71 protein-coding genes and 1 riboswitch (1 of these 72 running past the window's edge) are annotated in these 115,343 nt (G+C 49.1%); of the genes, 21 read left to right on the top strand and 50 right to left on the bottom strand.

The genetic code is table 11. The features are described 5' to 3' along the window. Positions 1-103 precede the first annotated feature (103 nt). Both AC3WRW_RS11710 and AC3WRW_RS11715 read right to left on the bottom strand, forming a co-directional pair. Positions 104-3,085, bottom strand: coding sequence for an S-layer homology domain-containing protein (locus tag AC3WRW_RS11710; RefSeq protein ID WP_492546500.1), 2,982 nt, complete (start codon positions 3,083-3,085; stop codon positions 104-106). 79 nt (positions 3,086-3,164) lie between these two features. Next, a complete protein-coding gene (locus AC3WRW_RS11715; RefSeq protein ID WP_492546501.1) occupies positions 3,165-9,497 on the bottom strand; it encodes a dockerin type I domain-containing protein in 6,333 nt (2,110 codons plus the stop codon). A 546-nt stretch (positions 9,498-10,043) separates the two neighbouring features. Between AC3WRW_RS11715 and deoB the strand changes: the two genes are divergently transcribed. The 4 genes from deoB to AC3WRW_RS11735 are packed head-to-tail and all read left to right on the top strand — an operon-like array spanning position 10,044 to position 14,207. Then, on the top strand, positions 10,044-11,225 hold the full coding sequence (gene deoB, locus AC3WRW_RS11720; protein ID WP_492546571.1) for a phosphopentomutase: 1,182 nt from the start codon (positions 10,044-10,046) through the stop codon (positions 11,223-11,225). Between the two features lie 10 nt (positions 11,226-11,235). Then, positions 11,236-12,054: a purine-nucleoside phosphorylase gene (locus tag AC3WRW_RS11725; protein WP_492546502.1), complete on the top strand. Its 819-nt coding sequence runs from the start codon at positions 11,236-11,238 to the stop codon at positions 12,052-12,054. Positions 12,055-12,079: 25 nt separating this feature from the next. Further along, the gene (locus AC3WRW_RS11730) at positions 12,080-12,904 is read left to right on the top strand and encodes a purine-nucleoside phosphorylase (protein ID WP_492546503.1); all 825 of its coding nucleotides are present in this window, start codon (positions 12,080-12,082) and stop codon (positions 12,902-12,904) included. Between the two features lies 1 nt (position 12,905). Then, positions 12,906-14,207, top strand: a complete 1,302-nt coding sequence (locus AC3WRW_RS11735) for a pyrimidine-nucleoside phosphorylase (protein ID WP_492546504.1) — start codon at positions 12,906-12,908, stop codon at positions 14,205-14,207. A gap of 56 nt (positions 14,208-14,263) precedes the next feature. On the opposite strand, the gene AC3WRW_RS11740 is transcribed toward AC3WRW_RS11735, so the two are convergent. The 16 genes from AC3WRW_RS11740 to AC3WRW_RS11815 form a co-directional block, all read right to left on the bottom strand. Continuing rightward, positions 14,264-16,471 (bottom strand): bifunctional 2',3'-cyclic-nucleotide 2'-phosphodiesterase/3'-nucleotidase, encoded by a 2,208-nt coding sequence (locus AC3WRW_RS11740; protein WP_492546572.1) that lies wholly within the window; start codon positions 16,469-16,471, stop codon positions 14,264-14,266. A gap of 786 nt (positions 16,472-17,257) precedes the next feature. Next, on the bottom strand, positions 17,258-17,932 hold the full coding sequence (locus AC3WRW_RS11745; RefSeq protein ID WP_492546505.1) for a S1 family peptidase: 675 nt from the start codon (positions 17,930-17,932) through the stop codon (positions 17,258-17,260). Positions 17,933-17,963: 31 nt separating this feature from the next. After that, positions 17,964-27,053: a chitobiase/beta-hexosaminidase C-terminal domain-containing protein gene (locus tag AC3WRW_RS11750; RefSeq protein ID WP_492546506.1), complete on the bottom strand. Its 9,090-nt coding sequence runs from the start codon at positions 27,051-27,053 to the stop codon at positions 17,964-17,966. A gap of 100 nt (positions 27,054-27,153) precedes the next feature. Continuing rightward, positions 27,154-34,737, bottom strand: coding sequence for an S-layer homology domain-containing protein (locus AC3WRW_RS11755; protein WP_492546507.1), 7,584 nt, complete (start codon positions 34,735-34,737; stop codon positions 27,154-27,156). A gap of 25 nt (positions 34,738-34,762) precedes the next feature. After that, positions 34,763-40,393, bottom strand: a complete 5,631-nt coding sequence (locus tag AC3WRW_RS11760; RefSeq protein WP_492546508.1) for a hypothetical protein — start codon at positions 40,391-40,393, stop codon at positions 34,763-34,765. A gap of 215 nt (positions 40,394-40,608) precedes the next feature. Next, positions 40,609-43,662, bottom strand: coding sequence for a hybrid sensor histidine kinase/response regulator (locus tag AC3WRW_RS11765; RefSeq protein WP_492546509.1), 3,054 nt, complete (start codon positions 43,660-43,662; stop codon positions 40,609-40,611). 10 nt (positions 43,663-43,672) lie between these two features. Next, positions 43,673-44,794, bottom strand: a complete 1,122-nt coding sequence (locus AC3WRW_RS11770; protein WP_492546510.1) for a response regulator — start codon at positions 44,792-44,794, stop codon at positions 43,673-43,675. A 144-nt stretch (positions 44,795-44,938) separates the two neighbouring features. Continuing rightward, the gene (locus AC3WRW_RS11775) at positions 44,939-46,588 is read right to left on the bottom strand and encodes an S-layer homology domain-containing protein (protein WP_492546511.1); all 1,650 of its coding nucleotides are present in this window, start codon (positions 46,586-46,588) and stop codon (positions 44,939-44,941) included. Between the two features lie 72 nt (positions 46,589-46,660). Next, positions 46,661-59,536, bottom strand: coding sequence for a beta strand repeat-containing protein (locus tag AC3WRW_RS11780; RefSeq protein ID WP_492546512.1), 12,876 nt, complete (start codon positions 59,534-59,536; stop codon positions 46,661-46,663). 105 nt (positions 59,537-59,641) lie between these two features. Beyond that, positions 59,642-61,984, bottom strand: coding sequence for a preprotein translocase subunit SecA (locus tag AC3WRW_RS11785; RefSeq protein ID WP_492546513.1), 2,343 nt, complete (start codon positions 61,982-61,984; stop codon positions 59,642-59,644). Positions 61,985-62,495: 511 nt separating this feature from the next. Then, positions 62,496-63,635: a glycerate kinase gene (locus AC3WRW_RS11790; RefSeq protein WP_492546514.1), complete on the bottom strand. Its 1,140-nt coding sequence runs from the start codon at positions 63,633-63,635 to the stop codon at positions 62,496-62,498. Next, complete coding sequence (locus AC3WRW_RS11795) at positions 63,632-65,590, bottom strand: glycoside hydrolase family 125 protein (RefSeq protein ID WP_492546515.1); 1,959 nt, start codon at positions 65,588-65,590, stop codon at positions 63,632-63,634. Before AC3WRW_RS11795 ends, AC3WRW_RS11790 begins: the two co-directional genes overlap by 4 nt. Positions 65,591-65,617: 27 nt before the next feature. Continuing rightward, entirely contained in the window at positions 65,618-66,460 is an 843-nt protein-coding gene (locus AC3WRW_RS11800) for a carbohydrate ABC transporter permease (RefSeq protein WP_492546516.1), read from the bottom strand. Between the two features lie 11 nt (positions 66,461-66,471). Further along, a complete protein-coding gene (locus AC3WRW_RS11805; RefSeq protein ID WP_492546517.1) occupies positions 66,472-67,353 on the bottom strand; it encodes a carbohydrate ABC transporter permease in 882 nt (293 codons plus the stop codon). 72 nt (positions 67,354-67,425) lie between these two features. Beyond that, positions 67,426-68,760: an extracellular solute-binding protein gene (locus tag AC3WRW_RS11810; RefSeq protein ID WP_492546518.1), complete on the bottom strand. Its 1,335-nt coding sequence runs from the start codon at positions 68,758-68,760 to the stop codon at positions 67,426-67,428. Positions 68,761-68,874: 114 nt separating this feature from the next. Continuing rightward, entirely contained in the window at positions 68,875-69,894 is a 1,020-nt protein-coding gene (locus AC3WRW_RS11815; RefSeq protein WP_492546519.1) for a LacI family DNA-binding transcriptional regulator, read from the bottom strand. Positions 69,895-70,077: 183 nt separating this feature from the next. Here AC3WRW_RS11815 and AC3WRW_RS11820 point away from each other — a divergent pair, with 183 nt between their 5' ends. Next, positions 70,078-70,926, top strand: coding sequence for an Rpn family recombination-promoting nuclease/putative transposase (locus tag AC3WRW_RS11820; RefSeq protein WP_492546520.1), 849 nt, complete (start codon positions 70,078-70,080; stop codon positions 70,924-70,926). A gap of 519 nt (positions 70,927-71,445) precedes the next feature. Beyond that, positions 71,446-72,420: a cation diffusion facilitator family transporter gene (locus tag AC3WRW_RS11825; protein ID WP_492546521.1), complete on the top strand. Its 975-nt coding sequence runs from the start codon at positions 71,446-71,448 to the stop codon at positions 72,418-72,420. Between the two features lie 47 nt (positions 72,421-72,467). Here the strand turns inward: AC3WRW_RS11825 and AC3WRW_RS11830 are convergent, their stop codons facing one another. From AC3WRW_RS11830 to AC3WRW_RS11860, 7 genes are all read right to left on the bottom strand, one after another. Then, positions 72,468-73,526, bottom strand: coding sequence for a LacI family DNA-binding transcriptional regulator (locus AC3WRW_RS11830; protein WP_492546522.1), 1,059 nt, complete (start codon positions 73,524-73,526; stop codon positions 72,468-72,470). Positions 73,527-73,670: 144 nt separating this feature from the next. Then, positions 73,671-74,489, bottom strand: coding sequence for an ABC transporter ATP-binding protein (locus AC3WRW_RS11835; RefSeq protein WP_492546523.1), 819 nt, complete (start codon positions 74,487-74,489; stop codon positions 73,671-73,673). Further along, positions 74,490-75,311, bottom strand: a complete 822-nt coding sequence (locus AC3WRW_RS11840) for an ABC transporter permease (protein WP_492546524.1) — start codon at positions 75,309-75,311, stop codon at positions 74,490-74,492. It abuts the gene before it with no gap. A gap of 19 nt (positions 75,312-75,330) precedes the next feature. Beyond that, positions 75,331-76,353, bottom strand: coding sequence for an ABC transporter substrate-binding protein (locus tag AC3WRW_RS11845; protein ID WP_492546525.1), 1,023 nt, complete (start codon positions 76,351-76,353; stop codon positions 75,331-75,333). Positions 76,354-76,418: 65 nt separating this feature from the next. Further along, positions 76,419-76,523: riboswitch (guanidine-I (ykkC/yxkD leader) on the bottom strand. A 221-nt stretch (positions 76,524-76,744) separates the two neighbouring features. After that, positions 76,745-77,509, bottom strand: coding sequence for a succinate dehydrogenase iron-sulfur subunit (gene sdhB, locus AC3WRW_RS11850; RefSeq protein ID WP_492546526.1), 765 nt, complete (start codon positions 77,507-77,509; stop codon positions 76,745-76,747). 2 nt (positions 77,510-77,511) lie between these two features. Next, positions 77,512-79,275 (bottom strand): succinate dehydrogenase flavoprotein subunit, encoded by a 1,764-nt coding sequence (gene sdhA / locus AC3WRW_RS11855; protein WP_492546527.1) that lies wholly within the window; start codon positions 79,273-79,275, stop codon positions 77,512-77,514. Positions 79,276-79,291: 16 nt separating this feature from the next. Further along, positions 79,292-79,945 carry a succinate dehydrogenase cytochrome b558 subunit gene (locus AC3WRW_RS11860; RefSeq protein WP_492546528.1) on the bottom strand — a complete coding sequence of 218 codons (654 nt, stop codon included), beginning with the start codon at positions 79,943-79,945 and terminating at the stop codon, positions 79,292-79,294. A gap of 286 nt (positions 79,946-80,231) precedes the next feature. Here AC3WRW_RS11860 and AC3WRW_RS11865 point away from each other — a divergent pair, with 286 nt between their 5' ends. Beyond that, complete coding sequence (locus AC3WRW_RS11865) at positions 80,232-81,128, top strand: LysR family transcriptional regulator (protein WP_492546529.1); 897 nt, start codon at positions 80,232-80,234, stop codon at positions 81,126-81,128. Positions 81,129-81,141: 13 nt separating this feature from the next. On the opposite strand, the gene AC3WRW_RS11870 is transcribed toward AC3WRW_RS11865, so the two are convergent. From AC3WRW_RS11870 to AC3WRW_RS11885, 4 genes are read right to left on the bottom strand one after another with little or no spacing between them, the layout of a single operon-like run. Continuing rightward, complete coding sequence (locus tag AC3WRW_RS11870) at positions 81,142-81,879, bottom strand: response regulator transcription factor (RefSeq protein WP_492546530.1); 738 nt, start codon at positions 81,877-81,879, stop codon at positions 81,142-81,144. 38 nt (positions 81,880-81,917) lie between these two features. Continuing rightward, complete coding sequence (locus AC3WRW_RS11875) at positions 81,918-83,177, bottom strand: cation:proton antiporter (protein ID WP_492546531.1); 1,260 nt, start codon at positions 83,175-83,177, stop codon at positions 81,918-81,920. Continuing rightward, on the bottom strand, positions 83,177-83,839 hold the full coding sequence (locus AC3WRW_RS11880) for a potassium channel family protein (protein WP_492546532.1): 663 nt from the start codon (positions 83,837-83,839) through the stop codon (positions 83,177-83,179). The genes AC3WRW_RS11875 and AC3WRW_RS11880 overlap by 1 nt, the downstream gene beginning before the upstream one ends. 14 nt (positions 83,840-83,853) lie before the next feature. After that, positions 83,854-85,206 (bottom strand): TrkH family potassium uptake protein, encoded by a 1,353-nt coding sequence (locus AC3WRW_RS11885; RefSeq protein WP_492546533.1) that lies wholly within the window; start codon positions 85,204-85,206, stop codon positions 83,854-83,856. Between the two features lie 222 nt (positions 85,207-85,428). Here AC3WRW_RS11885 and AC3WRW_RS11890 point away from each other — a divergent pair, with 222 nt between their 5' ends. Continuing rightward, positions 85,429-87,066, top strand: a complete 1,638-nt coding sequence (locus AC3WRW_RS11890) for a CPBP family intramembrane glutamic endopeptidase (RefSeq protein WP_492546534.1) — start codon at positions 85,429-85,431, stop codon at positions 87,064-87,066. Here the strand turns inward: AC3WRW_RS11890 and uvrC are convergent. The 3 genes from uvrC to AC3WRW_RS11905 all read right to left on the bottom strand — a co-directional run bounded on the left by uvrC (position 87,026) and on the right by AC3WRW_RS11905 (position 89,825). After that, the gene (gene uvrC / locus AC3WRW_RS11895; protein ID WP_492546535.1) at positions 87,026-88,891 is read right to left on the bottom strand and encodes an excinuclease ABC subunit UvrC; all 1,866 of its coding nucleotides are present in this window, start codon (positions 88,889-88,891) and stop codon (positions 87,026-87,028) included. The two genes, AC3WRW_RS11890 and uvrC, sit on opposite strands and share 41 nt — an antisense overlap. Positions 88,892-88,989: 98 nt before the next feature. Further along, the gene (trxA, locus tag AC3WRW_RS11900) at positions 88,990-89,304 is read right to left on the bottom strand and encodes a thioredoxin (RefSeq protein WP_310189167.1); all 315 of its coding nucleotides are present in this window, start codon (positions 89,302-89,304) and stop codon (positions 88,990-88,992) included. Between the two features lie 137 nt (positions 89,305-89,441). Then, positions 89,442-89,825: a MerR family transcriptional regulator gene (locus AC3WRW_RS11905; protein ID WP_167062807.1), complete on the bottom strand. Its 384-nt coding sequence runs from the start codon at positions 89,823-89,825 to the stop codon at positions 89,442-89,444. Positions 89,826-90,034: 209 nt separating this feature from the next. Between AC3WRW_RS11905 and AC3WRW_RS11910 the strand changes: the two genes are divergently transcribed. Both AC3WRW_RS11910 and AC3WRW_RS11915 read left to right on the top strand, forming a co-directional pair. Continuing rightward, entirely contained in the window at positions 90,035-90,178 is a 144-nt protein-coding gene (locus AC3WRW_RS11910) for a YqzM family protein (protein WP_171682628.1), read from the top strand. 106 nt (positions 90,179-90,284) lie between these two features. Further along, the gene (locus tag AC3WRW_RS11915; protein ID WP_492546536.1) at positions 90,285-91,289 is read left to right on the top strand and encodes a protoglobin domain-containing protein; all 1,005 of its coding nucleotides are present in this window, start codon (positions 90,285-90,287) and stop codon (positions 91,287-91,289) included. Between the two features lie 87 nt (positions 91,290-91,376). Here the strand turns inward: AC3WRW_RS11915 and dnaI are convergent, their stop codons facing one another. From dnaI to AC3WRW_RS11930, 3 genes are all read right to left on the bottom strand, one after another. After that, positions 91,377-92,330: a primosomal protein DnaI gene (gene dnaI / locus AC3WRW_RS11920; RefSeq protein WP_492546537.1), complete on the bottom strand. Its 954-nt coding sequence runs from the start codon at positions 92,328-92,330 to the stop codon at positions 91,377-91,379. Between the two features lie 57 nt (positions 92,331-92,387). Then, on the bottom strand, positions 92,388-93,893 hold the full coding sequence (locus AC3WRW_RS11925; protein WP_492546538.1) for a replication initiation and membrane attachment family protein: 1,506 nt from the start codon (positions 93,891-93,893) through the stop codon (positions 92,388-92,390). A gap of 173 nt (positions 93,894-94,066) precedes the next feature. Next, positions 94,067-94,429, bottom strand: coding sequence for a winged helix-turn-helix transcriptional regulator (locus AC3WRW_RS11930; protein WP_492546539.1), 363 nt, complete (start codon positions 94,427-94,429; stop codon positions 94,067-94,069). 140 nt (positions 94,430-94,569) lie between these two features. On the opposite strand from AC3WRW_RS11930, the gene AC3WRW_RS11935 reads away from it, so the two are divergent. Continuing rightward, positions 94,570-95,595: a zinc-binding alcohol dehydrogenase family protein gene (locus AC3WRW_RS11935; RefSeq protein ID WP_492546573.1), complete on the top strand. Its 1,026-nt coding sequence runs from the start codon at positions 94,570-94,572 to the stop codon at positions 95,593-95,595. 284 nt (positions 95,596-95,879) lie between these two features. On the opposite strand, the gene AC3WRW_RS11940 is transcribed toward AC3WRW_RS11935, so the two are convergent. Continuing rightward, positions 95,880-96,737: an alpha/beta fold hydrolase gene (locus AC3WRW_RS11940; RefSeq protein ID WP_492546540.1), complete on the bottom strand. Its 858-nt coding sequence runs from the start codon at positions 96,735-96,737 to the stop codon at positions 95,880-95,882. Between the two features lie 100 nt (positions 96,738-96,837). Continuing rightward, positions 96,838-97,122 (bottom strand): YuiB family protein, encoded by a 285-nt coding sequence (locus AC3WRW_RS11945; protein ID WP_171682623.1) that lies wholly within the window; start codon positions 97,120-97,122, stop codon positions 96,838-96,840. 174 nt (positions 97,123-97,296) lie between these two features. Here AC3WRW_RS11945 and hemQ point away from each other — a divergent pair, with 174 nt between their 5' ends. Continuing rightward, entirely contained in the window at positions 97,297-98,043 is a 747-nt protein-coding gene (hemQ, locus tag AC3WRW_RS11950; protein WP_492546541.1) for a hydrogen peroxide-dependent heme synthase, read from the top strand. Between the two features lie 54 nt (positions 98,044-98,097). Here the strand turns inward: hemQ and AC3WRW_RS11955 are convergent, their stop codons facing one another. Both AC3WRW_RS11955 and AC3WRW_RS11960 read right to left on the bottom strand, forming a co-directional pair. Next, positions 98,098-98,379: a hypothetical protein gene (locus AC3WRW_RS11955; protein WP_171682621.1), complete on the bottom strand. Its 282-nt coding sequence runs from the start codon at positions 98,377-98,379 to the stop codon at positions 98,098-98,100. A gap of 27 nt (positions 98,380-98,406) precedes the next feature. Continuing rightward, positions 98,407-99,597 (bottom strand): NAD(P)/FAD-dependent oxidoreductase, encoded by a 1,191-nt coding sequence (locus AC3WRW_RS11960; RefSeq protein ID WP_492546542.1) that lies wholly within the window; start codon positions 99,595-99,597, stop codon positions 98,407-98,409. Positions 99,598-100,007: 410 nt separating this feature from the next. Here AC3WRW_RS11960 and AC3WRW_RS11965 point away from each other — a divergent pair, with 410 nt between their 5' ends. After that, entirely contained in the window at positions 100,008-101,009 is a 1,002-nt protein-coding gene (locus AC3WRW_RS11965; RefSeq protein WP_492546543.1) for an NAD(P)/FAD-dependent oxidoreductase, read from the top strand. A gap of 350 nt (positions 101,010-101,359) precedes the next feature. On the opposite strand, the gene AC3WRW_RS11970 is transcribed toward AC3WRW_RS11965, so the two are convergent. Continuing rightward, positions 101,360-101,524: a sporulation histidine kinase inhibitor Sda gene (locus AC3WRW_RS11970; protein ID WP_492546544.1), complete on the bottom strand. Its 165-nt coding sequence runs from the start codon at positions 101,522-101,524 to the stop codon at positions 101,360-101,362. 329 nt (positions 101,525-101,853) lie between these two features. Between AC3WRW_RS11970 and AC3WRW_RS11975 the strand changes: the two genes are divergently transcribed. Beyond that, positions 101,854-102,015 (top strand): mechanosensitive ion channel protein MscL, encoded by a 162-nt coding sequence (locus AC3WRW_RS11975; protein WP_167062212.1) that lies wholly within the window; start codon positions 101,854-101,856, stop codon positions 102,013-102,015. A gap of 47 nt (positions 102,016-102,062) precedes the next feature. On the opposite strand, the gene AC3WRW_RS11980 is transcribed toward AC3WRW_RS11975, so the two are convergent. Continuing rightward, on the bottom strand, positions 102,063-102,743 hold the full coding sequence (locus AC3WRW_RS11980; protein WP_492546545.1) for a glycoside hydrolase family 73 protein: 681 nt from the start codon (positions 102,741-102,743) through the stop codon (positions 102,063-102,065). Between the two features lie 158 nt (positions 102,744-102,901). Here AC3WRW_RS11980 and AC3WRW_RS11985 point away from each other — a divergent pair, with 158 nt between their 5' ends. Both AC3WRW_RS11985 and AC3WRW_RS11990 read left to right on the top strand, forming a co-directional pair. Further along, positions 102,902-103,948, top strand: coding sequence for a methyltransferase domain-containing protein (locus AC3WRW_RS11985; protein ID WP_492546546.1), 1,047 nt, complete (start codon positions 102,902-102,904; stop codon positions 103,946-103,948). Positions 103,949-104,034: 86 nt separating this feature from the next. Continuing rightward, positions 104,035-104,718, top strand: coding sequence for a class I SAM-dependent methyltransferase (locus tag AC3WRW_RS11990; protein ID WP_492546547.1), 684 nt, complete (start codon positions 104,035-104,037; stop codon positions 104,716-104,718). Between the two features lie 682 nt (positions 104,719-105,400). On the opposite strand, the gene erpA is transcribed toward AC3WRW_RS11990, so the two are convergent. Both erpA and AC3WRW_RS12000 read right to left on the bottom strand, forming a co-directional pair. Further along, positions 105,401-105,772 carry an iron-sulfur cluster insertion protein ErpA gene (gene erpA / locus AC3WRW_RS11995; protein ID WP_492546548.1) on the bottom strand — a complete coding sequence of 124 codons (372 nt, stop codon included), beginning with the start codon at positions 105,770-105,772 and terminating at the stop codon, positions 105,401-105,403. 144 nt (positions 105,773-105,916) lie between these two features. Beyond that, positions 105,917-106,096 carry an aspartyl-phosphate phosphatase Spo0E family protein gene (locus tag AC3WRW_RS12000; protein WP_492546549.1) on the bottom strand — a complete coding sequence of 60 codons (180 nt, stop codon included), beginning with the start codon at positions 106,094-106,096 and terminating at the stop codon, positions 105,917-105,919. A gap of 372 nt (positions 106,097-106,468) precedes the next feature. On the opposite strand from AC3WRW_RS12000, the gene mqnE reads away from it, so the two are divergent. Continuing rightward, entirely contained in the window at positions 106,469-107,572 is a 1,104-nt protein-coding gene (gene mqnE, locus AC3WRW_RS12005; RefSeq protein ID WP_376768367.1) for an aminofutalosine synthase MqnE, read from the top strand. 44 nt (positions 107,573-107,616) lie between these two features. Next, positions 107,617-108,681, top strand: a complete 1,065-nt coding sequence (locus AC3WRW_RS12010; RefSeq protein WP_492546550.1) for an NAD(P)/FAD-dependent oxidoreductase — start codon at positions 107,617-107,619, stop codon at positions 108,679-108,681. Position 108,682: 1 nt separating this feature from the next. On the opposite strand, the gene AC3WRW_RS12015 is transcribed toward AC3WRW_RS12010, so the two are convergent. Further along, positions 108,683-108,937 carry a YuzB family protein gene (locus AC3WRW_RS12015; RefSeq protein WP_492546551.1) on the bottom strand — a complete coding sequence of 85 codons (255 nt, stop codon included), beginning with the start codon at positions 108,935-108,937 and terminating at the stop codon, positions 108,683-108,685. 96 nt (positions 108,938-109,033) lie between these two features. On the opposite strand from AC3WRW_RS12015, the gene AC3WRW_RS12020 reads away from it, so the two are divergent. After that, on the top strand, positions 109,034-109,279 hold the full coding sequence (locus tag AC3WRW_RS12020) for a NifU family protein (protein ID WP_157319629.1): 246 nt from the start codon (positions 109,034-109,036) through the stop codon (positions 109,277-109,279). A gap of 54 nt (positions 109,280-109,333) precedes the next feature. On the opposite strand, the gene AC3WRW_RS12025 is transcribed toward AC3WRW_RS12020, so the two are convergent. From AC3WRW_RS12025 to AC3WRW_RS12040, 4 genes are all read right to left on the bottom strand, one after another. Beyond that, the gene (locus AC3WRW_RS12025) at positions 109,334-110,122 is read right to left on the bottom strand and encodes an SDR family oxidoreductase (RefSeq protein WP_492546552.1); all 789 of its coding nucleotides are present in this window, start codon (positions 110,120-110,122) and stop codon (positions 109,334-109,336) included. 7 nt (positions 110,123-110,129) lie between these two features. Continuing rightward, complete coding sequence (locus AC3WRW_RS12030) at positions 110,130-110,840, bottom strand: Cthe_2314 family HEPN domain-containing protein (RefSeq protein WP_492546553.1); 711 nt, start codon at positions 110,838-110,840, stop codon at positions 110,130-110,132. A 136-nt stretch (positions 110,841-110,976) separates the two neighbouring features. Further along, positions 110,977-111,876: a COX15/CtaA family protein gene (locus AC3WRW_RS12035; RefSeq protein WP_492546554.1), complete on the bottom strand. Its 900-nt coding sequence runs from the start codon at positions 111,874-111,876 to the stop codon at positions 110,977-110,979. Positions 111,877-112,092: 216 nt separating this feature from the next. After that, positions 112,093-112,437 (bottom strand): thioredoxin family protein, encoded by a 345-nt coding sequence (locus AC3WRW_RS12040; protein WP_492546555.1) that lies wholly within the window; start codon positions 112,435-112,437, stop codon positions 112,093-112,095. Between the two features lie 183 nt (positions 112,438-112,620). Between AC3WRW_RS12040 and AC3WRW_RS12045 the strand changes: the two genes are divergently transcribed. After that, positions 112,621-113,460 (top strand): SPFH domain-containing protein, encoded by an 840-nt coding sequence (locus AC3WRW_RS12045; RefSeq protein ID WP_492546556.1) that lies wholly within the window; start codon positions 112,621-112,623, stop codon positions 113,458-113,460. 11 nt (positions 113,461-113,471) lie between these two features. Then, positions 113,472-113,663 carry a type II toxin-antitoxin system antitoxin gene (locus tag AC3WRW_RS12050; RefSeq protein ID WP_492546557.1) on the top strand — a complete coding sequence of 64 codons (192 nt, stop codon included), beginning with the start codon at positions 113,472-113,474 and terminating at the stop codon, positions 113,661-113,663. A 70-nt stretch (positions 113,664-113,733) separates the two neighbouring features. Here the strand turns inward: AC3WRW_RS12050 and AC3WRW_RS12055 are convergent, their stop codons facing one another. Continuing rightward, positions 113,734-114,954 (bottom strand): hypothetical protein, encoded by a 1,221-nt coding sequence (locus tag AC3WRW_RS12055; RefSeq protein ID WP_492546558.1) that lies wholly within the window; start codon positions 114,952-114,954, stop codon positions 113,734-113,736. A 16-nt stretch (positions 114,955-114,970) separates the two neighbouring features. Further along, on the bottom strand, positions 114,971-115,343 hold the final stretch of the coding sequence (locus AC3WRW_RS12060) for a hypothetical protein (protein ID WP_492546559.1). It continues 458 nt past the right edge of the window; 373 of the gene's 831 nt are visible here — the last part of the coding sequence; the start codon falls outside the window, past its right edge — the gene reads right to left on this strand; the stop codon is at positions 114,971-114,973.

Genomic DNA, 115,343 nt, shown 5'->3' on the forward strand with positions numbered 1-115,343 from the left:
CATTTGTTCATCCCTATTTTTTACCAAATCACACAATAGCCAAGGTGCCAATCCTTCGATTGGCACCTTAACTTTCAGCATGAATTTTATGGCAAAAAACATTTTATTTATTCAATAAATTGTAGATAACTTGAGCTGCTTCTGCGCGAGAAGTAATACCCTGCGGTTCGAATATGCCATCTTGACGGCCTTGCACCAGATGAAGCGCAGCAGCTTGATTCACAAATGCTGCCGCCCAGGAAGAAATCTGAGCTTCGTCTGTAAATAACGTGTCTGCAGGAGCCGCAGGCATGCTGCCATGAACAACCACATAGGCCCGCATCATCATCGTAACCATTTCCTCACGGGTAATTTGCGCATTCGGGTCGAAAACATCTTCGCTTTTCCCATTCACAATTTCCGCTTTTACGGCAATGGCTACCGATTCTGCATACCAATCGCTGGACTTAACATCGGTAAATGAAAGCTGTCCTGTTGCGGTAAGCTTCAATGCTCTGACCAGCAGCGAAGTGAATTCTGCGCGAGTTACACTGCGCTCCGGCTCAAACGTCGTTGCGCTTGTTCCATTCACAATTTGTTTGGCTGCTAATTCTTTGATGACATTCACTGCCCAATGATCCTTAGGCACATCGCTGAAGTTCTTCGTGACTTCCAGTACGGCATACTTACTGAAGTGGCTGATTTGTGCAACCATTTCACCGTCGCTGTATTTTCCGCCAATGTATTCAAGTTTACCGTCATCAGCAATATAATAGATTCCCGCTAATTTCGGATTCAGCGAAGCGTCCACTTTAATGCGAATCGTAATCGGTTTATCAAATTTCGTCAGCACCGCGGCTGTTGATCCATCCGCTTTCGTGACAGACAATTTGAATTCGTAAACTTCGCCGTTAAGCTTAATATCCGCTTGAGATTCCAATTGCCCTTTGGCTACTACATCCTTCGCCGCAGACACCGAAAGCGGCTCAAATAGCAGCGAGATCGTACTATCTTTCAATGTTTCTGCAGATAATCCGCTCGTTAGCTGTTTAATCAAATCAACGGGGATGTCTAAAGTTAATTTATCCGTCTTAATCTCAAGCTGATTTTGACCAAGCAGTTCGGTCGCATTAGAAGGAAGCGTAATTTGCTTCACGTCTCCCGACAATGGGATAACCAATTTACCGTTTTCCGGAGATTTGCTTAATTCACCACGTGTTACTATATGAGTACCTGGTGGACTTATAGGAGTTTCATCTCCACCGCCTCCGCCAGAACTACCTTGCGCAGTTTGCGCCGGCACTTTCACCGGAATACTAGCAGTACTCGCTTTCGAACCATCCGAAGTTCTTGTTACTTCTAACACGATATTCACTGTTGTTTCTGCAACAGGAGGATAAACTGTTCCGTCTAATGCAATAACCGCGGTGTTACTTGAACTCTTAATCGCCCTAGTAAACCCTTCCGGTACGTTCGGCAGCACTAGCGTTCTTCCGTCTTTTGCAGGCGTGGATATTGACGTTATTGACTTGGCAACATCCTCTGCCGTTTTCGCCGGTACGATCACAGGAATACTCACCGTACTCGCTTGGGTACCATCCAAAGTTCTCGTTACTTTCAAAACGAGATTCACCGTTGTATCTGCAGCAGGACGTTTAATTGTTCCGTCTAGTGCAATAACCGCTTCGTTACTGGAACTCTCGATAGCCACTACAAATCCTGACGGTACATCCGGCAACACTAACTTTTGAGCGTCTTGCGCAGGCGTGGAAATTGACGTTATTCCATTAGCAACATCCTTAGCCGTCTTGCTTTTCGCAGGTACTACCACCGGAATACTCACCGTATTCGCTTTCGTGCCATCCGATAATCTCGTTACTTCCAATACGAGATTCACCGTTGTTTCTGCAATTGGCGGAACGATCGTCCCGTTTGTTGCAATAACCGCTTCGTTACTGGAGCTCTGGACGGCCACTTTATATCCTGTCGGTACATCTGGCAGCACTAACTTATAAGCGTCTTTCACAGGCGTCGGAATAGACGTTATTGTCTCGGCAATCTCTGCAGCCGTCTTGCTTTTCGCCGGTACTAGCACCGGAATACTCACAGTAGACGCTTTCGTACCATCCGAAGTTCTGGTTACTTCCAACACGAGATTCACTGTTGTTTCTGCAATTGGCGGAACGATTGTCCCGTTTGTTGCAATTACCGCTTCGTTACTAGAACTCTTGATGGCTAATGTAAATCCATCGGGCATTCCCGGCAATACCAATTGTTTAGCGTCTTGCGCAGGTGCTGGGATTGACGTTATCGCCGTTGCAATCTCCGCAGCCGTCGTCCCTGGAGCTGCGCTTTTCGCCGGTACTTTCACAGGAATAATCCCCGTGCTTGCTTTCGTACCATCCAATGTTCTCGTTACTTCCAATACGAGATCCACCGTCGATTCTATGGTTTGCGGAACAATTGTCCCGTCTAATGCAATAACCGCAGTGTTGCTTGAGCTCTTAATCGCCACAGTAAATTCTGACGGAACATCTGGCAACACTAACTTCGTGGCCTCTTTCGCAGGCGCTGGAATCGTCGTTATACCAGCAGCAACATTCGCTGAGCTTTTGAGAATTTCAAGAGTCTTATTTACTTTTGCATCGTTTTCTTTAGCTTCCAAGTTGCTGTCCACAAGTTTTACATTTCTAATTTTTATTGAAGCCGCTCCTAATCCCTTCGCGATAAACGATACATTGAGCAAGCCTAAATTACCGTTGTCACCTGGCACAGCCCCAATTCTGGAATGGGCAAATTGAAGATGGCCTCCTGTTGCATCAACGATTGCAGGAACTCGGAACCCAGGAATTAGGGTCTTATCGCTCCCAGGTTTAAACTCCAAAAGATTGGGATCGAAATCAAGATTGAGTTCATAGGCATAAACATCAACAAGGTCAATCCCCGTCACGGCAACTTGAACCTCATCGCCAATGGATATTGGCTTATCGTTTAAAATCATTATCGAGTAGGCAGGTTCCACCGCTGAAGCAAACTGCGGAGGCAGCGAAAATAAAAACATGAAGGCTATGAGGAGGAATGTAATTAATTTATGAATTCGTTTCATTGCAGGATTTCTCCTCTCTTTCAAAAGAGTAGGAGGAGGGCATTGCTGCCTTCCTCCTATTTGTTAAAATGATAAGTTATTAGTTAGGATCAAGAATCTTTTTGGCTACGAACGCAATATCTTCAATGTCAATTTTTCCATCATTGTTGACATCTGCAATTTTGTAAATATTCCAGTTCGCATCTGTGGATTTTTTACCATAATACCTAGCCACAATTCCTAAGTCTGCGATTGAAATTTTACCGTCACCATTGACATCTCCCTGAATCGCTTTGACCACAGAATCCTTAAAGGATTGCAGTGCCGTATTCAGTGCGGTTACAGCAAGATCGACATCTTGTTGCTTAGCAGTTCCACTGCTGGAAACGGTTTGCGCACTTGTAATAGCAGCAAGCAGGGTGGCTTTTGATCCAACAGGATAGTTGCCGGCCAAAGTGCCTTCAACTGCTGCATTATGCACACCTTGAGCACTCGCAATCAAAGTGTTCAATGCCGACTTATCTACTGCAGCTTCAATCTGAACATTGAGGGAAGCACCAAGTAATTGCGATTCAGTGCCATCTGCATTAGAGACTAACACATTTGAGATAGCTATCGTCGTCTGTGGTGTGACGATATTTTTGGCTTTCCAATGGAGTACCAATAAATCGCCACTTGAGCTAACCGCATTGCCCTCTCCTAAACTTGCAGCAATGAGTCGAACTTCGCCCGCTTTTTCCGACTTGTCTACAAGCTCGAATCCATTTCTAACTGATTCAGCTGAGACAAACTCTACTTTGGCAGGATCATAGGTAAATGTAATATCCTGCGCATACAATTCGCTTGTTACATTCGTTAATCCAAATTTCGTATCGAATGAACCGCCGACCGTCACTTTATCCGTTCCACTCAGCGTCGAAGAAACGGTATTGCCTTTTGCAGTCACAATCAACTCTTTGGTGTCACGAACACGAATCCGAGTTCCAGCAGAGTATTTGCCTGCAAGACCTACTGCTTGGAGCGTGTCACCGACTTTAACGTTTGGAGCCGGACCTGACTGGGTAGCAATATAACCATCTGTGAAGACAAGCACCGGTCCGCTGCCGTCGTCAATGTTGAAGGATAGGCCGCCATCCTCAATGGATTGAACTTTCCCTTCTACTTTTACCAAAAGCCCTTGGTTCGTTTCATTCGTAGAATCTTTCGTACTCGCTACTTTTGGAGCAATTGGTGTTCCTGGTGTTTTATTCAACTTAATGAAGCTATCCAAGTATTCACCAAACTCTAGTTCTTTGTTGTTCTCAAATGTTTTGGTGTGACCGTAGACACGGACTTTATCGCCCAATTTAAGCGATCCGTCTGGGATCTGATTAAATGCCATAATTCCGCCAGTTTCATCTTGAACGTACACAGCGTCATAGAAAACGCCTGCGGCCGATGTAACCGTACCTTCAATCACTGCATCTTTCTCGTCAGGCAAGTTTCGAACATCTCCAATTTTGGACACAACCGTATCCCGGCCTGCCAACCAATTGTAAACGTTCAATGTGAATCTTGGGTTTCCTTTGTAGTTAAAGGTTGTATCTTGCTGCTTGTCGTTGAAAATGTTCATCCCCGAAACAACAATGCGTCCCTTACCGATTTGCTCGGATGCAATCAGCGGTATTCCTGCCCCGTTGTTGCTATTGGTGTCTGTATTATAAACTACAGCTCCACCTTTCAGGTTGCTTTGATACGTTGTTTTGTTCCCTTTAACCAAGAGTGTAACGTTACTGCTGTCCGTCAACTTCGTTCCGTCAGCTTTATACAAGCTTGAACCGCTATAATATTCTATTGTTCTCACAATATCTGTCATATAGTTGGCAACAGGTTCAGGATAAGCTTTTACAGCATACGGACTGACTTTAGGATCGCCCCAGAAGTTGCCGTCTTTACTATCGTCGAATACGCCGTCGTTATTGACTCGAATATCCGATCCAATAGCTTGGAGAATAGGGTTATTAATTGTAGGATCCGCACTGTTGTTGCTCTTCTCCGTTAACAGCAATGAACCGCCGCCTTTTACAAAGTCTGCAACAGCCGTTTGCTCCGAAGCCGTCAACGCCGTTTTCGGATGCGAGATCATAAGCACCTTAACACCTGATAGAACAGCTGGCGTAATCGGCACTTTATTTTCTACAAATGTATAACCTTCTGTTTGTAGAATTTTAATCATCGTTTTGAAATTGTCTTTATAAGTTCCTGAATCGCCAGATGAGTTCTCGTTTCCGTGCGCACCATCTAGCATAACAGTAATGCCTAACGGAGGCTTGATCTTAAATGGCCTTTGGAAGGTATTATCCTTCGTATCATCTCCAGCTGGCGGGTCCACGACGGCGATAAATGTAATATCGCCACTGACTGGATTATTCCAGTTAAAGGTTGCATATCCCATCGTTTTAGCCGCTAGGTCTGCAATTGTATAATCACCAATTTTATGAGCAGCGTCTGCTTGATCATAATACAGGTGAACATTCAAATTGCTTGCAACTGTTTTACCAAGATTACTTACAAGAGCTTTAATCGTTGCCGGGCTTCCGCCTGTGATCGCATCGCCAACAACTTCAATGCCGCTCAAACGTACGTCAGGATTCACTTCTTTGGTCCAGATCGGAGCAGAGTAAGCTTGGTCGCCGTCTTTTTGAGTTACTTTTACAACGAACCATTGCTGTGCACCCACAACATTAACCTTAGGGTTCCATTCAAAGGAAGTTGAATCTGTGGAAGGGATATAAGTATCAATTACCCTGCCACCGTTCGTGATAAGCTCTACTTTTGCAATATTGTCGTTCGACTTGTAGCCTTTTGGCAAAAATTTATAATCCGGGCTATTCGGGGACTCCGCGACATTATCGCTTCCTGTAATATGGAAATCAAGATTTTGTCTGTCTAGAATCGAGCCCATGTAATAACCGTTTGCCGAGAAGTCCAACGTCATGTTCGGATCTTCTGTGAAATAAACGTGCATGTTTTTCATGGAGCTAAGCAAAGATTCTTGAGAAAGATCTTTCGCGACGATAACAGTACGCTTCATCGTTTGACCCCATGTTGCGTCATGGTTATCTTCACCATACGTAGGAGCAACGTGCCAGCCAAGATCCAATGCATTAAAGAACTTATCCTGTGCATTCGCATATCCGTAGTGGCCTGAACCATTACCTACTTCTAGCATCGTGAACAGTTTGTCTACGTTTTTGTCGTATGGAATGAAGTTATCAAACGCATTCGCAGACATCGCAGGGTGGTTGAACTGTGCGACGATATCGTCGTAAGTCATTACCCATGCATAGTAATTGTTCAGGTTCTGATAAGCTCCGCCATTCACAACGCGATCGATGAAATTCGTCGTACCGAATACGTTGGAGTGACCCCATGTTGTGGAAGTCATTTCAAAAGCAGGGAATACAACGAACTTATCATTTTGCGTATAATCCTTAGCTAGCTTTTGAGTAAGCTGCCAGTCGCTGCCGCCAGTTCTTTCGGTCATGCCGCCTTTATTGATGACGTTATCCGAAGAAGCAAGGCTGGAGTCGATATCATGAGAGTGGTCGGAGAATGCAAACCAATCGTAGTGATATTTTTCAGCTTCTTTCAAAGCCGTTTCCGGATCGCCCGCGGCGTCATGGGAAATATTCGTGTGATTGTGCGTCGTTCCGCGATAATGATTGCCGCCTGTGAACGGTGGAATAACTTCAAAACTCCATGAAACCGTGCTTGGGTTACCCAGCATATCTTTCGAACTTACAAAAATGGTATGTGTCCCAACGGACAGATCCGTCTGAAGCGCTACGGAAACATCAGTGCCAACCGTTGTAACATACTGAGAAGGGATCGTTGTCCCATCCATTTTTACAACAATGGAGCTTTTGTCAACACCGCTCGGATCGGACAGCGTCAAGGAAATATCCGGCAGTTTGCTTTCCGTTTTTTGTCCTTGCGTAGGAAGCATTTTGGAATAAGTTGGGCCATCTGTATCCACGATGACCGACACTTTGTTCGGGTTCCCAGAATCTCCGGACGATTGAACCTGTGCACCTGCTTTAGCTTCAATGTAATACTCGAAGCCGGCCGCTGGAACAGAGTCTTTCAAGATATTAGCTGTGTAGTTTGTATTGTCTGTCGTAATCATGGCGACTTTGGTATAGCTTGTATCGCCTTTCGCTCTGTAATAGAAGTCAACGGACTGAGCGTTTTGTGCTTGTGCAGTAAAAGATAGATCTACATCTTTGTACACTTGTGTGATAGGTTCGTGAGCGAAGCTTAACACACCAACAACGTCAGATTTGCTTCTCGGGAAAATTTGATAACCGGAAGTGAAAGGAGTTGCTGATTTGTTTTGTCCTACAATACCTGTCACGGTGTACGTGCTTCCTACAACTAAATCTGTAGCAACATTGATTCCCGCGCCAAGCGTTGGAGCTGCTGCGGTGATGACGCGTACAATGACTGACTTGTTATTAGCATCAACGAGTGTCACGTTAAAGTTGGCTCCGGATGCAACCGAGCTTGCAACTTTACCTGTAACTGTAACTAAGATTCCTTCTAACGGCTCACCTGTCGCATAAGTGGTTAAATCCACGATATCCGTTAACCGCGGAGCAGGTACAGGAGCAGTACCTAAATTAACGCTTGCCGTAGGTGTAAATTCCAATAAACCTTGATAAAATTGCAAATAACCTGTCAGACGAACTTTTGTACCTGCATCGATTTGGAAGCCTGGTGCGGTACCCGAGTAAATATTGACGCCGCTTGTATCATCTTGAATATAATAATTGTTATTCGTTGAACCGATGACATTGTTTTTAATTGTAGCAACGCCTTCAATCGTGTACAGCGCATTTGTATTAACAGGGCTCGCTAATGTATTCACACCATTAGCATCGTTAACTCTAAGGTCTTTGATTTTAGTAATTGTGAATAAATCTACAGCTACTTTATCGCTCTCGCTGTTGCTGCCATCTTTTGCCGTGAGATAAATCTTTTTGACTGAATCTGTGTTTGTAAATGTGATGCTGAACGAACCGTTTGCAGCAGCCGTTGTAGTCGTTACCGGAGTTGGCGAAGTGGAATCCAGGTAAAGAGAAACGGTCGAGTTCGCTGTTACTGCGCCTGCCGAACCGGAAACTGTTGTTAACGTACCAAATGTAATATTAGCGATAACCGGATTCGCTGTTTTCACCGGAATCGGTTTAATATCAGTATCTTGTACGGCTACGTCAGCCCAGTCGGTAATTTTGTTTTGAGCATCAAGCTTCACAACGAAAATATGTTGACCGCTTGTTACCGCGATATCCGTAAGTGCCGTTAAATTAAGCGTATAAGCAGTTGCCGGATCCCCTACATACGGACGAGATTGCGATCCTGCAGCGCCCACGACATATTTCAGAGTTCCAGAAGGAACAACCGTAGCTTGTGTAGTACCATTGGCAGTACCTTTACCCCAAGTAAAGCCTGTAAGTACAGGTGCTTGCGGTGCCGTAGCCGGTTTGATATTAGCATCAAGCACCGGTACATCTACCCAATCCGTAACTTTGTTCTGGTCATCGATTCTAGTGATGAAGATGTGTTGACCGCTTGTTACTGCGATATCAACATTCACTGCCGGGCCATATGTGCTAGCCGTTACAGTATCGCCAACATTAGGTTGCGTTTGAGATCCAGCCGCGCCTACTGTATATTTCAGCGTTCCGCTTGGAACAGCTGTAGCTACTGTCGTACCGCTTGTACTACCTTGGTTCCATGTAAAGCCCCCAAGAGTAGGTGCTGGTGTTGGTAACCCCTCCGTAGCGGTGATGATGATATCATCTATTCTATTTGTTCCCGAACTTCCAACAGTTCCGTTACCGATAGAAACAGAGGATGTGTTCAACCATCTAACGTATACGTTTGGTTTATTTGCAGTCTCTGAAGGCAAAGGAAGATTATTGATTACTCCGGCAACCCAATCGGATGCTACGTTGTAAGAACCATTGGAGATATCTTTCCAAGAAGTGCCGTCTAGACTATATTGCACCTTAAATTCTTTCGGTCCCGTGCTGGAGCCATATTGTTTTGAGGATAACACAATATTAGAGTATCCTGTTGTAACAAATGACGCTGACCAATATCCGCCGCCTTTATCCCAGCCATTTGCGTTGATTGCTTTATCAGCTCCACCGGTGACTCCAGCAGCATAGGCTTGCAGTACCGGTCCGTTACCAGCTGTTACACTACTGGCGCTGCCTGATAGTACTCCACCTGTCGGGGTTGCCGCAGAAGCATTGAAGTCCCACTTAGCCAAAGTGACCAGGTCTCCCTGAGCAGCCGTAGCAGCTAGCGGTATCATCGAGAAAAGCATAACAATAGTCATAGCAAGGCTATACCATTTTCTGTACTTCCCTATCTTTCTAAACATTTAGGCACTACCTCCTTATAAAATCGCACAACAAAAAAACCGTCACAAGAAACGCCGCCAATTCAGCTACCAATTGCGCCTCGCCAAAAGCCCATTGATACCCGTACAAACCTCGCTATATTAGTTTACAACCTACCTCCTCGACTGCTACACCACCACCTCCTAAAAAAATGATAGCGCTTTCCCCTTTTTTCGGAAAATATTCTCACAATTGTAAAAATATCGAACATTTGCGAAGATAGCGTTTTACAATTGATAATACCAATATAAATCATTGCCGTTTGTAAGTAAACAATTTTCCTAGGTCTATAGTTACACTTTAAACTTTATTTGTTTTGTATATATTAGCTTATTGTTAAGGTACTGTTAAGAGTTTTATTCGTCCTTTCAGAACTTTTGGAAATTCGCCTTATCCAGCCTGAGAATCTATGCAAGATACCAATAAATTTGTCATGTATAAAAAACTTATGAAATTTATACCAATATAATATTTACATTTGTTCACCCAATCAGATATGATGAGAATATGTTACGAAGGAGGTTTTCATATTGCCAAATTTTGAAAGGATTTTCCTCATCGTCTTAGATAGCGTAGGAATTGGAGAACTTCCGGATGCCGGCCAATATAACGATACTGGCGCACATACCTTGGGTCATATCGCTGAAACGTTAAATGGTTTGCACCTGCCAAATATGGCCGCTCTCGGACTTGGAAATATCGAAGAATTGCAAGGAGTTCCGGCAGCAACTTCTCCCAAAGGGCTCTATGGCAAAATGAACGAAATATCCATAGGCAAAGATACAACGACCGGACACTGGGAGCTCATGGGCTTGAAAGTTGAAGTTCCGTTTCAAACCTATCCCCAAGGTTTCCCCGCTCCGCTCATTCAAGCTTTCGAGCAGCGCATCGGACGCAAGGTTATTGGCAATATTCCCGCATCAGGCACAGAAATACTGGATGAATACGGCAAGCTCCACGTGGAGACAGGGGATGTCATTGTGTATACATCTGCCGACAGCGTGCTGCAAATTGCCGCGCATGAGGATATTGTTCCGCTGGAAGAGCTTTATCGCATTTGCGAAACAGCTAGAGAGCTGACACTCGTGGATGAATACTTCGTCGGACGTGTAATTGCCAGACCGTTCACGGGACAGCCCGGCGCTTGGGTACGCACTTCCAACCGTAGGGACTATTCCGTCAAACCACTTGGGCCAACTGTTCTGAATGCGCTAAATGAAAGCGATTTCGATGTGATAGGCATCGGCAAAATATCAGATATCTACGCAGAAGAAGGCATTACCCAATCGATTAAAAGCAAATCCAACATGGATGGCGTTGACAAGCTGCTTCAAACGTTGGATACCGAGTTTAACGGCCTTTGCTTCACGAACCTTGTAGATTTCGACGCTCTATACGGGCATCGCCGGGATCCCAAAGGTTATGGACAGGCACTCGAGCAATTTGACGCCAGACTTCCGGAAATTTATCAGAAGCTGCGCCAAACCGATCTCTTGATCCTGACAGCCGATCACGGCAACGATCCTACGCACCACGGAACGGATCATACCCGGGAGTATGTGCCACTGCTTGTTTATCACCACGGTTTAAACGAAAGCCGTTCACTCGGCATTCGGAATTCCTTTGCGGATGTAGGAGCTACGATTGCTGATAATTTCAAGGTGACAATGCCCTTGTACGGCACTAGCTTCTTATCCATTATGAAATGAGGTTTAAAGCATGAACAACACTAAGATCCTTGAAGCAGCTGTACATATCCTCCCCTTAATTACGAACATCAGGCCCTCTGTCGGTTTGATTCTCGGTTCAGGCCTCGGCGCGCTTGCCGATGAAATTGTGAATGGGGTTTCGATTCCATATGAAGATATCCCCCATTTCCCTGTCTCAACGGTAGAAGGTCATGCCGGTCGTTTGGTCATTGGCGAGCTAATGGGCAAACAAGTCGTCGCGATGCAGGGGCGTTTTCATTACTATGAAGGCTATTCCCAAGAAAAAATCACATATCCGGTGCGCGTCATGAAGGCGCTCGGAGTTAGGCAAATGATTGTCACCAACGCAGCCGGAGCTTTGCATACCGGATTGCACCAGGGGCAGCTGATGATTATTAACGATCATCTGAATTTTGCTTTCGACAATCCGTTGATCGGTCCCAACGACCCTCATCTTGGCGTGAGGTTCCCCGATATGTCCAGACCCTATGCGCCTAAGCTCATTGAGCTGGCCAAAAAAGTTGCGCTCAAGCAAGAGCTTGCTGTCGCAGAAGGCGTCTATGCTATGATGTCGGGTCCGACTTATGAGACACCGGCTGAAATCAGAATGCTGCGCAAACTTGGCGGCGATGCCGTAGGCATGTCAACCGTGCCGGAGGTCATTGCGGCCAGACATTCCGGAATCGATGTGCTGGGCATTTCCTGTATTACGAATATGGCTGCCGGCATACTCCCTCAACCTTTATCCCATGATGAAGTAATGGAAACCGCTGCCCAAGTGAAAAGCTCATTCTTAAGATACATGAAGGCAATCATTGCTAACCTATAACAACAACGCTCAGGAGGCATTACAGATGGATAATTTGTTAAAAAAATTAGCTGAAGCAGCTTCTTTTATTCGTGAATCTATACCTGTACAACCGGAAATCGGAATGATTCTAGGCTCAGGATTAGGCGTACTTGCAGATGAGGTCCTGAACCCTACTGTCATTCCTTACGAGAAAATCCCCCATTTCCCGACTTCTACCGTGGAAGGTCATTCCGGGGAACTCGTCGTCGGTCAGCTTCAAGACAAAATCGTGCTTGTGATGAAAGGCCGCTTCCACTTCTATGAAGGCTACCCTATGCAGGAAGTTGTTTTCCCGGTTTACGTCATGAAACTGCTGGGCATTGAGACGCTGATTGTCACGAATGCTGCCGGCGGGATGAATCCTTCCTTCGCAGCAGGCGATCTTATGCTAATCACGGATCATATCAACTTCACAGGTGCCAATCCGCTGATTGGGCCTAATATCGCCGAGCTGGGCCCACGTTTCCCGGATATGTCGGAGGCTTACAACCGCAAGCTTAGAGCAATGGCAGAAGCCAAAGCCGCTGAATTGAACATTCCTTTGCAGCAAGGCGTTTATGTCAGCGTCTCAGGTCCTACTTACTGCACACCGGCTGAATTGAAGATGCTCGCAGGGATTGGCGGAGATGCGATCGGCATGTCCACCGTCCCTGAAGTGATTGCTGCCAATCATTGCGGCATGCAAGTCGTGGGAATTACCTGTATTACCGATATGGCGATCGGAGAGCATCTGGAGCCTTTAACGCATGAGCAAGTCGTTAAGGTTGCCGCTGAGGCGAGACCCAAGTTCATTGCACTTATTAAAGAAATCACAGGCGGGGTGAATTAACATGCGGATGGTCGACCTAATCGCCAAGAAAAGAGATGGCGGCGTTTTAAGCAAAACGGAGATTGATTTCATTATCGAGGGATATACGAAAGGGGACATACCGGACTACCAGTTGTCCGCATGGGCTATGGCTGTCTATTTTAAAGGAATGACATCAGAGGAAGTTGCCAACCTAACCATGGCGATGACTCTGTCAGGCGATACCGTGGACCTTTCTCCAATCGAAGGCGTTAAAGTAGATAAGCACAGCACCGGCGGCGTTGGCGATACAACAACCATCATTCTTGCTCCGCTGGTAGCGGCAGCCGGCATTCCGGTAGCCAAAATGTCCGGCAGAGGGCTGGGACACACAGGCGGAACCATCGATAAGCTGGAAGCCATTCCCGGTTTCCATGTCGAATTGTCTGCCGAGGAATTCATCCATAACGTCAACGAGTTCAAAATAGCGGTAATCGGTCAAAGCGGCAATCTAACTCCTGCTGACAAAAAATTATACGGTCTTCGCGACGTGACAGCCACCGTAGACTCGATCCCCTTGATCGCCAGCTCGATCATGAGCAAAAAAATTGCCGCAGGCGCAGATGCCATTGTTCTGGACGTCAAAACAGGCGCAGGCGCCTTCATGAAGTCGCTCGATGAGGCCAGAGCGCTTGCCTCTGCCATGGTCGACATCGGCCGCGAGCTCGGCCGGCATACCGTCGCGATCATTAGCGACATGAGCCAGCCACTTGGCTACGCCGTGGGCAACTCCTTAGAGATCAAGGAAGCTATCGATACGCTGCGCGGCAAAGGTCCTGAGGACTTAACTCGCCTAGTGCTTACATTAGGCGCGCACATGGTCGTTCTCGGCGGTAAAGCCGAAAGCTTCGAGGAAGGCTACCAGCTGCTCGAGGAATTGATCCGCAGCGGCAAGGCGCTCGAGGTGCTCAAGCAGTTCGTTGTCGCGCAAGGCGGGACAGCCGAGGTTATCGACGATCCGGCGAAGCTGCCTCAAGCGCCGTATCAAATACATGTAACCGCTCCTGCGGACGGTTATATCCATGCCATTCAAGCCGAAGAAATCGGCGTGGCGGCGATGCAGTTGGGCGCTGGTAGACCGACGAAGGAGTCGTCTATTGATCTGGCCGTTGGCGTCGTGCTCACGAAGAAAGTCGGGCATGCCGTTCGTCAAGGCGAGACCATTGCCATTCTTCATGCGAACCAAGAAGATGTCGCGGCGATCGCGCAGAAAATCGAGCAAGCTTTCGACATCCAAAGCGATGCCTGCGAAGAGTCTGCTTTGATCTATGACATCATTCAATAACTTCTATGCAAAAAAGTCGTGGGGACACCGATTCGGTGCACCACGACTTTTCTTCTTTATTTCTTTGCAGGAATTCGGATTTGTTGGCCAATAAAAATCAGATGCGGGTTTTTCAGGTTGTTATAGGCTGCCAGTTCCTTCCAGTCCATGCCGTAGCTTTTGGCAATTCTCGAAAGAACATCGCCTGACTTCACGATATAAATTTCATCCGAAGCCGCTGCGTCAGTTGCAGGAGCAGGTGCTGGTGCTGGTGCTGGTGCCGGCTGAGCCGGTGCAGCTGGAGCATCTGTTGATTGGACTGGCTCCGGTTTTACAGAGTCCTTAGCCGGTTCAGCGGCCTTTTCCGTCTTCATGGCGAATTTGGCAAATCCGCTCTCTTTATCCGTGCTGAGGTAGGTCAGATTGCCAAGCTGCTCAGCAAAAGGAATGGCTTTCGGCGAAGATTCGAATGTCACGGTAGCGTTACCCTTGATTGGCGCTAAAGACCAATTGTTATCCGCAGACGGATTTACCGTTCCATGCTCACGAATATAATCAATAACAATTTGACGGTTCTCGTCCGGAGAACTGATGACAATCGTTTTACCGTTTGCACCATCGAAATTCCCGCCTCCGCTTGCGCGGTAGTTATTCGTAGCAACGATAAACTTCTGTTTAGGATCCACCGGTTTACCGTTATAGCTCAAATTTTGAATACGGCTTGCATCGGCATTTTTAATTTTCCCGCCTGTATCGTATTTTGCCGGCTGTGTGACATCAATTTGATAAGTTACACCGTCAATGACATCAAAATTATATGTAGGAAAGTTAAGATTGACTAAAGGTTGTTCACCCTCTTTGCCCGGGTCAATTTGGTTGAATTGGCCTGCGGACATTTCCAACCAGTTTTTCAACTGTTCTCCCGTGACCAGAACTGCGTTGAGCGTATTCGGATACACATAGAGATCAGCCATGTTCTTCACAGCAAGGTTGCCGGCCGGGATATCCGTGTAGTAGCTTACGCCACCGCGACCGCCTGCTTTGAATGGAGCACCTGCGGAAAGCACGGGAATGCCGTCTAATTCCGTTCCTTGGATGTGTTCTTCTACGTACCATTTTTGCGCGTTGGTTACCAATTGGATCGAAGGATCATCTTGAATCAATGCAAAATAACTGTTGATCGGCGCAGTCGAAGTACCTACCGGGCCTCGCACATAATCCAAAGTCGCCTCATGTTCGCTTTTGACGCTGTCCAGCACCGTTTGATCCGCTTCCACTAGCGGCTTTTTATTCGCTTTATCGTAAATCGGTATTACTCTGGATTGTGAATCCGCAACCTTCCACTTGCCATCCACCTTTTGCAAACTGAGATCGATAACCCCTAAGTTATCTCCCCAGAAGCCCGGCTCGACTGCAGCAACTCCGTTGATTGTCCCTTTCTTCATATCGACACCCGCTTTGGCCAAATCCACGCCTGTCGGTCCGGCAAATTTATCAGCAGGGAAAACGACGTGCGCATGCCCGAATAGAATTGAATCAATACCAGGAACTTTGCTTAACAGATACGCCGCGTTCTCTTCACCGCCTGTCGCTTCGACCGTTCCGAAGCCGGTATGAGCGATCGCTACAATGATATCCGCTCCTTCCTCTTTCATTTTAGGAACGAATTTATTGGCAGATTCAATGATATCCTTAGCTATGACTTTACCTTCAAGATTAGCTTTATCCCACTGCGTCACCTGTGGAGGCACGAAGCCGATCACGCCGACTTTCAGCTTTTGCTCCTGCCCTTTTTCATCTACAAAGGTGCGATCCAATAGAAGATAAGGTGTAAAATAATTTTTGCCGCTTTGGTCATCTATGTACACGTTGGAATTGACATATGGAAATTTAGCGCCTTTCAAACTGCGCTGCAAGAAATCAAGCCCATAGTTAAATTCATGGTTACCGATATTCCCTGCGTCATAGTTTAGCAGGTTCATAGCTTTATATACTGGATGCGTCTCGCCATCTTTCAGCGGTTTGATTTTTGCCATGAGATCGCCAAGCGGGTTCCCTTGCAGTAGATCGCCATTATCGAATAACAGGCTGTTTTTGGCCTCTTGGCGATACTTATTGATTAAAGTTGCCGTTTTCACTAAGCCAAACTCGTCTGTCGAACTGTCTTTGTAATAATCGTAATTCACAATGTTCGCATGAATGTCCGTCGTTTCCATGATGCGTAATTTTAGCTCGGTGCCCTTCGCTTCATCCGCTGAAGCCAAGGTCATTGGCGCAACCAGCATGGCGCATGTTAGGGATGCCGTTAAACCGTTTCGTAAATAAAGCGCTTTCTTTTTCAATTGCAATTCCTCCTTGAAATTAATCAACCTTTGTTCATTTAACACCAGACGAAACCTTATTTCTTACACACTCTCCGTTTTCCTACACAACCTCCCAATCATAAAGTACTACACTCCAATCAACTTCTCCCCACAACTGGATCATTTGTAAAATATGGTTTTTACATTTGATAGACTTAATATAATTCAAGTTTGCTGTTATTGTAAACACTTTCAGCCAAAATAATCCATAAAATATCCTTAATTCTCCAACCTATCGGAATCGCTTCGAAAGTTCGCTTCGTGTCAATGAAATTCGATGAAATCGATTGTTTACAATTGTTTATTCGTAGAGATTCGTCGGATCTTTGTTGATTTGAAAATGCATCCCCTATTGTGGGAACTCCATTCCCTTATTTCGGAAAAAAGCGGAATTTCAGGCGCTCGAGGAGAACTACAGGGCCTTATTTCGGCTCAAAGATCGAACTAGCTGCTCGAATGGCGAAATAGCGGAACGCAGTTCCTTTTCCCATGCCGAAAGGGATGTTTCTAGCAAAATAACGCACTGTAGTTCCCCTTCCCTTGCTTCCCTTCCTTTTCCTTCCCTTCCAGTGAGTCATTGAGACTCATCGCTCCGACATGTGATAAGAGGCAACCTTCGCTTCCCCAAACAACCGGATCATGTCTCTTTTTCCATACCAAAAAAGCCGACTCACCCTAAGGCGAGCCGGCTTCTTCTCACATATTCCGTTACTTGGCCGATGCCGGCAGCAGCAATTGCAGCTGCTCCATTGGAATGACCAGATGAATATTGTTCATCGTTCGCATGGACCCGGACACGATCCCGGCCAAACGCCCGTACCGGTCGATCACCGGGCCTCCGGACATTCCGCTGGCGATTTGCGCCGAGGTCAGAATGCGGTCCCGCCCGTTAATCTCCGCCTTCGGGGAGTTGATAATCCCCTCAGTAATGATCGGCGTATCTTTCATCGGGTATCCGATGGCGAACACTTTCTCGCCATGCTTTACCGCCGTTCCCCTGACTCGAAGAGCGTTATACGACTCCTTCCCCTCCGCTGCAGGCAGCTTCAAGACCGCCGCATCCGTCTGGTCATCGACGCCGAGCACTTCGATCGAAGAAACCTTGCGTCCGTCGCCGAAAACAGCTTCCAGGTGATCGGCATCTGCGATCACATGGTATGCCGTTGCCGCGATGCCGTCCGTGGATATCATCACCCCGGTACCGGAGGCTTTCAACGTATTGTCACCGTTCAAAGCCCGGAGGTAGAACACCGCGCCTTCCGCGCGCTCGTAAATCTCCTCTGCGTTATAAGTCGCCGCCTCATCCGCATTCGCCCGTACGAAAAAGCTCAGGCAGGAGAGCATTAACAGGAGCAAACCTATCGCAGCTATTTTTCTTTTCATGGTCTATACCGCCTTTCCGGGTTGACCGCGCCTATTTGGACGCGGCCATAATGTCGGAGTAAGCCCAATGCGTTGGAAGCAGGTCGCTGAACTTCGCTGGGCCGTCCTGTTTCTCCATACCCGTAATTCGGTTGATCAGCACAACAGCCTGTGCCCTCGTAATTTCGTTGTCAGGCTGGAAGGTTCCGTCCGGGAAGCCATCCACATACCCTGCTTTGATGAAGGCATTGACGTATTTTTCCGACCAGTGGCCCTTCACATCGTCCAACGTTGACGCTCCGCTCTCGGAAACATTCAGCTTCAGCACTCTCGCCATCATAACGACGAACTCCGCTCTCGTCAGTTTTTTAGCGCCGCCAAAGGTGTTGTCCGGGAACCCTTCAATGATGCCCGCCGACGTAAAGAACGCCACGGCATCTTGTCTGCTGCTCGTTACGTCACTCAGCACGCCCGCTACAGTCACATCCTCTTTATTCAGCAGAGGATCGAGCATGTACGTAATTTCATAGCGGCTAAGCGCGTTGTCCGGCCTGAATTCATTGTTTTCATAACCGGAAATGTATTTAATTTGGCTCGCATCGCTTTTCAGATCATACTTGGCGTTTTCCACCTGATAGTTCATAGTGACAACCTGATCGTTTTTGTCCGTGATCATTTTAATCGTCATATTCCCCATGATCACAATCTCTCCGGTATAGCGAGCGCTGTTTTTCGTCGGTGTGCTGCCGTCAGTCGTATAGTAAATGATCTGACCCTCCGGCGCCGTCAACGTCAATTTGCTGTTCTTGGCGACGGACACCGAAGTTTTGTTATCGGTCTGAACCGTCTTGGAGCCGATGTTGGCGGCAATGCCCGGATCGGCAACGATTGGCGGAGCCCATCCGCCGCCGCCCATTAACGGAGGCTTCTTCGTCCAAGTCGCCGTCATGACCTCGCTGTTTTCCTTATCTTCCGCTATCGTCATCGCCTTGATCGTTGTCGTATCTTTCAACACGATAGGCGCTGTATAAACCTTGGACCATGCGTCCGGCTGACTGCCGTCCAACGTATATACGATCTTGCTGCCCGGTTCGTCTGCAGCCAGCACAACGGAAACTTGATCCGCAAACGGCGTTTCGCCGGAAACGACGCCAGGTTTCTTCGCTCTATCGACGAATGATAAGGCTGGCGCATTCAACGTCCACGTTCTGGCTTCGCCGTTCACCGCTGCTGTCAGTACGGCGCTGCCGCCCGTTTTCATTGAACCTTTTGTTGCATCCGAAGCCTTGACGATAGTAATTCCACTCGGATCAGCAGACCAAGTTACCTCACTGTCGCGAGTCAAACCAAAATCGGATCTGATGCTATGGATGGAATCCTTCTCGTTTAAAATAACGGCCGCTGTACTCAGTTTGGATACCGCTGTTCCGTTAAATGCTGCAAGCTGCGGATAAAATCCTTGAGCAGCCTGCCACAATCCGGCATTCAGGCCGATCGGCAGCGCTCCTGAGACGAAGTCCTTGGCCGATAAGCCGATCGCTTCGCCGATTGTGCCTGCCGTTCTTTTGCCATCGGCATTATAGTAGGCGGTGTCCGCTTTCAGCATTTGCTTGTTGAACACGGTATTCGCGATAACCGCCGCGCCTTCCTTCATGCCGGCGATGCCGCCGAAGTAGGATGCGCCCGGATCGATTTTGCCGCCAATTGAAGCGACAACTTCGCCGACATTCAAAGAATCGCTAATCTTCCCTTCTGCCGCGTACCCGGCTATGCCGCCGGCCCACGTTTTGGTTGTCCCTTCTGCGCTCACACGTCCCGTGAAGTACGTATTGGCGATTTTACCCCGATTCAGCCCGGCAATGCCTCCCACTGTCGCTTGATCAGCGGAAATAGTCAGGCTCGCAAAGGAGAACGATTCGCTAATTTCGCCGGCAGATCTGTTCTCCCCAGCAATTCCTCCCGCTGCTGCCAAAAGACTGGCATTCGTACTCGCAAGGGTGCCTCTGGAGTACGATTTGCTGATCTTGCCTTCATTCGCACCGGCAATGCCGCCTGCAACGCCGCCCGCTGTATTGATCGTGCCATTCACAGCTATGTGGTCTGCGGTTCCGCTATTGATGCCGATCGCTCCGCCGGTGTAATCCGCGCCTTTCACGGTGCCGCCATTGATCGTGATGCCGCTGATCTTCGCTCCGTCATGGTTGATCCCGGCGACAATGCCTGTGTTTGTGCCTGCGTCGATGTTGGCCCCGACAAAGGTAATGTTGGCGATGCTTCCGTAGTTCTCGGCAACAAATCCGTAAGCGGACGCACCTGGCGCCGTGCCTTTAAGCCCTGTAATCGATTTGCCTTTGCCGTCGAACTCTCCGTAGAAAGCGGCGAACGGTACCCATGGACGTCCATCCATAGCAATATCCGCCCCGAGAGAGAATTTGTTCATCTCAGGCTTCGCAGCAGCCGTCCGGTTAAATAATCCGTAAAACTCAGTTCCTGGATCGTTATAGAACGTCGTGATGCCGATCAGCTGTTTCTCGCTCTGGATGACAATATCCGAAGCTCCACTCTGACTCAGGAAGGAGGCATCGATGTCAAAATTCCAGCTGCCGAATGGGTACGACCCTGTAAGGTCGCCTTCCGCTTTCATCGCCTCTCCCGTGCCTAAGTTGCGGCCCGTCGAAGCGAGCGTTCCCAGGTAGGAAGACGACGTAACTTTCCCGTCTCTGAAATTGTAGCCAATAAACGATCCGATAAACGCATTTGCGCCGGTGACGTTCATCGTGACCGCAGAGGTGCCTGCAAAGGCGTTCTGGATCACGCCGTCGTTATACCCTGCGAACCCGCCGGTATACGACCTTGTCGCGTGATTGATCCCCGTCGTCGTTACTTTTTCCTGCATCGCGTAAGCATTTTTCACGCTTGCCATGCGCTCGATAACTCCGGCAAAGCCGCCGGTGCGAGTGTCAAAGCCTTGATTCGCGACTTTTCCCGTCGTATAAGCTTCATTAATCGCATAACGGTCTGCAGAGCCGACGAAACCGCCTGCGTAAGCGCCCGTTATTCCTTGAACTTCCACGGTTCCTTTGGCGTAAGCCCGTTTGATGGCGCCCGATCCTGACGGGTCGGTATCCCCCAGCAAACCTGCAAATCCGCCGGCATAGATCGTATTGTCCTGATTGTCGCATATCACCTGCACAGGGATATCGGCAAAAGAATTCGTAAATAGCGTGTTATCAGCTATTCCTACAAAGCCGCCGACGTGTGCTGCCGGAATGACGCCCGGTTTCGTCACTGCGCTGCCTACCGAGATTTTCTCCCCGGCTGCTGCCGTCGCGCTCGTGTAATGAATTTCGCCACCAGCCGCTTGACCGACAGCCCCGCCGACATGATAAACGCGGCTGGAATCTGCCGTGATGCTGTTATGAGCAGCCGTGCTGACGATGTTCCCGCTGTTGTATCCCGCGATACCGCCGACCGCGGACGTTTTCCCGCCGCTGACCGCAAGGGCCGGAGCGGTTACCGAATGATAGATCGACGCTGCCGCATTCTTGCCTGCGATACCGCCGACATAAAGGACAGCTCCGTTATCCGCGCCTGCTGCTTTTATCGTTTTGGCGGAGACGGTTGCTTGGTATATCCCTCTATAGAACGGAGCCAGCTTGCCGAAATCAAATGCCCGATTGACATCGCTGGACGAAATAATCCCTGCCACGCCCCCGATGGAGGACTCGCCCGATTGGGCCGCGGCGTCGATGTCCGAAGTCACATTCACCATATACAGAATGGCATTGTCTGCCTGTCCGGCGATACCGCCTGCAATGACTTGGTCTCCGGCCGCTTTGATCGCGCCGCTTACCGAAGCCTGCTCAACCGCTGCATTCGCGATCTTTCCGGCGATGCCGCCGATAACGGCTTGCCCGCCGCTGCCTGTGGCAGCCAGCTTCACGTTATCCACTTTCACTTGGTCCATGTCGAACGCATTGGTGCCACGGCCTTCCTTAGCTCCCACAATCCCGCCGACAATGCCGCTGCCGGTCATATGCTGGCCTTCCTGCTTAACCGCCAGCGTAACGTCACTGATCGTATTGCCCGGACCCGATTGGCCGATCACACCGCCTAAAGTCGATCCCGCACCTGACGTTTGCAGGGTACCGTCCGTAAAGGTAAGCGCGATATGCTCCGCTTGCCCGGATACGTACTGCCCGATCAGACCGCCCACAGTGTTGTTTGCGCCTGTCGCCGAAATGCGGTAGTTCGCCGCAATATCCACGCTGAAGCCGCGCACATCGCCGGTCTGTCTGCCGACCAGCCCACCGACCGTGGCATTGTCAGCCGAGCTGCCGATGCTAGCATCCACCGGATTGAAGGCAAACAGTCCCGGGGTAAGCGTCATCGCATTGTCGCCGATCAGCCCGCCGGCTACCGAATTCGTGCCTGTTGCTTCGACTCGGCTGCCTCCTTCAAGACTAATCGAGATGCCTGATATCGTACCCGTATTTTTGCCAAGCACGCTGCCGACAGTGCCGCCGCTGATTTTCACGCCGCCCAGCAGCTTGATGCTGATATTGGAGACAGCGCCTTGATTCACGCCGGCAAGCACGCCGGTAAACTGTTGTCCAGCCACGGACAAAGGTTCGATATTGACATTCTCGACCTTCCCTTTTGGTCCGATCACGCCGAACAGTCCGGAGTACGAGGCGACCGGAGTCACCGTCAGACCGTCAATGAGCTGGCTGTTGCCGTTAAAATATCCTTGGAACGGGCTGTCTTCGCTGCTGCCGATCGCCGACCATTGTTTCGATTGAATATGAATCGGATTCATCACTTTGATCGTCCGGCCTTCAAAAGAGAACTTGGTCACGCCAGGCATTGAGCCGTTGACGATGGCCGCAAGGCCTGCTAGCTCCGCCTCGCTCTTCACTTCAAAGGAATAAGCGCCTTGATCGCGCATGTACCAATTGATGTTGGCATTCACATCGTCGCTGCCCGTCTCTCCTCCGCTGTTAGCCACGCGGATCAATTCGGGATATTTATATACGGCATTCAACGAGCCGTATCTCCAGACCGTTGCGAAATCCCAGCCCGACAGCGTCGGGAAATAATCTCTGTTCTTGAGCGTGTCCGCCAAAATGGTGCTAAGCCGTGCCTGCACATTCAGCCAACGCATATTGCCTTCTGCAAAGTCGGGCAAATCCGCGTTGATATCGTTGCCTGCATCTTTCACATAATACGCTTTATAAAGCAGTTCCTTGCTTGTATTGTCATAACGTCCCGCAAAGCCGCCGGCATACGAGCCTTCAACGGCCGATACTTTACCGGCTGAATAGGCAGTCGTCACATTGCCGTTCGTAATCCGGCCGAGCAATCCGCCGGCATAAGAATGATCGGCACCTGCAACTACTTCTTTAGCCGCATAAGAATTTGTGATGCTGCCTGCCGCATGCTCGCCGACCAAACCGCCGACGATCGTGTAGCTGCCTTTTGCCGTCACTTTGGAAACCGAATACGATTTGTCAATCGTTCCGCTGTTGCGGCCGATGACTCCGCCCAAATAAACGGAATTGCCTTCTGTTCCATAAGCGCTGCCTGTAATATCAATGTCTACATAAGAAGCAGTCACCTGACCGCGGTTTTCGCCAACCAGTCCGCCAGCCAGCGTATTTTCGCCTTCGACCGTCAAGTTCGCATTGGAATACGTATAATACAACGTTCCGTTGTTTGTATTGATGCCTGCCAAGCCGCCGACAATACCGGAATTCCCTTTGGAGACCACCGATATTTTATCGGAAATGCTGTTATTGGCGATCAAGCTGCGATTCTCCCCGACCATTCCGCCGGTTAAGGCTGCATTCGCATTCACCTGAATCGTTCCGACGATCCGGCTGTTCTGGATCGTGCTGACCGTTTTGCCCGGATCCGTAGATGGATCTGTTCCACGGCGGTCATTAATTCCGACAATACCTCCGACTGTAGATGGAGAAGCGGTCGGATTCACCTTGATGCTGAGAGCATCCGTATGATTGTTGATAATAACGCCGGCTGTATCGCTGCTCAGATTGTAGCCGGCCATTCCGCCGATCACCGCATTCGGACTTCCTGCGACGAGATTGACAGAACCCGAGGATACTTTTTCCACCCGCGTCTTGTCGTTGTATCCGGTAATCCCGCCGATATAAGGGGACGTCGCAGATGCGCTGCCGGTAATAAACACGTTGTCCGCATTGAGCTTCACCGCGTCGCCGACGATTTTGCCGTTCTCGGTGCTTCCGGCGATCCCGCCGACCTTGGCATTCGCTCCCGTAAAGGATATCATCGCGTAATCGGGAAGCTCGGCATCGATCACCGGATCTTTGATCTCGGTATTCCGCGCATAGCCGGCGATCCCGCCGATGACGGCGTTCGCTCCCGTCGCTGTCAGCAGCGGCTGCTCTCCGGCCCGCACCCATGCTCCGCCGATGCCAGCCAGCACTGTGCTGTTGTTCGGCGCTTCGGAGTGTCCGGCGATCCCGCCGATCTCCGCACTAACACCGTTTGCCTCAAGGTGATGATTTTGAGTGTGTACCGCGTTGATGAAGCCTGTATTATGCCCGGCAATCCCGCCGATTTGGTTGGCGCTGCCTTGCGATGTGATCGTCACATCTTTTGCCGTGATGGCAAACCCTGAACTTGGGGCGTTCATAACGGCTTCCTGAATACCAATCGCTCCGCCGACCTTGATTCCTGCAGCCGGTACTTGGATAACGATATTCTCTATCTGAAGCAGAGTAATTTGCGCTGAGCGGTTGATGCCGACAGCCCCGCCCGCATTACTGTTAGTCGACTTGACGGCGATCTCTAACTGCTTGACTTCAACCGGTGCCCCGGGAGCTCCGATTTGGGCATCGGGGGCGAGTATTCCGGCCATCCCGCCTAAGTTGAAGCCGCTTCTTCCCGCCTCATTAAGCAATCCGATGCGAGTAACCAGACTCGCCGTAACCTTAAGCGGCCCTTCGCTTCGTCCGACAATACCGCCTGCCGTCAAGCGGTCGATGCCTGCAGCAGCCGCTAATTTCACGCTGTCGCTGCCTGCCGAGGCCGCGTCGCCTACGGTTGTTCCGGTAATTGTGCCTTGTGCCGTACCGGCAACGCCTCCGGCGAAGCCGTCAGCAGTCTGGAGCGCTGCAGTCACATATTTGACACTCGACGATTGAATAGTCCCATTCAAATATCCCGCGACGCCGCCGATGAAGCCGTCGGCTGTCAGCGCTGCTTGGCTGTCCGCCGTATTCCCTACGGCTGCGCCGGAAATCAAGCCGCCGTCTACATAGCCGGCAATACCGCCCGTATAGGTGTGTACGCCGCCGCCTGTCGATGTCAGCGTCCCCTTCCGGTATGTTGGAACGCCCTGGACCATGCCCGCAGGTGTCCGTTTAAATGATGTCCCGGTAATGCTTCCGCTTCCGCTGGCATTCATATAGTAGCCGACGATTCCGCCGGTACTTACGGTGCTGTCCGGGCTGGAAGCCGTTGCCGTAACCGTGATGTCGCCTGCGAACGATGCGCCTGCGATCGTTTTATCAAGACCTTCTTCCGGGACGATGCCAATGAAGCCGCCCGTATACTGCTTCGTCTTGCCTGTAACTTTGATATCTCCGATGCTGGAGACGTTATCGCTTGGTTCGCCGCTTGTTCTCGCATAAGCCCGGTTGGATACGATCCCGCCCGTATACAGTCCGGTACCGCCGGTTACCGTAATGGCCCCGCTGTTTTCAAAAGCGAGCGCAGTCGTATTATCGAAAAGCACCCGGTTCGCGGAATAGCCAACCAATCCGCCGGTAAACACTTCATCCGGCTTACCTGGCTGCGTTCCTCCGGAAACCTGAAGTGCAGCCGTATTTTTCGCCGCACCTTTAAAACTAAACGATCCTGACGCATAACCGACCAGCCCGCCGGTATACAGGTGATCTTTACCTGTTGCCGTAATGCTTACGCTGTTGGTGTAGCTCTTCACATACGTAAATTCACCCTCGACATAGCCGGCAATACCGCCCGTATATACGTTGGATCCGCCGTTATTCGTGACGACCCCCGTATTGACGAATGCAACATCCGCCAGACCGGTACCGAGAAAGCCCGCCAGACCGCCGGCATACGATCCGCCTGCCGAAGGAGCTGCGATGGTTATCGTTCCGCTGTTTACGGTGTTCGGTGAAAAAATCGCCTGCCCGCTGGCTTTACCCAAAATACCACCGGCATATTGGTTCGATCCGCCGGAGACAGTTACCGTTCCTGCATTCGAAATATTGGTATTATAGTCGCTCATCTTAATGAATTGAGGCGAATAGCCTGCGATACCGCCGGCATACACATCGTTACCCGTCCTGCTCACGACGTTCAGCGTCGCGTTATTCCACAATTTCACAGCCTCTAGCCCGCTGCCGTATACGCTTCCGATGACCCCTCCGGCGTAAACTGTTCCACCGGATACCGTAACCGCACCGTTATTGACGAGATTAGAGATATGGCCTTCACTTTGACCGACGATCCCTCCTACGTGGGTATCACGGGATGCTGTATCGATCGTGACGGTCATATCATTCGTTATATCGTACAAATAACTGTTATTGATCATTTTGCCGACGGCTGCCCCAGCGTAGACGCCCTGAGTAACCGAAGGCATGTTGATGCTGCCGGTGCTGGTGAATTTAAATCCGCCCACCGTTGCCCCGTCCATGTATCCGACCAAGCCACTGTAAAGGCGATCGTCGGCTACCTTCATACCGCGAATTTCCTTCGTTTGGCCGTCCGTTGTTATCAACGTCCCTTTGAAGGGCTTTGTATCCGTACCTATCGGTACCCATTGGTAAGCGGATAAATCCAGATCCTGGCTGACCTCCAGCCTTTTTCCGCTTAAACCATTGACCTCCACGCCGTTTCGGCTGGTTCCGTCATTGACCAGCTTCGCGACGCCTGCCAGCTTAGCCGGCGTGTTAATCGTAAAGGTTCCGAAGGATGGATCGACGTCAAACCAACTCGTATCCGGATTGCTGCCGTCCGTCCATCGACCTGTGTTTGCACTTGCATAGTAAGCTGCAAAGGTTGCCAGCAATACGATACATAAACCAGCAAATACAATCGCATAGATTGATTTTTGCTTCAATGCCATTTGTACACCGCCTCAATTTGGTAAAAAATCCGGTTGTCAACCTCTTATATGAGAGATACCGGCACAGGTCATAAAGACTTGTGTCGGTATCTTTTCGTTATTAACGGCTTGCAAGCCACGCATCGAGTCTGATTGCGATCGCTGCTGCCTGAGCTCTTGTTAGTTCGCTTAACGGATTCACGTTGTTGTTGTCCCCTTCGATGATTCCGTTTTGGATGCAGATCGCAGCTGGTATTTTAGCCCAGCTAGGAACGGATGCGCCGTCCGCGAAGGCACTAAGCACTTTATCCGCTTCCTCTTCCGACATCTCTTGGCTGCGTCCGAGCGCTTCAAGCAGTCTTCCCGCCATCGTCATCGCCTCAATTCTCGACACGGTCGACTGAGGAGCGAAGCTTCCGTCGGCTAAACCGTTGACGATGCCCATTCGCGCTGCAACGCCCACGCTTTGGTTGAACCAATCATCTGAAGCGATATCCGTAAATTCGGCTTCAGCTTTCTTGTTCATCATACCTGCAACCCGCAGCAGAATCGTCGGATATTCGGCCCGCGTAATGTAACTTTCCGGTTCGAAGCGATCTTCCGCCTTGCCGAGCACAAACAATTTGGCCGCCGCTTGGTAAGTGGCCTCTTTCCCCCAGAAGTCATTCTGTACGTCCCCGAACGTTTTCACGTTCCGGATAAAGATGAGATTGCCTTCTCCGGTCAATTGAACTTCGACCGAGGCCGCGTCTCCTGCCAGCTTCCACGGTACCGGTGTCCAAGCGCCGTCTGGACTTCTCAGCACAACCGCCGTAATATCGGCAGGCCCAAGTGAATCCGGCAGCGGGATACGGGTGGCCGCATAGCCATTCCAGTCGGCAGCAGGGATGTTGGTCTTGATCGATACGCCCTGGCCGCCGGCGAGCAAGGTGGAGTCCAGACTGCCAGCCAGCTTGCTCAGGCCGTCAAGCTCTTCGCTTAAGTTTCTAAAAATACGAACTTCCAGATTGTCTTTCATGTTAGCCAACATCTTCGGCGTCAGAACGAGCTCAGCCATAGGCACTTTAATGACGATATTCCGTTGTTTGCTGATCGCCTGCCGGGCGATTTCCTTATCCAGACGGAACGTAAAGCCCTTAGCCGTGCGATCCTCGGAAGCGATCACGATATCCTTGGCGCCAGAGGCATCCACATACTTCGCATCGATATCCGCTACGACCACGTCGTCCTTTTTCTCGGCGCTAATGCGCTGCTGGCCGATGACGATATCGGAACTGCCCGTGACCGGCATAGGCCCGGCGCCTCCAAATGGCGGCTGCCAAACGTTGGCAGACAGTGCTGCTGCCCCTACCGCCAACTTGTCCAATGAGGTTCGCTTCGCCACTACGACGCTATCGCCCGATTGTGCGGAAACGATCCCGTTTTGAGGCAGGAAGCTCCAAGAGCCAATATCTTGATTAAGCTGCGGAAGTGCGCCCGCACCTTTGGCAAATACTTTATAAACGAGCTGGAATCCGAGCATTTCCCCTGCATCGCTCACAGCCACCTTCGTATGGGAGCCGTCATTAGCGATTGTCGAAGTACTGGCTTGAATACTGCCAAGTGCCTTCGGTGCGGGAATCTCTACGGTTGCCGCCGCCATCGCTTGCAGCGTAACGCCTTCTGCAACCTGATATTCCGCCTGAACGAGGCTTGCACCTCTGGCAAGCGCTTTGATCGACTTGCCGTCGTCGCTCAGCTGTGCCGCATCCCCTGACAAGACCGTGTAGCTGACTTTGTCCGCCGAGACCGGGATCTCCTTGAACTTCGGCTTACCCTGGGCATCTTTGCCGTCGGATACACGCAGTTTCGCTTCCAGCTTCTCGCTGTCTCCCGGATTCATAACCGGCAGCTGCTTGATGACGAGCCCTGCAGGTACTTGGAACTGATCGTTCGTAATCGACACGATGGCCGAATTTTCATTGCCCGCGCCGTCGCGCGCCTTAACGGTAAGCTGGACGGTTGGATCCGTCGATTCCACCGCAATATCTCCTGAGAAACTTCCGTTATCCGTTACATGAAGCTTGGTTTCTTTCTTTTTCCCGATGACCGTAAGTTCAGCGTCGTTCGAGGTTCTGCCGGAAAAACGAATTTTCCCGCCGCTCGTTCTTGCCCCTGTCGAAGGCTCGTCCAAGTACAGCACGGGAGCGATCGTATCTACGGTTAGATAAAGCATTTTGACCTTGTAATCTTTCGTTTTCGCATTGGTCGCAAGCAGCTCGATCGCATAAGTCCCGTCCGTCGTAAACGGAGTCAACTGCAGGGTGCCTTGGCTGCCGGTCCCGGTATTTTGCAGTGCAGTCTTACCAATCAATTGATTGTCATAGTAAGCTTCCACGGTAACATCCTGCTGATCGGAGAACAGCTGGATATTTTGCTGCGTGACTTGATTGGTCAACAAGTCGATTTTCGGCCCAGGCGCGCCAAGCTTTTCCCTGCTGGTTTCAAGCACCGGTTTGGCCGGTACCGGCAGCAGCTTCCTCGCGCTGTCCGTTCTGGCAGCATAATGATAATTCTCGTTTTTGTCGGCTTCCTTGGAAGGCTTAACGACAGACGAAACGCCTACGATATACTCTTGCCCCACCTGTAGACCTGTATATTTAATATCTTTTGGATCCGCAGGGGCGCTGTTCAAGCTTTTGAGATCGACGCTTTCGCTCGTTGTCGTCGCCGTCCAACCGCCTATCTTAATGCCTTCGTATTTGCCGGTTGCGGCATTCCAATGACTTGCCAGCTCCGCTTCGGTAAACATAAGCTCGCCGAAATTCGGATAAGAGGCCAGCTTGCCGTCCTGCTCCTGCATGGCGTTAATAACATAGCTGTGCTCGTAATTTTTCAGAGCGGGTTTTATCGGAGCCGGTTTGAAGCTAAGCTCGAAAAATCCGTTGCCCGCAGGCACAATGGTAACGTCGCTGACCTCCTGAGGAGCCAGTGGATCGACAATGTCGAATTTCTCCGCCGACGTCTTGGTGCCGAACGCGCTGTCAGACTTGAGCTCGGCCCGCAAGTAATAGCTGCCTTGCTGCAGCAGTCCGCGAATGTCCTCGTCGGCGCCCATCATATTAACCTTCGTTACGTCGATAACCTTGCTGCCGTTTGTCGTCGCCCCTGACACTCCGCCGCCTTCGGCAACGGGGATGTCTTTGGCAAGCAGCATGCCCGGTTCGCCCGGCTCAAGCACTTCTTGACCGTTTTCAAGCTTCGCCTTGTCTCCGGTTACAGCATCCTTGGTCAAGTAGAGATTAACGGTATCTCCCGCCTTGGCGTTGTTCACCGACCAGCTTGCCGTGAATTTATTCGCTTCTCCGCTATTCTTCGTCAAACTGACGTTGTTCAGCTGCGGCAGCGTCGGAACGTTGAGCAGTCTGGTTTGAACGGCCGATGTGGACGTGAGCGTCCATGTGCCGCTGTTCTTGATTTTATCTTGCGGAATGACGATAAACGCCTTCCGGTGATCCACTTGATCGCTCGCTTGAGCGGCCGGGATGTGCTGCGTAAATGCGGTAGCCGCCGGATTCGTGTTCGTATTGTCGATCACGATCGGATACGGCTTGCCGGCTGAATCCTTAAGCGTTAAGCCAGGTATGTCCTTATCGGTGTACTCCACTTCGATAATGGCATTGCCGGATATGCCGCTTGTCGGAATTTCGTGCAGGCGCCCGCTGTTTTTCACTGTGATGCCGCCGATTCCGATGTTCATTGCGCCGTTGTCCATGACTTGTACGCCTGGAGCAACGTCACGGTATACGATCTCGTGCGTTTCTTTCTCTGCTTCCACCCACGATGTGGCCACTGTCTTTACACCTTGCCCGACGACGAGCAAGCGCGGACCGTGTTCCGGATCGTTGATGAGCACGTGGGTAAATCCTTCGGGAAGCTGCTCGCCAGAGGTGCCGAATTCGATCCCGCCGCCCCAATAGTAAGTAACGCCCAGGGAAATAAACAGAATGCCTACGCTGCCCCAAATTTTATCGTTATTTAATCCGAAAAAGACGCTGGACAGCGGCATCCCGCCGACAACAGGGACCGCGCTCGGGATCTGGATCTTCGCGCCGATGTAGCCCTCAAAATCGGTTCGGTGCTTCTCCAGGTTTTGTCCGACAAAAATTCCGACGCGTCCGACAATGACATCCCAGCCTCCGATATCCACTTCAGCCTGCAAGCGCACGAACCACGGAGTCACCCACTGGGCTTCAATAAGCGCCTGGGTCAACATCGGAATTAAATCGTCTTTGCTCGCATTGCTTTTGGTCGAAAAGCCGAGCTTCCCATCCAGCTTAATACCTGTCCGTTTTAACGTCAGATCAATGTCGCCATAATGGTAAGCAGGCGCGATACCAAACCGTAAGCTAACTCCCGCTTCGATAACTAACGGGAACGGATCGTCCTTCGTTCCGCCGGCAATCGTATCGGCCAGTTCGCGCAGCGCTCCCCGCACACCAGTTAAATAAGTGGCGCCGGTAATGAGGATGCCGGGGTTGCTGAGGGAAGCTTTGAAGGCAAGCACATCCGGCAAAATCCTGCCGTCATCCACCTTCTTGAACGCAATTTCCGCCCCGATCTCCGTCATGCTTTTGAGCTGGGCATCGAATTTCAAACCATATGTGTTGGAAACGCCATCGACCGGCTGCACATAATGCGTGATGTCGATTTCACCGCTCGGCTTTTTCGGTCCTTCCGGTTCTTTCTTGGCATCCCCGCCCTCTTTTTTCGGTCCGATCAAGCCTAATTCCTCATTTAGATCGAACTTGAGAGCGGCATCGATACCGACGAATCCTTTGTCGTTGAACACGACGTTCTTCACTTCGGCGTTTAATATTTTCAAAGAAATCGTACCGCCGAAAGAAACGCCGCCTGGTCTTAGAATAAAATCGTTAAAGGAAACGCCGAAGCCTGAAAATGTAAAGTTCGGTACAGAGAATAAACTGTGCTTATTAAAATATACAAGCTGAACCATCAGCTGCTTGAACGGATTCAGCCTGTCTCCAAGCGCACCCGAAGCCCATTTCAAACTGCCGTTCAGGCTGTCGTCTTCCTCGTTGCCTTTCTTCTCCGGGTACTCCGCCTGCGGTATGGTATATCCTTCGCCCAGCGTTTTCTCAAAACCGTTGAAGAAATCGAGCGTCCATTCCCCTTTGTGGAACACAAAACCGCTGCTTGCTACGCTGAGCGTCCCGTCCCCCTTCACAAACAACGTGTCGAAGAATGGCATGCTGTCGTAGCCGTTCACTTTCTGTTTAACTCCGAAAATGTCCAGCTTGCCTCGGGTAAACACCATATCCTTGCCTTTATATGCGACGGCTCCGTTAATGATGGCAGGTTCCGTTTTCGTATCGACGATGACCTGCTGATCGGCTCCGCTGCCCGCCTGCTTGATCATCCCGCGAATGTCGACAAGCTTCTCCCGATCTTCTTCACTAAAGAACTCCTCCATCGCTTCTTCCGATTCGAACAAGCGATAATGATAAACAGGCACTTCTTTTAATGACTCCAGATCGTTAAAGGCGGCGTTATCGAATTCCGGGTCCAAAGCCTTGGTAGCGGCACCCATAAATAACTTGGCAGCCTTATAAATTCCTACAGCATCGGCCAAATTCATTCCTTGTTTAAAAGGAGCTCCCGGAAACGCGCTGTTCAGCTCCTCGAGCAAGCTTCCGCTCAGCGAAATCGGCGCATGGCTCAAATCGAATTTTTGCTTGTAGACCGCCATAATTTTCGCTTCCCGGATCCGGTTGCTGTCGTCATCCGATACGGTGAATGTTTGACTGGTCGTTATGCTGTACATCGAAGCGATTTCCGCGTCGCCGCCAGTGTCGCCTTTATAAATAATTTCAACCTGATATTGGCCGAGCGGAAGCTCTGGCCCGAGACCGGCCTGAATGACGGTACCCTTGCTGTCAACCAAGTCCCCGCCTCTATAGGTAATGCGCATATCTCCCGAGTACCCGTCATCGGTCGGCTGCAAAATGACCGAGTTTTTAACCGGTACCTTATAACGCTTGCCTGTTGCTTTCTCCTTGAGGAACAAGTCGAAGTTGGGCTCAGTTGTTTCGTTGCCCGGATTGTAAGCCTCGATATTCGATAAATTGACGGCCAAATATTTGACGTCGGTGCTGTACGTCTCTTTCGGCGACATGCCGAACACATACGTCGGCACCGCATTCCCGATGGCCGGCAATAAAATAAAATTCGATTTATTCGACTCGAACTGGGCTTTAATGCCTTCATCCGTTTGTCCTTGCAGCTTGGCTTCCGTTTCCGGACTTCTTACCGTCATCATATACTGCTTCGTCGTTGGCCAAGGCTTGCCCTTCGCCTGCACTTTGAACGTAGTGGTGACCGTATCGCCGGGTTTGAATTTCGGGATAATGCCCAGCTCCGCTTCCGCCGGTGTAGCCGGTTTACGGATTACCATTTTCTTGCTGCGGTATGATTCCGTAAGCGCCTTGCCTTTCGCATCGCGCACGATCTGTCCCTGGTCGTCTAGCTTGACGAAATTAAGGCCGTTGTCCAGCGTCAGCTCTGCCTCGATGTAGGATTGCTCCATATTAAAGGAAGCAAGATTCTCCAGCTCGGCGTTCATATCAAATATGCCTTCGCTTGCATAATCGCTGTTGTCGCTCAAAGTCGCCAACTGCTGCGGCGTATTCATAAACCGGATCGAAAACACTTTATCCGGCGCGATGATTTCGCCAAGTCCATAGACGGTTTCGAATGTTTGCGTCTTCTGGCTCGCAAGCGGCTTCGGCTGCCAATAAAAGGCTACCGCCGAATCCGCCGTGCCGTAGTCGTTCGTATCTCTCGTAAAGTCGAGATTCGGATTCGGGGTATAATCCCATTTCGTGTTCGCCAGACCGTTCCAATGGCCAACGATCATTTCGTCCACAATATTGATATTTTGCTCCGCGAAGTTGTTGAACCCGTAAGCAATCACGTTCGTTGCCAGCGGATTCGACAAATCAAGCTTATCGCGCATGACCCAATAAGGCGGAAGCTTGTAATATGCCTTATCCTCTTCCGATATGCTCGAATCCGGCTCATGAACCAGCTTTCTCTCGACAGACAGAGGAACCTTATAGCCGGTTCCGATTTGGAACTCGGGCCCGTCGTTGCCTCCGACCATCGTATCGAGCAGAATACGGGAGCCCAGTTGTACCTGGGCGCCGCTTCTGTTAGTAACTTCATAGCGAATGTTTACGTTGCCGACATTTTTCTTGTCGGCCGTGTCGCTATAGAGCATAAGGATTTGCTTGATTTCAACGCCTTTGATCGTCCATACTGTTTCGATCTGCTTGGACCCGTTTGTATTTATGACAATACGGGGCTTCGTCGTCTCTGAGAAAAAATTGGCGGCAAACTTGTAAGGATTGCCGAAGATATAGTCGGTTCCGTCAATCCGAAAGGTCGTGAAAGACGTTTCCGGATCATCGCCACGGAACAGCATATCGACGTTCTGATCCTTCTTTCGAACCGGCTGCCCTTCCACCGTTCTTATGCCGTACCGCCCTGTGGCGTTATCGACGGTAATTTTAATAAAATCGTTTTGCAGCACCGTGACCTTGGGCCCGCCAAGCTCCGCCGCAAGGACGGAAGCTACTTGGAAATTCGAGCTTGCGATAATGATGAGCGCCAACAATAGTACAAGTGTCTTTCTGACCAGCTTCAAATGAACTGCCTCCTATCCTCACACGCTATTCCTTTTTGCCGATAAAGAAAGTCGCATACTCGCGTTCCCGTTCCTGATTTCTTACGATAATCGTATACCAGCCTGTATCCGGGAGGGTGACTTTGAACTTGCCCTTCACCAAGTCGCTGTATGATATTTTCGTAGCGATATATTTCATTTGCCCTTCGCGATACAGCCCCTGCTGAACCAACAGGTCGTAAGTACCCCATTCGTTAATCCGATTTTGTCCGCCAACTTCTATGACGTTGTAATTCGAGATTTGGAAAGTGAGCGTATTGCGGTTGAACAAGGCCGATTCGTTGCTGGAACCGGAAATCAACACATCGTCTGCGAAAATAAGCATGCCGTCGCTTGCGACAACCGTAACATCCTGGTAGGCAACAGTCGTATTGCCCACTTGATCCGTTGCGGTATAGGTTACCTTCTGTCTGCCGAGCTTGCTCAGATCGAGCCCGCTGATTGAAACCGCAATCTGGTCGGCTGCAGATACGTTATCGCTTACCGTGTATCCTCCCAGATCCTTCCGGAAGTTAAAGTCCGGCTTGTTTTGGGCAATACCTACCGATGACAAGCTTAGCTTGATATCCGGCGGCGTGTTGTCCAGCCCTTTAATAGATACAGGCACTTTCTTGGTATTGCCGAGTATGTCCGACAGAGCAACCAAGGTGTTGCCGTCTGCAGAGAAAGTGCGTGTGTACGTGAAGGCGCCATTCGCATCGCTGATTTGGTTGGTGTAATGGCTGCCATCCAGAATCGGAGCGACTCCCGCAAAGACCATGTTTGGCGCCTGCGTCCGGCCGCCGAGCGTTACTTTCATTTTGCCCCGCGCGTATTTCTGACCGTTAACCGTGACAACCTTGTCATCGGAAATCGGGTTCCCAGCATCGTCTACATAGCTGTACGTGACCGATTCCGCCTCCGGCGGCGCTGAGATGATGTTGTCTACCGCTTCCTTCACAATAGCCGTATTGCCGAACAGATCGGAAACCATAAAGGAGGCTGTGCCGTTCTCCAACAGCATAACGCTCGTTTTGCCGTCTGCTATGATGAAGTCCTTGGCATTTGCGTCCGCTTTTTCCACTGTCAACGTGACACCGGCGGAGAAGCGAACTGTGCCGCCGGCATCTTTAATCGTGCCGAACGTTTGGCTGTTGTTCTCGCCGTAGGCATAGGAGCGAACTATCTTGACCTGCGGCGCCTCTTTGTCAATGTTATACACGTTCGCCGTTACTGAATTCGTGTTGCCCGCTTCGTCCCTAAGTTCGAAAGTAAACGAGCCGTTCTGGGTAAACTTGTAAACCGATCGCCCTTCATTATTCGTAATCGTAACCGGCTTGGAAAGGTCGGTCAGCTGGACCGTCACGTTTCCGTTCGTTTTACCTGTCGTCAAATACTCGACGGTTCCGGTTGGTTTCGTATCGTCCACATTTTTGACTACGGCATAAAGCGTTGCTTTTCTGCCGGCATCGGCAACATCCGTCAAATCGAAGGAATACAATCCGTTCTGTTTAACATTAAACTTGTTGCCGGATCGAATAGGCGTGGACGGATTCACGGCCGACGGCGTTACTTTGAAACCGAGCGGCACCGTAATATCGATATCAGCGCCAATCTCCGATTTGATCGGTCTATCGTTGCTAATAGCAGCCAGCGCGTAAACCGGCTGGTCTTTGGATATGTTTGCTGCACTCAGCGCTTTAGCCGTACCGACTACACCGCTTGGCGTACGATATTTCACCATTACCTGCAATTCGGAAGGCTTGTTCGTCGCTACTTTTAATGCCACAAAATTCGTATACGGCCGCCATTTCATCCAGCTAACCCCGTTATCCGGAGACAAGGAGAAATCGTACCCGCCTTTATCCACGGAATCTTGCGCAAGTCCCAGCTGCACGATAGCTGTATAGCCATCCTCGTCGTCGCCGTACAAGTAAATCAAATCCGATGTAACGTCGGAAGGCGGCTTGCCGGCATCTTCAGAGCGCGAGATGGCGAATAATCCCGTCGTTTTGGTCAGTTCGCTATTCCCTGCGCCGTCCTTGGCCCACACATACAGACGGAAATTCTTTTGCTCTCCCAGTTGGAGCACTTTCTCGCCGTCGATAACGGCCTTCCCGTCCTCCGGCAAATCGATCCATCCATCGGCCGCTTCGTTCGGTTCGGGTTGTCCCTCTACGATCCATTGATATTTCTTTTGAAGTCCCTCTTTGCTGTAAGGCTCGTCAACCGTTACGGTAACCGATTGCGAAGCTTGCGGATAAGCCGCGTTGTTTTTGCTGAACGTTACTACCGGAGGCTCGTTATCAAAATAATAAGCCTTGGAGAAGTAATATTGCTTTTCGAATCCATTTTCAGTTACTTTTGCCATAATATGCACGTACTGCGTGCCGTTTTTGGTCGTATCGGCCGGAACCATGTACATGCGGCCTCCGTCCGCCAGCGTATATGCCGGAAAGGCTTTAAAGGCCGACTCCGCCGGACGAAGCGAGCTTCCGCTTAAGGCATAGCCGACATAAACCGAGCTTGGACCCATTGTAAGCATCGTCCCGAGATAAGTGTCTTGCGTAACTGTCGACGAATAGGTCGAAGACGTCACGGTTGAGAGCATTTGGGGAGACAGATTGTCGACCCCCATGAGCTTGAATTCGACGTTGCTGCTTTTTACGAACACAGGTCTGCCCTGGCTATCGACAGCAGCAGGCGTTGTGAAGGTTCCATTAATCAGTGAAGAGGAATTGACGGTAACCGTGTCGCTCTGGAAGATGCGCTCGTTGCCCGCTTTGTCCGTTGCTTTGATAAACAAGACATAATCTCCGTCTTCAACAACTTCATTTTGGGTAGTTAGCGTAGCGCTATTGCCCGTAAGCGGAACCGGCTGCCAACTGATATCCTGCGGCTGGCTGCCAACCTTCACCCATTGATACAGGCTGCTTTGGACACCGCTGTGCTCGTCCGTTATGGTCACCGGGAACTGCACGACGGAGGTGTTATTTCCCATAACCCCTGTCGGAGTCACCGTTGGCGCTTTGTTGTCCACCTTGATCGTTCCGACGCTATGAACCCAGTTGGAATCGTCATGCTTAAAATCGTCCATCGGCCATAATGTGTATTTTCCTACTTTTTCCAGAACTTTATTGTCGGCATAAAATATTTTATCGGCTTCGGATACGCCCGGAGCCTCCGCTTTCCAAGCCTCGTATTGAGCTTGGTTTGCCGGGTCTTGCAAGAATGATTTTTTCTTCTCGTACTGCATCAGTTCCCGTGCCGTATCCCAGGTCATATCTGCCGTCCATGTATGCAGATACCATAGTCCGCTATTTTCTTCAGCGAACGCTTCCGTCGGCAGTACAATCAGATTCGTTTTGTTATTGGCAACACTGAAGCTCATATTCGCCAATTCTCCGGGGTAAAGATCTTCTCCCGGCTGTTTGCCTGTTAGCGAGTATCTTTTAACGGCAGCGAAATGATCGCCATCTTTGCTTTCAAAAGGATCGGCCTGACTTTGGCTCCACCAGTAATAGACTAATCCGACTGCCGGTGAAGAAGATCCCGTCATATTCGATGGACGGTAGATGCCTCTGCTCGGTCTTGCCTCCCCGGGCCCTACCGGATCGAGCGAAGGCACGATAATCGTAGCGTCGTTGGCATCGATCGTCATTTTTCCGTTCTTTTGGTACGTAGCATCGGTTGCTCCTCCGGGTTCGTACCGGTAGCTGACCGTCGGTTTCGTATTATCAATCGCAAGCTGGGCCCAATCGATTTTGGAGTTGACGTTGGAAGACTCAAGGCCGTCCTCCGGATCAACGAAAATACCGTTATAGTTGGCTGGCTGAATCAGCAGATTACCCGCATAATCCTGCAGCACGTTCGTATCTTTCGGCATGCCTGTGGCCGGATTGATGACATTGGCATCGTTGGTCAAGGCAATTGCTTTAAGAAGCGGCGTCTCTACGTTTATGCCGCCGGGAATCGACAGATGGAAAACCCACTTGTCCGTCCCCTCGCCAGTTACGTAATAAGCTTTCATGCCGTTATTCATCAGCAGGAACGTTTTCCTTACGTCCCAGCCTGTTTTCACGATAGCCTCTTCCGTCAGCTGCACCGTAAAATCAAACGAGTCGTTTTTGTTCAAGGTGCTGCCCGTCAATATTTCCGGCTGAATGCCGTTGCCGGTCTTCGAATATTTAGGACGCACCGCATCTACGATCACCCGGTAGCCCCCGTTTTCATAATCGAATGGATTGACCGTTTTATTGCGCAAATAGCTTTTGCTCGAATCGCTTGCTTTGTTAAGCGCTCCGAAATCCTGCACCAAATTCCCTGCTGCATCGGCAAGTTCAGCCCCACGCAGCTTTTGCTCTAAAGACGAATCGATCGTAAACGAAGTCGATGAGCCCGCTTTCTCCGCACTGGTTCTTTCAATGAACGGTTGAAGCGGAATATTGCCATTCTGGTGATACTTAACAGCCGTATACTTGTACTCCAGACTATCTGTATAAGGCAGACTGTTCAGTTGCCTGAAATTTGCCGTTTTGTAATCCTCGTTTAGCAAATATTGCTGTTGACCGGCAGCAGGCAAAAGCGTGCCCGCCAGATTGACAAACAACGGATGCTTAAGAAATGAAACGCTGTCCCCCATCAAACTTACCGCTGTTGGTCTTACAGGTTCAGTGAAGTTGTACGCAAGGCTGAAATATTCGTCTTTCTTAGCGTAAAGCTCTTTTTCACTGTTCTTATTGTCTCTCGTCACTCCATTGGCTTTAAACGTATAGCCGGTCAATTTCGGACGATGCTTGTTTTGCTGGAACTTGATAAATACGCCTTCCGCTCCGGCTCCTTGCCCCTCGATATTTACCGTGAATTTAATGACCATCTCCGTCGTAAGCGGCACTGTCTTCGATTGATTCACACCGCTGCTGTCCCGGCAATCGCCACTCAACGATACATATGCAGGACTCGCTGCGAGCATCGATGTCATGCTGCTGGCGAAACCTGCCGGTGCTGGATCTACCGGAGCAGGACTGCTGCCACTGCCGCCACTGCCCCCGCTGTCGCCGCCACCATCGCCACTTCCGTCATCCACAGGCGGTACATAGTCGGGATCCGGTTCCCCACCTCCGGGCTCGTCATCTCCGTCACCGTCATCGGGATCAGGAGGAAGGCCGACGGTCCCATTGGAATAAATCTTGAAATCGGCAGAAGTTACCCTTGTTTTACACCAACCGAGGAAACAGCCGAATTTATTGAAACGCAGCTTGCTCCAACCGACTGAGACCTCTGCATTCCCGCTTTCGGCGAGAGCAAGCAAAGCTGGGTTATCCTTGACGTTCACTTCAAAACGAAGTGTAAACCCCTTATCTCCCTTCGGGTTAATCGATCCATCTCCAAATACGCTTCCTCTATCTGAAAATGTGGTTTGCGCAAAGCCGGGCTCCGGCGTGCCTGTAAAGTTGACAAAGGAATTCGTGGCAGGGTAACTTAAGTTACCGAGCTGCACACCTTTGCCAAAAAATACTTGCAAGTCCTGGCCCGCTGCTTCTGCCTTCTGAACATCCCAAGGCAGGAACAGCGATATACACATAAACAAAATCAAAAAGTTTGCTATCCATCTTCTTGCCTTCTTGCTGTAAAGCATGAAAACCTGACCTCCTCCATAACCTTAAAAATGCAATCCATAAGACCCATATCTCCAGACATAATACGACAAATAACCTTAAAAAAACCTTAAAAAGATTAGGTCTTCAGCCTCATGATCATACTCATTCCAACAGAATGTGATAGAATGATGTCTTTTCAAACAAAAAACGACAGTCTATTCCGGCATACCGCCTTGAATAGACTGTCGTTCTATCAGTTGAATCCCATTTTCTCTGCGGGGATCAAAACCGTAATTTTGGTTCCGTTCCCAGGAGAGCTTTCCATTATTAATTCCGAATTGTACTCGTACTTAAGACGCTTCATAATATTTTTCAAACCGACCCCCTGCAAAGCCGAAGACTCCTGATCAAGAAGCTGCTTGACCAAGGCGGTCTCCATGCCGACTCCGCTGTCTTCGATTTGGAAGCAATAATGCTTCTCCGTTTCGTTTGCCGTTATTTTTACCGTTCCCCCGTCGGTCAGGCCGCCTATACCGTGGCGAATGGCATTTTCTACGAGCGGCTGAATGAGCAGCGGAGGAATGCTGACACCGTACATCGCCTCCGAAATATCGTATTCAACCTGCAGACGATCTTTAAATCTTGCCCGTTCGATCTCGATATAAGACCGGATCAGGTTCAGCTCCTGCCCGAAGGAGGTACGCTTCTGAACGTTGCTGAACCGGAAGCTGCCGCGCAAATAGTCGGCCAGATCGATCGTGAGCTTTCTTGATTTCTCCTCATCCGTATAGCTTAAAGCAACAATTGTGTTCAGTACGTTATACAAAAAATGAGGCTTGATTTGCGACTGCAGAAACGCCACTTCCATATCGATCGCTTTGGCGAGCGAATCCTTCATCAGCAGCAAACCCTTGATCCTTGCCTTTAACTCCAACGTATCAAACGGCTTCGGCAAAAAATCGTTCGCCCCCGCCCCGAAGGCAGCGAGCTTATCCTGAGGCTGCGCCGCCGTCGTTACCATCAATACCGGCATCTCAAGCAGCGTGTACTTTTTGCGGATCGTCTGACATACCTCAAAGCCCGACATGCCGGGCATCATGAGATCCAAAATGACAAGATCGACCGTATTCGGCTTATCGATTTGCGCGACGGCTTCAAAACCGTTCTTGACGGCAATGACGTCGTAGCCCATCGGCTTAAACGCGTCGATCAATATTTTCAAATTGGCATAATGATCGTCCACGATAAGCACCGTATGCTTGCCTGTACCTTTCGAATAATAAGGAGTAGGAAACGAATAGTAAGGTTCAGGTTCCTTCTCCGGTTCGTAGACAACATGTGAGTCTGCCGTTCTTGCTCCTTCGCTTCTTTCGGCTAGAGGGAGACGGAAAGTAAACACGGTACCCTCGCCTTTCACCGAAGAAACGGAAATGGTGCCGTTCTGCAGCTCGACCAGCTGTTTGACAATGGGCAAACCTAGCCCGAAGCCCTGGCTCTCCGGGGATTCGAACGATTTAAACGGCTCAAATATGAGCTCTATCGTATGCCGGTCCATCCCAGCTCCCGTATCTTGGACAGAGATCTCTATCATTCCGTCCCGCTCCGAGGCCGACACCTCAATGCTTCCGGCTTCCGTATGCTTGACCGCATTGTCGAGCAAATTATTCAAAATTTGCCTGAATCGGTTTTCGTCCGCCAGCATATGAGGCAAATTTTCCGGAACGCTGTTAATTAAACGAATTCGCTTCCCCCCCGTCATAAACGAAACGATACGCAGCACAATGTCGACCGTCGAACGCACATCGATCGGAACAGGCCGTACGGCCAAATCCCCCTGCTTCAGCTTGGATAAATCCAGAATATCCAATACGAGCTGCGACAGCTTCCTGCTGATGCTGAGCACGAGCTCCAGCTTCTCCTGCTGTTCCGCCGGCAATGGTTGGCGGCGATCGTCGATCATCGATTGGGAAATCGTAATGATGCTCTGGAGAGGCATTTTAAATTCATGCGATGTTTTCGAGAGAAAATCGTCTTTCAGCCTATCCGCATTGAGCAATTGCACGGAGAGCTGCTCGATCTTTTTGAAGGCATTCGAGAAGCGCAGCGACATCAACAGGGCGAGCATCAGCAGAACTAGAAATATCTCGTAAGGGACCATCGTATATACCGGCACATTCGAATAAATGCTCAAATTTTGGATCATCACATGCTGATTCAAGGCGATGGCGGCGATCACCAAATACCTGCTTCCTTCCGCACGCTGAAAGGCGGCCAGCACGTACACATATGTGGCATACAGAAACGGAAATGTGACGTATACGGTCGTAAGCAGCAGAAGAATTTTGCCGTAGCTAATACCGGTCAGACCGAATACCGTCGCGCCTGCGCCGACGACAACCCCTGCGTACACCAACTTTTTGGAGCAAAATGAACGGAACGCCGTGTAAACATAGATGAAATTCATGATCCCTGTGGCATATACCGATACGTTCTGCAAACGAATTAAAAGCCAAAACGGGATATAATCGAATAGGAGGATCAGCAATCTTTCTCCATGCGTTGCCAAATACAACGTTATGAATATGCATAAAAGCCCGAAGGCAATAAGCGAATAATCGCTTTTGCGCTGGGTATACAAGCCTGTAAAATACAAACCCATGATCAAGAAACTGCAGATGGCCATCAAGTCGTGTGAAAGCGCTTTGTCGCGCAGCTTGGAAATCTGCGAAGAATCTCCTAGAATGATCGAATTAGCAATACCGCTGCTGGCCTCATATTCGTAATTGGCTACTTGAACGATAAGTTCGTTCCAGCCCGGTTTCAATGTAAAATAGCTTACGTACGGTTTATTGTTAGCCAAATATGAAGCCTTCTCCGCCACTACGCCCGCAGAGCCGACTACGGCGCCGTTAATCATAATGCGATTCGCCAATTGAATGGACATCGTCTTCAGTCCGTAAACTCGATTGGTGTCATCCACACGAATTTGCAGTCTATAGGTGGCCATTCCGAACGTACTCGTCAGGCCGCTCCACGAACCGGGTACGGTAATCAGCTTAGGCGAAGCAAAGATATCTAAAGCCGATTGCGCATCCGTATTTCCAAGCAGCTTGCCTGGATAAAACTCCCACTCCCCGTCAAGCGGAACAACCCCATCCTCGTCGAAACGCCAGCCGGACAAATCCAAACGACCACTCGATGCGGCCGGTGTTTGTTTCTCATAAACCCTGTTAATTTGAAATAAGATACCATACGTAACTACGAGCAATATTATCGTTACAGCCGCTGCAACGAGCTTTTTTCTCATGCCATTCTCCTCAACCGGATAAAGTTAAACTTTGATACAGGCGTACCGTCTCTTCTTCCAGCTCTACCCCCAGATTCTCGCGAACCTCATGACTCAGCTGCCGGTATACTTTCAAAGCCTCGTTTCGTTTATCCGTATGTATGTATAGCCGGATCAAATCCCGGCCGTCCTTCTCCGAATCGGGCGATAGCGCCAGAACGCGCTGCAAGCTGTCGGCCGCAAGCGGAACGTTGCCTGTTCTCATAAAATACCTGTACGCGATTCGCAGCGTCTGGATATATTTGGTTTTGAGTTCCTCCCGCTTCCACATCGCCCAATTGAAATCGCAGCCCTGCAAATATTCGCCTTTGTGCAAGGCGTTCATTTTTTCATACAGCTTCTCTTCCAGGGCTTCGTCAGAAGCCGTCTTTTCCACAATGGCTAGAAACTCCTCTACATCGCTTTTCATGCCTGTGACGTTGACGACGTATCCTCTGCCGACTTTGTCCACTTTAGCTTGAATGCCATTCGCCTGAAAACTTTTCCGCAAATACGACATGCACGTGTACAAATACGTTTTCGCTTTATTCAATTCGGATTCAGGCCAAATCGACTCAATGATCGTTGCGGCATCGACTTGATTTCCTGCATGATGAATCAAAAATGCGCACAGCTCCTTTTCCTTGTTCGTTTTCCACGGGAGCAATCCGCTTGCTTTATGTATACTGAATCCGCCAAAGCTTTGTATGTAGACGCCCGCTTCGTCCGTAAGCTCGCTGGAACTTTTGTCGGAAGGGATCTTCGCGAAACGCGAGACGGTGTTTTGCAGCCTTTCTTTGGTAAACGGCTTTAATAAATAATCAAGGGACTGAATTTCAAACGCTTCCACGGCATATTCCGAGTATGCGGTAATAAACACAAACTGGGTATGCGGCATCTTCTTTCTCATCCGCCTTGCCACTTCGATCCCCATGATGCTAGGCATTTGGATATCCAAAAATACGACGTCCACCTGCAGCGCATCGAAAGCCTCCAACGCATGGAACGGGTTCGTAAAACGCCCAACCACCGTGACATGACCGATCTCGCGCAGAAAAATTTCCAGCACATCCAGCGCATTCTCTTCATCGTCGATAAGCATGACGCGTATCATTTGGTTCACTCCCTTGTTTGACTTGTACCGGTTTGCACTCAAAACCATTATATATCAAGGCGCCTTCGGCGGGAACATCCCGATGTTAAAACAGTTTCTGAAAAAAAGAACCCAGCCAACGAGGCCAGGTTCTGAGAATTTCAACTAGTTGATAAATTTCAAGTACTCCAGCATACGCTTGAGCATGGCTGCGCCTTGCGCGCGAGTCGCATTATCCTGAGGAGCGAACGAGCTATCGGTTACCCCTTGAACGATCCCTGTAGTTACAGCCTGAGCGACTGCATCTTTCGACCAATTCGAGACGGAATTGCGGTCTGCAAATTTGTTGAGCGACGACGTATCAACAGCTGCTTCCTTCTCAGCAACCTTCAATGCACGAATTACCATGGTTGCCATTTGCTCGCGCGAAATCAAGGCGTCCGGTTTAAATGTCCCGTCTTCGTAACCGTTGATCAGCCCGGCTTTTTGCGAAGCTCCAACAGAGCCCGAGAACCAATCTGCCGCAGCAACATCTTTAAAGCCTGTGGCTTTCACCTCGTCGAGTCCCAGCGAACGAACTAACATAGCTGCAAACTCGGCTCTTGTAATCCGGTTGTTAGGGGCAAATTTATCCTCCTCTACGCCATTGAGGATAAGCTTGCTCGCGAGTGTCTCCACATCGTACTTGGCCCAATGGCCTGTCAGATCACCAAACGTTTTCGGATGGTCGATGACCGTGTAAATACTGTTTCCTTTGCGCAAGAAGGTCGCTTTTAATCCTTCAAATAGCGTAGGAACGGGACTGTAAGTGCCTGTCTCCGGATTAAACCGCACACCTGTCGCCGTTTTTGGATTCACACTTTTCGTAAGTGTAATCGAACGCGCTATGTAGGTATTGAACGCCGCGATTTCTTCGCTCTTGCCATTGCCCGCGACAACTGTGACGGAGAATTCGAGCGGTTCGACTACTACGTCCGCTCCCAGTTTAGAGGCGGTCGATTTCAACGCATCGGCATTGTCGCCTTGAACCTTTTGGATCGTGATATTCACTTTTAGGTCTTTGGGATCGACGCCAAGTTGCCCAGCCAAGGCTGCAAGATCGATCTGTTTGATCGGAAGATCGTAAGAGCCCGCCCCTGTTTGAAGCTGCACGACTGCCGCTGCATTTTTGGATGTCAGCAATTGCAGATCATCGTAGGCGAATTCCGCCTTTACCGTATTTGCTGCAGATTTTACTTCCAGTACAAATACTTTCGCATCTGCCGTCGATTTGGATAAAAGCTCGGATAACTTGGCGGTCTCAAGCGATACGGTAATGCCGTCAGCCTGCACGGTTTCCTTCATTGCAGACGTTAAACTTACAGAACTATTGTTTGTATTGTCTGTCTTCGTGTCAGGGGGATTGGGCAGAAATCCACCACCGCCACCAATAGGACCAGCCGGGGAACCGATCTTGATAGTGCGAATGGCGAACTCACCTTGTCCGCTGCCATAGCCGGCGATTATCGTCATTTCGGCTGCGCTGGTTGCGGGTATCGAGAAAGCAAACGCGAAGGTTCCCTTATTGTCTTTACCGTAGCTCGCGTCCACATGAACCATGAATTTGTTACTATCGATTACTTTCAGCGTAATATCTTTTCCTGTTGGAGAAAATCCGTTAATTTGCACCTGTTCGCCAACGTTGTATGTGTCTTTGTCCGTTGTGATCTTCACTGCCGTTTCTGCCGCATAGGCGGAAATAGCCGGCAAACCGGGAGCCAGACCGACAGTGAGCATACACAGCAGCAATCCGAAAAACAGTAATTTTTTCCTCACTTTGATACCATCCCTTCTGATGTGAAAAGGTTGAGGTATACTGCCGGAAGCACCGACAATATACCTCTATGATTAATTCAACTTCATTTCGATTTTTTGCGAGAGCAGTTGAGAACCGGTCGTGCTGTTATAATTATCAAAAATGTAAGCTCGGACCGTATAAGCACTCAGGTCGCCTGCCAAATTACTGAATGTTTGTTTAATATCAACAATCCCGGTAATATCCTTGACTGATGCGATCAATTGGACAGGTGTCGAACCTTTGCTGATCTCAAGAATGACAACTTCGCTGCCGTCGTGACCTTTCAAAGGCTCTATCCGTAAATTCGCGACCAAAGTTCCGGCGCTGCCAGGAGTGAGCGAGTAGGAAGTAATCGCAAATTCTCTTCCGTCAAACATTCCTGCCAAAGCTTTGGAATCGTTAGTTGCAGGAGAGTTGCCCATCGCATTTTTAATGCCTTGAACATGAATGCTATCGCCAATCTGAATGGTCGATCCCGTTACATCGGTAACTGTGATCACCAGCACCCTTCCGTTATCTCTCCATGTGCCTTGATATCCCGCTCCCAAAATCTTTGGAGTACCGCTTGTTCCAAATTGGACAAACTGGTTGATTTTATCCCGATCCCATGTACCGCTCTGGTTAGTTGGCATATCGAACGTAATGGTAATCATGTCGCCTCTCGCGATTGCCGGTGTCGCTTTGTTCTTGTCATCGCTGGAAGCGACAATGCTGATTACGCTCGGCGAGTTCACTTGACCGAAGGTGCCGCCGATTTCATAGCTTCCTTTGGCGCTCAATGACTTGCCTGTTACGTCTTTAATGTTAAGGGAATCGATCGTAATCAAGCCGTTATCCGCTAATGTCGGATTAGCGCCAAGATTGCCTACGGTAATTACCAATGTTCTTGGATCCAGCCATTTGGCAGATGCGTCGTTTCCAATTAATCCGGCAAGACTGGATACATCAACCGAAGCACCGGCGATGCCATTCGTATCCGAGGCAAATGTAATGGTGATCGTATCACCCACGCCTGCTCCCGGATTCATTCCGGTGTTGGAGGCCATTACACTGATCACGGAAGGCGTTAACGCGCTGCCGAACGAGCCTGTTAATGATTTTACCGCATAATTCGCAGGAACATATGCGATGCCGCCGCTATCCTTTAACTGTAATTTCGACACATCGATCATATCGCCAACTTCTACAGTAGCGTCTAACATCACAGTGATCGACAGCACATTTGCGGAGCTCCAAGCAATCGTTGCTCCCGTACCGAAGGTGTGGTTGTTGGTTACTGAGATTTTGCTCAGGTCAAGCTGGCTTGGGTCATGGTACATGGCTGTGTTAAAAATTAAATCGATCGTTCCCAGTATACGGGCGGAATTGTTGCGGTTATTGGTTGACGCTACGGCATACGTAAACTCCGGCAGCAAGCCGGGCACGAAGCTGCCGCCAAGGACAACACTTCCAGCTTCCGCATCGGCAGTCCCTGTAGCATCCTTGATTCCCAGTCTGCTTAAATCCAGGATGTCTCCAACTTGTAAATCCGCATAAACAGCGCCAGTAACTGAGCTATATTGGCTGTATGTCGCCAAGCTTACGGTCAGTGTCCGGTTGTTGTTGCTCCAGCTGAAAGCAGCAAAGTCTCCGATTGTATGGCCGTTGCTTACTTGTATCAAATCGTGAGTTTGATACACATTGGATATGACCGACCCATTCGTTGGAGAATCAAACGTGATGTCAATTCTATCTCCATATATCGAATACAATCCGTTCTGATCAATAGCGACCGCAGTAATGACTTTCGGCGCTACGGCCGTACCGAAGTTATCTCGGATGGATGGCAATGAACCGCCATTGGCCAATGCCTTAGTACCCGTTGCCGCATCGAAAATCCCGCCGTTTATGGAAATTACGCTTGAATTGGTTACTGCAATGCCTGTACCGCCAAACGTGATAGTCAGAATCGTACCGCTGGCATCGAGATTGAACGTCGCAGCGCTGCCGAATACGCCCGTTTGTCCATCTGCCAAAACATTATCAAGCGTAAAGCCGACTAGCTTCACAGGTGAATCGAATGTGATTCTTAATTTGTCGCCTGCCGCTACACGCGCTGTACCGTCCCCATCAATCGCGTTGATAGCCGTTACATTAGGCGCAATCGCTACGCCGAAGCTGCCGCCAATGGCATGGCTGCTTACATTGTTGACAGCCGCCTGCTTCGTTATATCTTTAATGCCGCTGAGCGCTCCATCGATGCTGATGGTGCTGCTTTGCGTCACACCTGCTGTATCTTTCAGCGTGATGACCAGCTTCTTGCTGTCGCTTGTGTCAAACATCGCATTCGCGCCAAACGCATGCCCGTCGATCGTGATTGCCGACTTGTTAAAGCCGCTATAATCCACATCCGTATCGAACACGATCACGATTTGGTCATTCGCGTCAACCGCAGCCGTTCCACCCGTATTCAGGGCGTATACGTCCGTTACATTAGGTGCTATCGCTACACCGAAACTGCCGCCAATGGCAATGTTCGATTGCGTAGCCAATGCCGCTTGGTTCGTAGCGTCCGAAACACCGAACAAAGCCAAGATATCGATTGTATCGCTTGTCGTAATCGTTGGATTCGTACCCAACTTGATAGTCAGATGCGTATTGTTAGCACTCCAAGCATAGGATGGCCCAGTTCCCAGCGTATGACCGCCGCTGACTGCAATTTTGGTCAAATCGACGCTGCCGCCGTTCGTTGGCGTATCGAAAATGACCAACAGCTTGTCGCCTGCGCCCACAGTCGGCTTGCCATCTCCATTGATTGCATTGATCGCTGAAATGACAGGCGCTACCGCCACACCAAAGCTGCCGCCTATGGCAATATTCGATTGCGGAGCCAGTTCTATTGTGCCAGTCATGTCTGCTATTGCGCTTCCGGAAGCGATATTAACCGTATCTGTCGTCGCAATATTCGTGCCGGCTCCAAGCGTTATGGTCAGACGCAGCATATCGCTGCTCCAGCTAGCGCTTGCCCCGGTTCCGAGCGTATGCCCATTGCTGAAGCTGAACTTCGTCAAATCAACTTCCACACCATTGGAAGGGGAGTCCAGCACGACGATCAGCTTGTCACCGGATCCTACGGTAGGCTTGCCGTCGCCATTCGTTGCCGTAATGCTGCTCACAACCGGCGCTACCGCCACACCGAAGCTGCCGCCGATAGTCAGGTCTGCTGTTCCAGCTAACGAAGCTTGTCCGGTCGCATCCAAGATACCGCTGCCGCTGTTGATCGTCAGCGTATCCGAAGTTGTAATGTCGGCTCCTACTCCCAAAGTAACAATAAGTCTTGTATTGCCAGAGCTCCATGCGGCACTCGGATTTGTTCCAAATGTGTGCCCATTGCTCAATACAAAGCTGGAAAGGTCAACCGTTCCGCCATTGGTAGGCGTATCAAACACGATAACGAGCGTATCCCCTGCGCCTGCGATCGGCAAGCCGTCGCCGTTCGTTGCATAGACATTTGTCGCTTGAGGCGCCACTGCCGTACCGAAGCTGCCGGTTATTGCGATATTGCTTTGCGGAGCAATATCGGAAGTTCCTGATGCATCCTTTATCCCAATACCTGCAAGCACATCTATCGTATCCGTTGCCACAATGGTCGGATTAGCGCCAAGTTTAATCGTTAAAATACTGCCATCCGCGCTCCAAGCCGTTGTTGGAGATGCACCCAAATGATGCCCATTGCTAACTACCAGTTTCGTTAAATCCACTGGACCGGCATTTGTCGGCACATTGAAACTGATTTCAAGCGTATCGTTCTGTTCTACAGCCGCTGTGCCGCCGCCATTGGTCGCTAATATGCTGGAGATGACAGGAACGATTAAATCTCCGAAGGTGCCCGTAATCGCCGCAGAGCCCGTAATCGCCGATAGCTCTCCGCTAATTTCAGTAATGCCTGCTCCCGCCAATATCGTTACGTTATCGCCAACGGCAACTGTTGCTCCGGCACCTAAAGTGATCGTCAATCCCGAACCGCTGCTGTTCCAAGAAGCATGAGCGCCTGCCCCCCATGAGTGACCGTTATCCAGAACAATATCGGCTAGATCGATTGCTGGGGTGTTGGTAACCGCAGTAAATGAAATCGTAACTTTATCACCGTTTTCAGGACCAGGCCCCCCCATATCGTTGGTTGCCTGTATAGCTGAAATGCTTGGAACCGTTCCAATTCCGAAGGTTCCGCCGATAGTTAAGCTTGCAGTGCTCGCGACACTTTCCATACCAATGTCCTGAATGCCCGCTGTAGGAGCAATACTTAAAAGCGCGCCTTTTCTTACTGTTGCGTCTGATCCCAGTCTTATGACTAACGTTGTATTGTCAACCCAATTCGCTGAGGCGCCATTCGCCAAAGTACCAAAAGTACCTGAACTTAGTGTTAAATCCGCTAAAGTAACTGCAGGCTGGCTAGTCGGTGTGTCAAACACGACCGTGACGATGTCACCGCTGTTTGGACCCGGCTGAGATCCCGCATCCGCAGCAGTTATGCTAGCAATACCGGGAACATGACTACCGAAGGTGCCGCCGATAGTGCTGCTTGCCGTGCTTACCGCACTTTCCAGCGCAATGTCTTTGATTCCTGCCGATACGGCAATCGTAAGCGTCGCGCCCTTCTTCACCGTTGCGTCAGAGCCGAGTGTGACGAGCAAGGTTGTTGCGTTCGTCCACGCTGCCGATGCCCCGTTGACCGCAGTGCCAAAGCTGCCTGCGCTCAGCACCAAATCCGAGAGTCCAACGGCAGGCTCATTCGTCGGTGTATCGAAGACGATTGTGACGGTGTCGCCTAAGCCCGCTCCTACTTGGCCACCCGCATCTATAGCGGTAATGCTCGTAATACCGGGAACTTGGCTGCCGAAAGTGCCGCCGATTGAACTGCTTGCCGTGCTTGCCGCACTTTCCAAACCAATATCCTGAATATTAGCCGATGCAGCAATCGTAAGCGTTGCGCCCTTCTTCACGGTTGCGTCAGAGCCAAGTGTAATGACCAAAGTTGTGGCATTCGACCACGCTACCGCTGCCCCGTTGCCCGCAGTACCGAAGCTGCCTGCGCTTAGCGTCAAATCCGAGAGTCCAACGGCAGGCCTGCTTGTCGGCGTATCGAATACGATTGTGACGGTATCACCTAAGCCTGCTCCTACTTGGTTGCCCGCATCCGCTGCGGTAATGCTCGCAATATTAGGAACTTGGCTGCCGAAGGTGCCGCCAATGGCTCCGCTCGCCGTGCTTGCCGCGCTTTCCATGCCAATATCTTGAATATTGGCCGAAGATGCGATGCTCAGTGTTGCACCGCTCTTGACCGTTGCGTCAGAACCGAGTGTCACGACCAACGTTGTTGCGTTCGTCCATGCCGCCGACGCCCCGTTGCCCGCTGTGCCGAAGCTGCCTGCGCTCAGCACCAAATCGGCTAACGCAACTGTAGGCCTGCTTGTCGCTGTATCGAATACAATCGTAACGGTATCCCCTGCGCCTGCTCCTACTTGATTGCCCGCATCCGCTGCGGTAATGCTCACAATGTCAGGAACTTGGCTGCCGAAGGTGCCGCCGATTGTGCTGCTCGCCGTACTTGCCGCGCTTTCTGCGCCAATATCCTGGATATTAGCGGAAGATGCGATGCTCAGTGTTGCGCCCTTCTTCACCGTTGCATCAGAACCGAGTGTCACGACCAAAGTTGTGGCATCCGTCCACGCTGTCGATGCTCCGTTGCCTGCTGTGCCAAAGCTGCCTGCGCTCAGCACCAGACCTGTCAGTGCAACAGTAGGCCTATTCGTCGGCGTATCAAATACGATCGTAACCGTATCGCCTGAGCCTGCTCCCACTTGGTTGCCTGCATCCGCAGCGGTAATGCTCACGATGTCAGGTACTTGGCTGCCGAAGGTGCCGCCAATCGTGCTGCTCGCTGTGCTAACCGCACTTTCCAAACCAATGTCTTTGATTCCTGCCGTTACAGCAAATGTAAGCGTCGCGCCCTTCTTGACCGTTGCGTCAGAGCCCAGTGTAACGACCAAAGTTGTTGCGTTCGTCCACGCTGCCGATGCCCCGTTGCCCGCTGTGCCAAAGCTTCCTGCGCTCAGCACCAGATCCGTCAGTGCAATTGTAGGCTCATTAGTCGCCGTATCGAACACGATTGTAACTGTGTCGCCTGAGCCTGCTCCTACTTGGCCACCCGAATCCGCAGCGGTAATGCTCGCAATATCAGGTACTTGGCTGCCGAAGGTGCCGCCGATAGCGCCACTTGCCGTGCTTGCCGTACTTTCCAAGCCAATATCCTGAATATTCGCCGATGCAGCAATTGTAATCATTGCGCCCTTCTTCACGGTTGCGTCAGAACCGAGCGTCACGACCAAGGTTGTTGCATTCGTCCACGCTGCCGATGCCCCGTTGCCCGCAGTTCCAAAGCTGCCTGCGCTCAATACCAGATCCGTCAGTGCAACTGCAGGCTCATTAGTAGCCGTATCGAATACGATCGTGACGGTGTCACCTAATCCTGCTCCTACTTGGCCACCTGCATCCACAGCGGTAATGCTCGCAATATTAGGAACTTGGCTGCCGAAGGTGCCGGCGATTGCGCTGCTTGCCGTACTTGCTGCGCTTTCTACGCCGATATCCTGAATGTTAGCCGATGACGCGATGCTCAGCGTTGCGCCCTTCTTCACGGTTGCGTCAGAGCCGAGTGTCACGACTAAAGTCGTTGCGTTCGTCCACGCTACCGATGCCCCGTTGCCCGCAGAACCGAAGCTGCCGGCACTCAGCACTAAATCCGTCAATGCAACTGCAGGCTTGCTAGTCGGCGTATCGAAAACGATCGTAACCGTGTCACCTGAGCCTGCTCCTACTTGACCACCTGCATCCACAGCGGTAATGCTCGCAATGTCCGGTACGGCCCCCATACCAAACGTGCCGCCGATGGCGCCACTTGCCGTGCTTGCCGCACTTTCCATGCCAACATCCTGAATATTAGCCGATGACGCAATGCTCAGCGTTGCGCCCTTGCGGACCGTTGCGTCAGAGCCAAGTGTCACTTCCAAGGTTGTTGCGCTCGTCCATGACAACGATGCCCCGTTGCCCGCAGTTCCAAAGCTGCCTGCGCTTAGCACCAGATCCGTCAATGCAATTGCAGGCTCACTTGTCGCTGTATCGAATACGATTGTGACTGTATCACCTAATCCTGCTCCCACTTGGTTACCCGCATCCGCAGCGGTAATGCTCGCAATACCCGGAACTTGGCTGCCGAAGCTGCCGCCGATCGCGCCGCTTGCCGTGCTTGCCGCACTTTCCAAGCCAATATCTTGAATATTAGCCGCTGCAGCAATCGTAAGCGTTGCGCCCTTCTTCACGGTTGCGTCAGAACCGAGTGTGACGACCAAGGTTGTTGCATTCGTCCACGCTGCCGACGCCCCGTTGCCCGCAGTTCCAAAGCTGCCTGCGCTCAGAATCAAATCCGTCAATGCAACTGTAGGTTCACTTGTCGGCGTATCAAATACGATCGTGATGGTGTCACCTAGGCCTGCCCCCACTTGGTTGCCATTATCCGCAGCGGTAATGCTTGCAATACCGGGAACTTGGCTGCCGAAGCTGCCTCCGATGACGCCACTCGCCGTACTTGCCGTGCTTTCTGCGCCAATATCCTGAATATTAGCCGACGCAGCAATCGTAAGCGTTGCGCCCATCTTCACGGTTGCGTCAGAGCCGAGCGTTACGACCAAGGTTGTTGCATTCGCCCACGCTGCCGACGCTCCGTTGCCCGCAGTGCCAAGGCTGCCCGCGCTCAGCACCAGATCCGTCAGTACAACTGTAGGCTCATTAGTAGCCGTATCGAATACGATTGTAATCTTATCCCCTAGGCCTGCTCCCACTTGGTTGCCATCATCTGTAGCGTCAATGCTCGTAATATTCGGAACTTGGCTGCCGAAGCTGCCTCCGATGGCGCCACTTGCCGTGCTTGCCGCACTTTCCAAACCAATATCCTGAATATTAGCCGACGCAGCAATGGTAATCGTTGCGCCCTTCTTCACGGTTGCATCAGTGCCGAGCGTTACGACCAAGGTTGTTGCATTCGTCCACGCTGCCGATGCCCCGTTGCCCGCAGTGCCAAAGCTGCCTGCGCTCAGCACCAGATCCGTCAGTGCAACTGTAGGCTTATTAGTAGCCGTATCGAATATGATCGTGACGGTGTCACCTGAGCCTGCTCCTACTTGGCCACCCGCATCTGCAGCGGTAATGCTCGTAATACTAGGAACTTGGCTGCCGAAGCTGCCGCCAATCTGCCCGCTTGCCGTACTTGCCGCACTTTCCAAACCAATATCCTGAATGTTAGCCGAGGCAGCGATTGTAATCGTTGCGCCCTTCTTTACGGTTGCATCAGAGCCGAGTGTGACGACCAAGGTTGTTGCGTTCGTCCACGCTGCCGTCGCCCCGTTGCCCGCAGTACCAAAACTGCCTGCGCTCAGCACCAGATCCGTCAATGCAACTGTAGGCTCACTTGTCGCTGTATCAAATACGATGGTGACCGTATCGCCTGAGCCTGCTCCTACTTGGTTGCCTGCATCCGCAGCAGTAATGCTCGCAATTGCCGGAACTTGGCTGCCGAAGGTGCCGCCGATAGCGCCACTTGCCGTGCTTGCCGTACTTTCCAAGCCAATATCCTGAATATTAGCCGATGCAGCAATTGTAATCATTGCGCCCTTCTTCACGGTTGCGTCAGAACCGAGCGTCACGACCAAGGTTGTTGCGTTCGTCCACGCTGCCGACGCCCCGTTGCCCGCTGTGCCAAAACTGCCCGCGCTCAGCACCAGATCCGTCAAGGCAATTGCAGGCTCGCTTGTCGCTGTATCGAATACGATTGTGACCGTATCGCCTGAGCCTGCTCCTACTTGGCCGCCCTCATCCGCAGCGGTAATGCTCGCAATTGCCGGAACTTGGCTGCCGAAGCTGCCGCCGATGTTGCTGCTCGCCGTACTTGCCGCGCTTTCTGCGCCTATATCCTGAATATTGGCCGATGCAGCAATCGTAACCGTTGCGCCCTTCTTCACCGTTGCGTCAGAGCCGAGTGTCACAACCAAAGTTGTTGCGTTCGTCCACGCCGCCGATGCCCCGCTGCCCGCCGTGCCAAAGCTGCCTGCGCTCAGCACCAGATCAGCCAGTGCAACTGCAGGCGTATTAGTCGGCGTATCAAATACGATGGTGACGGTATCGCCTGAGCCCGCTCCCACTTGGTTGCCCGCATCCGCTGCGGTAATGCTCGTGATTCCCGGAACTTGGCTGCCGAAGCTGCCGCCGATCGCTGCGCTTGCCGTGCTTGCCGCACTTTCCATCCCAATATCTTGAATATTGGCCGAAGATGCGATGCTCAGCGTTGCACCGCTCTTGACCGTTGCGTCAGAGCCGAGCGTAACCACCAAGGTTGTTGCGTCGATCCAAGCAACTGTTGCCCCGTTGCCCGCTGTGCCAAAGCTGCCTGCGCTCAGAACCAAATCCGAGAGTCCGACTGTAGGCTCATTCGTCGGTGTATTGAAGACGATTGTGACAGTGTCGCCTAAGCCTGCTCCCACTTGGCTGCCCGCATCCGCAGCGGTAATGCTCGTAATTCCCGGAACTTGGCTGCCGAAGGTGCCGCCGATTGCGCTGCTAGCTGTGCTTACCACACTTTCCAGCCCAATGTCTTTGATTCCTGCCGATACAGCAAGCGTAAGCGTCGCGCCCTTCTTGACCGTTGCATCAGAACCGAGTGTCACGACCAAGGTTGTTGCGTTCGTCCACGCTGCCGATGCCCCGTTGCCCGCTGTGCCAAAGCTGCCTGCGCTCAGCACCAAATCCGAGAGCCCAACTGCTGGCTCATTCGTCGGTGTATCGAAGACGATTGTGACGGTGTCGTCTAAGCCTGCTCCTACTTGGTTCCCCGCATCCACAGCAGTAATGCTCGCAATATTAGGAACCCGGCTGCCGAAGGTGCCGCCGATAGCGCCGCTTGCCGTGCTTGCCGTACTTTCCAAGCCAATATCCTGAATATTAGCTGATGCTGCAATCGTAAGCGTTGCGCCCTTCTTCACGGTTGCATCAGAACCGAGTGTGACGACCAAGGTTGTTGCGTTCGTCCACGCTGCCGAAGCCCCGTTGCCCGCTGTGCCAAAACTTCCTGCGCTCAGCACCAGATCCGTCAATGCAATTGCAGGCTCACTTGTCGCTGTATCGAATACGATTGTGACGGTGTCGCCTGAGCCTGCTCCTACTTGGCCACCTGCATCTGCAGCGGTAATGCTCGTAATACTAGGAACTTGGCTGCCGAAGCTGCCGCCGATAGCGCCGCTTGCCGCGCTTGCCGTACTTTCCAAGCCAATATCCTGAATATTAGCCGATGCAGCAATCGTAAGCGTTGCGCCCTTCTTCACGGTTGCATCTGAACCAAGTGTGACGACCAAGGTTGTTGCGTTCGTCCACGCCGCCGACGCCCCGTTGCCCGCAGTGCCAAAGCCGCCTGCGCTCAGAACCAGATCGGCCAATGCAACTACAGGCTTGCTGGTTGGCGTATCGAATACGATCGTAACGGTATCACCCGATCCTGCTCCTACTTGGTTGCCCGCATCCGCAGCGGTAATGCTCGTAATACCCGGAACCTGGCTGCCGAAAGTACCGTAAATTGACATTGCTCCTACACTAGCCGCACTATTTCCAAGAGCATCTTTAATTCCTGCGCTTGCGCTGAGGCTAACGAGCGCGCCTTTTTTGACGGTAGCATCTGATCCGACGGTTATCACCAAATTCTGCGCATCCGACCAGGCAGCAGAAAGGCCATTGGCAGGAGTGCCCCAGCTTCCGGCATCTAAAGAGAAGTATGCAGCAATGTCGCTTGGCGCAATGACGGATTGATTCGTATTTATGTCGAAAGTAATTTTAACGGTATCATTCCCGCCTGCTCCAACCTGTCCGCCTGTATCAAATGCTTGAATAGAAGCTACAGCAGGCACTTGCAGGTGCTTAAACGTAGATACGACATTCCCCTTCGTATTATTCGCACGATGCTCGTCCGTATAAGTAACAATGAGATTGTTGTTGTAGGCGACAGAAAGCTCTTGAGGCGAAAGGGTATCATTCGTAGCAGTCAATACAGGTTTAAATTGACCCTTAAATACACCAGTGCCTACACCCGTTTCCGTTAATGTCAAAAAGAAACCTGTAGGATCATCAGTCGATGTAACTGTCACGGATGCCGTATCAACAGCATTCGGATCGATATCAAGATCCGTATCGTTAAGCGTTACTTCGATAGTTTCTCCGGTAGGACTGGACAAACGATTGTAGGAAAGTACGCCAGTCATTCGGTCCTTGCGGTTCAAAGTTGTCACAACGGGCTGATCGATCGAATTATTTGCAGTGATCGCATCCAAATAAGTGACGCTGATGGACTCGCCGTTAGCTGCACTAATTTGACTGCCAGCCACGCTGGCACCATTCGTAATCGTGAAGGTTCCCTTGAAAACACCTGTGTCAGCCGTCTCCGTTAACGGAACCGATATCCCCGTCGAATCGGTGGCCGATTTGACCTGGACATTAATGATTTGGCCAGGGACCGAATTTATATAGTCGGCATCGTTGACCGTAACGGTTACGGTTTCCCCGACTACCGCATTCGTTTTGTCCACCGAAATTGTTCCGCTGACATGATCCTTGCGGGCAATCGTGCTGGACAACGAGCTTGTGGAACCTGTTGCATCGCGAAGATCCGTATAATTGACCGTTACTGAATTGCCATTAAGCACCTTGATCTGATTCGATGCCGAATTGCTGGCATTCTGCATCGTGAACGTGCCGGTGAACACGCCTGTATCGGGCCCTGTTTCCGTCAGCGTGAGGCTAATTCCTGCGGAATCCTCAGCTGAAGTGATTCTGACCGTAGCCGTTTCTTTAACAAGAGGGTCAATATTCAGGTCATTGTCCGTCAAAGTAACCGTAATCGGTTCGTCGTAGGCAGCTTTAGTCGGAAGAGCGGATAAGGTGGCGGCGGTGAGGTCTTTGCGCACCAACTTTTTGGTAATCAAGCCCGGTGAATTGTCGCTTTGATTATCGTCTTGGTATTCGATGTAGAGCGGGCTGTTATTGGCCGGCATCACATCGGTTCCGACTGTAAACTCGCCCGTAAACAGATTGGAATTAGCCGAGCTTTCCTCCAAAGTCAAGGAATATTGCTGAGCTCCTGCGACAGTCGTCACGTTAATTGTTTTCGTTTGTCGCGTTGTCGGATCTGTGTTCAGATCATCATCCCTTACTTCCACTCTTACGCGCTGACCATCATTCACTAGACTAGAGATCGGGGCAAGCGTACCCGCATCAAAAGTCTGAATGGTCCCGGTAACATGGTCACGGCGTTCCACATTCAAGACAATCGGATTCAATTGATTTTCAGTATTCCAGTTCGGATCCAAAATGGTTACCGTTCCGCCGTTCGCGACTCTAATTTCATCTGCGCCGGGGGAGACAGTCGAAGGATCGACTAGTTTCAAGTTACCTTTAAAAATACCGCTATTCGGACCCGTTTCCGTTAAAACCAGCATCAGAGGATTACGGCCGACACTCGTATCTGCAGGCGAAGAGACAGCTACCACGGTTGTATCAACGGCATTGGTATTCGTATTGTAGTTGTTCCCTGCATCAACAATTGTAATTTCAACCGTCTCATTTGCCGCTGCGTAATGCTTGTCTACGGTCATTGTGCCGGTTTCTGTGGCTGCTTGCACCGTTTGCGCCGGAAGGAACGGCATGACGGCTCCGGCCATCATGACAGACCCCGTAAGAGCGCTGACCAGCTTTCGCTTGTTATCAGGCTGATCTTTTCTTCTGCGCTTAATATTTTTTAAACCTGTTTGTTCCTTGGAGTCTTGCTCGCCAACAAAATGGATGTCATCTGACATGGATGAATGCCTCCTTAAAATTTTTAAATTGCTAAGACACTTGCCGCTTTCTTTTACCAGAAATCAGAACAGTAGAAATCACTCCTCTAAAAGAGTCTCCGTGGTCTAGCTAAGCCCATCCCAAATCTTTCGCAAAGCCTCCTGCTCAATCGCGATCAGCAGCTCATCAAACATTCGGACCGTTTCCCGTTCATACTCGGTGAATGGATTGGCGCTCGTGAATCCGCGAAGGCTCATGCCTTGCTTCACCTCTTCCAAAGCCTCCATATACAGGATCCAGTGCTTGTCAATAGAATGGATCAGCGATTTGCGTTCCAACTCCAGCGTGTCACCTTCGTAGGTTTCTTTTTTATCCTGATAGTAGCCGGTAAGCTGTTCCAGAATCATATCGAGGATGTCAGCCGAGGTCGCTTCCTGCAATCCGGACAACTGCAGCGGACGTTTATAAGGAAAAATGCGTCCTATTGCCACTACCAGTCCTAACAGGTCCCACCCTTCTTGAAATTCTCCTGGGCAAAATTCCGCAACCTGGCGCATCGCTGATTTTCGGATCATGGTCTGGACTTCATCGGAACGATCCATTCCTTCCAGAATGTCGTTCCTCCTTGCGTAAATGATGCTGCGCTGTATATTGAGGACCTGATCGTATACAAGAAGCTTCTCCCTAAGGTGGAACATTTCGCCTTCTACAGCCATTTGCGCATTCCGGATTCCGCGAATATAGCGAGGTTCTTCCAGAATCGCATCGTCGGCCAAATCAAGCTCCAGCAGTTCATCCAACAGATGGTCGGGATAGTAATTGATCAACATTTCATCTTCCAGAGAAACGATAAACTGCGAACTTCCAGCATCCCCTTGTCTGCCGCTTCGCCCTCTCAACTGATTGTCGATGCGGAGCGAATCATGCCGGGTTGTCCCGATGACATGCAGTCCGCCCAGCTCCTCAACCCCCGGGCCAAGACGAATATCGACGCCGCGTCCGGCCATATTGGTAGATATGGTTACCGCCCCTTTCTGGCCGGCCATCCGGATCACTTCCGCCTCCTCACGGTAATTTTTGGCGTTCAGCACCTTGTGAGCAATGCCTTCGGCTGCAAGCATCCCGCTCAAAAGCTCAGATTTCTTGATATTGGCAGAACCGACCAGAACAGGTTGTCCCTTCATGCTTCTATCTCTGATTTCGCGTACAATTCGTTTAAACTTCTCTTCTTCCGTAACATAGAGCAAATCGCCTTGATCGAGACGTTTTATCCGCTTATGAGTAGGGATTGCAATAACGTCGGTACCGTAAATTTTCGCAAATTCATCGCGAACCTCCGTACCCGTTCCAGTCAAACCGCTGATTTTGCCGTACATTCGAAAGTAGTTTTGCAGTGTGACAGAGGCTAAAGTAGGTGGCTGGCCCTGCACGCCAATGCCTTCCTTGGCCTCGATAGCTTGATGCAAGCCTTCCACAAACCGGCGCCCGAACATCAATCTGCCTGTATGTTGATCAACAATAACGACTTCCAACTGCTCTCGTTCGTTAGGCAAAATCACATAGTCGACATCTTTGTGCATAATATGATGCGCCCGCAAAGACTGCAGAAGCCTGTGATACAAGTAGGCATTATCCAGATGCATGAGGTTGTCGACGTTCAGCATTTGCTCGCAGCGGTCAATCCCCTGCTCGGTAAGCATGATCTGTTTCGTCTGTTCCACGATTTCGTAATGCTCTTCCGCCAGGCTTTTGACCATGTTGTCTATATAGTAAAGATAGTCCGTGCCTTTGCCCGGTTCGGCGGAAATAAGCAGGGGCGTACGGGCTTCGTCTATCAAAATGCTGTCGGCTTCGTCAATGATGACATAGCTCAGCTTTCGGTGAACGCGGTTACCCACATCAAAAATCATATTATCGCGCAAATAATCGAACCCTAACTCATAATGAGTGGAGTAAGTCACATCGCAACTGTACTGGGCCTGCCTTTGCGGAACCGACATAGAGCTTTGTATGCAGCCGACAGTCATGCCGAGCAGTTCGAAAACCTTGCCCATTTCCTCGCTGTCGCGCTCTGCCAAATACTGGTTAACGGTCACGACATGCACGCCATCGCCGGCCAGAGCATTCAAATACGCAGCGAAAACAGCGACAGATGTCTTGCCTTCGCCAGTCCTCATTTCCGCAATATGGCCCTCGTGCAGCGCGATCGCTCCCATCAATTGCACATCGTGAATTTCGTAGCCGAAAATTCGAAGAAATGCGGCTTTGACTAAAGCAAAAGCTTCCGGAAGCTGCTTATCCAGCGGAAAGCCATGCCGGACCCGCTCCCGGAACATTTGAGTTTTCTCGGATAAGTCGTTATCCGAACCATATTTTAAATAGCCTTGGTATTGATGGTTAATCTTCTGAACGATAGATTTGTACTTGTCAATTTTACGTTCCCCGTAAGCTTCAAATACTTTCTTCAATACGCCGATCATTGCAACAACTCACTTTATAAACGCAATTTTATCTAAACTCCAACGAATAGACCTATAGCCTAACATAGACATAGTACTATATTACTATATTACTTTTTGTGAATTTCGACACACTTTTCTGAACTTTATATAAAATTAATGTAAATTCGTGCCGATTTTTGTTTGAAAAAACATAAAAATCATCGCTTTCCTGAATTATTCGCCATATTTTCCGGCATAAAATCAGGACTTTCGCAATGTTTTCTGTCATTTTCATATTACTTTTCGACTATTAAAATACAATTTCCAGCATTTTCAAACATAATTCGACTTCATTATAGTAAAGTTTTACTATTAACACAACGGGATTCGCTAGGCATTCGAATAGAAATCGTATTTTTCGCGTCAAATGAGTCCCCATGCCTAATCACTGGAACTATCCTGAAGCCTGCCCGTGCTGCGTAAAATTTCACAAAAAAAAGAACCCGGCCAATGAGGCGCAGGTTCCAAGATTTTTCGTTTATCCAGACTTAGCAGCAGCAAACAGCCGAACAGCCGCTTCGGTCGTACTTTCCAACATGGCAGCCGCATTTTCAAGAGCTTCATCCAACGACATCGGCTTATTCAACAAGCTCAGCACTGAGCAGACACCCTGTGTGTACAAATTTTCAATATCGTTACCCACTGTGCCTGCAATTATGATGGTTGGGACACCGTGCTTTTTCGCGAGAAGGGCTACGCCGCTCGGTGTTTTGCCGTGCGCGGTTTGGCTATCTACCTTGCCTTCGCCTGTAAGCACCAAATCAGCGCCTTGCACGTGCCTTTCTAGTTCAGAAATCTCCGCAATAAATGAAGAGCCCTCTCGAATCCGTCCATGCAAAAGCGCCAGAATACTTGCCGCCGTGCCTCCGCCCGCTCCTGCTCCGGCTGCACTGCGCATTGGAATAGCGCTCATCCCTTCCAGATGATCCGCCCATTTCTTCATGAGCGCTTCCAATAGCTCAACAGCGGCTGCGTCAGCCCCTTTTTGCGGCCCAAATACATAGGATGCGCCTTGAGGTCCTACCAAAGGATTCGTTACATCACAGGCAATCTGAATGTCACAAGCATAAATTCGCGGATCCATACTCGCCGTATCAATGGCATGCAAGTCCGATAAACCGATAGCGCCTCTCTGAATCAAATGACCGTTTGCATCTAGCAGCTTTGCCCCTAGGGCTTCCAGCATGCCCGCTCCTCCGTCATTCGTTCCGCTCCCGCCCAAGCAGAGGACAAAACGACGGTACCCCCGCTCAAGCCCAGCCATTATCAATTGGCCAAACCCATAGGTAGATGTAAACAACGGATTTCGCTCCGACTTTTCAATGACATACAAGCCGCAAGCCGCTGCCAATTCAATTACACAGGTTGCGCCATCCCCCAGCATGCCATAAGTCGCTTCGACAGGTTTGCCAGCGGAGTTTTCGACCATCGTCGTGAACAGCTGTCCTCCGGTTGCATCTACTAAACAGCGGACACTTCCTTCTCCCCCGTCTGCCATCGGAATGACCGCGATCTCATGGTGAAGCGAAGCCTTCCGGATGCCTTGGCGCATCGCCTCCCCCGCCTCGCTGGCCGTTAAACTTCCTTTGAACGAATCTGGCGCCACAACAATTTTCATCCGACTAGCTCCTGTACGCCAGACTGTTTATTCAGAAGCAGCGCTTGCGAAATAAAAGCGCCGGGCCACGAAAACCAATGACGAGAAGCCACTTCGCCGTTCTGCTCATAAACAGCCTCCGAGAACAGTCCATCCCACTGGCATAATTGCTGCAGCTTCTTGATTACAAGGGCATATTGATCTTGATCGTTAACGATGCCGCTATAGATAAGCTGCTGAGCATCTCCCAATGGCCATGGATGCGGGGTATGAATCGATCCCAATCCGCCATATACACCGTCATAATAGCCTCCGATGTTGCTTGTCGAGAAGGCAAACTCCATGGTATTCATCCAGCGAGCATCATCCGCCTTACAGAATCCCCAGATCGGCGCCAAAATCGTCGGAAGATCGTTCGCATCGTGATACGTTGTGTGGTTGCCTTGCAGGTCCACCAAGTAAGCAAACTTACGTTCTCCACCATACTCAATCGTAAAATGATGAAGGCAATCCGTGTGAACCTGCCGCACCCATTCATTGAGCTTCAGCGTCGTAAATGGAATCTCCTTATTCAGATCATCCAGCTTTTGCAGCGTTCTCCACATCAGAATTTGACTGGAGAAATGATAAGGATAATCCACCTTATCGTCCGCCGGGGTTTCTCCTGTTCGAAACAGCCAATACGTCTCATGCCGGCTCTTCATCATTTCTTGGATCGTCTCTTCCAGGTAGGGCAGCAAGCGGAGGACAGTCTCTTTGTCTTTCGTCCATTCGTAATACTCACACAGCTCAAGCAGCGGATAACACTGCTGATCCAGTTGGTATACATCGTCCTTGCAATAGCCGTTCGTCAAGTAAGCCCTTCCCCAGTAACCGGAAGGCCGCTCGGCCGTCATGAACATCCATAGCAAATGTCCCTTAAGGGTCGCCCTTACTCGACTTTTCTCCGTTTGCGTTAGTATATCCTCGTGCGCATCGGCATCGATTAACAGCTTCATCATATAATACGAATCCCGGTTCCACGATAAAGGCAGCAGTTGGTGATCCGTAATGACACACACCTGATCGTCCCCCACAGGAACCGAACAACAATTTAATATATAGTCTAAATTACGGCGAATCACATAATGACTCCAGGAAGTATCGATAAAATAAAGCGGCTCATCTACAACAGATACGCCTTTCCGCTCGGAAATCAGATCGTTATCCCATTCCCCAACATCCTCTCCCGCTGTGTTCATCGTATAGATGATACGCAGTTGCTTGACTTCCGAAGGAGCGAACTGCCATTGGTGTTCCGAAAAATGCTGGATTGGCTCGTTCGCCTGCTGCTTATTTGCTCCCATTTCCAGAGGACGGCCGTTTTCCCGAAACGTCATAACGACTTGCGCAGGTAAAGAAGGGTTCGACAAAGATATCCGATGCCCCTGAAGCTCCAAATCATTAATTTGCTCCGGCATTGGAATAGGACCGCCTTCGGTCAATTGACCGTAGCTGCACCGATTCAAATTATAGGTGCCTCCTAGTTGGAAATGGAACGTTTTGTCCATCAAACCGCCGTTCTTCACTTCAATGTTTTGTATTAAGCTGAATCTGCCACCATTGTCGACGGCCTCGAACGTCATCGCTACTTTCAGTTGATCCAGCTTGTAAGTGATGACGAGCATGCCTTGGGGTGTATAGCCGCCTTGCCAATTTTCAATTTCCTGGTTATGAAAGAAGCCAAAACCATGCGTTCCATTTCCCTCTCCCACTCCAGCAATTCGCTTTCGATAGGACCTGACATATTCAGAATCGTACCAAAGATCGTTTGGAAATGCGTCAAGGGAAGACAGGGTCAAATATCCCTTCAGCGGATGAAATGCATTCATCGTGCTGATTGTGCCGTTTTCTTTGATGCTTGCCGTTAAGCTGCCACACCCGATATCCAACGGCTTTTTGTTTTCATTGCTCTTTAGTACCGAGTATAGTTTCATAGGTATCACTTCTCCGACTTCATCTTTTTAACCTTTAACCGCACCATTCGTTAGAGCTCCTACAATAAAGCGCTGCAGGACAATGAAAGCGATCATGACAGGTAGAATACCGATCGAGCTTGCAGCCGCCAAATAGTGGGTCGTAATCGCGTCTGAGCTGTTTTTTAATGAAACAAGACCTAATGACATAGGAAACATATCCTTATCGTCCAATAAAATAAACGGAATAATAAACTGCGACCAGCTGGCAACCGCAATCAAAATTGTAACGGAAGCCACCCCCGGAATCGCTACCGGCAGCAGAACTCTCCACAACGTGGACCAGCGGGAACACCCATCCACAATAGCCGCCTCATCCAGCTCGATAGGGAGCGTATCCAAATATCCTTTCAGGAACCATGTCGTAAGCGGGATCTCAACGGCTACATAAACAGCAATTAATCCAGCCGAATGGTTGATGAGTCCAATTTGCGAGAATAACCGGTAGAGCGGAATCGCAATAATGACCGGCGATATCATTTGAAAGACGAGAATCATCAGCATCACGGGGCGTTTCATTTTAAACTGGAACCGGGAAAGCGCATAGGCCGCGGGAAACGACAGCAGCAGGGTTAATCCTATGGTAACCACTACAATTTTCACTGAATTCCACATGTAATGGAAAATGTCCATATTTTTAATAACGAATGAATAGTTTTGGAATTGCGGTGCTTTGGAAAACCAGATCGGTGGCGTCAAAAATAGTTCAGGAACTGATTTTAACGATAACGAAATCACCCAGAAGACTGGAAAGGCGAAAAAACAAAAGACGATGAAATAGCCTGCATAGATGGCCGTATTTTCCAATCTGTATTTTGCATATTTACTCATGTCTGCTCCACCTACTTCCTTTCAACAAACCGAAAATACAAACCTGTCATCGCCAAATTGATGAGCAGTAGAATAACCGCCGTAGCCGCTCCTTGACCTAAATCAAAAAGCTGGAAAATTTGCGAATGGACATTTAAAGCGATGACCTCTGTGCTTTTGCCAGGTCCTCCTGCCGTTAAAGCCATGACCATATCAAAAGTGTTGAAAGTAGCTACCACACTCGTAATCATGTTGATGAACAAGATTGGCGCCAGAATCGGAATAATGATTTTGACCAGCGTTTGGAACGAGCCCGCACCGTCGATTTTTGCCGCTTCCCGCACATCCCCAGGCACCGTCTGAAAGCCGGCATAAATCATAATCATGCAAAAAGCCGTTCCCCGCCAAATGTTCGCTAACGTAATGGAAGCCAGTGCGGTATGGGGGTCAGACAGAAAAGGGATCTTCGAAAAGCCCATGGAAGTGACGATATAATTTAAAATACCTGCATCTGATTCGTTATACAGCATGCTCCAAATAATGCCTATGATGACGCCGGGAATCGCCCATGCGGAAAGGACAGTTGTCCGAACCAGAACGGTTCCGATGAGCTTTCGTTTATTTCCCAAATCGACCAATAGCGCTATCATAAAGCCGAGCAGCATTTGAAAAAACACACTGCCCGCCACAAAGATGAGCGTAATGCTTATCATATGAAGCAGATCAGGGCTATTCAGCAATTTCCTATAAGACAGCAAGGTGTAGGTATAATCAGGATCCATTAAATTGGCATTTGTAAAACTGGATCGAATGACTTCGATGACCGGGTATACAAAGACAAGGAGCAGAACGATGGCTGTCGGCAGAAGCCAAGGAACCGGGGAATTGCTCCCCAGCCCCTTCGGCCATGACATTTTAGACGGTGTTTGAAGCTGCTTTATAGGATTTGAAGATTCGTGAGTACTTATCATACTTTCTCACAACCCTTACTTTTGAGTTAGGACTTTCCATGCATTATTCAGCGCGTCTTCAGGCGTTAGGCTGCCAGACACCACGCTCGATGCGGCAATTTGCAGCTGCTCTGAAATGACAGCGTAATCATCTGAAGCCGGACGCGCCTTGCCTGTTTTCTCCATAATTTCACGGAACGTTTTGGTAAACTCGTTGCCTTTGAAATCAGCATGGTCATAAATCGACTTGCGAGGAGGCAAATAACCGCCGATTGTCGTCCAATTCGCCATTCCTTTGTCGCCCATGTACGTTTGCATGAGGAAATCGAAGGCTGCCTTTTGCTTATCCGGATCTTTCGTGAAAATCCCCCATGCCCAGCCGCCTGACATCGCTACGGCATTATCGCCGCTCATCGTCGGAACGGATGCTACGGCAAACTTCGCGAAGCGCTCTGCGCCCAGCGTATCCTTCAATTGTTGAACCTGCCAGTTGCCCCCGATAAACATAGCTACTTTGTCCGTGGCAATATCCCCGTTCTGATCCGCTTCATTCTTGATATTCGCAGACCGTTTCGGAGTAACTCCCGTATCGGATACCTTCTTCAGGAAGTTAAACACGTTCAGCATCTTCTCCCGGTTGGCACCCTCGCCGAATGCAGCCTTACCGTCTTTATTCACCAATTCTCCGCCTTGCGACAGGAACATCGGCAGCACGACGGAAACGGAAGCCGCTTCGGCACGTCCAGCCGGCATTAATAAGGCATCGTAACCAGCAGCTTTCAGCTTGGTGCCGACTTGAATCACTTCATCCCAAGTTTTTGGCGGAGTGGGAACGAGATCCTTGCGGTAGTACAAGACCCTGGTATCCGTTGTGAACTGAATGCCGTAAATTTTACCATCCGGCCCTTTCATAATATTTTGTGCAAACGGGAAGAAATCATCGATTTTCAAGCCTGCTTTTTCAAAGTAGCTGTCCAGCGGTTGTAAATATTTATAAAATTTCGGAAGCATATAAGCATCGATCATCGCAGCATCCGGAGCCCGATCTCCCGAAGCCAAAATCATCAGATTGGAAACTTTGCCGTCATAATCACGAGAATCGATTTCCACATTCGGATGTTCTTTTTTATAGCTTTCTAAAGAGGCATTAATGTATTCCACACGTTTAGGATCGGAAGATTTGGCCGAATACGCTGTATGCGCCATCCATTGGAACGAAACCTTCTTATTCGTTGATTCCGTTGCAGCGGGAGTCGTTGCTTGCGCTTGCTCTGTAGTCTTTGGCGCCGAACTGCTTCCACAACCGCTAAGAACCGCTGAAAGGCCTACCGACGTTATCAAGGTACCCATAACTAATTTGCTTTTTTTCATGAAAAATGCCTCCCTATTTATAATAAAATCATTGTTGCCGTATGGATTGAAGGCGAGTGCGCAGAATCCTTCAGAAACATTTCCGAAAACGTTTTCGGAAATGATGAAAAAAATTTACTGCTTTGGTATAGTAGTACTGCTGCGAACAATATACTGGGTAGGAATTTTAACATGCCGGGTCGTTCCATCGTTCTCTTGCATGATGTCAATTAGAATTTTGGAGGCCGTCTCCCCCATTTGCAGCCGCTTCTGATGAACCGTAGTTAGAGGCGGATTAAAATATTGTGCGGAGTCGATATCATCAAAACCCACAACAGAAACATCCTCCGGTACCCTTTTACCGAGTTCCTTCAAAGCATCGATCACCCCGAAAGCCATAAGATCGCTGGAGGCAAATACGGCAGTAAACTCCGTTTCCTGTGAAAAGATTTCCTTCGTCAGCCGGGCAGCTTCCTCCCGCGAATATTTGCCATATTGAATCCAACTATCCTGGGCGGATAGTCCATAATGCTGGCATGCCTTCTTAAACCCTTCAATGCGGTCATAAGAACCCTTGGCAATCGTATCTCCGGCGATCTTCAAAATATGGCGGTGCCCCAGCTTAATCAAATGCTCAGTAGCATCCCAGGCTCCAGCTTCGTTATCCGATTCCACAAAATTCACTTTCATGCTGGCCTGCGGCAAACTGTCGATATACACCGTCGGGAACGCCTCATGCAGCTCGTGAATCTTCTCATCCGTCCTTTTGTTCCCAGTCAGAATGAGAATGACGCCATCCACTCCTTTTTCATGGCACATCGCTTTGTAGCTCGACGTATCCCGCTTCTGGTTAGAGAAAATCAGCAGATCATAACCCGCTTCGCCAAGTACATTCTTAATGGAACTAAAATAATCGACCAAAAAGGGACTATCGAATCCGGAATTGGTTTGATCGCCAAAAAAGACCCCCACAGTTTTCGTTGATTTGGTAATTAGCCCCCGTGCCATAAAGTTCGGGACGTAATCCATCTCTTTCGCTATTTCCAAAACTTTCTTCTTAGTTTCTTCTTTAATATCCTCGTAGCCGTTTAGCGCTTTTGATACAGTTGAAACAGAGACGCCAGCCAGTTTAGCTATTTTCTTTATATTGGTCATTGACTAGCCTTCCCCCTAATCCGAAAACGTTTTCGAAAGTTAGTATAGCATATTGTTGTATGCGTTTGCAATGGTTTTTTCGAAAACGTTTTCGGAAATATTGATCTAGGGAACTTAATATTCATGGCCGATTATTTGTTCCAATGTTTGTGATATAATAATAAGGAATGGAGTTGATCATAGATGCATCGTTTGCTTGATCCTCGAAATGATTTTGTATTTAAGCGAATTTTCGGCAGCGAAGAGAACAAAGACGTACTACTGGCATTTCTGAATAATACTCTGATCGATTCCAACGAATCTCCACTCACCGAGATTATACTATTGAACCCGTATTTAGACAAAGATGCTTTGCACGACAAGCAATCCATCTTAGACATACATGCTAAAACGATCGATGGTAAACTCATAAATATTGAGATACAGTTGTTTAACCGATATGATATTGACAAAAGAACACTGTTCTATTGGAGCAAACTCTATTCCGGTCAATTAACGGAAGGTCAATCCTACAGAGAATTAAAAAAGTCGATTACAATCAACCTATTAAATTTCAACTATATAGCCAATGAACGTTATCACAATATATTCCATCTTCGTGAAGATCACACGAATATAATTTTAACAGAAGATATTGAAATTCATTTTTTAGAATTAGCCAAACTGAACGAACAAAGCATCTATATTAATGGTGGCTTGGTGAACTGGCTGTTGTTCTTGAAAGGAACCGAAAAAGAAAAGTGGGAGGTACTTGCCATGAATGAACCCGCGCTGCAAAAGGCAATGAATACGTTGGAATTTTTGAGCCAGAATGAAGAAACTCGAAGGCTTTATGAAATGCGGCAAAAAGCACTCCATGATGAAGCATCGTTAATTGAAGGAGCTAAAGCCGAGGGAATAGAAATTGGAGAACGACATGCTAAAATCACTCTAGCAAAAAAACTTCTTGCAAAAAAGATGGATATTTCTTTTATCGTTGAAGTAACGGGCCTGCCTGAAGAGGATATTCAAAATTTGTCTTTGATTCAGTAATCTCCTTCGGTATGCTCAGAAGATTTCTCAATGTACACTGTAAATGTCGGAGAACCTTATGTTAAGTAGGGTTCTCCGACATTGTTTGTTTAACTGATCAATGGAGACTCTATGCATATTTATTGCTCAAAATCCTTTAAACTCCCTTTCAAACTACAACTACGCACTTTAACCCCTTACCAAATAAGGGTTATTTGCCATGACATAAAAAAAAGGAACCCAGCCAACGGGGCCAGGTTCAAAAAGTTTTATATTAAAAAGGGGGTCTTGCTTATTATAATACCTCCCAAACATTATGAAACCATAACAGGAATATTTCATTTATGTTACAAATTAGAAAACGCTTTATCCTTTTCCTCCAAGAGCTCTTTTATACGCCGCTCCCCCTCCCTTTTATTGTATACTGCTCAGAAAATGTAATAAATCCGTAAACCCCGCTCAAAAGTGTTGCACCTTCCCCTCCACTAGCATATAATAATTATATCTTAATTAGAATTATTATAAATAAGGAGAGTTCCTATGAACACTGAATACGACTACCACCATCTCCATCACGTCAAAGAACAAACGAAATCCCGAAAAACATTATGGGTGACCCTTGTGCTAACCGCCTTTTTCACTATCGTAGAAATTATCGGCGGGGTGCTCTCGAATTCACTCGCACTGCTTTCCGATTCGGCTCATATGATCTCGGACGTCATCGCGCTAGGTTTAAGCATGATCGCTCTGCACCTCGCAACCAGGCAGCCGAATGCACGCTTCACGTTCGGGTTCCTGCGTTTTGAAATCATCGCTTCCTTCCTGAACGGCCTCGCCCTCTGTGTAATCGCACTGGGAATATTCATCGAGGGCATTCAGCGTATTATCCATCCCCAGCCTATTCAGCTAGGGCTCATGCTTGTCATCGCATCGATCGGTTTCATCGTCAATCTGGTGCTTACGCTCGTTCTCCATAACAGCGTGAAGGAAGAAGACAATCTGAATGTCAAAAGCGCGCTATGGCACTTTTTTGGCGATTTGCTCAGCTCGGTTGGCGTCATCGTTTCTTCTATCATTATTTATTATTCTGGCTTGCTTTGGTTCGATCCGCTCATTTCCATGGTGATCGGCGGCATTATTTTTATCGGCGGCAGCAAAATCATTCGTGAATCGTACCTGATTCTCATGGAATCGGTGCCTGAGCGCTTCAATCTCGATGAGATTCGCAAGCAGATTGCGCAGGTAGAAGGCGTGGAAGATGTACATGAAATGCATCTATGGGCCGTTTCGACGGATCATTACTCCTTAACCGCCCATGTGTTCATCTCCCCCAACATTCAACCGTTCTGCGTGATTCTGGCCATTAATGAAACGCTCAAAAGCAAATACGGCATCGAGCATGCCACGATACAAATTGAGCATGCCGAAATAAACCCGCACGGGGAGTATGGCAAACAATTTTTAATGCATCAAAGACGCACTAGCACAACTTCCAGCTCCTTACCCATCCATTAAAAAACAAAGACCATCGATCCCTCAGCCAAGGCGATCAATGGTCTTTGCTAGTTTCCCGTAGATTTCCGTTCAATCATTTCTAAATCGATAAACAACTCATGTCCTGCAACACGCGGCAAATACATCTCAAGCAGCTGCGTATTCTCCTCGTCCAATTCTTCCCCGATTTCCCGCATGAGGAATGCCGCAACCAAGCTGGTCTGCAAATCAACGGGCATCTCGAAGCTGGTAATGGATGGAAAGCTCGCCCTGGCGAAAAATTCATTGTCCATACCGATGAGCTGAACGTCTTCAGGCACCCGGATACCCCGCTCATGGCATACAGCCAGAAGCTCCAGCGATAACGCATCATTGAAGGTATAAATACCGATAGGCCGCAGATCGCCGCTTAAGCGAAGCGCTTCGTCCAAGGTGCCGACGACTCCCAGCTCCCCCGCATCCAAAAGCGCATGCACGACGGATTCTCCATGTTCGGCAAGCCCCGCCTCAAAGCCTTGGATACGCTGCTCGTTAGCTCCCATCCCCATGCGTCTGCCCGCATAGACAACAGACCGACAGCCATTTGCCAGAAAATGCTGCACAGCTTGCGATGAGGCCTTCGCAAAATCCAAATTAACCGCCAGTTTGACAATTTCGCTAGGCCATCCCCAACCATTGAAGATAACGAGTGGCGTTCCTTCTCCGACCAGTTGCTGTGTAGATTGCATGCTCATCGCCAAGCCATGGCTCACTAAGCCGTCTACTCTGCGCTGCAATAAATGCTCCAAATGGCGCTGCTCAATCTCCGGGTCCATCCCTGCTGCTGAAAACACGGATAAATGATAGCCGAAATGATGCACTCTCTGTTCCAGCTTCTCTGCAAAACGCCCATAGTAGCCGCCAAAATGGGGAATAATCAGCCCCAGCTCATAGGACCTGCGGCGGCTCAAATTGGTTGCCATGACATTCCGGCGGTAACCGAGCGTTACAACCGCTTCTTCCACTTTGCGGATCGTTTCGGGCGCCATCGGCACTTTTCTGCGGTTGATGACATTCGAAACCGTAGCAATGGAAACTCCGGCTGCCGCGGCCACATCGATAATGGTAGGCTGTTTGCTCTTACTCATAGGACTTCCCTCATTCTTCATATGTATAATTCATTTTATCGATAAAGCCAATCATTCGTCAATTGGAACAGTAAAAGTAAATTTTCCAGAGAATGTCCAGCAGCATCAAAAAAAGCTTAGCCGTCAACACGGCCAAGCTCCGGTTTATTCCTCCTGATGTCCAATCAGGGAGATGATCTGCTTTTTCAACTTATGGAAAGCTGCCGAATCCTTCACATCTTCCACTTCCCGCAGTCCACGAGGAATCACGATTTCTTTGCGGATCGTGCCCGGATGGGCCTGCATCACATACACCCGCTCAGACAGGAAGATCGCTTCTTCGATATCGTGCGTAATGAAGACAACCGTCGTCTTCTCCTTCTCCCAAATGCGCAGCAGCAGCTCCTGCATCGCATTCTTCGTCTGCGGATCAAGCGCCCCGAACGGTTCATCCATCAGCAGCACTTCCGGGTTGTTCGCCAGCGCCCTCGCAATGGCGACACGCTGCTTCATCCCGCCGGAGAGCTCCTTCGGAAGCGATTTGGCGAACTTGCGCAAGCCGACAAGCTCCATGAAATGATCGGCGATGGCCCTTTTCTCGAACAAGGGCACTCCTTTCAGCGTAAGGCCGAACTCAATGTTCTCCCTCACGGATAGCCATGGAAACAACGTGTAGGACTGGAACACCATTCCGCGATCCGCGCCGGGACCGTCGATCTCATGCCCTGAGAGGGTGAGGGAGCCGCTCGTCATCGTTTCTAATCCTGCAATAATTCGCAAGAGCGATGACTTGCCGCAGCCCGACGGACCGACGAAGCTAACGAATTCATGAGCATCGACATGGAAGGACACGCGGTCGAGCGCAACAAACTGCGACTTCTTGCTGCTGTACACTTTCGATACATTCTCAGCCTTAATTTTGCTTACGGTCGTGTCGTTCTCATTCACCGGCTCGCTGGACAGGGCGTGTTGTGCATGCATCATTTAGCGTCTTCCTCCTTCCAGCCATGGGAAAAATCTGCGGTGACAGTAAGCAAACGTACGGTCCGTCATCAGACCGAGCAAGCCGATTGCGATGATGCCCACGAAAATCTGATCGGTATTCAGAAACCGCTGCGCCTTCATGATGGAGAACCCCAGCCCGCTGCTCGCCGCAACCAGCTCGGCTACGACAAGATACGTCCATGCCCAACCGATAATGAGTCGCAGAGTGTTCATCAAATCCGGCAGCAGCGCGGGGATCAGCACTTTTTCAATCGCTTGCCAGCGATTCGCGCCCAGTGTGTACGAGGTTTGCAGCAAATCGCCCGATACCGATCGCGTATTGTCCGCCACCATCAGCATGAGCTGAAAGAAGCAGCCGATGAAGATGACGATCACCTTCGCCCATTCCCCAATACCTGCCCATACCATAATAAGCGGAATGAACGCAGTTGCCGGCATATAGCGGATAAATTCGGTCGGAGGAACGAGCAGCGCTTCCGCAAACCGGAATGTCCCCGCCAGAATTCCCAGCGGAATGCCAAGCAAACACGCCAGCAGGAAGCCCGCCCCTACCCGAAAAATGCTCATCCCGACATGATGCCAGAAGACAGAGTTCTGCAGCTGAATGGCAAATTGACGAAGCACGACATCCGGTGTCGGCAAAAACGTTCGATTAACAAAATTGCCATAACTCAGCACACTCCAGACGGCAACCGCCAACACAATAATGAGTACAGTCCCCGATATATACGTTCTGCGGTTGATGTCGCCCCGAATGGCAAACAACGCGGATCTGCGCCTTTTTTTCAAAGTTGTCTCCATAGAGCACCTCATTCATCTGTTATTTCTTACGCTCCTTCATCACTTCTTCGACAAAATGCCCGTCCAGGAAGCTTTCCGCTTTCGGAATCGTGGTCAGCATCTCCAAGCCTTTCAAGAACTCGGCCGTTTTCTGTGAAGTGAAATGCAGCGAACTGTAGGTGTCGCCTTTTTGGAAAGCTTTCACATTGTCTTCCAGTTGGAAAATTTTCACGCTGTCGACCCCGGCTTTATACTCATCTACAGGTGTCTCTGCCGCTTTCGCCATGATTTGCAAGGACTCCTCCGGATTGGCCTTCCAATAATCCAACGCGTCGAACCAGGCATGGAGAATTTTTTTCACATCTTCGGGGCGGTTTTTCGTAATTTCTTCTTTAAAAACGAGCAGATCGGGAATGAGTCCCGGCGTATCCTTGGAGGAAAACAGCAGCTTGCCTTTGCCTTCCTGAATCGCTTTGCTTAGGAATGGCTCCCATAACACCGCTCCGTCCAGACTGCCTGAAATGAAGGCCGGTCCTGCATCGTTAACCGTCATATTCGTGTAAGAAACATCTTTCTCAGCAAGCCCTGCCTTCTCCAGTGCAGTAAGCATGAGCAGATGATCGACCGTCCCCAGCTCCGTCGCCACCTTCTTGCCTTTCAATTCCTGCAAGGAATTAATGTTAGGTTTTACGACGACACCGTCTCCGCCGTTGGAGTTATCGTTCACCAGCACGGCCTTGAGTGGAATCCCTTTGCTCGCAGGCGCGAGCGTATCGCTTAAGGTTTGGCTGTTCGCGTCGACTTTGCCTGAGGCAAGCGCAGACAACGAATCGCTGTACACCGGGAACCAAACGAGATCAACCTTTACGCCATTTTTCTCGAAGAACCCCTTCTCCTTAACCAAATACCAAACAAACCATCCCGGCCATGGACTGAGCGCCAATTTGATCGGCTGATCTGTTCCGCCGGCTCCCGTGCTTGTTGCCCCCTTGCCCGAGCATCCGCTCACAACCGTAAAACCGAGTAACAACGCCACCATCAGCAATACCATTCTTTGTCTCATTCCGCTTCTCCCTCTCCCTTTACATTGGTAAAAAGAAAAACCCGGAACGATATCATATGCTGATATCCTCCCGGGCTTTTATCCCTCCGTGTGCACGGCAACCGCCGTGTGTCTTCTCTTGGACCAGACCGACAGCCTTCATCTGCCGCGGAACCCTAGAAAACAAGTTTGCTATGAGGTTGTTTACTTGCTCTTGCATTTGTCTTTATCATACTCAGATCCTATTCACATGTCAATATACATGACACAAAAAATATTTCATTGCCAAATCTCTACTTCGTGTAATAAAATATTACATATCCTCCGACTTACAATACCTCCAGCATTTTAGCCCCTTACAAAGGCAAAAAGCCCGATCCCCTGTCGCTCAGGGAATCGGGCTTTATTCATATTACACGCCTAACCATTTCTTGAACAAATGTTTGGTTGTGTCTGCATTCAAAGCTGCGATGGAAGTCGTCAGCGGAATGCCTTTCGGACAGGAGCGTACGCAGTTCTGCGAGTTGCCGCAGCCTTCGATACCGCCATCGGTCATAAGCGCATCCAGACGTTCCTCTTTGTTCATTTCACCTGTCGGGTGAGCATTGAACAACCGAACTTGGGAAAGCGCGGAAGGTCCGATGAAGGAGTTCTTGTCATTCACGTTCGGACAAGCTTCGAGACATACGCCGCAAGTCATACATTTGGACAGTTCGTATGCCCATTGACGCTTCGACTCCGCCATACGCGGACCTGGACCAAGATCATACGTTCCGTCAATCGGAACCCACGCTTTAACTTTCTTCAAAGCGTTGAACATGCGTCCACGGTCGATGACAAGGTCACGCATAACCGGGAACGTGCTCATTGGGGCTACGCGAACCGGCTGCTCCAGCTTATCGATCAGAGCCGAACATGCTTGGCGCGGCTTGCCGTTAATGACCATGGAGCAAGCTCCGCACACTTCCTCCAGACAGTTGGATTCCCAACAAACCGGCGTTGTTTTGTCGCCGCGCGCGTTCTTTGGATTACGCTGCACTTCCATCAAACCGCTGATGACGTTCATATTGGGACGATAAGGAACTTCGAATTCCTCGGTATAAGGCTTAGAATCCGGACTCTCTTGACGAGTCACGATAAACTTCACGGTTTTTTGTGCGCTTAGTGTCTCAGCCATGATTAATGTCCTCCCTTTTTCTTCTCCGTGGAGTAATCACGCTTCCGCGGTGCAATCAAAGATACATCAATGTCTTCATAGCTGATTTTCGGGCCGTCCGGCGTCCAATCGGCAATTGTCGTTTTCATGAAGTTATCATCGTCGCGTTCCGGGAATTCAGGCTTGTAGTGCGCGCCGCGGCTCTCGTTACGCATCAAGGCGCCAACCGTCATCGCTTCAGCAAGCTCGAACATGTTCCAGAGTTGGCGTGTGAACGCTACCCCTTGGTTGTTCCAACGAGCTGTATCCGTAATGTTGATGTTGTTGTATCTTTCTTTCATATCCTTGATTCTGCTGATTGTATCTTCAAGACGATCATTGTAACGAACAACCGTCATGTTGGCATTCATCATGTCGCCCAGCTCTTTATGCAGAACATAAGCATTTTCTGTACCGCTGTTCATTTTGAGCAAGCTCTCATAGCGGTCTTGGTGACGTTTCTTCTCGCGATCGAAGACGATCGAGGAGGTATCGTCCGCATGCTTCTCTAAGCCGCGAATGTACTCAACCGCTTTAGGACCGGAAACCATCCCGTCATAGATAGCCGAAACAAGGGAGTTCGCGCCCAGACGGTTCGCACCGTGATGCTGATACTCACACTCGCCTGCAGCGAACAAGCCCGGAATGTTCGTCATCATGTTGTAGTCAACCCACATACCGCCCATGGAGTAGTGAACCGCAGGGAAAATCTTCATTGGGATTTTACGCGGATCGTCGCCCATGAATTTCTCGTAAATTTCCATGATACCGCCAAGCTTGATATCCAGCTCTTTCGGATCTTTATGGGAAAGGTCGAGGTAAACCATGTTTTCGCCGTTAATACCAAGCTTCTGATCGATACAAACGGAGAAAATTTCACGCGTTGCAATATCACGAGGCACCAAGTTTCCGTACGCCGGATATTTCTCTTCAAGGAAGTACCAAGGCTTACCGTCTTTGTACGTCCAAATACGGCCGCCTTCACCGCGTGCAGACTCGGACATCAAGCGAAGCTTGTCATCGCCGGGAATCGCGGTCGGGTGAATTTGAATCATTTCACCGTTCGCGTATCTTACACCTTGTTGGTATACGGCGCTCGCTGCCGTACCTGTGTTGATAACCGAGTTCGTTGTTTTACCGAAAATGATACCAGGACCGCCAGTCGCCAAAATTACAGCGTCAGCCGGGAACGTTTGGATCTCCATGCTGCGCAGATCCTGTGCCGCAATACCACGGCAAACATTTTCGTCATCCAGTACGGAACCGAGGAATTCCCAATGCTCGAACTTCGTTACGAGACCGGCTGTTTCCCAGCGGCGTACTTGCTCGTCAAGTGCGTACAGAAGCTGCTGCCCTGTCGTTGCGCCTGCGAACGCCGTACGGTGATATTTGGTACCGCCGAAACGGCGGAAGTCCAGAAGACCCTCTGGCGTACGGTTGAACATAACGCCCATACGGTCCATCAAGTGAATGATGCCTGGAGCGGCATCGCATAATGCTTTAACTGGCGGTTGATTCGCTAAGAAATCTCCACCGTATACTGTATCGTCAAAGTGCTCCCATGTGGAGTCACCTTCACCTTTTGTATTCACCGCACCGTTAATGCCGCCTTGCGCACACACGGAGTGGGAACGTTTCACAGGAACCAAGGAGAACAATTGTACGTGAACTCCGGCCTCCGCTGCTTTAATTGTCGCCATGAGTCCCGCAAGGCCTCCGCCGACGACGATGATTTTCGAATTAGCCACTTCTGTTCACCCTCCCTTAATGCCCCGAATGCGCTTCTACCGGAACTTGAAATTGCGTATCTGTAAATGCAGTCAAAGACATAATAAACATCACGGACATCACCACGAACAATACCATCCAAATAATGGAGGAGTAGCGCTGCGCACGCGGTCCAACCGTAATCCCCCAGCTGACAAGGAACGACCATAAGCCGTTGCAGAAGTGGAATGTCGCGGAAACGATACCAATGACATAAACCGTGAACATGACTGGATTCGTTGCGATGTCATGCATGGTCATACCGAGATTCTCGTGCGATACGTTGCCAAGAGCAACCTGCAAACGAGTCTCGAACAAATGCCAAGCTACGAACAGGAACGTAATAACGCCGGTTACCCGTTGAAGCATAAACATTTGGTTGCGGAAATAGCTGTAGTTTGAAACGTTATTACGTGCTTGATAGGCCACATACAGTCCATAAACGGCATGATAAAGAAGCGGAAGCCAAATTCCCACGATTTCCATCAGCAGGACCAAAGGCAGACCGTTCAACCAGTTAATTTGATCCACAAATGCCTGAGGACCCTTCGTTGCTTCATAGTTAGTGAGCAAATGCTCAATAAGGAAGAAGCCGACAGGAATTACACCAAGCAATGAGTGGATCTTTCGAAAGTAATACGAATTACCCATAATGTAACCAATTCCCCCCTCAACAAAATTTCATTAAACAATCCGACATGTTCTGACAAAACAAGCCACATACCATTCTACTCTCGCCGCAAACGAGCGTCAACCCATATTCATCCACGCCTATTTTACGCCTAAGTAGTAAGCGAATATACACTGCCGTCCAATAATTGTGAATAAAAAGTGACATGTACATCGTACCTCTTTCACGCTTATAATGGAAGTGCCGTTTTTTTATATATACTTATAACTTTTTTGCATATAAATTTGAATGCGGAGCTGAACAAACATGGAACTCTTGGATGTTTTCGCTGTTGTCGTCGAGCAAGTTAGCCTTAACAAAGCCTCTCAACTATTAAATATCTCGCAGCCCGCTCTTTCGCGCAAAATCATGAAGCTGGAAGAGGAGCTGGGCGTGGAGCTGTTCATCCGCAAAGGGAAGCGCCTTGAGCTGACCAAAGCAGGACAAATCTGCTACGACCACGCGCTGGAGCTTCGTCATCTGGAACGTAAATTTAAGCAGACCCTCCAGCTGTACAAAGCAGCAGGCACCCACTCTTCCATCACGATAGGCGCCAGCTTGACAACCCTGCAGGCGACTTTGCCCGATCTCATTACCGATTACCTGCAGGTCTACCCGCTCACAGAAATTAAACTGCTAACGGGCAAAACGCATGAAATCGTCACGATGGTCAAAGAGCATAAAGTCGACATCGGCATCGTCGCATCTCAAATTAATGCGTCCAGCCTGCACTGCGAGCCGCTTTTCGATGATCATCTCTGCTTGGTGCTTCCGCTGGGACACCCTTTTATCGATCGCGATGAAATCACCATGAACGATTTGAACGATCTGCCGATGATCCTCTTCTCCAAGGGCACGTGGTACCGCATCCTGATGGACGAGCTGTTTCACCGGTATACCATTCTTCCGAATGTCCAAATGGAAATCGATTCTTTCGAGGCCATCATCCGGCTCGTTTCCACCTGCAAAACAGCGACGTTGCTCCCCAAATCGTACTTGCGGGAAGACTTGATTCAGAATAATGAGTTAATTCTGCGTTATTTAACCGAATTAGAGCAGACCAAACGCACAACATCGCTAATTTACTCCGATCAGGCGACAGACAACCCGGAATCTCTCAAATTCATCGAACAGGCGATCAGCTATTTCACCAAGCGCCGGTGAATCGCCGGTCCGCTCAATCGATAAACTTATAACCGACTCCCCAGACCGTCCGAATCCGCCTGGGTTCTTTGGGATTGTCTTCGATTTTCTTGCGGAGATTGGCAATGTGTACATCGATGGCGCGATCGGTGACATAAGAGTCGAAGCCCCGCACGGTATGCAATAAATCCTCTCGGCTGTAAACACGGCCGGGATGATTAAGGAAGCATTTCATAATTTCGAACTCCGAATAGGTCGTTTCTACCGCTTGACCCTGAACGATGATCGAACGGGTATGAAGATCCAGTGAAATCTTGTTCATATCCCCCTGCATCTCGCCTGCTGTTTCCAGCTTTCCATCCTTAACCGCCTGCCCGTTTACACCATTGATTTCACTTGCTCTGTGATAAAAGTGGGAACGACGGATCAAAGCATGGACCCGCGCGCTCATTTCATGCATGCTAAACGGCTTGGACATATAATCGTCCGCCCCCGCACCCAGAGCAGCTACCCGTTCAACCACTTTATTCTTCATGGAAACAATCATGATGGGTACGCTTGACGTTATCCGAACTTGTTTGCAAAGCTGGAGTCCGTCCATATCGGGCAGCATAAGGTCCAGCAAGATGACATCAGGAGCAAACTGCCAGACCGCTTCCAATCCTTTTTGCCCTGTTTCCATCCGTATGACATGAAATCCTTCTTCGCCCAAATACATGGAAATCATATCGCCGATCATGGGATCATCTTCGATTATCAATACTTTATACATTCGGAGTCCACCTTCGCCTCGAATTCTCTCGCTGAGACCTACGAACCGGATCCGTGAGTTTCCGCCCCGTCCGATTTCGCTTCAAGCCCCAGCTTTTTCGCTACAAAAGCCGTTGTGCTTGCTTGGAAAAGGATGGTAATCAATACCGCCATAAAAGTAACACTTGCAATCAGGCCGCTGTGCTCGATCCCCATACCGGCCACCATCCCGCATAAAGCCGCAGGAATGACACCAGTTTCGCGAACCCAGAACATGAACAGAATTTCATTCCATTTCCACTTGGCTTTACGGTCAGGCCACGTACAGATCAGAACCGTCAGCGGTCGCGAAATAAAAATGAAGACAAAGATGACACCGAGGCTCGTCCAGAAATGTTCGAGAATGACGGGAAAATTCACTTGGCTGCCTAGAAGAATGAAAATGAGCATACGCATGATGACGGTAATATTTTCGGAAAAATGCTCCATTTCTTGCCGTTTGTCTTCCATATCGAGCTTGAACGTACCGGCGTTCCCCCAGATGAGCCCTGCCGTAAAGGTTGCCATAAAGCCGCTGACGCCAAGGAGTTCTCCAGCCATGTAAGCTCCTAATGATGTAACAATCATCGCAATCGTGGCATAGTCCTTTAGCATCCCTAGCTTCAAATGAGAGGTCAGGAAAGTCATAACGTAACCGATCGCAGCTCCGAGCAAAAGCCCGCCGAGTGCTGTTTTAACAAAATCAATGGCGCCTGAAAGCAAGGAAATTTCGCGTGTACCTAGAAGGATAGCAATGATGGAAAATGTCAAAATGGAAGCTGTCGCATCATTGAATGCCGACTCGCTTTCCACCGTCTCTCTGACTTTGGCTCGGATCTTGACCTGCTTAAACACCGGGATCAGTGTCGCCGGATCGGTAGAAGCAATAATCGCCCCAAGCAGCAAAGCATACAGCCAAGGCAAATTCAGCAGGACATGCGCGGCCGCCGCGACAACACCGCAGGTGATGATTACACCGGGAACGCTCAGCATGCCGACCGTCAGCCAGACTTGGCGCAGACCGGCGAGCTTGATGTTGCGTCCCCCGTCAAACAGAATGAGGGTGGAACCGATAACGAGGATGAATTGATTCGTAAAGGAAGCACTGGGTTCATGAATCCAGTGTAAGGCTTGGCCCGCAATCATGCCGGCCATAAGAAACAAGGCAACATCCGGCAGTTTCAGCCAGTTTGCCGCCTTGCCGAATAACATCCCAAGTCCGAAAATGAGCACAAGCAGCAAAATCACGTGTTCGACGAGTTGGGAAGTCGCATTGTCCATTATCGAATGACTTCGCTTTCGAATTCTTCAATTTGATCGTTCGTCCCGATAATGATCATGACATCATTCTCGTTCACGACGTCCGTTGCCGTAGGAGCAATAATAACCCCCGTTTGCTTGTTGACCGCCACAACGCTGCAGCCATATTTGGCACGCGGGTCCAGTTGTTTAATCGTTAGCCCGCACAGCCGTTTAGGTACGGAAAGCTCCGCAATGGTGTAATCTTTGGAAATTTCGATATAGTCCAGCAAATTCGGTGAATTCAGCTGGTGCGCCACGCGAATCCCCATATCGCGCTCAGGATAAATTACACGGTCAACCCCCAGCTTGTGCAGAACTTTCCCATGCAGCTCTGAAAGGGCTTTGGCTACAACCTTTTTGACCCCTAAATCCTTGAGGACAATGGCTGTTAAAATGCTGGATTGAATGTCGTCCCCAATGGCCACGACCGCGCAATCGAAATTGCGCACGCCCAACGATTTCAACACATCCTCATCCGTAGCGTCGGCGACAACGGCATGCGTAAGCTCATGGCTCATCTCGTCTACCGCTTCTTCGTCCTTGTCAATCCCCAGCACTTCATTGCCCAGCTTAATGAGCTCTTTGGAAATGCTTGCTCCGAACCGTCCAAGTCCGACAACTACATATTGCTTCTTCTTCATCTTTTGTGCTTCCCCTATCCAATCGTGATTTTACCCTCTGGGTATCTATATAATTCTTTCTCTTGTTTCGGCTGCAGCGCATACGCAAGAGTAATCGGGCCTAGCCGCCCGGCAAACATCGTCAAGCTGATGAGAATTTTACCGAACGTGGTTAAATCCGGCGTCAGCCCCATCGTCATTCCTACTGTCGCGAAAGCGGAGGTCACTTCAAACAAGATTTTCAATAACTGTGCGGATTCTGTCGTCGATAGCAGCATGGTTACGGTAATGACTAGAAACAAGGCCAACATCGTTAAGGTAATCGCCTTAAGAATGCGGTCCTTCGCCAGCCGATAACGGAAAATGACAATGTCCTCTTTCCCACGGATCATCGTCACAATGGCGGCGATCAAGATCGTAAACGTCGTCGTTTTGATACCGCCCCCTGTCGAACCTGGCGAAGCCCCGATAAACATGAGAATCACGATGAAAAATTGGGATGCCTGACGAAGCGCGCCGATATCCACCGTATTTGGACCCGCGGTCCGCGGCGCAACCGATTGAAAGAAGGAAGCCAGTATTTTGCCGCCCAAATCAAGCGAGCCCAGCGTTCTGTTATTCGTATATTCGAATATAAAAATGATAAGTGCTCCTGCTACGATAAGCGTTCCGGTCATACTAAGTACAACCTTGGAGTGCAGGGACAGCTTTCTCGTTTTGCGAAATTCCATCAAATCGGCCATCACAACAAATCCGATACCGCCAAGCACGATCAACGCCATCGCCACGAAGTTCACAACAAAATCATTCGCATATCCCGTGAAGGAAACGAAAGGAGCGTCGACGGTCCCGAATAAATCGAACCCTGCATTGTTAAACATGGATATCGCATGCCAAATGCCGAAATACAGCGCTTTAGAAAAACCGAGATCAAAGCTCCAACGAATCGTGAAAATGACAGCTGCAATCGCTTCGATGGATAAGGAATAAATGACAACTTTGCGGATTAGACGGACGATGCCTTCTATACTCCCTTGATTAAATGCCTCCTGAAGCACCAACCGCTCTTTAAGCGTAATTTTCTTGCGGAACATAATAGCCAGCAATGTCGCCATGGTCATAAAGCCTAAGCCGCCAACTTGAATTAAGCTGACGATCACGATTTGACCGAACATCGTGTAGGTGCTTCCGGTATCCACAACGACAAGCCCTGTCACGCAGGTAGCTGAAGTTGCGGTAAAAAGCGCATCGATAAAAGGAATGGACTCGCCTGTCGCGGATGCAAGCGGAAGGGTGAGAAGCCCCGCTCCGACAAAAATGATCACGGCAAATCCGAGAACTAGAATTTGCGGAGGTGTCATCTGCCAAATACTTAACTTTTTACTCATAAGGCCTCCTGATCTATGTGCAAAAAACAAGCCCTCATGTTTTGAGCGCTCTCAACGGTAGCCTTCCCCGTTATCTTGAAGTCATTCGGCTTATCATGCAAATATAGGTATTATATAACTGTTTAGATTGTATTTCCACACCTAAAATTCGCATTCTCTTTAAACTCATGGTAACGTGGAATTTATAGTTTCATATTTGTGAATTCAGAAGGGAACTTAACGATGCCAAGGCCTAAGTTAAACCGAATTCTCCTTATCCTTGCCTGTATAGGCATACTCCTTTATGCCGGCGTATCCGTGCTATATGGCTTACAACCCGAAGAAGCGCCTGCAGCCGAGAATCCTTCCATAACGAAACAACAAGCCGCAGCATACGCATCGACGTTTATCAATGAGCGGTACGCTGTTAAAGGGACGGAAACATTTGTCGCCTATCAATCCAAGAAAGAACGCAGCGGATATTTGCAAAAGGAACATTTGTCCGCGAAGTATGACGAAACATACGGCAAACGCTACCCTTTGGACTACTATCAAGTAGATGTGACAGATCCCAAGAAAGACCGTCAATTTGAGGTTGAAATTAATTACACGGACGGTACCGTGGTCGGATGGCGGGAGACGTATTATGGCAGCGGGGAGCATGCGCTCATCAGCAAGCAGAAAGCCGACATATTGGCCAAGCAGGAAATGCGGGCGCGGGGGCTTGACCCCGATGACATGAAAGCCATCGATAAAGAAGAAGCCGGACAGCAAGCTTCCGGACTCGTTCTATACTATGAAAAACAATCCCAGCCGATGGGCGAGGCGAAATTGCAAGTCCGCACGCAATTCGACGATCAAAGCTTGGTTGGCTACAGCGTTGTATTCAGCGTACCCGCTTCGCATTTGGCTTGGCTGGATGCCCAGGACCGCTCCGCTTCCGTTATGACCTGGATTTCCATGGGTTCCACACTCATCATGACTCTTGCAGCCATCGTCTTTGCCATTATGTACCGGAAACAAATGAAATTCAGCAACGGCTTGCTGCTTACCGCTATTTTCTTAGCGATCTACATGACAAATAATTTTAATATGTATCCTTCATTCCGATCCATGAGCGGCGTCGGGTCGGACGCCCAATTCGCCACATGGGCAACCATCGTGTTCATGAATATGCTGGCGCTTGCACTCGCCCTTTCGCTCTATCTTTCATTGGTGGCAGGCAACGGCTTATGGAAAGCGATCGGACAGCCCAAATGGCCGTCTTGGAAAGAACACAAGTTTGGCGCGGAAGTATTTTACGGCATGGGACGCGGCTACTTGCTGGCCCTCTTCATTCTCGGCATTCAGCAGGTTCTGTTCTATACCGGCGACGTACAGTTCGATGTTTGGGCCGTCAACGATCCGTCCGATTCGATACTCAACATGGTAGAGCCCCGCTTCTTCCCATTGATGGCTTGGGTTGCGGCGATTTCGGAAGAAGCCACTTACCGTCTGCTCGGCATCATGCTGTTTAAAAAGCTTTTCCGCAATAACTTTATTGCGATTGTCATCCCTAGTGTAATCTGGGCGGCCAGCCATACCCAGTATCCGATCTATCCGGTCTACACCCGGTTAGTCGAAGTTACGATCATCGGCATTATTCTCGGTTATGTGTTTCTCAAGTACGGCTTTATTACCGCCGTCTTCGCTCATGCCTGCATGGACAGCATCCTGATGGGAATGTCACTCTTCTCCTTAGGACATGCGGGCGATGTGCTTGCAGGCATCTTCTATCTCCTGCTCCCTGCACTCGTCGGCTGCTTCCTGGCCTGGCTGCACGGAAAAAGGCGGAGCCCCCTTATTCCTGGGGAGCCGCCGCCTCGCCTTGGAGCGCTTTAAGAATCTCGCCCGCTAACTTTTCACCTATACCCAGAGGCTTGAAGTCTTGGACTTCGGCCTCTTTTATTTTGCGCACAGAGCCAAAATGCTTTAGTAGCGCCTTCCTCCGCTTCTCCCCGATACCGGGAATCGCGTCGAGCTGGGACACGACCATGGACTTCGCCCTCGTCTCCCGATGGAACGTAATCGCGAACCGGTGAACCTCGTCTTGAATTCGCTGCAGCAGGTAAAATTCCTGGCTGTCGCGCGGCAGCGGAATCACCTCTGCGGGATCGCCCATCATCAGCTGCGCTGTTTTATGCTTCGCATCCTTGACGAGACCGCAGATTGGAATGAACAGGCCCAGCTCATTTTCCAGCACGTCGACTGCTGCGGCAATTTGCCCTTTGCCCCCGTCCACGACAATGAGATCAGGCATCGTCAAATTGTCCTTGAGCACGCGCTCGTATCTGCGGCGTATCACTTCGCGCATCGTTTCGTAGTCGTCCGGACCGACGACCGTTTTCACTTTATATTTGCGGTACTCTTTGCGATCGGGCTTGCCGTCCACGAAAACGACCATTGCGGATACCGGGTTCGTCCCTTGAATGTTCGAGTTATCGAAGGCTTCGATCCGGCGGATTTTGCCCATGCCGAGCCACTCGCCGAGATTTTCCACCGCTTTGGTCGTGCGGCTCTCGTCCCGCTCGACCAAGCGGAATTTCTCTTCCAGCGCGTTGCGGGCGTTATCCTTCGCCATATCGACCATTTGCTTCTTCAGCCCGCGCTGCGGAATGTGGACCTTGACCTTGAGCCACGATTCCAGCGCCTCGCGGACATCCTTCTCTTCCGTCTCAGCCTGTTCCGAAGGCTCGGGCAGGAAGATCTCTTTCGGCAGCGCCGGATTGTCGATATAGACCTGCGTCACATAAGTCATGAAATCACTATATTCGTCCCCGTAATACGGAAACAGCGAGACATGCCGCTCGATCAGCTTGCCTTGACGCATATACTGGATATGCACGGCCATCCAGCCCTTATCTACCGCGTAGCCGAACACATCGCGGTCCTGCGCGTCGACGGCGTTGATCTTCTGCTTCTCCATGACCGCGTCGATGCTCATGATATGATCGCGCAGTTCCTTCGCGCGCTCGAAGTTCAGTTCCTCGGCTGCGGCCAGCATCTTGGTCGTCAGCTCTTCTTTAATGACCTCGTGTCCCCCGTTCAGGAAACGAGAGATTTCCTGCACCATCCGCTCATTCGTCTCGGCGGATACTTCGTACTCGCAAGGCGCCAGACACTGCCCGATATGATAGTATAGGCATACTTTATCGGGCATCGTCTTGCACTTGCGCAGCGGATACAGCCGGTCCAGCAGCTTCTTCGTCTGCTGGGCTGCAAAGGCGTTCGGATAAGGGCCGAAATACTTCCCCTTATCCTTGTACACCCGCCGCGTGACTTCCAGGCGCGGCTGCGCTTCATGTGTAATCTTGATGTAAGGGAACGTCTTGTCATCCTTAAGCAGTACGTTGTACCGCGGATGATGCTGCTTAATCAAATTACACTCCAGAATGAGCGCCTCCATGTTCGAGGAGGTAATGATATATTCAAAGTCGCGGATTTCGCTGACTAGTTTTTGCGTCTTCGCACTGTGGCTTCCTGTGAAATAGGAGCGCACCCGGTTTTTCAATACTTTCGCTTTGCCCACATAAATAATCGTGCCTTCGCGGTTTTTCATAATATAACAACCCGGCTTATCCGGCAATAACGAAAGCTTATGCTTAATCAATTCCAGACGCTGTTCACGGACGGCTGCGTCCTCATGCTCATGTTCCAAATCCGACATGATTCCTTTCTCCTTTCGCGCACAAAAAAAAAGCTCATTTTCAGCATAGCAGAAAATGAGCTTTTTCACACGAACAATTGTTTCTAATTCGAAACAACTTATTGATGACGGGATACTACGTTTTTCAGAGCATCTTTGGATTGGAAACCAACCACTTTGTCAACAGGCTGGCCGTCTTTGAAAACGATCAGCGTTGGGATACTCATAACGCCAAAGCGAGCAGCGGATTCCGGATTGTCATCCACGTTTACTTTTGCGATTTTCAAGGATTCAACTTCTTTATCAAGCTCTTCCAAAACAGGAGCGATCATTTTGCAAGGTCCGCACCAAGGCGCCCAGAAGTCTACAAGTACTGTACCTTCACTTTCAACTTCAGCTTTAAAGCTGTTATCAGAAACATTCACGATTGCCATGATAGTTCCTCCTTCTAAGAATAGATTTATAACATCAAGTAGTAACTTGCTACCGATGAACGTCAACATGTAAAGTATACCACACCTATAGGCCATTTCAACCAAACCATAAGTTAGCAATTCGGCGGCGCTGAAACCTACTTAGCCGGCATACCTACAGGCAGCCCTTGAAGCCTTTGCTGCTCGATATACGCAATACGATCCTTCAAATTCGCTTGCAGCATCTGCAGCATTTCCATTTGCCGCTCAATGTCCTGCAGCTTCTCTGTGTAGAGTGGCAGCAGATCGTCGCATTGGGACTCCTGGTTTTTCATGACGCAGTTTAGGAAGCTTTCAATTTGTTCGGTCGTAAAGCCCAGGCTCAAATAAAATTGAATGGTTTTCACGCGCTCAACCGCCATTTGGTTAAACACCCTATAACCGTTTTCTTCGCGCTGCGTCGCGATAAGTCCTTTAGCCTCGTAGTACCGCAAGGAACGAATGCTGGCCCCCGTAAGCTTGGATAATTCACTAATCCGCATGGCTTTCACCTTTTTCCTTTTCCTTGATCAAGTAAGGATGATGTTATTGTAAACCATAACACTAATGTTAGAGTCAAGACTTATTTTACACTTTCCGCCGCTGTCTGTTATTGTTTTCATAATTGTCACTTCCATAAGCTTTACAACTTTCGACGAATTTGGGTATACTAAGCTTAAACTTCGAATGTCGGACGTTAGGGGGTAACCACATGAGCGATCCTAAACACCCTGAGCTTCACGTGTATGAAGAGCCGCGCAACGATTTCATGGATGTAGGTATCGGATTTGGCGTGTTCTTTGGCATCTTGTTTATCATTGCAGCCGTTGCAACTGCTATCCAAGTGATGAAATAGGGCCTGTACAAGCCTATAAGTGAACCGCTTTGCACTGCTGTGTAAAGCGGTTTTTTCATTAGATCAATTCCCTATTTATTTGCAAAAAAGGAGATTATCGACCGAAATGATTATCGTTCATCCAGACCGCCAAAAACTTATTTCGTATATCGGCTTAACGAACGCTGATTTACAGCTTTTAAAAAGCAAAGAAGAAGCCTTCAAACACATTGTAGACAAGCTGGTTGACCAGCTCTATGCAGAAATCATCCAAGAGCCTGAACTGGTGGCTATTATTAAGCAACACAGCACGATTGAGCGGCTCAAGGAAACGCAGCGCTGGTATTTTCTATCCATGGCATCCGGACTTATTAACGATGAATACATAACGAAGCGGCTGTTTATAGGCAAGGTGCACTCGCGCATCGGCCTGACAACCTCCTGGTATTTAGGTACTTATTTAAAATACACCGACATCGCCTCGCAGCATTTTAAAGAAACGATGCCTGACGAGTGGATGCATGTACTGCATGCTCTAAGCAAAATGTTTAACTTGGACAGCCAGCTTGTGCTGGAAGCCTACGAGCAGGATGAAAAGCTGAAAATTCAGACGCTGGTGGACGAGCAAAATGTGATGCTCACAACGATCTCCCGCGCTGTGCAAGACCTCGCTTCCATGATGGTCGAGCTTGGCGGCAGCTCCCAATCCGTGGCCGATACGGCGATCAAAACGGCGGAGTCGCAGGATCAATCCAATCTTCGCATCGACGAACTCCAGCACGAAATTAAAGATATTTCGAAAATGGGTTCCGTCATGAAAGAAATTTCCGATCAGACACATCTGCTTGGCCTCAATGCAGCCATCGAGGCTGCCCGCTCCGGCGAGCACGGCCGCGGCTTCGAGGTTGTCGCCAACGAGGTACGCAAGCTGGCTGCGCATTCCCGGGAAGCGCTCGACACGATTCAGACGAAGCTTAGGCTCATCACCCAGAAGCTTGAGCTGGTTCAGAAGGGCTCCGAGGAAACTACGCACTATGCGCGTACGCAAGCTGCCAGCGCACAGGAATTAACTTCCTTCGTGCAAATGATCGAGAGCGTCACCGCCCAATTGGAAAAATTAAAGAAATCATAATATTCCTTTTATTAAGAAAGACCCTTCCATCCATAATTTTAGTGGATAGAAGGGTCTTTCTTAATGGAGCTGGAGCAAGTCCGAGCCCTACGTTCTTCCTCGCTTATTCGTACCTGTCACCTCTACCACGTCAACAAAAGGGCGAATGCGGTCCATAATCCGTTGTCCTTTATACTCCTCATCGCCATCTTTGTTCGTGAAGCTGAAATGCTTCTCCAAATCGTTCAGCGCATAGTTCGACGTGAAGAACGTCGGTTTCCGATTCATCCGGTGATTCACAATGGCGCCAATGACATGATCCCGGAGCCATGGATTCAAATTTTCAGCGCCGATATCGTCAAAAACGAGCAGATCCGTTTCTTTCAGAAGATCAATCGTTTCCTTCAACTTGGACGGTTCCTGGAACATGCCTTTCAGGTCCTCGGCAAAATCCGGCATATACACGATAGCGCCCGTCATGCCTACCTTCGCGAGCTGATGCAGCATGTAGCCCATCAGGAACGTTTTTCCAGTGCCGAACGATCCGCATAAGTACAGCCCGCGCGTTTGAAGCCCGTTTTCCATCGTTTGGTTGACATAGTCATTAATTTGCATAACGGCTTTCGCCCGGTCCAAATCTGTCTCCAGGATGTCGCCGAACGAGAAGCTGCGCGAAATCATCCGCGGATCTACGTGGAAAGTGCGGATGCGGGAAGAAATCGCATCCTGCAGCTGCTTCGAAGCGAACTTCTTGCACGCCACTTTTTCCTCGTGAATGTACATTCTATCCTTGTCGGCATCGGCCGTAAGCATCGTATAGTGACCCGTCATATCATTCGGGCAGCGGTCCAGCCCGGGGCAGTTGGAGCAGGTTTGGTACTCCGTCACATATTGGTACAGCTTATTCATATTAATCTTGATCGTATAGTCATCGATAAACGGATATTTCTGGCGGAACTTGTGAATTAAGGGGTCATCCATGACCGCCTTGATTTTGGTTTCCGCCTTTCGTCTCCATTCCGAATCGGGCATGGATTTAAGAATGTGCGACAGCGATTCCATAGTTGCGGCACCTCCTGCAATTTATTTCTTAGCTCGCGGTTTCATCCGATCCGGGGCTCAGCTTTTCCGATTAAAGCGCTCATCCAGCTTCTGCGCCATTCTTCTGGCTGCCTCCAGCTCTTCGTCCGTCAATCTGGAAGAAGCCGCAGCGCCGGCATCCGGCACCACAATCGGGATATGCGGCTTTTGCGTCTTGCCCTGCCGGCCTCTGGTCACAGAGCCGCCGGCTTTGGCAGCCTCAACTTTGGATGCAGCCTTCTGCTTGTAGCTGATTTTCTCGCGAACATATTCCACGGCTTGCTCGTAAGAGACAATTTGCTTGCCCAGCATATCCGAGGCGACGGCTTCAATCGAAGACTTCGCCCAAGAACGGCGGTCGATGTGCAGGAAATGAATCAATACATTGATCACTTCTTCGTTTAACTTATAATTCAGATCAATTTTCTCAAATATATTAAGTACGCCGTCTGGAATGGAGCCCTGTGTAAAGAACATTTTCAGGACTGCCGTGTACGGCTCGTTACGCATAATGTAATTGTATTGATGATCCGTGCATTCGCCGCGCAGCTGCTGCGGAACTTCCAAATAATACGCCATTTCAACCGATTTGTCGCCTGCCTGACCCTCCGAGCCTCCGGCTTCCGCCTCTTCCGATCTGGACAGTGTCCGCACTCTTTCCTCATCCCGCTTCTTGCTTTGCCTGTAGAAGAGATTCGCATTGTACTGCAGGAGATCCATTTGCAGCTCGCCGTCTTCGCTGAACGTGCCGTCTTCATCCAACAGCCGGCATGTTTCCTGCAAAGAAAGATTGTACTTCTTGGCCACGATATTGATGGCCGCCATCTGATCCGGCTTATGCTTGAGAGCCTCGACATAAATACGATTGCTCGCCCCGCGCGGAAACCTCATAATAATGTCCGCATACTGGAACCCTTTGGTCGTCACATCCAAACGGGCTTCTCCCTGTTTACTGGCCGACGCCTCATACAGCGCTTGCTCAAGCTCGTAATCCACCACCTGGGTATTCAACCTGAACAGGTCATAGAACGGAACGGACAAATTCTCTTCGCTAGCCTCTCTGAACTCCTCCGGCTCCGGCGCAAGCAAATCTTCCCGAAGGGAGAGCAGCATGAACTTGCCGACCTTATCGCGGAGCAGCAGCGTCAAATGCTGATTCCGGAAAAATTCGTTAGGCCCTAGCGGCTGGAACAATGTATAAACAAAGATATAATCCTCTTCCTCCGGCAAAAATTTGCGCGTAGTCTGCAAGAGGCCTATCGCTTCAAGCTTCGAGGATTGTTCAATTAAATATTTGCGGCCCCGCTCTCCCTGCTCAAGATCCAGCAGCAGAAATAATTTGCGCTGCTGCTCCAGGGGCGAAAATCCGACTTTTTCCGCGCTCATTTGCTGGTAGAGAGCTTGATAGAGACTTATCGCCAAACCGCCGATCATTGGCTGATACATCATCGCCAACATTTTAAAATCCAAGCTGCTCAAAGAAAACTCACGGCCTACACAAAACCTGTGATTTTCCGTGAAATGAAGCATATTCGTCATTCTCATCCGATTACAGCACCATCCTGCCTAGGCTCAACCGACTGCCATCCATCGTACTGGCATCCCGGTTTCTCTCTCTTAGTCTACCACAAAAATCGACAGGCTTGGTATCTATCCGAGAGAAAGATAATTTTACCTAAACTAAGAAAAACCGTCAGTTTCGCTCTTACCTGAAAGTCTTATTCGTTCACGGAACATTCGGCTTGTTGTTTGTGCTTACTGCCCCACTCTTTCATCAGCAAAATAATCGGCGTCAAAGTTTGACCGAATTCCGTTAATGAATATTCCACTTTAGGAGGCACTTGATGATACACCTCTCGATGCACAATGCCGTCTTCTTCCAGCTCACGTAGCTGTAAGGTCAACATTCTTTGTGAGATCGATGGACAAATTCGTTTGAATTCATTGAATCTTTTGGTCCCGTCTATTAAGTGATAAAGAAGTACGCCCTTCCATTTGCCACCGATAATATCTAACGTATATTCAACGGGACAGCCATCCTTATTCTCGGTGCTGCCATGGCCGTTTGCACAATCGCGCATATTGTTTGACGCCTCCTCAGTATATAAATTGATACTACATCACACAAATGTGCGTACTTCCTATTTTAAAACGAATGAGCTACACTGACAACATACCAACTATTGTCATAGGAGATGATCATTTGACTGCCAAAGAAACGATGAAAGCCGTAGGACTTTACCGCTATCTGCCTATTGAACATCCGGAAAGCCTTATGGATGTAGAAATTGAAAAGCCTGTACCCGCAGGCACGGACCTGCTGATCAAAGTCAAAGCCATTTCCGTGAATCCGGTAGACACCAAAGTACGCGCTCCCAAAGAGAAGACGGAAGCCGCACCCCGCATTTTAGGATGGGATGTTGCAGGGGTTGTGGAACAAACCGGATCGGATTGCACATTATTCCAGCCGGGGGATGAGGTGTATTATGCCGGCAGCATAACGTGCCCTGGGGGGAACAGCGAATTTCATCTCGTGGACGAACGCATCGTCGGCGCGAAACCGAAATCGCTGGATTTCGCCGAGGCCGCCGCACTGCCGTTAACAGCTATCACCGCTTGGGAAGCCCTGTTCGATCGGCTTGGCCTGTCGCGAAATCTGGAAGAGAATGCAGGCAAATCCATCCTGATCATCGGCGCTGCCGGAGGCGTAGGCTCCATTGCCACGCAGCTGGCGAAGCTGGCCGGGCTGACGGTCATCGGTACGGCTTCACGCCCTGAATCGGCGCAGTGGGCGAAGGAAATGGGAGCCGATCATATCATCTCCCACAATGATGCTTTCTTGGGCCAATTGAACGCCATCGGTTTTTCTGGTGTGGACTATATTTTTTGCCTAAACAGCACAGGTCTCCACTGGCAGAACATGGCCGACGCCATCGTCCCGCAGGGCGCCATTTGTTCCATCGTAGAAACGGACCAGCCGTTGAATATGAATCTATTGAAAAATAAAAGCGTCGCCTTCGCTTGGGAGTTCATGTTCACCCGTTCGATGTTCCAAACAGCGGATATGATCGAACAGCATAACCTGCTGAACGAAGTTGCCCGGTTGATCGATAACGGAACGCTGCGTACGACAGTGACTGAGCGCCTAACGCCGATCCATGCGGCCAACCTGCGCAAGGCGCATGCAATGCTGGAAGCAGGACGCACGGTGGGCAAAGTTGTTTTAGAGCATTTTGAGGGGAAATAAAAAATCGGGGTTGTCTCATAAGCAGATTAACTGGAAAATCTAATCTCCCTCTAATTTGAATGCAGAAGCCTGTTAGATCGATTTAACAGGAAAAACTCCCTCTCTTTGCGCCGATTTCAAGAAAATTCTCTGAATTCAGTCAAATTAACGGGAGTTTTTCCTTATAATTTCCTACTATGTAATTTTTCGGTCCATTTAGAGGGAGCTTTTCCACTCATTTTAACCAGACAAGCATACCTGCACAAACGGCTGTCACATAAGTCCATAGCCTCATTCATTTCACATCATTCCGAGCCGAGGCTCCGCTCCACGCTCCCAACCGAATCCTCCCCATACATAGCAGGATTTAATTGCCTGGCAATCGCCAAGTCCAGCAGCCCCCGCTCCGTTTGCCGCTCTTCCAGGCTTTCCACCCATAAGCGTATCAAATCGTTCATCTTGGCTGCGTTTTTTACCGGAATTTGATGCTTCGCATCCTTAAAGAAATAGAGCGAGCTATGAGGCAGCCCTTCATGAAGCAAATTTGCATACCGATGAAACGAGCCGTCCTTCTGTCCGTAGATCAACAGAACCGGGTGCTGAATATTCCCGAGCCGGTGCGTACATGTATAGCTAAGCGCTTGCTGAAAATACGTACACACATCGCCCGGCGTATCGCTTTGTGAACTCTCGTATAATTGGCGGGAGATCGACGCATTGTCCGCATTCCCATTGGTGATCGCTTTGACCAACAGCTTCATAAGCAGATCGGAGCCGGTCATATGACAGGCCATCCACGCTCTGATTTTGTTATAAATATCCGATAATTCCGACATGCCGCTTACGACGATTCCCCCCAGAAAACGCTCAGGGTACGCAAGCAGCGCTTCCAACACGACCATTCCGCCTGTCGAATAGCCGCACACAAAAGCTTTCTCAATCCCCAAATGATCGAGCAGCATCCTGGTATCTTCCGCCACTAATGGTATGCTGACCGGTCGCTCCGATGCCTTGCTGGCCCCGTGCCCGCGAATGTCAAAAGTGATCACCTGAAAGTGCCGGGCTAACTGCTTTTTTTGATAAAAGAAAACCTCTGACGTCAACAGAGGCGAGTGAACAAACACAATCGGCGTACCGGTTCCCGAGATCTCATAATTCATCATCGTCCCGCTTAAATTGGCAAAAGGCAAAGTCGCATCCTCCGTAAGGTCAAGTTTCAAGAACTTCACCTTATCGTGACCAACTCTGCCTTTTTTTATGACTTTAGAACATTTTGAAACCTTTGATGCGCAGCGTTTTGATGGCTGATCCGCTAAGAATAGCGCCAACCAACCCGCCGATGGCCGGAACGATATCCACAACCGTGAAGCTCTCACCGCTCGACAAGAAAGACGCGGAACCCATCGACCCGTAAATCACAACTCCGATAATCAAAGCGATGAACGCATAGAGCGGGAACCACGTGGTCTTCATCAGCATGTTCAAAATAAAACCGATCCCAAAAAATAACACCATCATTAAGACAGTGGCGATAATCATTTGCAGCAACGTCTGTTCCTCCCTGGTAGAAACGATTCCTTTTCTTATTATTGTAATCGACCGAATCGCACAGGTAAAGTGTACACAAAATGAACATTTGTTTCTTCACCCTTTGTTCATTTGCCCTTTCTCCATGAATTGGATACAATGTAGGGGATATTAGCCTTGAATGGAGGAACACTCATGAGTGAAGCCGTACAAACGCTGGAAGGCTGGTATGCGCTCCATGATTTCCGTCTGATTGACTGGAACGCATGGCATGCCGCAACCCCGCAAGAGCGTAAACATGCAACCGAAGAGCTGAATACATTCCTATCCGAATGGCAGCAAATTGAGAACGATAAACTAGGCAGCACTGCCGTATACAGCATCGTTGGTCAGAAAGCTGACTTTGTTTTCATGCAATTGCGCGAAACGCTTGAAGAACTGAACGATCTGGAAAATGCTTTTAACAAATCCAGCTTCGCCGCTTTTACAATCCCGGTATATTCCTATGTTTCTATCGTTGAATTAAGCAGCTATCTAGCTAAGCCAGGCATCGATCCTTCGGAAGATCCTGAGATTCAAGCACGCTTGAAGCCTGCTCTTCCTAAAGCGAAGCACATCTGCTTCTATCCGATGAACAAGCGTCGCGAAGGCAACGACAACTGGTACATGCTCCCTGCGGACGACCGCAAAACGATGATGCGCAGCCACGGCATGATCGGCCGTACATATGCAGGCAAAGTGAAACAAATCATCACGGGCTCAGTCGGACTGGACGATTGGGAATGGGGCGTAACGCTGTTCTCCGATGATCCTCTGCATTTCAAAAAGCTCGTTTACGAAATGCGTTTTGACGAAGTCAGCGCACGTTTCGGCGATTTCGGCGATTTCTATGTGGGCAACCTGCTTACACCGGAGAAATTCACTAAACTCATTACCGTTTAAAATAAAGTAAAAAAAGAAAGCCTGCTCTTTATGGAGAGCAAGCTTTCTTTTTGTTTATTCCTCATCCTCGTCGTCGCGAAGCGCAGCGGCAAGCTCGGCTTCCATCTGCGCTTTGCGGGCGAGATACTCTTCCGTATCGCGGTCACGCTGACGACTCTTTTCCTTCAACCGTTCAATGGCCGGAAGAATGAGAATATCGATTTCTTTTTGTACAACAGCTACATGATCGTAACGTTTCTCAGCTTCTAGAAAATGGCCGACCTCGATCAGTGCGTTGTAACGATCCAGTTCATCCCGGGTAAGAAGTCCTCTTACTTGGACACTGCAGTGCCGCATGGCGATCCCCCCGTTTACGAATGATGACTAGAAACGCCCTTTGCGAATAACGAGCGGAATACCGCCGATAATGTAGAGGTATCTCATATCGACCACTTTTTTCATCATGGCTGCCACGTTGCCTTTGAGCTTGCGGGAACCAACGATACCGATCGCTTGGCCTTTGCCTAAAGAAGCAACCGTACCTTTGTTGGAGAATTTGAAAGTTTTCATTTGCGAACCGCGGATGGAAGCAATCAGGTTGTGAGCGACAGCTTCACCTTGCTGCATCGCGATTTGCGCTGTTGGAGGGTACGGTCTGCCTTCATCGTTCATAACGATGGAACAGTCGCCTACAACATAGATGTTGTCGAATTGAGGAGCCCGCAGGAACTCATCGACTTTAATTCTGCCGCGCATCGTTTCAAAACCGGCTTCATCCAGCATGTGGTTGCCGCGGATACCGCCTGTCCATACAACCGTAGCCGCTTTAATGAACTCATCGCCCGCGATAAGAACACCTTCCGGTGTGCATTCTTTAATCGCTGTACCGATTTTGAACGTGATGCCTTTGTCTGTCAGAACTTTCATCGCGTACTCAACCAGCTCAGGATCAAAACCTGGCAGCGCAGTTGGAGCCGCTTCAATATTATAAATCTTCACGAGGGAAGGATCGACGTCGAACTCTTTGCAAAGCTGTGGAATACGATCTGCAAGCTCACCGATGAACTCAATACCGGTAAACCCGGCTCCACCGATCACGAATGTCAGGTAATCCTTACGATCCGGCTCACGTTTGTACTTCGCGAATTGATACTCAATGTGCTCGCGAATGAAGCGGACGCTGTTGATGCTGCGGATGTTGAGCGCATTTTCTTTAAGCCCAGGGATACCGAACGTTTCAGCTTCGCCACCAAGACCGATAACTAGGTAGTCGTAAGAAAGCGTACCGTCTTCGAGAATAACTTTCTTCTCATGCGGACGGATTTGCGTAACAGTCGATTTCACGAAATCCACTTTGAACTCATCGATCAATTTCAAAATGTTCACGCGTGCATTTTCAGGATTATCCGTCCCTGCCGCAGGCATATGGAGATGCGTGGTAATGTAATGATAATCATGCTTGTTAACGAGTGTTACATCAGCTTCATTGTAATTCAACTCTTTTTGCAAACGAATTGCAGAAAGAATCCCGCCATACCCGGCTCCTAGAATAACGATTCTTGGTATTCTACTCATGTTTCTCTCACTTCCATATCCGATTTTATTGTCCCATGGTTTCTCTATCTTGTGAAAAATTACACAAACAGCTTCAAAGGTGATATACTGCTTCTAGTTTGCACTCACACGTAGTGATTTATGATGAAACAGGATGAAATTCGTCACAACATGGTAAACCGATTCTCATGATATAATATAATTTTAATTAGTAAAGATCAAGTGCTATTTTGGCTTAAAATCAGGCTTACAGCCCATTGTGGCTTGTCCAACCATTGTAAGCATTACTTATCATATTTATAAGCGAATTATATAAAGAAATCACACTTTTCTGTTTCCTTCATTTAAAGAGACGTTTATAATGGAGTAATGATTGTGGCAATTCTCAGAATTGTCGCACATCAAAGGAAATGAATCGGAGGAGTTTACTAATGATCGAGAGAGAAACTAATCAAGACATCGTCGATATTATCGTCATCGGCGGTGGCCCGGCTGGTATGTTCGCATCCTTCTACGCAGGTATGCGCCAGGCATCCGTGAAAATTATTGAGAGCATGCCGCAGCTTGGCGGACAACTCGCTGCTCTATACCCTGAGAAGTACATTTATGACGTAGCCGGATTCCCTAAAGTAACGGCGCAAGATTTAGTCAATAACTTACTCGCTCAAATGAAGCACTTTCCCATAGATGTATGTCTGGAAGAGAAAGTACACCAAGTTGTTAAGAAAGAAGAGCGTCTCTTTGAGATCACGACGGACAAAGGCACTCATACGAGCCGTGCCGTTATTATTACCGGCGGAGTGGGCGCATTCGAACCGCGCCGCTTAGAGCTTCCGGAAGCTGCGCAATTCGAGAAAAAGAACCTTCACTATTTCGTAAGCGATCTGAATGCTTTCGCCGGTCAAAAAGTCGTAATCAGCGGCGGCGGCGATTCCGCGGTAGACTGGGCGCTTATGCTGGAGCCGATTGCTGAGAAAGTAACGCTTATCCACCGCCGCGATAAATTCCGCGCTCACGAGCACAGTGTTGAAAACCTGATGAACTCCAAAGTGAATGTCGTAACGCCGACAGAAATTACGAAACTTCATGGCAGCGACCGTATTGAGCAAGTCACGCTCAAAGATATTAAATCCGGCGAAGAAACGGTTCATGATGTCGATGCCGTTATCGTTAACTTCGGATTCGTATCCTCCCTTGGACCGATCGCCGAGTGGGGCCTTAACATCGAGAATGGCTCGATCGTCGTGGATTCCAGAATGGAAACGAACATTCCGGGCATCTTCGCTGCCGGAGACATCACAACATATCCTGGCAAATTGAAATTGATCGCTGTCGGCTTCGGCGAAGCACCTACGGCGATTAACAATGCTAAAGTTTATATTGACCCAACGGCTAAGCTTTCGCCAGGACACAGCTCGAACTTGAAATTTTAATCAATCTACATAAAAAGGGGTATTCTATTCCTAATCTTCAGATTAGGAGGAATACCCCTTTGTCTTATATATGTCCGGTTTGCAATGGCTTGCAGGAATTAACCACCGAATGCCCTGTGTGCTCGCATGCTATGTGTGATGGCGGGAGGCTAAGCGACTACCTCGGTCCCTACTCCCCGTATCGGGAGATTGACGGACATTCGATGTCGGATTCGGACAGCGTGCTCTCGGGCCATGATGATCCTTGCCTTCATTTGCTCAATTGCCCCGATTGTTCTCACAGTTTAACTATCCAAGTACCATATCTATGAAAATGCGCTTCTCGTAGATCATCAATACGCTCACAAGCTCTAATTCAGAGGAGTTCCATCCTTGATGTAGACTTGCAGTTTCAAATTCCGTCTCTGAATTTCGGCGAGCAATAAATCAACAAAATCTGATTCAAGTCTTAAATCTAGTGCTTTGTAATAAGAGTCGATCAATGTTTCGTCGCTAATTTGTCTCACTGAAATCACCTTTATTCTATAATTTGTAATTATATTATCATGGGGTTAATAATAGAACAACTGTTCCATTATCCACAGAATAGTGTGCATATCCTGTGGGTAATTTGTTGATATCCCTCCTAAACGGTATAAAAGCTTGGGGGATATTGTGTATAAAGTTATACACACACTTGGCAGCCCGGCATACGATAAAAAAAATTGATCACTTTTTCTTACAAAACGTTGCGAGACTTAATGTTCCCTTCATATAGTTCACAATTTTGAAAAGAAATTTTAATCGCCAGTTAATATTCATCGCTTACAATGTTAGTAGAAAGTCAAATAAAGGAGTGATTGCCATGATCGTCTACGATATTGTACTGAATGGTGAAATCAAAGAAACGATTAAGCCCAAGAAAAACCGTTTGAAAGAGATCTATTCATTTATGTTAGAGCAAAGCAAGCTGATGAAAGCTAAATATGGCGACAACGTCAAAATTAAAGGCCGCATCGTGTACTAGGGATCTTCCCCGTCACATGCGGCTCTTTTTTTTCGGGCTATTCTTGTTTAGATTAAGCCTTTGCGATGCAGTACCGTTAACAATCGGTAAAAATCATAGCTTCCATCATTGGGGGTATCGATAAGTCCCGCTTTTACCGCGGCGTCCACCGCACCTTTGGCCCATGCCGGAACTTCTTTCAGCGTCGCTTGCCCCTCTAATGCGCTTACTCTCGTTTGTAAGGCTGCTATTTGCGCCTGCAGTTGCTCTAACATTTGAATAACCTCCTCATCATACCGCGTTAATCCGTTGCTTTGAATCAAACTATTCAACTTGCTTGCATAAGCAGTATCCGTGGCGTATCCGCTGTTCTGCAAAGCTTGCGTTTGTTCTCCCGGACTTTGGGCATTGCGAACAGTTACATAACGAGCGTACTGAAATAAGAGATCTTGATCCCTGAACCCTGCTTCGATCGTAGGATACGCACGGAAATCACTGGGCACGTTGTCGTAACGCGTTCCGTTTACGATTTCCCAGGTTAATGCCGAAACCCGGTCACCCTGCCAATATGGCGTAAGCACGCCGCTGCCTACCTTATAACCCACCAAATTGTTCCACGCATTTACTGTTCCGCCCGTCTCCAAAATCGCCTGTGCGATGCGGACCGAAGGGAAAATCGGAGAATTTTCCAAGCGCAGCTTCACAGCAATCGGCGCAACGATATCGATAAATGCTTGTCTGGTTGCCATGCACTCACCCCACTTCCTCGTGTAAGCTAGCATACTCTCAATCTATTTTATTCTTCTATGAGAAAAAGGTTCCACTTCTAGGGTTCAAACGGGTTCTAACCCACTTTACTTTTACCTTAGGTTAAGGTTTTATAAGTGAAGGGAGGGTTGATTTTATTATGAAAATCAAAGAATTAGCGGCTAAACTTAATATTTCTCCAAGAGCCATTCGCTTTTATGAACAAAAAGGGCTGATCTCTCCGCACAAACAGGAGCATAATTTATACCGAACATTTTCGGAAAAGGAAGTTTGGCGCTTACAGTCGATTATTTCCCTAAGAGAAGCCGGGATGACAATTGAAGACATTAAAGCAGCATTGCCTCAAGCTGACGATGAAGATACCGAACAACTGCAATATTATTTGGAAATGCAGCGCTCCATCATTTTTTCCCAGTGGCTGGAGCTGAAGCAAATCATTGAAACAACCGATACGATGATCGATCTTTTGAAACATCAACCAACCCTTCCTTTAGACGGTATTTTCCTGCTCGCCGAGGGATCCAAAAGGTTAAGAGAGACCAGGAAAAATTGGAGCGACAAATGGAACTTCGACCATCAAGCCTTAACACATGACAATAATGTAACTAATAATGATAGAGAATATAAGGACTATGAGAAAGCTCTTCAACTAACGGCTGATTGGGTGGCTCCAAAGGCAGGCGAACGCGGACTGGACATCGGTACAGGAACGGGGAATTTAGCCGCGAAATTCCTGGATAAGGGCATTCCGATGGCAGGTATCGATCAATCCAAAGAAATGCTGAAGCACTGTGGGCGCAAGCATCCGCAAATGGAGCTAAAGCTTGGAAACTTTCTTGCGATCCCCTATTTGGACGGACAATTCGACTTCCTTGTAACCAGCTTTGCCCTGCACCATATTTCCGATGAACAAAAGATAGTCGCTTTAGGCGAAATGCGCCGCGTCTTAAAGCCGCACGGTCGAATATGCATCACGGATTTAATGTTCGTTAATGAAGCTCATAAGGAACAGTACATTGCTGATTTAAAGCAGCAAGGCAGGAACGAAGATATTCAATTGATTCAAAATGAGTACTACGCAATGAGCTCCCTGCTACTGAACTGGTTTGAAGAAAACGGTTATATCACAAAACATAGACAACTAAACGAGCTGCTGACTATTGTTTATGCGGTTCCGATTCGTTAAATAATGCTTGACCTTCTCCTTACGTCAATCCTTACGATGTTCATGCAGCGTCATGCAGCGATAACTTAAGGAGGAATTTAAAAACAATGCCCAACCATGAAGAAATTTATCAATCACAGGCGGAAACATATGATCTGCTTATTTCCAAACAACCCGGTCTCTTGGATGTCATCGAAGCCATTCGGCCTGTTGAAGGTTTGGACATTCTGGATTTAGGAGCCGGCTCAGGGAGACTGACCTGTACGCTCGCTCCGAAAGCTAAATCAATCTTAGCGCTTGACGACTCGGAAGCCATGTTAAAGGTAACTGCAGGTAAGCTGCACAAAGCCGGCTTGCACAACTGGAGCACCCGGGTTGCCGACCACCGGGCTCTCCCCGTCAATTCGGGCAGCTATGATTTAGTTGTCTCCGGCTGGAGCATCTGTTATTTAGGAAGCACCAACCTTCCTGATTGGGAACGGAATATCCGGCAGGTGATGACGGAGATCAAGCGCGTGTTACGCCCTGGCGGCAGCGTTATTATTTTCGAGAACTTCGGAACGGGTTCAACGTCTCCCAATCCGCCGAGTTTTTTGCTGGCCTACTTTGAAATGCTTGAAAAAGAATTCGGTATGTCGCATACGTGGATTCGGACTGATTATGATTTCGATAGCTTGGAAGAAGCTGAGCGGCTGAGCAGATTTTTCTTTGGGGATGATCTGGCTGACCAAGTTGTGCAAGAAGGATGGCGGCAGCTTCCCGAGTGCGCCGGGGTTTGGTGGCTGCGTTAGAGGGTTGTGGCTGTTCAGCGCGGGCTGTTTGGAGAACTGCACTACGCGGCCATTCAGCCGGGGTGTTCGGGGAACTACAGGGCGTTATTTGTACGAAATGGGCCTTTTTCTCGCTTAGAGTGGAACTACAGGGCCTTATTTGCCTCAGAAGCCATCATTTCTGCCGAAAGTGGCAAAATAGAGGACCGTAGTTCCCTTCCGCCTGCGAAATCCCTGCTTTCGCCAAAATAGCAGACCACAGTTCCCTCTCCTAGCCCGCGCATACCGATAGCTACCAATATTCGCGCCAAAAAAACAACACCGAATACTCAATCTAGAATTCTCGGGTCTATTATAAACCAAAAAGGGCAACCTCACGGTTACCCTGCAAATAATGCTTCTATAGAACTCAATTCATCTCTACTCGGTTCCGATTAACCATAGAACGATTCAAGAATGCTTTTCACCAATAGGAACGGAAGAACACCAATCGAGATAAAAGCATAAAAAAATCCTTGCAGAAAATTTTTGAAGAGTTTCACAAAAATCACTCCTATCATTTTCGACTAATTTGTGAACTACATCAAGTATACTCCTTCTGCAAGAGAGAAATATGAAAATAAGATTAATTCTTTAACAACTTGTCCCCAAAAATAGCAAAGATAAACAAAAGAGAGCAGCCACAGGCCGCTCTCAATCTTCTTTAAGCTTCAACTTTATCGTCGCACTTCTCAACCAAGCCCTCTTCGTCCTTCACTTTGAAGGAAGAGCCGCATCCGCAGGATGCTACGGCATTCGGGTTATTGATGGAGAAACCGCCGCCCATACCTGCTTCCGTATAGTCGATCTCAACGCCGTACAAATATTTGGAGCTGTCTGCGTCCACCACAACCTTCAGGCCGTGAATGTTAAACTCTTTATCGTCATCCTTCTGATCATCATCGAAGCCCATGCCGTAAGAAAAGCCGCTGCAGCCGCCTGCTTTGACGCCTAGTCGCAAGAACAGATTCGGTGATGCTTCAGAAGCCAAAAGTTCTTTGATTTTATCTGTCGCTGATTCACTAATGTTAATCATAACGGAAATCCCTCCTTGATGTTCTCCTGTTAGGAAAACTGGCATTATCCATAAGTTTCGTAATGCTTACTATCAAGTATACTCCTATTCCATGCATTGCTCAAGGGCATCTGCATAGACATTCCAGCCATTGTTGCCATTAGCTTACTGCTTCCGACGCAGCGCATAATATTGCAGCAGCAACTGATCCAGCTCTCGACTGGCTTGCTGTACTTCGGGGTGCAGGAAACCATATTCAGTGCCTAAGGTCACCATTTGGTCTCTAAGCTGTTCGATAGCTATATCCAATCGTTCCTGCGGTTCGGTCGCAAAATATGTTGGCACGATATAATCACCTTTTAACCCTACGTAATCACATTGCAATAGTATACAGGAATTTGTTAATATTGGGAATAATATTTTTGTGAATCTGGCAGCAAAACTTGTAGATTAATAAGATTGTCAATTTATGTCCATGTTCATGATATTGCCCCCTCCCTACGCGGAGGTTTATAATGGTTAGGATAGTTTGTACGTCTGGCAACACCGTAGAGTGATTTTTGAGCGCCGGTCAAATCTCTCGCGGAGAGACTTTGAGCTCCACACCGAACTGGCTGACAGGTATGCGAGCACTCACACCGCAAAGGCGCATGTGATCATCTTCAGATGGATGCGTCGATTCTGTATGAGCTTTATTTTGAATTCATAGGAGGAAAAATGATGAGTGTTATTACCACGGATCCGATCAAACGGATGGCGGAAATCGCCGATAAAGTTGAGCACGGTCAACGTCTGTCATTGGAAGACGGATTGTTCTTGTACGAATCGGACGATCTTCTGAGCATAGGACAAATGGCAAACAAAGTAAATACACGATTGAACGGGAACAAGGTTTATTTTGTGCAAAATATGAGTTTGTATTTCACGAATGTATGTGAAGAACATTGTGCTTTCTGCCATTTCCGCCGCGATGAAGGCGAAGAAGGTGCGTACACGCTAACGCCAAGCCAAATGTTGGATTATGTAGCGGAAAACTTTAATCCGGAGATTAGAGAGTTTCATATCAGTCAAGGGCATAACCCTCATCTGCCTTTTGAGTATTACGTAGATTGCATTCGCCAATTGAAAAATGCCTACCCCGATGTGACGATCAAAGCTCATACCGCGGCAGAAATCGAATTTTTCTCACGGATCAGCGGTCTAAGCTACCGCGATGTTTTGAAAACATTGATGGATGCGGGTCTGTCTACGCTTCCTGGCGGCGGAGCCGAAATTCTAACGGAGCGCTACCGTTCCAAAATGAAAGTCGAAAAAGCCTCTTCCGAGGAATGGCTGGACGTTCACCGCAATGCCCATTTGCTCGGAATGAAAACACACGCAACGATGCTGTACGGTTCGATCGAAACCAAGGAAGAGCGCATTCGTCATATGATGCTTCTTCGTGAACTGCAAGACGAGACGAACGGATTCTTGGTCTTCATTCCGAACTCCATCCAACCGGCTAGCAAGAATGCAGGCCTCAAAAGACGCGTACCCGCATGGGATGAGCTGAAAACCATCGCCATTAGCCGCTTGATGCTGGATAACTTCCCTCATATCAAAGCCTATTTCATTAATATCGGTACGAAATTGACCCAGCTCTCCTTCACCTTCGGTGCTTCTGACGCACACGGAACGATCGTGAAAGAAAAAATTTCGCACGCAGCCGGCGCGCTGTCTCCGGAAGGTCTTACAAGAGACGAGCTTGTCTGGTTGATTCAAGGGGCCGGACGCACTCCGGTTGAACGCGACACCTTTTATAATGAAATTAAAGTGTATTAGTCATACTAGAGAAGAGAGATCAGTGGAGAAGGGAACCCAGTGTTATGAAAAAGTTTGTCATTCTCGGAGGAGGTTATGGCGGTTTGACCATAGCCTTGAACATGTTGGAAAAGGATTTACCGGAGGATACCATCCTGGAGATGGTTGACCGCAGCCCTTTTCAAGGACTAAAAACGGAATATTACGCGCTTGCTTCAGGTACGATTGCCGAAACGCATATTCGTGTGGCTTATCCGGAAGACCCTCGTTTACTGCTTACTTACGGAGAAGTGACCGCAGTAGATTTGGAGAAAAAGGAAATTCGTTTCGAAGACAGAGAACCTCTCACGTATGATTGGCTTGTAATCGGGCTAGGCTGTGTAGATAGCTATCATGGCATAATCGGAGCTAGTGAGTATTCCTCCAGCATTCAAACGCTGGCACAGACCCGCGCCACGTATCAGCGCATCAACAACATTGCGCCATACGGCCAAGTATCCATCATCGGAGGCGGATTAAGCGGCGTGGAGATGGCTTCAGAGTTAAGAGAAAGCCGTCCTGATCTGAACATTCGACTGATCGACCGCGGGCCAAGTCTGCTGTCTGCCTTCCCGATCAACCTGCAACAGTATGTGCGGGAATGGATGATTGAGCATCACATTGAGCTTCGGCCTAACGTTTCCTTAGTTCGTCTGGACGGCGGAGATTTGTACAACGGGGATGAAATCATTCGAACTGATGCTACAATTTGGACAGCGGGCATTCAGCCGAATCCAATTGTGGAAGCTTTGAATGTTCCCAAAGACCGTCAAGGCCGTATCTTGCTAAACGAGTATCACCAAATCCCGGAACATCAAGAAGTTTTCGTTGTCGGCGACTGTGCCTCCCTGCCATTCTCGCCAAGCGCACAGGCTGCGCAAGCGCAAGGCAAACAAATTGCCGAGGCGATGCAAGCGATTTGGAAAGGCGACACGCCGCGGCTCGGTAAAATTAAGCTCAGAGGCACACTCGGTTCGCTAGGCAAAAAGAGCGGATTCGGTATCATGGGCAAACGCACGCTGATGACGGGAAAAATCGCCCGTATGCTCAAAAGCGGCGTTTTATGGAAATCGAAGCGTCACTTCGGATAAGTCAATCGGCTAGTAAATCGTACATCGCTTCAATCTCTTTAATTTTCGCCAGGATAAGTTCGTGAAGCTGGTCTGCGCTTTCCGCGGCAATGATCTCGCCATTCAAAAGCGCATAAGGCTCCATGTAACACTGTCCGCAATTGCCAAGACAGCCGTATTCAATGACATCGTAGTCGGGATTTTGTTCTAAAGCTTTCATGACTTTCTCGGTACCGGTGTGCATGTTGCTTGCGCAAAACTCTATAATAGGTCTCATAATAAAAATTCCACCTTATGCGATATATTCAAGTTGAAAACCATTTTCATTTAATCATTATTGTAATATAATATATAAAGAAAGGAGATGAATCAAATGTCTGAAAAAACAAAAGAAGCTATTTATGATGAAGTCCTTGAGGTTTTAGATAAACTTCGTCCTTTTCTACAACGCGATGGCGGCGACGTGGATCTCGTTGACGTAGAAGACGGTATTGTGAAACTAAAACTTATGGGTGCTTGCGGAAGCTGCCCGAGCTCAACGATCACGTTGAAAGCCGGTATCGAACGCGCATTGGTTGAAGAAGTTGAAGGAATAACAGAAGTCGTGCAAGTGTTCTAATACGACTATATCATAAGAAAGAGCTTACCTCTATGGTAAGCTCTTTTTGCTATGCTATTTGCGCTGATTGAGCACCAGCAATGGCTGAATCGGATCCAACCCTCCGGATATGTCCATAATGTTGCCCGTAATGAAATCAGAAGCCGGCAGACACAGGAATTCGATGACTCTGGCCACATCCTCGCCAGTCCCGGGTCTTCCCACCGGCGTCTCGCCATCGACCTCCAGACGGGCCTCCTGCATCGTCTGTTCTTTATGCTTGCCCCGAATATCGCCCGGACAAATCATATTAACCGTAATCCCGTGGCTCGCTTCTTCTTCGGCCAACGTTTTCGTGAAAGAAACTAAGCCCACCTTCGCTGCCGCATAAACGGCGCGGTGCGTCCAGCCCCTGGCCTCGGCAGCTTTGCCAAATCCAAAATGGATAATGCGCCCCCACCGTCTCTCCCTCATCATAGGCAGCACCAAATGGTCGAGCTCCATGACGCCGAGCAAATTGCCGCGCATCAAATATTCAATCTCATCCACGCCGTAATCGGCAAAAAAGCGCCGCTCTCTGAAAAAAGGTCCCGCATTATTCACGAGAATATCAATCGAGCCAAGCTTAGATGCCGTTTGCTCCACCATTCGTGCGATATCCTCTCTTTTCGCGACATCGCCTTGAACCGCTATACTTCGAACGCCAAGATCTTCCAAGTCACGGACGAGCGCAGCGGCTTCTTGCCCGCTATTCACATAATTGACAGCAACTTGACAACCCTGTTTAGCCAGGGTGATGGCGGTCATTTTGCCGAGTCCTTTCGCACTGCCTGTAATAAGAACCGTTCGGCCTCTTAATTCCATGGTCCTCTTACCCCTTTGCAAGACTAGCCGTAATATAAGAGAAAGCTATTGATAAGGTTCGGCACACCATGTCAAATCCCTGCTGGAGATCGGCAACATTCGATTTTACATTCTCAACATGAATGCGATCGCCGGGAAAAGGTTCCTTCTGCATCAGATCGTCCAGCATTTCGGCGTTAATATAGTGAATTTCCATATTTCGTTGATTGCGCAGCCGGTCGAGCGGAGACTTATAATCCATTTTCAAATTGTACAGCTGAACCTCCAGCGCGCCGTGAATCCTTTTCTCATGCATCCGCCGCAATACGGTAAAGTAGGAATACCTCGCTTTCAGCGCCTCCGTTTTCAGCTCAAACAAATCATTCATGAACGTGCCCAACTTGTCCAAAATGGAGAACAGCCGAATGAAAGCATTTTTGAAAAAGTACACAAAAAGACGATAAGCTTCCATCTCCTGCGGATTCATGTCCTCCAGGAAGGCTTTATCGATATGCTCGGCATAACGCTCACAGCAGTATTTGCTCTGCTCCAGCTCATCGAGTGCATCAATGAATCCTTTGCTCCAAATCGCTTGCCGGTGATACTTCGCATAATCCGCAGCGACTCGGCGATGCTCCTTCGATTCCAGATGCGCGATAAACGCTCTCACCGCATTGCCGGCTTCCAGCAGAAGCCCGCTGTCTACCCGTCTTGGTTCATGGAACAAAACTCGCAGCATAGGTACCCCCCCTTATTAAATGCTTGCCGTCTCTCTTTTTTTCACAGCTAAAAAGGAAATAGCCCTCTTTGCAAGAAGGCCTCCTCTCCCGCCAAAGCAGCTCCGCCTTGCTTCCAAGGAGCCAGCCCGACGGGCCTTATGCTTTGCGGTCATATAACGTAAGTACGCATAAATAACATAGAAATCCGAACATACAGGCAACGATAACCGCATGCACCATGCCGGTAAACAAATAAGCGACTTCATTCCCCATCGACCAAGTGACGACAGCCCCGCTGATAACTTGAAGGGAAACCAGAATGAGTGACCATTTGCTGCCAAAACGCAATTTGTCTGAGCTCGAGTAATAACGCTTCGCTTGCAAGTATAGAAACAGAATACATACAAACAGCAGCAAAGCCGCTATCCGGTGAGTAAAGACAATGCCGGTGGCACCGCTAAGCTCAGGAATGACTTGTCCGTTGCACAAGGGCCAGCCTGAACATCCGCCCGAAGAAACGGTATGACGGACAAAAGCGCCCAGATAAACAACAACGTAGCTGTAAATCGTCGTTATCCAGACAAACGCTTTGAAGGAACTGCGGATCGCCGTGTCTCTTTGAAATTGGCCCCAAGGTGTAAACACAAGCGCAAGCAATAAGGAAAACGCAAAGGCCAGAAGGGATAAGCCGAAATGCAGCGCCAATACAAGAGAAGATTGCGGCCAAACAACAGCCATTGCTCCCATGGCGGCTTGGACCAACGTCATCAATACGGTCCCGGAGATGAAAAATTTCGCATCTTTTCGTTTTACATAACGAAACACTAGAATGAATGTGGCAATCAGGATAAGCGTCACGATACCGACAACCAGTCGATGGCTGTATTCGATAAACGAGGATATCGTATGCGCCGGGACGAATTTGCCATGACACAGCGGCCACTCGTCTCCGCAGCCTCTGCCTGCGTCAGCCTTTGTCACCAAGGCGCCCATTGCAAGAATGAGAAACATGCCGATGGCGGACAAATTCGCTAGCCTTTGAATCAGTTTTTGCATGATTGCACCTACTTTTATGTCGTGACTTCTGTAGATCTTGCCCGAATGAAGCTGGTTCGATTTCAATTATAGCTTTAAAAAGTTGGCAAATCCATTCGCAATTGTTACAAAGCTCCGAAACCGCCGCGGATCGGCCAAAGTCGTGGCAAAGTTGTGATATTGCGGCGGTTTTAGCAAAAAAACGACTCTGCTCAGAGCCGTTTTTTTCACTTCATTTTAAGGGGCAAGTGCGCCGGAAACCTCTAACGCCCGGTCCAGGAACTGCTCGATTTCTTCACGCGTTTTGCGTAATTTGCTAACGAATCGTACGAGTTCTTTGCCATCGCGGAAAGCGATAAAGCTTGGAATGCCTAGAATGTTCAACTGCTCGCACAAATCGGGCACCTCGTCACGGTCCAGTTCAACAAAGGCAATGCGCCCCGCATAAGCCTCTTCCAACGCAGGCATGAAAGGATTGATATAGTGGCAGTCTTTGCACCAGGTTGTTTTGAAGACGGCAACGGTTAGCGCGGACTGCGAGATTTGTTCTTGAAAAGCTTGTTCATTAGAAATTTTTAACATAGGAGCACCTCACTGCTTAGGAATTTATTAACTTATAGCATGCCCCAAATGACGTGTCAAGATTTATGACTGACATCATCTTCCACGAATTCATTATTTACATTATTAGTAAAAAGTGATATCATATAAATATCAAAACAATATTCAAATGATGACTATCCAACTGGAAAGGGTGTTGCTTGCATGAAAGAAACCAAAGCTTGGTCCATTAACGGATTTCTTGGTATTTTGTTATTTATTATTGGCGGAGGGCTTGGGATTCTACTCCTTACGCAGGGACGTGTTCTGCCCGGGGTGATTCTCATTGTGTTGGGATTGATTTTTGTTTCGACGATTACGGCTGTTCAGCCGAATGAAGCTTCTGTCATCACTTTCTTCGGAACCTACTTAGGTACGATCCGCAAGAGCGGCCTGTGGCTCATTGTCCCTTTTTCCAACAGAAAAAAAATCTCTTTGCGGGTTCGCAATTTTAACAGCGTCAAGCTGAAAGTTAACGATATCGAAGGAAATCCCATTGAAATCGCTGCTGTCGTCGTATTCAAAGTCGTCGATACGTACAAAGCGCTCTTCGATGTAGACAGCTACGAGAAGTTCGTTGAAATTCAAAGTGAAACCGCGCTGCGCCATGTTGCCAGCAAGTATCCGTATGACCGCTTCGACAACGACGGCTATTCACTTAGAGGAAATGCGGATGAGGTTGCCGCCGAGCTTAGCCTTGAGCTGCAGCACCGCCTTTCCGTGGCAGGCGTCGAGGTCATGGAGTCGCGCCTGACTCATCTGGCGTACTCAACGGAAATCGCCAGCTCCATGCTGCAGCGCCAACAAGCTTCGGCGATTTTGTCCGCCCGCCAAATCATCGTAGACGGTGCCGTCGGCATGGTTCAGATGGCCATCAACCGCCTCGAAGCCGAAGGCTTGCAGCTCGATGAAGAGAGGAAAGCGGCCATGATCAACAATTTGCTGGTAGCCATTGTATCGGACCGCTCGGCAAATCCGGTCATTAATACCGGCACGCTGTACTAACGGGCTTCGCTATGGCTCCTAAAAAAAACTTTGCGCTCCGGCTCGATCCTAAGCTCCATGAAGCTTTGGAGCGCTGGGCGGAGGATGAATTCCGGAGCGTCAACAGCCATATCGAGTATTTGCTTAGGGAATCTCTTCAGCGCGCGGGCCGTTTGCCGCGTCCACATGCGAGTCAGCCTCCTTCGGAGAACTCGGTTGAATAAAGTTTAACGCTAGCTAGCAAGAAAAGTAGCTGTCGCCAGTCATTTCTACGACTTGTGGGACAGCTACTTATTATTTCACCGACATACCATCGAAAATTAGATTGTTAGCTTCCAAATCATCTTTGCGTGCAACTATGCCTTGATAGACAATTTTTCCTGTATCTAAATCTACAGCAATTAAATACGGACTCCTCTTGCCGTACAAATTCATATAAATCCGGTTATCAGCAAGCTGTTTCATTTGAACCCCTTCTTGCTGCAAATCTTTCAGATCAATCTTCACGTCGCTCTTCAGCTTCTTCTCCGCCAAACTATAACGAACAACCCGAGATTGATCATAGATATTCATTGGAGTAAAGTACAAATCATCTCCTATATAATCAATCCTCAACTCCCCGGGTTTCCCATTCATAAGCAGCTCATGAATAGGCACGCTTTGAATAGTCGTCATCTGACCGTTCCAAATATCATAGTACACAAGCTCACGATTAACTATATCTTTCTTCTTCACGTCTTCTGAGCTCTCATTTGCCCCATCGGATGCGTAGGAGGTCCGATCAAAAGCCAGATAACGATTCGGCTTCATCACATCGTTTGACCATATTAATGTATTCAATGTCTGTACCGCATTATTTTGGGATTCAGCAACTGCAATTGATTGCTTCCCCTCCATACCTTTCTTGTCGAGATCTAAGGTATACAGCACGTATTCAGAATTGCCAGCGGATGAATATTGGCCAGACTTTTGATAATGGTTAACCAACAGTTTCATAGTTCGATCTTTCACATAGACACCTGCAACACTGATGTATTCATTTTTTTCTTTAGGCAGCTTCACCTGGAATGATATACGGTTCTTCTTTTCTTTCTCCATCACCGAAATGTCGATCATATCCGACTGAACCTCACCTGTATTAAATCGTGTGTCAAAATGAGCATAGGCGATCTGCTTTTCGTCCACATACAAAGCGTTCGGATTCTTTTTCCCTCTCATAAAAGAGCGATACTTACGGGATAATTCATTCAATTCTTCTTGGTAAAAATAAGTTGCATCCAGCCTCTCCCAGAAAGAATCCTTGTCGTTCGGATATTCGCTCCCCGTGGAACGTATGACAATCGGCTCAGACATATATCGTCCTTTAATCGTTATATGAGAAGCTTCCTCTTCGCGGCCTGCCAACGTTTTAAGATAATAATCGGGTTTGTCGACTTCAGACGCTGTGGCATAATATATGCTAATCGTTAAAAAAACAAATGGAATAAGCAATGCAAGTATCCAATAACGTTTCATTGTCAGGGGCGCCTCCTTAAACGGTTACTTTTTTATGTAACAAATATGAACTGAACCATAATGAAAAGCCTGTGACTATGATGCCGAGCACCAGTTCTAGCAGAAGAAGCTCACTTGGGAAAAAGAAATCCGGCAACCATATTTCAGAGATCATTTCAGGGAGTATGATGAGAAACACGCCAACGCCGCTATAGAGAATCCCCGCTGCAATACCTTTGAACCGGAAACTGCGCTCTAGTAATATGGCTGTAAACAAGACAATCACGCCCATCACGCCTGCTCCATAGTACAGAGCGAATTCAGTGAAATACGAAGGAAGCAAAATTTTCAATATAGCATGCTGTCGAATAAATTCCGAGACCGTCACGGCTTGTCTAAATTCACTTGGG

The organism is Paenibacillus sp. FW126-R14, from assembly GCF_058789495.1.

Bases quoted from the DNA above. Each gene is read 5' to 3' on its own strand.
- AC3WRW_RS11710 (WP_492546500.1), bottom strand. From the start codon at position 3,085: ATGAAACGAATTCATAAATTAATTACATTCCTCCTCATAGCCTTCATG.
- AC3WRW_RS11715 (WP_492546501.1), bottom strand. From the start codon at position 9,497: ATGTTTAGAAAGATAGGGAAGTACAGAAAATGGTATAGCCTTGCTATG.
- AC3WRW_RS11725 (WP_492546502.1), top strand. From the start codon at position 11,236: ATGAACAACACTAAGATCCTTGAAGCAGCTGTACATATCCTCCCCTTA.
- AC3WRW_RS11730 (WP_492546503.1), top strand. From the start codon at position 12,080: ATGGATAATTTGTTAAAAAAATTAGCTGAAGCAGCTTCTTTTATTCGT.
- AC3WRW_RS11735 (WP_492546504.1), top strand. From the start codon at position 12,906: ATGCGGATGGTCGACCTAATCGCCAAGAAAAGAGATGGCGGCGTTTTA.
- AC3WRW_RS11740 (WP_492546572.1), bottom strand. From the start codon at position 16,471: ATGCTGGTTGCGCCAATGACCTTGGCTTCAGCGGATGAAGCGAAGGGC.
- AC3WRW_RS11745 (WP_492546505.1), bottom strand. From the start codon at position 17,932: ATGAAAAGAAAAATAGCTGCGATAGGTTTGCTCCTGTTAATGCTCTCC.
- AC3WRW_RS11750 (WP_492546506.1), bottom strand. From the start codon at position 27,053: ATGGCATTGAAGCAAAAATCAATCTATGCGATTGTATTTGCTGGTTTA.
- AC3WRW_RS11760 (WP_492546508.1), bottom strand. From the start codon at position 40,393: ATGCTTTACAGCAAGAAGGCAAGAAGATGGATAGCAAACTTTTTGATT.
- AC3WRW_RS11765 (WP_492546509.1), bottom strand. From the start codon at position 43,662: ATGAGAAAAAAGCTCGTTGCAGCGGCTGTAACGATAATATTGCTCGTA.
- AC3WRW_RS11770 (WP_492546510.1), bottom strand. From the start codon at position 44,794: ATGATACGCGTCATGCTTATCGACGATGAAGAGAATGCGCTGGATGTG.
- AC3WRW_RS11780 (WP_492546512.1), bottom strand. From the start codon at position 59,536: ATGTCAGATGACATCCATTTTGTTGGCGAGCAAGACTCCAAGGAACAA.
- AC3WRW_RS11790 (WP_492546514.1), bottom strand. From the start codon at position 63,635: ATGAAAATTGTTGTGGCGCCAGATTCGTTCAAAGGAAGTTTAACGGCC.
- AC3WRW_RS11795 (WP_492546515.1), bottom strand. From the start codon at position 65,590: ATGAAACTATACTCGGTACTAAAGAGCAATGAAAACAAAAAGCCGTTG.
- AC3WRW_RS11800 (WP_492546516.1), bottom strand. From the start codon at position 66,460: ATGAGTAAATATGCAAAATACAGATTGGAAAATACGGCCATCTATGCA.
- AC3WRW_RS11805 (WP_492546517.1), bottom strand. From the start codon at position 67,353: ATGTCATGGCCGAAGGGGCTGGGGAGCAATTCCCCGGTTCCTTGGCTT.
- AC3WRW_RS11810 (WP_492546518.1), bottom strand. From the start codon at position 68,760: ATGAAAAAAAGCAAATTAGTTATGGGTACCTTGATAACGTCGGTAGGC.
- AC3WRW_RS11815 (WP_492546519.1), bottom strand. From the start codon at position 69,894: ATGACCAATATAAAGAAAATAGCTAAACTGGCTGGCGTCTCTGTTTCA.
- AC3WRW_RS11820 (WP_492546520.1), top strand. From the start codon at position 70,078: ATGCATCGTTTGCTTGATCCTCGAAATGATTTTGTATTTAAGCGAATT.
- AC3WRW_RS11825 (WP_492546521.1), top strand. From the start codon at position 71,446: ATGAACACTGAATACGACTACCACCATCTCCATCACGTCAAAGAACAA.
- AC3WRW_RS11830 (WP_492546522.1), bottom strand. From the start codon at position 73,526: ATGAGTAAGAGCAAACAGCCTACCATTATCGATGTGGCCGCGGCAGCC.
- AC3WRW_RS11835 (WP_492546523.1), bottom strand. From the start codon at position 74,489: ATGATGCATGCACAACACGCCCTGTCCAGCGAGCCGGTGAATGAGAAC.
- AC3WRW_RS11840 (WP_492546524.1), bottom strand. From the start codon at position 75,311: ATGGAGACAACTTTGAAAAAAAGGCGCAGATCCGCGTTGTTTGCCATT.
- AC3WRW_RS11845 (WP_492546525.1), bottom strand. From the start codon at position 76,353: ATGAGACAAAGAATGGTATTGCTGATGGTGGCGTTGTTACTCGGTTTT.
- sdhB (WP_492546526.1), bottom strand. From the start codon at position 77,509: ATGGCTGAGACACTAAGCGCACAAAAAACCGTGAAGTTTATCGTGACT.
- AC3WRW_RS11860 (WP_492546528.1), bottom strand. From the start codon at position 79,945: ATGGGTAATTCGTATTACTTTCGAAAGATCCACTCATTGCTTGGTGTA.
- AC3WRW_RS11865 (WP_492546529.1), top strand. From the start codon at position 80,232: ATGGAACTCTTGGATGTTTTCGCTGTTGTCGTCGAGCAAGTTAGCCTT.
- AC3WRW_RS11870 (WP_492546530.1), bottom strand. From the start codon at position 81,879: ATGTATAAAGTATTGATAATCGAAGATGATCCCATGATCGGCGATATG.
- AC3WRW_RS11875 (WP_492546531.1), bottom strand. From the start codon at position 83,177: ATGGACAATGCGACTTCCCAACTCGTCGAACACGTGATTTTGCTGCTT.
- AC3WRW_RS11880 (WP_492546532.1), bottom strand. From the start codon at position 83,839: ATGAAGAAGAAGCAATATGTAGTTGTCGGACTTGGACGGTTCGGAGCA.
- AC3WRW_RS11885 (WP_492546533.1), bottom strand. From the start codon at position 85,206: ATGAGTAAAAAGTTAAGTATTTGGCAGATGACACCTCCGCAAATTCTA.
- AC3WRW_RS11890 (WP_492546534.1), top strand. From the start codon at position 85,429: ATGCCAAGGCCTAAGTTAAACCGAATTCTCCTTATCCTTGCCTGTATA.
- uvrC (WP_492546535.1), bottom strand. From the start codon at position 88,891: ATGTCGGATTTGGAACATGAGCATGAGGACGCAGCCGTCCGTGAACAG.
- trxA (WP_310189167.1), bottom strand. From the start codon at position 89,304: ATGGCAATCGTGAATGTTTCTGATAACAGCTTTAAAGCTGAAGTTGAA.
- AC3WRW_RS11905 (WP_167062807.1), bottom strand. From the start codon at position 89,825: ATGCGGATTAGTGAATTATCCAAGCTTACGGGGGCCAGCATTCGTTCC.
- AC3WRW_RS11910 (WP_171682628.1), top strand. From the start codon at position 90,035: ATGAGCGATCCTAAACACCCTGAGCTTCACGTGTATGAAGAGCCGCGC.
- AC3WRW_RS11915 (WP_492546536.1), top strand. From the start codon at position 90,285: ATGATTATCGTTCATCCAGACCGCCAAAAACTTATTTCGTATATCGGC.
- dnaI (WP_492546537.1), bottom strand. From the start codon at position 92,330: ATGGAATCGCTGTCGCACATTCTTAAATCCATGCCCGATTCGGAATGG.
- AC3WRW_RS11925 (WP_492546538.1), bottom strand. From the start codon at position 93,893: ATGAGAATGACGAATATGCTTCATTTCACGGAAAATCACAGGTTTTGT.
- AC3WRW_RS11930 (WP_492546539.1), bottom strand. From the start codon at position 94,429: ATGCGCGATTGTGCAAACGGCCATGGCAGCACCGAGAATAAGGATGGC.
- AC3WRW_RS11935 (WP_492546573.1), top strand. From the start codon at position 94,570: ATGAAAGCCGTAGGACTTTACCGCTATCTGCCTATTGAACATCCGGAA.
- AC3WRW_RS11940 (WP_492546540.1), bottom strand. From the start codon at position 96,737: ATGATGAATTATGAGATCTCGGGAACCGGTACGCCGATTGTGTTTGTT.
- hemQ (WP_492546541.1), top strand. From the start codon at position 97,297: ATGAGTGAAGCCGTACAAACGCTGGAAGGCTGGTATGCGCTCCATGAT.
- AC3WRW_RS11955 (WP_171682621.1), bottom strand. From the start codon at position 98,379: ATGCGGCACTGCAGTGTCCAAGTAAGAGGACTTCTTACCCGGGATGAA.
- AC3WRW_RS11960 (WP_492546542.1), bottom strand. From the start codon at position 99,597: ATGAGTAGAATACCAAGAATCGTTATTCTAGGAGCCGGGTATGGCGGG.
- AC3WRW_RS11965 (WP_492546543.1), top strand. From the start codon at position 100,008: ATGATCGAGAGAGAAACTAATCAAGACATCGTCGATATTATCGTCATC.
- AC3WRW_RS11975 (WP_167062212.1), top strand. From the start codon at position 101,854: ATGATCGTCTACGATATTGTACTGAATGGTGAAATCAAAGAAACGATT.
- AC3WRW_RS11980 (WP_492546545.1), bottom strand. From the start codon at position 102,743: ATGGCAACCAGACAAGCATTTATCGATATCGTTGCGCCGATTGCTGTG.
- AC3WRW_RS11985 (WP_492546546.1), top strand. From the start codon at position 102,902: ATGAAAATCAAAGAATTAGCGGCTAAACTTAATATTTCTCCAAGAGCC.
- AC3WRW_RS11990 (WP_492546547.1), top strand. From the start codon at position 104,035: ATGCCCAACCATGAAGAAATTTATCAATCACAGGCGGAAACATATGAT.
- erpA (WP_492546548.1), bottom strand. From the start codon at position 105,772: ATGATTAACATTAGTGAATCAGCGACAGATAAAATCAAAGAACTTTTG.
- mqnE (WP_376768367.1), top strand. From the start codon at position 106,469: ATGATGAGTGTTATTACCACGGATCCGATCAAACGGATGGCGGAAATC.
- AC3WRW_RS12010 (WP_492546550.1), top strand. From the start codon at position 107,617: ATGAAAAAGTTTGTCATTCTCGGAGGAGGTTATGGCGGTTTGACCATA.
- AC3WRW_RS12015 (WP_492546551.1), bottom strand. From the start codon at position 108,937: ATGAGACCTATTATAGAGTTTTGCGCAAGCAACATGCACACCGGTACC.
- AC3WRW_RS12020 (WP_157319629.1), top strand. From the start codon at position 109,034: ATGTCTGAAAAAACAAAAGAAGCTATTTATGATGAAGTCCTTGAGGTT.
- AC3WRW_RS12025 (WP_492546552.1), bottom strand. From the start codon at position 110,122: ATGGAATTAAGAGGCCGAACGGTTCTTATTACAGGCAGTGCGAAAGGA.
- AC3WRW_RS12030 (WP_492546553.1), bottom strand. From the start codon at position 110,840: ATGCTGCGAGTTTTGTTCCATGAACCAAGACGGGTAGACAGCGGGCTT.
- AC3WRW_RS12035 (WP_492546554.1), bottom strand. From the start codon at position 111,876: ATGCAAAAACTGATTCAAAGGCTAGCGAATTTGTCCGCCATCGGCATG.
- AC3WRW_RS12040 (WP_492546555.1), bottom strand. From the start codon at position 112,437: ATGTTAAAAATTTCTAATGAACAAGCTTTTCAAGAACAAATCTCGCAG.
- AC3WRW_RS12045 (WP_492546556.1), top strand. From the start codon at position 112,621: ATGAAAGAAACCAAAGCTTGGTCCATTAACGGATTTCTTGGTATTTTG.
- AC3WRW_RS12050 (WP_492546557.1), top strand. From the start codon at position 113,472: ATGGCTCCTAAAAAAAACTTTGCGCTCCGGCTCGATCCTAAGCTCCAT.
- AC3WRW_RS12055 (WP_492546558.1), bottom strand. From the start codon at position 114,954: ATGAAACGTTATTGGATACTTGCATTGCTTATTCCATTTGTTTTTTTA.